Origin of the sequence: Streptomyces atratus (assembly GCF_014648655.1) — a bacterium.
Classification (GTDB): Bacteria; Actinomycetota; Actinomycetes; order Streptomycetales; family Streptomycetaceae; genus Streptomyces; species Streptomyces atratus.
This window is the reverse complement of sequence record NZ_BMRN01000004.1, coordinates 1-115343: the sequence shown is the minus strand read 5'-3', so window position 1 is coordinate 115343 and position 115343 is coordinate 1. Positions and strand designations below refer to the sequence as shown.

Sequence of the window (115343 nt, the reverse complement as noted above, 5' to 3'; positions counted from 1 at the left end):
CCAGCCTGCGCCGAGGCCGAGCTCGACGCGTCCACCGGACATCTGGTCGACCTGCGCGACCTGGATGGCGAGCACGCCGGGGAGCCGGAAGGTCCCCGCGGTCATCAGCGTGCCGAGCCGGATCCGCTTGGTCTCGCGCGCCAGCCCGGCCAGGGTGATCCACGCGTCGGTCGGGCCGGGCAGTCCGTCCCCCGGGCCCATGCGGAGGTAGTGGTCGGAGCGGTAGAAGGCGTCGAAGCCGAGGTCTTCGGCCGCCTTGGCGACGGTGAGCAGGGTGTCGTAGTCGGCCCCTTGCTGGGGCTCGGTGAAGATTCGAAGATCCATGCATCCATCCTGCACCTCCGGATGCCGGTCATTCCCCTCCTTCTCCCTCCCACGCGCCGCCACTGCCGAAGCCCTCTACGGTCACGGTCGTCGCGTACACCGTCCCGTCCCTCGTCACTCCCTGAATCCTGCGCGGTCACGGCTGGCCCGCCGCCGAGCCCGCCGGTCCGCGGATCGCACCGTAGGGGCCGTCCCGCTCCCGGCCTCGCTCCAGATCCTGCTGTCGCTCCCGGTCCTGCTCGTCGAGGCGCCGGAGCATTCCGTGCACCCGGTCCATGGACTCGTCGGCCGCGTCGATCGCCTCCATGCACTGCCAGTAGAGCCCCTGCTCGTCGGTCTCGCAGGCCACCCCGACCAGGGCTATCCCCACCTCTCCGAGCAGTGTGCCCAGCCCTGTCAGCGTCGCCCTCGGTTCGGAGAGCTCGGAGAGCTGTGCGGCCCGCGCCACTCCGGCCCGCGCCGCCGGGTGGTCCAGCGCCCCGCCGCTCCTTCCGCCGATCTCGCTGAGCCCGCGCGCCTCTCCCCGCAGCTCCTTGGGCCCGTCCGCCGCCAGCCGACTGCCGATTGCCTGAGCGAGCGCCTGGGCCTGCCATGCCTCGGCGATGATGTCCGGCGTACAGCGGCTCTGTGCCAGAGCACGCCGGCTGACTCCCACAAGCCGCTCCGCTTCCATGCGTTACCCCCGTCCGTACGAAAAGCCGCTCAACTCATCCATTACCCACAGTGAGGGCGTCGGTACCGAAAAGCCAGGGGAATTAGGAAATCTGTGGACACGAAGTCGACTGTGAATAAGTCGATCACTCCGAAGAGTGACAATCTGGCGAATCAAGGGTGTCCGGGCGCTCCGACACCGGGAATCGGGCCTCATTCCGGTCGATCTTCTCCGCCAGCGCCGTCAGTGCGTCGATCCCCAGCACCTCGCAGAACTGCAGCAGATAAGCAAGAACATCCGCGACCTCGTCCGCCACCCGGTGCGCCGTCTCGGGTGCCTCCATCACCCGCGCCGACTGCTCCGGCGTCAACCACTGGAAGATTTCGACCAGTTCGGACGCCTCGACGCTCAGCGCCGCCGCCAGGTTCTTCGGGGTGTGGTACTGCTCCCAGTCCCGTGCAGCCGCGAACGCGGCGAGCCGTTGCTGCAGGGCACGTACATCAAGTTCTGTCACGGCTTCAGGTCTACCACCATCACCCCGGCCGTCTCCCGGGCTCGCACCGCACCCGGCTCCGTGACCGTCCCCACCAGTCTGAGGTGCCCGGCCGCCCCGATCGACACCGCCAGATCCAGCAGTCCGCGCAACTGCCGTCCGTCCAGGTCCCGGTCGAGTCCGTCGGCCAGCACGGTGAGGGTCTGCATGGCCGACGGCACCTCGCCCGCGGCGTCCACGGCCAGCGCCCCGGGGCCGGCGAGCAGCACCAGAGCGAGCGCGAGATACCTCAGCTCACCGTCGCCGAGACGGCCGACCGGCGTCGCATGCCCCCCGTCGCGCCCGACGGTCGCGTGCAGCAACCCGTCCGCGAGCCGCTCGACACCGAGTGCGGTCACCGGTCCCGCACATCCGGTGTGAGCCGCCGCGACCAGCCGGGCGTGGCGTCGGGCGCACTGTGTGTGCGTGCGCTCCAGCGCCGCCGCGAGGTTGTCGCAGCCGCGGCGAAGCCGGCCGTCGCCCGCCGGTACGGGCCCACGCATCCGCGGCGGCTGCGGTTCGCAGGCGAAGACCGACCGCAGGGCCACGACCATCTGTTCGGCGGCGGCGAGGACCTGTAACTGCCCCTCGGTCCTGCCCGCCACCCGCAGCGGCAGCAGGGCCGTTCCGAGGCGGTCGTCCGGCAGCGGCGCACGCGTCACCGGGACAGCGCCCGCGGTGTGCCAGGCCGCCTGGACCGTCGAGCGCCCCGGGTCGCGCAATGCGGTGGTGAGCAGGATCTCGCCGCCGCCGGTGAGCCGTTCACCGACGATACGCAGGGTGGGCTCCGCCTGGACGGCCAGGTCGAGCCGTACCGGTCCTGCCGGACCGTCCGTCGTGCAGCCGATCCGGAATCCGCGGCGGCCCTGCGCATCGGCCGCGGCGCCTTCCGGTACGCACCCCGCCGGGTCCGGGAAGACCTCGTCGAGCGGGTCTCCGCCGCCCAACCGCGCCAGCGCCTCGTACGCCCGCAACGCACTCGACTTGCCGCTGCCGCCGGGTCCGGCGAAGAGCGTGACCGGGCCGATGGGAAAGCCGGCGCCCCGGTGCGAGGCGAAGGCGGACAACCGCAGTTCGGTGACGACAGGTCCGGCGGAGCGGACGGGACCGCCGGAACGCCACAGGGCTTCCGGGCGGGCCGACGTGTCCGTAGCGGCGGGGCCGTCACCGAACACGGACGTGCCGGTTGCGGCAGGGGCATCAGCAGGCACGGATGTACGGGCGGACGGTGGCCGGGTGGTCCCCGGGCGGAGTGCACTCATGGGCGGACCGTACGCAGGCCGCGGAGCGGCGAACCGTTCCGCCTGAACGACCTTCCTACGATCGGGCTACGCCTGCCGCGGCGAAGCCGGCCCGGACGGCATTCCCACGATCGAAGGACGTCCACCGCCGCGCCCGCCCCGCCAACACCCCCGGCGGCCTTCCTACGACCCGGGTACGCCTGCCGCCGTGACCCCCTCGACCTCCATGCCCAGCGGCGACAGCAGGAAGACATTCCGGTCGACCCGGTGCATTCCGCTGCCCAGACCGAAGACCACCCCACTGGTGAAGTCCAGGATGCGCTTGGCCACATCCGTCTCCGCACTGGTCAGATCGAGCAGCACCGGGATCTGTGCGACCAGGTACTCCGCCACCTCCCGCGCGTCCGCGAAGACCTGGACCCGCAGCACGACGAGGCGCCGCTGTTCGGCTGCCGCGCTCTCGTCGGGGACCGTACGGTGATCGGCCCTGGACGGCCACGCGTCGCGGCTGCGCAGAGGTACGACCTGGGCAAGCCCCTCCCACTGCTCGTCCGTGACGTCGTACCTGTCGTACCTGCTCACCGGACCACCCCGTCTGTGCTTCGGTCGGCGTTGCGCCCGCTGCGCTCGCTGTTCATCGGGCAATTCTCTCGCCCCTCACCCGTTCGGCGTACCACCGACACGGCTCACGGGCTGATCGACACCTCTGACGGCCCGTCCGAAGCATCCTCGACCGCGTCGTGCCGGTCCGTTTCCGTAGTCATGTCGACGGGCGTGAAACGTACCGGAAGCCGCACCAGAGCACGGTGGAACGGTCCCGGCCGCCACTTCAGTCCACTGACCGGAACGTCCAGTTCTGCGTCGCACAGCTGACTGGTGAGCTGCTCGATCGCGGTCATGGCGATAAGCAGCGCCGGCTGCTTCGCCGGGCACCGGTGCGGGCCGGCCGACCAGGCCAGATGGGCACTGGCGCCGGAGCGGACCCCGGGGGCCGAAAGGTCGGGCACGGACTGGGTGTTGGCGGCGGCGTAGGAGACGAGGAGCAGCTGTCCGGCGCGCAGCCGGACGCCGTGGAACTCCGTGTCGTGGCGCGGGTAGTGGGCTGCGAAATTGGCCAGCGGCGGGTCCTGCCAGAGGACCTCGTCGATCGCCTCGTGTGCCGTCATCGCGCCGCCGTGCAGCGAGCCGGCGTAGCGCGCGTCGGTGAGCATGTGCAGCAGCGCGTTGCCGATCAGATTGGTCGTCGGATCGTGGCCCGCGCTCATGATCAGAGTGATCTGACGCACAGTCTCGTCGTTGTCGAGATCGGCCGGATGGGCCAGGAGGTACGAAGTGAGGTCACGGCGCGGCCGGGCGCGCCGGTCGGCGACCAGATCGGTGACGACCTCGACGAGGTCGGCATACGCGGTGGCGGCGTCCTCGGCGGAGTTGAACATGCCGGCGATGCCGTTGACGATGCGTTCGCTGTCGCCCGGCGGTACGCCGAACCAGGTGACGAAGACGTGCACCGGGAGACGTCGGGCGTACTGGGCGATCAGGTCGCCGCTGCCGGTGGCGGCGAATTCGCCGATGAGCCGCTGGGCGACCCGGGCGACCTCGGCCCGCAGGACGTGCGGTTCGATCAGGGCGAGGCTGTCGTTGATGGCGTCGCGGTAACGGGCGTGTACGTCGCCGTCGCTGAAGAGCGCGGTGGGCCGGTAGCCGAGCATGGGCAGGACCGGCGAGTCGTCGGGGACGGTGGCCTGCCAGGCGCGCGGGTCCTTGGTGAAGGTGTGGGTGTCGCGCAGCAGGTCGACGGCGGCCTGGTAGTCCGTGACCAGCAGGGCGTCGATGCCGGGCGCGAGCCGGACGGGGGCCAGGGGGCCGTGTTCACGCAGGCGCCGGTAGTGGCTCTGCGGGTCGGCGGCGAAGTCCGGGCCGTACAGCGCGAGGGGCTGCGGCGGCTGTACGGGCGGTGTCATGACGGGTCCTCGGGCCGGGGCATTCGGGTCAGCACATGTTCGGCGAGCGCGATCAGTGCGTCGATGCTGCCGCGGCGTTCGCGGGCGTCGCACTGCACCAGCGGGGTCTCGGGGGCGAGGTCGAGGTGTTTGCGCAGGACCTCGTCGGTGTGGGCGGGGGCGTCGGGGAATCGGTTGACGGCGACGGCGTACGGCAGTCCCTGCTCCTCGACCATGTCCATGACCGCGAAGGAGTCGGCGAGCCTGCGGGTGTCGACCAGGACGAGAGCGCCGAGCGCGCCGCGTGCGATGTCCTCCCAGAGGGGAAGAAACCGCTGCTGGCCCGGCGTGCCGAACATATAGAGCACCAGGTCGTCGAGGACGGTGAGCCGGCCGAAGTCGATGGCGACGGTGGTCGTGGTCTTGTCCGGCAGGCCTGCGGTGTCGTCGAGGCGGGTGCTGGACTGGGTCATCGCCTCTTCGGTGTGGAGCGTGGCGATCTCCGACAGCGTACGGATCAGGGTGGTCTTGCCCACGCCGAAGGGACCCGTGACGACGAGCTTCATCAGGGTCCGGGCGGCAGGCGGCAGATAGCCGATGCCGGTCCGGTCAGTGGAGGGAGCGGAGTCCAACGAGCAGCCTCTCGACGAGCGACCGGTCGATCTCCCCGGCGCTGGGGATGGGCGGTCGGGTGTGCAGATGTCCGGCGGCCGCGAGGTCCGTGACCAGGAAGACGGTGGCGCTGACCGGCAGGTCCAGGTGGGCCGCGGATTCGACGACGGTGAGCGCGCCCGGTTCCAGCAGCTCGCACAGCCTGCGCTGTTCCGAGCCGGTGTCCGGGGGCAGGTCCGTGTCGGTGCGTATGAGCACGGCGAGCCGGTCGAGTGCGGGACCGGCGGGCCGGGTCCGGCCGCCGGTGACCAGATAGGCGGGGATCAGACGGCGTCCGGGGCCGGAGGTCATGGCCGGGCGGCGGTGTCCGGTTGGCGGGCGGGCGCGTTCATCGCCCGGGTCAGGGCGGTGACCTGCACCTGCATCTGGTAGGCGATGTCGCCGAGTTTTGCTCCGGGTTCCGCGAACAGGGCAAGTGTGGTGTTGTTCCCGGCCGGTACGACGATGGCGAAGCCCTGGTCGGACTCGACAACCGTCTGGGCCAGGCGCGGCGCCTCGACGTCGGTGAAGGCCGTGGTGAACGCGCGGGCCGCGGCGTGCAGCGTGGCGGTCATGGCGGCGACCCGCTCGCCGGACGCCCGGTCCAGGCCGGGTGAGGCACCCTCGACGAGGCCGTCACCGGTGGCGACCACGGCGTGCTGGACTCCGGGCAGCTCCAGCAGGGGGGTCAGCACCCATGCGAGGTCACCGGTGGTGGGAGTGGGGGCGCTCACTTCTCGTCGTCTCCTTGGTCGTCCTGGTCGTCGTGGTCGTCGTGGTCGTCCGGGGGATGATCGTCCGCTGCCGGTGCGGATGACCGCCCGGCGACGCTCCTGCCATTGAGAGTGCCCTGTTGGAGTGCCGCCCAGGAAGCCTCGGCCTGCTCGGGTGTACGGGACACCTGTTCCCGGTCCCGGGTGACGGCGGCGGATGCGGACCGGGCCGGGGTCGGGCGTGGTGAACGTCGGCGGCGGCTGGGCAGCTCGGCGGGGTGCCCGCCGACAGCTTGCGGTGCCGGTGCGGGTTCCGGCTCGGCGGGGGCGGAAACCGAAGGAGTGGCGTGCGCCTGCATCGGCTTCGGAGCGAGGGCGGAGAGGCTGCGGTCGTCCTCCATCACGGTGAGCAGATGGGCGGGGACGCGCAGGATCGTACGCATTCCGCCGAACGGCGATGCCTCGATGTGGCAGTTGAAGCCGTACTGCACCACGAGCCGGCCGACGACGGCGAAACCGGTCTGCGGTGGATCGCCCAGCTCGGTCAGGAGCACTTCGGACGGGCCCGCCAGCAGGGTGCGGGCCCGGTCGAGCGCATCGTCGTCCATGCCGATGCCCGCATCGTCCACGATCAGGAACGCGCCACGGCCACCGCTCTGCTGGACGGTCACCTGTACAACGGTGTCGGGGTGCGAGTAGGCCGTGGCATTGGCCAGCAGTTCGGCGAGCGCGATCGCGAGGGGTTCGGCGGCGCGGGCGACGAGCGCGAGCCGTTCGTCGCGCAGGTGGTTGGCCACCTTGATCCGCTCATAGCCGGCGACCCGGGACTGGGCGCCGAGCACGATCTCGACGAGCGGCGAGTTCTGACGGGCGAGCCCCGGCCAGGCGTCGCAGAGCACGGCGGTGGACTGGGTACGCCGCAAGGCCAGTTCGTTACGGAAGTCCAGCTGCAGGATCCGTGGGTCGTCGTACTCGTGCTGGAGCTCGTGCAGCAGTTGCTGGGACTGGTTGAGCAGTGACTGGATCTTGGCCGAGGTGCCGCGCATCGCCGCCCGGGCGGCCGCGTCGACGCGCCCGCGCTCCTCGACGACCGCCGTGCGAGCGGCCTGTACGGCCTCGGTGAGCAGCCGGGCGGAATCGCCGTCGACCTCGGCCGCCTCCCGCAGTCCGGGGACCTGGGCGGTGGGGTGGGAGAGGGCGAGCGCCGCGGCGGGTATCCGCTTGCGGGCCAGTTGCCGGATCTCATCGACGAGGGCGACGGTACGGGCCTCGGCGGCCTTCGACTGCCGTTCGGCCAGTTCGGCGCGGGCCAGGGCCAGGCGCTCCGAGCGCGCAGCGTTCTGTGCGCGGACAGCCGCTGCCACGGCAGCAGCGACGGCGATCACCGCCACGATCCATCCCATGCCGTCACCGCATTTCTGTTGTCGGATCGGTCTTCCGGCCGAAGCGGCGGAAGCTCCGCTCATTTCTCCGCCGGACCTGATCGCTTCTCCGCCGGGCCCTCGGACTCACGGGTCTGCTCCACCTCTTGAGCGACCACGGCGACATCGGTCATCACCTGGAGCACACCGGGCAGTTCGGAGCCGTCGAGCTGCCGGAACTCGCTTCCGATGGTCACCACCAGCCGCTCGGGCAGGCCGAGCTCCGGGTAGCGCCCCTCGGCGATGACCCGGCGGGCCGCCTCAAGGGCGGGAATCCCGGCTGCGTGCAAGGCGTGGGCACGCTCGCGCACGTACTCCAGATACACGATGTGATCGCGCACCCCGGCCCGGTCGAGGACCGGTCCGTGCCCCGGGACGATGATCTCGGCGCCGGTGGCCAGCACCCGCTCGCAGGCCGCGATCACATTGCTCAGCGGACCCGCCCAGTGCACCGGGTGGTCACCCGGCCGAGCGGGGGTGGAGGAGAAGATGATGTCCCCGCTGAACACGGCACGCTGCGCGGGCAGATGGACCATCAGGTCACCGGTGGTGTGCGCGGACGGCAGGGCGGAGAGCTGGACCGGGTACTCCCCCAGGGTCAGTTCGAGCTCCCCGGTGAAGTATGTCGTCGGCTGCACCGGCTCGGTCTGCGACCAGTCGAAGGGGCCGAAGTGACGTCCGAGGTAGGCCCCGAGCGCGGTGGCCGGATCGCCGGTGGCGACGAGCGCGTGCTGCTGCTTGGGCGTGGGCTCGTAGTGGATGTGTTCGCGGGCCTCTCGGGTCGCGATGATCTCCACGTCCGGGAGTACGCCCGCTCCCCAGAAGTGGTCGCCGTTCGCGTGGGTGACGATCACCCGGTCGATGGAGACACCGTCGGGCAGCCGCTTCGTGGACTCGGCCAGGAACTGGCCGGCCAGCACGGCGTCGTACGGGGTGTCGATCCAGAGCGCGCCACGGGTCGAGACGAGGAGACCGCAGTTCGCCAGCCCCCAGCCCCGTTTCGGCGGGAGCCATGCGTACAGGCCCCGCCCCAGGTCAACGACGTCTCCACCCGTGATCGACATGGACGCGATTATGCCGACCACGATCCGGCCATGCGTTCGAACTCGGCCACCATGAGCTCCCATTGGCGCAAAATCGCCGCTCACGCTCTCCAGTGCCGGAGGCTCGGTGACCCTACGAGACCGGCACCCCGCGCCCCCATACGACACCTTCCGGATGATCAATCACAATTCACCCGACGGTGCCACACCTCGCGGCGGACACCGATCGAGCCGTCGCCAAACCAGAAAGAGCCGACTACCCACCGAGCATGGCTGAAAACAGCTGTACCAAGACCTTCGGTGACGGCGCCGGAAGCGCTATCACCGAAGGTCGTCGGAATGTCTCGTGCCGGTTCCTAGCGGAGCTGACCACGTTCGAAGTACGCGATCAGCTCCGGGTCGAGGGCCGGCACGTCGTACGGTGCACCGCCCTCGCGCAGGGAACGGGTCGCGAGCACACCGGCGGCAACGCTCATCCGGGCAGCGACCGGCGAGGTGTCGGTGACGCCCCCGTCGCGCACGAACCGGCAGAACTCCTCCATGATCCGGGTGTCCCCGCCGCCGTGCGAACCGCCGGCGTCCGGCACCCGGTAGGTGATGTCGGCGTCGCGGCGGTATCCGCTGGGGCCGGTGTTCCAGACCTTGACCTCGTCACCGGGGCCGTCACCGAAGTTCTCCAGACGGCCCTCGGTGCCGATGACGGTGTAGTTCCGCCAGTAGTCCGGGGTGAAGTGGCACTGCTGGTAGGCGGCCACGACGCCGTTGTCGAGTTGCATGTTCATCACCGAGACGTCCTCGACGTCCACGATGTGGTGCAGGTCCTTGCGGGCCGTCGGCGGCCAGTCGAACTCGCGCAGCCAGTTCGCCGGGCGCGGGGTGTCCGGCTCGCGGCGCGGCAGGTCCCCGTAGACGAGGAGGTCGCCCAGCGCGTTGACCCGGCGGGTGTAGCCACCGGCCAGCCAGTGCAGGACGTCGATGTCGTGGGCGGCCTTCTGGAGCAGCAGTCCGGTGGTACGGGTCCGGTCGGCGTGCCAGTCCTTGAAGTAGTAGTCACCGCCGTAGCCGACGAAGTGCCGCACCCACACGGCCTTGGGCTCGCCGATGTCCCCGCGGGCGATGATGTCGCGCATCAGCCGCACGACACCCATGTGGCGCATGTTGTGTCCGACGTACAGCCGGGTTCCGGTCTCGTACGCGGCACGCAGGACGTTGTCGCAGCTCTCGACGGTGATACCGAGCGGCTTCTCGACGAAGACGGCCTTGCCGGCCCGGAGCGCATCAATGGCGATGGTCTCGTGCGTGTCGTCCGGAGTGGCGATGATGATCGCGTCGAGGTCGTCCCGGTCGAGGAGCAGCTTGTAGTCCTCGACCGCGACATCGGTGCCGAAGCGCTCGGCCTCACGCTGCCGCACCTCGGGGTCGAGGTCGCAGACGGCGGTGATCGCCGAACCCTGTCCGGGGTGGTGGGCGGACATCGCGATGGAACGGCGCAGGCCGAGCCCGATGACGCCGAGTCGCAGGTCTGACACGGTGGTCCCTTCTGTCTGTACTGGTGGTGCGGGCGTGTCCGTGCTGGTGGTGCGGACGGAGGCTACTTACCGGCGAGCGATGCCTCGTACTCGGCGCGCATCTTGTCGCCGCCACCGGGGCGCCGCTTGCGCAGCTCCTCCTTGTGGGCGGAGATCGGCTTGCGGCCCGCGGCGATGTCCTTCCGGACGTCGCTCATGGCCGTGGTGAGCGAGGCTCCCTTGCGGGTGCACGTGTCGGAGAAGTGACCGCTGACCGGGCCCGACCGGTTGATCTCGAGGAGCTCCTGCTGCCGGCCGTGGATCTTGCCGGCCGGTTCCGCCTCGCCCGGCAGGTGGATGCACTCGGGCCCGGCAGCGAGGAAGGCGTGCGGCATGGCGGTGCAGCCGACGGAGCCCGTGGTGTACCGCGGCTTCGCGCCCCGCACGGCCGAGACCGGCGCATCTGCCATCGTCACAGGCACCTCCAGGGCTGATGGAGCAAGAGAGTGTCCCGCGTATACGGAGGCGGCCCACAGCACCGTGGATGCGGCCGGCGGTCCTTCGCGGCGACAGGCACATAGTTCACGACTGTGCACCCCGATGGCAAGACTTGTTCATTTCACAGAGGTAACGAACATTTATTGGCACAGAAAAGTTTCTACGTGGACCCCCTGAGCACCTCGTCGGTGTTGCCCAGGACCCGAAAAAGGGCACAGAAGCGGCATGGAAGGGGCACGAAGAGGCCATCGAGGAGTCCTGCCGGTAGGCCTGGAGCTGGTCATGAATGCTCGATCGCGCACGATCACGCGCTCAAGGCCACTTCCAACAACATTCTGAAGCAGGGTCCGGGACGCCACCCCTACGCCCTTCTGTGTGGCCGCACCCGGTTCCGGCCACGCAGAAAAACGACGGGTGCCCCCGCCCCATGGTGGCGACCCGCCGTTCGGACGACTGGTTCAGACGGCGATGACGGTGACGCCGGCCTCCGTGAAGCGGGCGGTCGCCTCGGGCGTGATCCCCTTGTCCGTGACCAGGAAATCGACCTGTCCGAGATCGCAGACCCGCGCGAAGGCCCGCTTGCCGATCTTCGAGGAATCGGCCGCCACGACCACCCGTTGCGCCTGCTCGGCAAGCAGCCGGTTGATGCTGGCCTCGCCCTCGTGGTGTACATATGCACCGCGCTCGGTGTCGATCGCGTTGACGCCGAGCACGGCGACATCCAGCGTGATCTCGCCCAGTACCCCGCTGGCCAGCGGGCCCGTCAGCTCGTACGACTGCGGCCTGGCCACTCCGCCGGTCACCACGATCTTGATCTGCGGCCGGATGACCAGCTCGTTGGCGATGTTGAGGGCGTTGGTGACGACGGTCAGGGTCGGCTGACCGCCCATCCCGGCCGCGGTGTCACCGACGACATCGGAGCGCACCGCCAGCGAACGGGCCACCTCGGTCAGCGTCGTACCACCGGTCAGCCCCACCACTTCGCCGACCGCAACCAGTTCCGAGACGGCGCGCCCGATGGCCTGCTTCTCCGGGGCGTGACGGCCGGTCTTGTAGCGCAGGGCCAGTTCGTAACTGACACCGTGCGCGACCGCGCCACCGCGGGTACGCGTGAGCAGCTGCTGCTCGGCGAGCTGGTCCAGGTCACGACGGATGGTCGCGGCCGAGACATCCAGCGTCGCGGCGGCGCCCTCGACCTCCACCCTGCCGTTCTTACCGACAAGTTCCAGCAGCGCGTTCCACCGGGCATCCCTGGACAAGAGAAATCTCCTTACGAGCCCGGGCTTCGGGCACCCATCCCCTTGGGTACGTGTCACCGGACACGCGCAAGCGTCGCACAAGGCTTCGTCCAGTCAAGCCTCCTGCAAGCAGAATGCTTGATAATGCTCGTACATCACGTATAACGTGCGCAAACGAGCATCCCACTACGAGTACGGAGTGCAAGAGTGTCATTTGTCGAGATCGAGACAGCCAGTCAGCCGGAGTGCTGGCGCCGCGCCGCCGAGCTGGCCCAGACGCAGGCGGCCGCTCTGCCCGCCACCGGTGAGCGCATCGCGGTCGTCGGCTGCGGCACCTCCTTCTACATGGCTCAGGCATACGCCGCGCTCCGTGAGGAGTCCGGGCAGGGCGAGTCCGATGCCTTCGCCGCCTCGGAGTTCCCCATCGGCCGCGGCTACGACCGGGTCGTCGCCCTCACCCGCTCGGGGACCACGACCGAGGTGCTGGAACTGCTCGACCGGCTCCGTGGCGTCACCCGCACTGTGGCCATCACCGCCGACCCGGACACCCCGGTCATGACGTCCGCCGACGAGGTTGTCGTGCTGGACTTCGCCGACGAGCAGTCCGTCGTACAGACCCGGTTCGCCACCACCCTGCTCACACTGCTCCGCGCCCACCTCGGTCTGCACTCCGACGCCGTGGTCCGCGATGCGGAGACCGCACTGGCAGAGCCGCTGCCCGAAGGCCTGCTGGACTGCACCCAGTTCACCTTCCTCGGCCGTGGCTGGACGGCGGGTCTCGCCAACGAGGCCGCGCTCAAGATGAAGGAAGCGTCCCTGTCCTGGACGGAGGCGTACCCCGCGATGGAGTACCGCCACGGCCCCATCAGCATCGCCACCACCGGCACCGCGACCTGGATGTTCGGCACCGCCCCCGAGGGCCTTGCCGAGCAGGTGCTCTCGACCGGCGCCCGCTGGGTGCAGAGCGGCCTGGACCCGCTGGCCGAGCTGGTACGCGTCCAGCGTCTGGCGATCGCCCGCGCCGCCGCCCGCGGCCTGGACCCGGACAGCCCGCGCCACCTGACCCGCTCGGTGGTGCTCGCGGGCGCCTGACCGGCCGATGGGCATCGCCGGAGCCGGCCGCCCGTCGCAGGGCGGCCGGCCTGCCCGTACGGGGTGATCAGCAGCCCCGACGCGGGCCACCGCCCACGACTGCCGGGCGAGGGCCCTGCTCCCTCGTCCGCGCGCTTCCTGTACGGAGGCTCATCCGCGGCGGACGCGGCACTTCGCGCGGCAGCCCGGCCCCCACATACGCGATGTGCTTCGCGGCGCGCGTCAGGGCGGCATCTGACGGCACTCGGGCGCGTCGGGCGTCTGCTGCGACGCACGTGACGGCGTGCCGGGGCAGCGGGCCGAAGTCCGCGAGCGCGGCCAAGTACGGCAGCCGCAGGCCGCGCTCGGCAATGCCCGAGACCAACGCATCGTGCCCGATCCACGTGACATGGCTCACCAAGTACGCGACCGGGCACCCGGTCCCACCGTGCACAGCGCTGCCGCACGCCCTGTGCCGGCCTCTCAGCCACTCCACCGCCCGGCGTACGCCCGGTCGGCGGGCCAGGGGTCGGGCCCATGTCTGCGGTCGCGACGGGGCCGGCGGTCGTTTCCGCCGCCGGCCCAGCCTCTCGGGCGACACCGCCGTGGTCAGGACTCCTCGAAGTAGACGTCCAGGACCGCGTCGAGTTCTCCCGCCCACTGCTTCAGGTCGCTCCTGGCCGGCGCCTCGACCTCGGCGTTGAACCATCGACGGGTCGACACATGGACCGTGACGGTGAACCGGCGGCCGAACCGAGGAGTCTTCACCTCAACCGCACCGATCTCGTCCCAGCGGAACTCGGCCTCCTGGTCGTCCAGCCGGAACCGGACCCCGTCACGGTTCGCGGTGATCGACCCACGGCGGTCGCTCACCTCGAATGCGGGGCCGTCCTCTGCCTCCTTGTCGTCAGCCGCCGCTTCGGCACCGGCCTCCCCGTCGGCTGCCGCATCCTCGGATACGGCCTCCGCAAGGGCATCGTCTGGGGCGGCGGCCCCGGGCGCCCGCTCCTTCGTCCTTTCCTGGTCCGTCTGCTCCTGGCTCGTATCCGGCTTTCCGGCAGTAGCGGGGGCCGTGAGACCAGGGATGTACGCCGGATCTGTTCCCGCGGCGTAGCCGGGCTGAGTGTTCGGATCTATGCGCTGCTCCACGGCGGGCAGTATGGCCGACGAACCTGTACGAGACCAGTGACCACCACGCCCTGCGCCTGTCTCCACCGGCTGCGACCTCCGAATGCGCCGTCAGCAGCACCTTCCGCACGGCGTCACTGTCCTCGCGCCGCCAGGAGTTCGGTCACCTGGTCCAGCGGGAGCGCCGGGACGTGGTGGCCCGCCCGGCCGGTCATCGAGTGTGCGCCGGTGAGCACATTGAGCACCGCCTCCTCCACCGACTCGACCACCGCACCGTAGAAGGGATCCATCCGGCCCCATGGCACGAAGTGCATCGACTCGTACGGCGTGCTTCCGTCGTCCGTGGGAAACGTACTGGTCAGTGCGGACGGGTTGGCCGTGGAGAAGGCCAGGAAGAGGTCCCCGGAGAAATGACTGCCGGTGGTGCCGGTCCGGGCGAGGCCCAGCGTCACCCGGCGGGCCAACGCCTTGCACTGCCCCGGCAGCAGGGGCGCGTCGGTCGCCACGACCACGATCACCGAGCCCGCGCCGGGCGGCACCTGGGGCTCCCCACCGAGCGTCGGCTCGGGGGCCGGCGTCTCTGCCGGATCGGACAGCTCACGCCCCATCGTCACACCGGCGACCACCAGCTCGCGCCGCGCGCCGAAGTTGGCCTGCACGAAGGCGCCGACGGTGTAGCGGTCCTCGCCATACCGCACCACCCGCGATGCGGTGCCCGAGCCGCCCTTGAAGCCGTAGCAGCGCATGCCTGTTCCGCCGCCGACGCATCCCTCCTCGACCGGGCCGGAGGCCGCCGCCTCGATCGCGTCCGCCGCATGACGGGATTCCACGGCCGAGCCATGGATGTCGTTGAGGTGGCCGTCCCAGGTCTCGGTGACCACCGGCAGCAGCCACTCCGGCGCCATACCACGACGGTTGGCACGCACCCACTCGACCACGCCGCGATGCACCGGGCCGACCGCGTACGTGTTGGTGATGACCACCGGCACGGCGAGCGAGCCGCTCTCCTCGATCCAGGCGGTTCCGGTCATCTCACCATTGCCGTTGAACGAGTGCCAGCCGGCCGCGCAGGGCGTACCCACACCGTCCCGCCCACGCGGCAGGAGCGCCGTCACTCCGGTGCGTACGTCCTCGCCCTCGACCAGGGTGACGTACCCGACCTCGACACCGGGCACGTCCGTGATCGCGTTCCACGGCCCCGGCTCACCTGTCAGAGGGATGCCCAACTCACGTGCACGTTTGCGGTCTTCGCCCATGCGCTCTGCACTCATGTGGTCAGAGATTACGGGTACACCCGCACGTCGGACGAGGTGCGGGCCGACGATTCGTCGTATCCGGCTTCCCCGCCACTGATGTCCGGGACGACGCGCCCGGTCACCGGCATGGCTCTCGCCGGTCTCCTCACGCGTCACCCCTGACGGTGTGCCGTGCCAAGTACCGCAGCGGTGACCGCTTGCGGCGCCCCGCTACCCGGTGGGCGCGGGCTCGCTCCCGGCAACGATGGCGGTCACCATGAGACCGTCCGCGACCAGCCAGCGGCCACTGAAAGCCGTGGGGGTCGCCGTTGCCCCCGCGGCCAGGTCCGGCTCCATGGTGGAGATCAGCAGCCCGGCGGTGAAGCTGCCGTTCGAGTGGAGCACGATATCGGCCTGTTCGAAGCCGAGCCAGCGGTGGGTGAGCGGGAACCACGCCTTGTAGACGCTCTCCTTCGCGCTGAACAGCAGCCGGTCCCAGTGGATCTCGGGCCACGTCCGACGCAGCTCGAGCTCGCGCTGCAGTTCCGTCGCGAGCGCGATGGACTCGTGCACCCCGTCGGGCAGCGCCTCATGCGGTTCGGCGTCGATGCCGACGGTGAGCACATCCGCCCGGCGGGCGACTGCGGCTGCTCGATAGCCGGCGCAGTGGGTCATGCTTCCGACCACTCCTCCCGGCCATATCGGCGCACCGCGTTCGCCTTTCAGGATGGGGGCGGGTGCGACACCGAGTTCGCCGAGCGCGCGCCGGGCACACCAGCGTGCGGTGGTGAACTCCTTGCGGCGGCCCTCCACGGAATTACGGATCAGCTCGGCCTCGCCAGGGAAGAGAGCCGCGTCGGGCGGGTCGGAGAGCGCCTCGGCAACGGCCACCTGGGACGGCAGAATCTTCTCGATCATGTTCCCCCTCGTACCGGCTGGTTGATCCATCCTCTGCATCGTCCCTGAAGCCTGCCCGAAGACTGAAGGATTTTCAGTTCGTGGCGAACCGGACCGGTGTTGCCACTGTCACGTCAGGACCGAGGGATCGGGTTTCGTCTCGGCGGGGCTCGGCCAACGGATCTGTGTGGCACACGGGGATACAAGGACGGCCGAGGCGGCAACGGCGCCCATGCCCCGCACCAGGCTGCTGGCGCTCGCTATGAAGAGCCGGTCACCGCGGGTCCGGCCGGCCTCGCGAAAGCAGCACATACACGGCGGAAGCATGTAATGGGTTGAACATGAACCCCGCCCATTCATCATGGTCCGGATCACGGCATCCGATCCGGACCGGTTCGACTGACCGCGTAGGGCGAAAGCAAAGCAGTGCCACGTGACACCAGTCACGGGCCGCCCACCTGGATGACCTCGGGATTTGTTCGCCCGCAGGGCGTGACGCGGTGCTCTCGACGCGGGCCGCTGCCCGTCCAGGAGGCGTTGGAGCAGCTGGGCTTCGGGTTCAAGTCCGCCGTTCCGGAGCTGGTCCACATCCGCGGATCGGGTCAGCAGCTGCCCCTCCACCAGGAGATCGAGCTGTCCCCGCCTGCACACTGCGCGCACGCCGTCAATGAGATCAAAAGTCCTGTGGCCGTGGGTCCAGGACTTGGGATGCATGTCTGGGGTGCAGCACACGGGCGTGCTGCACCCCAGGGCTTCCGGTCAGTGGCTGCTGCTGTACTGCGGGAGCTTGTCCTCGTCCTCGTCCTTGTGCTGCTTGTCCGGTGCGCGTTGGGTGAGCTTTTCGCCTTCGATGTCGACGTTGGGCAGGATGCGGTCGATCCAGCCGGGCAGGGACCAGGCGCGCTTGCCGAGCAGGGCAAGCGCTGCGGGCACGACGGTCATGCGGACGATGAAGGCGTCGAAGAAGACCGCGATCGCGAGGCCGAAGCCCATCGACTTGAGCATGGCGTCCTGCGAACCGACAAAGCCGGCGAATACGGCGATCATGATGAGAGCTGCGGCCGTGACGACCTTCGCGCTGTGCCGGAAACCGGACTCGATCGCCGTGCGGGCATCCGCGCCGTTGACGTACGCCTCGCGCATACGGGTCACCAGGAACACCTGGTAGTCCATGGCCAGTCCGAACACTATGCCCACCATGAGGATCGGCATCAGGCTCATGATCGGGCCGGTCTGGTCGAGGCCGACCAGGTCCTTGAGCCAGCCCCACTGGAAGACCGCGACGAGGGCGCCGAGGGCGGCCAGCACCGACAGCAGGAAGCCGAGTGCGGCCTTGAGCGGCACGAGGACCGAGCGGAAGACCAGGATCAGCACGAGGACGGCCAAGCCGACGACGAGGGCGAGATAGGGCGTGATCGCAGCGCTGAACTTGTCGGATATGTCGATGTTGAGCGCGGTGGTGCCAGTGACCATGGCGCGGGCCCCGGAGGCCGACTCCGTGTCGGCGGCCAGCGAGCGGATGTCGGCGACCAGATCCTTGGTGGAATCGCTGCTCGGTCCGCTCTCGGGGATGACGTTGATGATGGCGGTGTCACCGGCCTGGTTGAAGACGGCGGGTGCCACGGTCGCCACGTCCGGCAGGTCTGCGATGGCCTTGCCCATGTCAGCTGCGGTGCTGCGGGCGGTACCGGGGGCTTCGTCGTCGACGGTCACGGTCAGCGGACCGTTGAAGCCTGGGCCGAACGACTCGGCCAGCATGTCGTAGGCCTTGCGCTGTGTGGAGGAGGTGGCTTTGGAACCGTCGTCCGGCAGTCCGAGCTGCAGCTGCGTGGCAGGCAGGGCGAGGGCACCGAGGGCGACCACCGCGAGCATCAGGATCTTCACCGGCTTGCGCAGGACGTATGCGATCCATCGCTGCCCCGGCGTCGCTTTGGCCGACTTGGCCACGGGCGTCTCCCGGGCGGTCTGCTTGCGTGCCTTGCCCCGTACCCGCTCGGGGGCGAATGCCAGCAGTGCGGGCACGAGGGTGACGGCCACGAGTACAGCAATGACGACGGCGCCGCCGGCGGCGAGCCCCATCGCGGTGAGGATGGGCAGGTTGACCACGGCCAGGCCCGCGAGGGCGATGACCACGGTCAGGCCCGCGAAGACGACGGCGGAGCCGGCCGTGCCGTTCGCACGCGCGGCGGCCTCCCCCGCGTCGTATCCGGCGGCACGTTCGGAACGGTATCGGGAGACGATGAACAGGGCGTAGTCGATGCCGACGGCAATGCCCAGCATCGTCGCCAGTGCGGAGGTGTTGCTGTTGAGGTCGAACGTCGCGCTGAGAGCCTTGATGGCCGCGATGCTCACGCCGACCCCCACGACGGCGATGAGCAGGGGGAGGCCCGCGGCGATCAGAGAACCGAAGGTCATGACCAGGATGACGGCGGCAAGGGCGAAGCCGATGGCTTCGGCGGAGGCGCTCCCCTCGGGCGCGGCCAGCGCGTCCCCCGACGCCTCGATCGTCAGTCCTCGGTCACGGCCGTCGGCAAGGGCGTCGTCGATGCCGGTGTGATCGGCGTCGGTCAGGTCGGTGCCCTTGACGGTGTACGTGACCTGGGCGTAGGCGGTGGTGCCGTCCGCGCTGACCGTCTTGGCCGCGAAGGGATCGCTGACCTGGCCGACGCGCGGCGAGGAATCCTTGAGGTCCTTCAGGGTCGCTTCCACAGCAGCCCGGGGGTCGGCGCCGCTGATCTTCTGACCGTCGGGGGCGCGCAGGACGACGTTGGCACCTGCGCCGTCGGCGTTGGCTGCCGGGAACTTTTCGCCGAGGAGGTCGAACGCGCGCTGGGCCTCCGTACCGGGCAGGGTGATGCTTGAACCGGCAGAGCCCGTACTGCCGGCGGCGGCGCCGCCCACGGCGCCGAGGACGACAGCCCACAGGAGAACGACCAGCCAGCGCCGCCGGAAGGCGAGCCGGCCGATCCTGTGCAGGAAAGTAGCCATGAGTGTGAGACTCCGTAAGGAAGGTGCTTGATCGAGGGACAGGCGCCGTCCGCACAGCGCGGTACGAGTACAGAAGTGCTGACTGCACGGGCGATGGCACGGGCCCCGGATGGCTCCGGCCGTGCGCGGCCGGACCGCGGATTACCGCCCGGGCCCGGCAAGTCCGGTGGGTGACGGCGGTGGCGCCGCCGTCAATGAGGAGATGGGTGCCGGTGATGACCCCGGCGGCAAGCGCTGAGCAGGAACTCCGCCGCAGCGGGAATGTCCTCCGGCGTGCTCAGGCGCGTCACGGGGGAGATTTCGCTCACGATCCGCATCGCCGCGCCTGTCGCGCCGTTGAGTTCGCCCTGACCCATCGGCGTGGAGATGATGCCGGGGCCGGCGGTGTTGATGCCGGCCCCACGCTGCCCCCAGGTCCGGCCGACGCCCTGGATGCGCAGATGGCCGGCGAGCTCGGCGCAGACATGGGCCGCGCCACTGCACGTCGTCACTCATCGCTCAGCACTTCCGATCCTGGATTTCCAAAGGTGCGGGGGATACCGCGGCCCCGCCGGGGTGCATGCAACGGGGCCGCGGCGCATACCGGCCCCCGTCCCCACGGGCATCGGTACGCCGTCCGGCTCTGTCGCCGCACGTGACATGGGCCGGACGCTCAGCGGCGCCGCCCGCCCCATGAAACTCAGGGCCGGCCGCACGCACGACCCCGCGCCGCTGGGAGTGTGCGCCGTCACCGTCGACGGCGCCGACATGTACCGGCGACCGGTCTCGGGGGAGGGGCCGGTCGCCGGTGATCACCATGCTGGCCCGCTCAGCCGTCCATCCCTGTCAGCCGTACGTACCGTCCTGGCGCCGGTCTGTCGGTCATTCGGCCGACACCGCAATCCGGACCGGTCCCTACGCTGGTGGGCGTGGACTGGCACCTTCCGTTTACTCCGGCTGTTAAGCGCCTCATCACCGTCTGCGGTCTGCTCGCGTTCGCCCTGACATGGCTGGCGGACATCGTTCTGCTGGCTCGCAGCCCCGATCCGTTCCACACCGCCACCAACTGGCTGCCGATCCTGGTCACCGGCCCTGTCGCAACGCTCGCCGCCTTGGAGACACGCTTCTCGCCCCCGTTGCTGCGGCGCATCTGGGTGGTCGTGGTGATGTCGCTGGCACTGAGCTGCGTCAGCATCGCCGCGCCCCAGCACGGTTCATCCTGGGGCGCACTGGAAAGCGCCGGGTTGGTCGTTCTGGTCCTCCGCACCACAGCCCAGACCCCGCGCACAGCCACAGCAGCCGCCTCAGCGGCCGCCCTGAGTTTCGCCGTCCTGACGCTGCCCGTGCGCAGGGGCTCATGGTCGGCAATCGTGGGGGGCGGCTACGTCCTGACCGTCGCGCTCGCCGTAGCCATCACCCTCGGCTGTGCCATGCGCGCCCAGGAAGCCCGCCGCCGCCGGGCCATCACCGATGTCCGGCAGGCCGAGCGTCTGGCGCTCGCCCGCGACCTGCACGACCTGATCGCCCACCACATGACCGGCATCATCGTCCAGGCCCACGCCGCGACGGCCGTCTACCCCACCGCGCCCGACAAGGTCGAGCCGATCCTGCGGAACATCGCCCAGGCCGGGACCGAGACACTGGAGTCCATGCGCCGCCTCGTGCGCGTACTGAGAGAGGACAACCACACCGCGCTGCGCCCAGGCGATCTGCTGAGCGAACTCTCCGAGCTGACTGCGAGCCACTCCGCGCCCGCGGCCGCCGGCGCCTCACCCTGCGCCGCACGGCTGGAGGCAACCGCTGCGGCACGCACCGCCCATCTCAGCCCCGAAGTGGAGATCTCCGTCTACCGTGTCGTGCAGGAGGCGCTCACCAACATCCGCCGCCATGCCCCCGGAGCCCAGGCCGGTGTACGCCTCGACGCCGACGACACCTGGCTGTGGGTGAGGGTCACCAATACCGCCGCCCCCAAGCGCACGCCGTCCCCCGCCGGCGGACACGGCGGCTTCGGACTGATCGGCCTGCGCGAACGTATCGAAGCACTCGACGGAACCTTCCGCTCCGGCCCCCTGCCCGACGGCGGGTGGGAGGTCGAAGCAGCCTTGCCGTTGCCCACATCAGCCCCCGGCCAGGGCGCCTTTCATCCGCCCGGCACCCACCGACCGTCCGACCGGGGCTGATGCTCATCTGCCCGGCCGGACCGCCCCGTGCTCCCACGCCCACGCCGCGACCTCCACTCGGTTGCGGGCCTGCAGCTTGGCCTGGATACGGCTCAGGTAGGTCTTGACCGTCGACAGCGACAGAAACAGCTCACCGCAGATCTCCTGGTTGGTACGGCCCACCGCGACCAGGCGGACGATATCCAGCTCCCGTCCGCTCAGCCCGAAGGCCTCAGCACCGCCGGATGCTGTGCCGAGCTCGGCCTGCTCCAGTCGCTTCAGCAACCTCACCGTCACCGCCGGCGACACCAGCGCATCCCCCCGGGCAGCCGCGTGCACCGCTTCCACCAGCAATGCCGGCGTGGCGTCCTTCAGCAAGAACCCGCACGCGCCATTCCGCAGCGCGGTGCGCACATAGTCGTCCTGATCGAACGTCGTGATCACCACTACGTTCATCGGATCAGCCACCCCGGGTCCGGCCAGCTGCCGGGTCACCTCCAGTCCGTCGAGCCGAGGCATCCGGATGTCCGCCAGCACCACCTGGGGGCGCAACCGACGTGCCAGATCAACGCACTCCACACCGTCCGCGGCTTCGCCGACCACGTCGATGCCCGGCTGCGCCTCCAGAATCAGGCGGAAACCAGCCCGCACCAGCTGCTGGTCATCAGCAATCACCACGTCAATCCGCATATCGGCCACACGCCGTTCCTAGCACGGCAACTAACTATCGCTGTCATTGCGGCAGGGCGCGCTCGGGGAATGGCGACCCGGCATCGGTGACACCTCGCAGCACGAACGGGACGAGGGACATGGCGACGGAGTCCGTCCGTGCGGTCACGGCCGGCGGGGCCACGGTGCCGCTACGGACGGGGGATCCACCCGGAGGCCAGTCAGGCAGCGGCCCCGTCACCCGACTCGGCAGCGGCAGGTGGGAGCTCCTGCCGCATCCGGGTCGCGGCGTCCATCTCGGTCGGAACACCGGGCGGCAGGCTGGTGGTCACCGCGGCGTCCTGCAACCGGATCCCGAGCGCCGGCAGCGCGAGGTCGGCCACCAGGACGGCGACCTCACCGAGATGGTCAACGCGGAGGTTTGCATTCGGAGTGGAGGCCATCCTCGATGGCCTCGAAGCTCGACCGTCCCGCATCAGCATTTCTTGACCGCTGTCACCGAAAGTCGATCACCACTGGCGCGGCCTCGGCCGGGACGAGCCATACCCCATTCGCCTCACAGTGGTTGCTGTAGCGCGGACGTGGGGGTGGGCTGTCAGAGGACGCCGAGCGATAGTCGCAGGCGCCGAGGAGGCGCGCCCCTCGCCGAACGAGCGGGGTCGGCCCTCCGTCAACCCACACGAGACTTGGAGATTTCCATGACATACCGCCAGGGACAGCGCGTCGAGTACCGGGACCAGCAGAACCAGAAGCAGCAGGGCGAGATCCGGCAGACCGAGGGCAGCGGCGCGCAGACCCGCTACGCCGTCCAGAACGAGAAGACCATGCGAGAAGAGAAGATCAACGAAAGCCAGATCGAGCGAGAGCTGTCGTAACGGCTTGTCTGGACGCGGCCGCCGTTGCAAAGTGCAACGGCGGCTGTTCGCTCTCGCTCAGCAGCAAAGTCCCTCGGTTCCCGCTGATCGCGGCCGAACCACGGTGACAACGGGATGTCTGCTGTCGCCGGGGTGGGTGCGGGCACGTCCCAGCCCGTCACCCCGATGCGTGGACGCGGTCTCCCGGCGCAGGCGCCCTGCGGGCAGGCCGCAGCCGAGCTCGCCACCCACATCACCGGCAGCGGTGGCACCGCTGTCCCCCTGGCGTCCGACCTCCGCGCCCCCGAGGCCGTACGCGCCCTCTGCCTCCAGGCCCGTGTCCGGCTCGGGCCGCCGCCGGGTTCTGTTCCTCCGCAGCCGGCCGGGGCAGGGAAAGACTCAGCGGCCTGTTCCTGTGACACCTGGCAGCACCCGTGGCCGGAGACTTCCCGCCAGACCGCCGAGGAGGCCGACGCCTACCGGGTCGTACTCCACGGCAAGCTCGGTGCGGAGCGCTCGGCATTTCGCGATGCGCCTCGACGGGCCTGCTTTTCCAGGTCCGAGAGCAGATCGTCGAGCACCGCCTCCTCTTCGACACGAACTCCGTACTCGGTGAGGGCAACGGTCAAGGCCGGATCCCACGGAGTCGCGGCGGACGCGCCGGCCAACTGCTGCGGCTCCGTCACCCTGGGCACGGCCGCCCGGTAGTCGGCCGCTCCATACCGCCAAGGCCGCCACGGGGCACCGCGCCCCAGCGCCGTGGCGATGCGCACCCCACCCCAGTCGAAGTCACCGTGGTAGAGAAGTCCGGCTCCCTGCGCGGACAGGCCGCGCAGCAGAGTGAGCGCAGCCGCCGAGGGCTGTCCCTGAAGGCACACCATGGGCGGGCACGCCGGGCCGAAGGCGTCGGCAGCGGCGGACAGGACGGCCGGGTTCTCACACACGTGCACGGCTCCTGTCCCTGAGAGGACGCTGCTCGGAGCGTGGCGGGTGAGCGAACGCAGCGTCAGGACCGTGGGCTCCCCCGCCTCGGCCATCCAGTCGAGGGCCGGTGTACCTCGCAGGTTGAGGGTCAGGACGGTCGATGACACATCGTCCTTGAGCAATCCGGCCGATGCCCAGGCTTCCCGTCGCCACTCGGCACCGGAGCCGTCGGGAAAACCCGTGAGGGACCGGAGCCCCGACAGGACGAGAGCCGCAAGCGGAGTTCCCTCGTCCAGGGCATGGGCACCGGAGAGATGGCGTGCCGCGAACGTCGCACGTGACGTCGGGGGAACCGCGGGCAGCGCACGCAGCACCCGCACAGCGGCGCTCACCAGAGGGGCGGCGGCTTCCGGCGTGCGCGCGAGCCGCCGTAGGACACCGTCCCTGCGGATCCGTTCCGCCCAGTCGGCGAGCCCGGAATCCAGGGCGCCGAACGGGGCGTACGCCTCCTCCCAGGCCCGTTCCTCTCGGCCGCGTACATCCGCGTGCACGGCGACGGGTCCGGTCAGGGCCACCACCGCGGCCCCCAGGCCGTCGGGGCCGGCACCTGAGCGGCGCAGGATCGCGTCCACCGCGTCGAGGCGTACCGTCAGGGAGCGGCCCGCGCTCGGGGCACGTCCCAGAAGGCGCTCAGCGGCTCGGCGCTGAGGTTCGTCGGGGTGCGCCAGGGTGACCGCTCCGGTGAGGGGCCGGCCGCCGGCCATCCGCTGACGGACGCGTTCCAGAAGCCAGGCGAGGCCGGGGCCTCCGAGCAGCCGTCCGAGGCGTTCGGCGTCGGCCCGGCCGGTCTGTCCTTCGGTCTGCGGTGTCCCGGGCTGCTCCGCCGCAACAACGTCCGCCGGCCCCTCCCGATGCCCCGGTGCCCGAGGTCCGGGCGCTCGTACAGCAGCGGCCGGCCGAGCGGGAGGGTTCACGTCCACAGGGACTCCTGTTCTCCGACGCCCTCCGCACCAGCGGTCCGCACCGTCCCGGCGATCGGTCCCGCCGCGTCTTCGCCCTCCCGTTCGCAGCCATCGGCCTGGAGGGGAACCGCCGTCGCACGCGGGGTGACGCCTGGCTCGGTGCCGCGCCGTCGGTCGCTGCCGTCCCATTCCCAGCGGGTCACCAGGACGGCGTCGATGTCGTCGACGCGGGAGAGCTGTGCGATGGCGATGCCGGGCACTTGCGGGTAGCAGGCCCATTCCCGTTCGCTGGTCATGACGACGTCGAGGTCGAAGGCACGCAGCAGGCCGAGACACTTGGCGCGGGAATCGTCGTCCACTCCGGCAAACGCCTCGTCCAGGGTGACCAGCCGGGGGGCGTGCGCGCCGCCCGCGCTCGCGTAGTGGGAGGACGCGGCGGCGAAGAGGGGCACGGACGCCGCCAGGACGCGTTCGCCGCCGGAGGCGGGCCCGGTGGCGGGCACCCACTTGCCGTGCTGGTGCCGTTCGACGCCGAACTCGTGCCAGGCCCGGTAGTCGAGGGCGGCGGTGAGGTCCTCCTGCCAACTGCCCGTGCTGTCGTCGGCCTGGCGGCGAGCGATCTGCTCCTGGAGAAACACGCCGACTGCGGCCCTGTCCTGCGGCGACCAGGCGTCGGCCGACTGGCGCAGCCGTTCCCGGGCCTGAGCCAGCCCCTGCGGGGCCCGGCGGGAGGCCCGCCACACCAGGCGCAGCTTCATTCCGGTCGAGGTCGGGCGCTCCTCCAGTTCCTGGTTCATGGCGCGCACCTGGCGTTCGGCGGCTCCGATCAGCTCCTGGAGTGTCCCGGCGACCTCGGTGATCAGATGGGTCTCCAGGATCTCGCGTTCGTGCGCCGACAGGATGCGGGTCAGTTCGGCGACCTCCGTGGCCAGGGCCTCGGCGAGTTCGGGCACGGCGCGTTGCCGGCCCTGGTAGACGATGTCGACCCGCATGCCGTCCTCGCTCGGACGGGCCGTGGCGGTGTGACCGTGCCGGGAGAGCGCGTCCTGCAGCCTGCCGAACTCCTCGCTCAGTCGCTTCTGAACGCGTTCCCAAGCCGCGTCCGAATCGTCGGTGGACGAGAGCCGGGACTCGATGGCACGGGCGAGGCTCACGGCAGGGGTCGCCGCCCACGTGCCGCCGCCGTGATCCGGTACGACGATGTCGGGGAGGGCGACGGCGAGCAGCCCGGTCGAGACGAACCGCTGGAGCGCCGCGACGGCGCGCTCACGCGCGGCCGTGGCGTCCGTGACGTCCTCGTTGAGCCGCTCGATGCGTCCCTCGGCATGGCTCGCCCGCCGGTCCGCGTCGCGAATGTCCGCCTGTGCTCGCTGCTGCTCACTCTCACAGACTCGGGCGGCACCAGCGGTCTCCTCCAGCCGCCGCTGGAGCTCGGCGACGGCCGCTCCGACGGTGGAACGGAGAGTCCGCAGGTGTTCGTCCGCCGAGGCGGCGCGACGTGCCGCTTCCGTGGTGCGCTCGGTGAGTTCGGAGACAAGGAGTTCGGCCCGGCCGGTCTCGGCCTGATCCCCGGTGACCGCGTGCTCGGCGTCCGCGCGCTCACGCAGGGCCGGCCACAGCGCCGCGAGGTGGGCGGTGTGATCGGCGAGCGCCTGGTGCACGGAGGCCAGCCCCTCCCGGTCGGTGGGGAGGTTCATGGCGGCCGCCGTCTCGCTGAGTTCGGTCGCCGTATGGTCGGCCTCGTCGGCCGCCCTGTCCAGTTCGGCAGCCCGCTCCCGCTGCCGGGCACGGGCCCGTTGGAGCGCGTCGGCCGCGGCGGTGACCCGTGCGTGCGCGTGGCGCAGGTCGTCGTCGCCGGGTACGGCCGCGAGCTCGGCGTCGAGCTCCTCACGGCGCCCAGTCACCGCGCGCAGCGCCTCGGCCAGCTGCTCCCTCTCCGCTTCCAACGCCTCCCGCTCGACGTGCAGTTCGCCGATCCGGGTGCGGCGCGCCTGTTCCCGCGCTCCTTCCCCCACATACTGGGCGCTGTCCTTGGCCCAGCTTCCGGTCAACGCACCGACGCGGAAGCGCCCGTCCGTGGCGACCCATGTGCGGTTGCCGCCCGTCTCCCGGACGTCCTGCGCCGGCCCATCACTGTTCTTGCCGGCCAGCCCGATCGAGGCCAGCAGGCGCCGGACCGGCTGTTCCCCCACGGCGGCGGCCCCCACGTCCGCGTGGTTGACCGCCGGACACAGCACATGGTCGAGACCTCCGTCGCCGGGCAGGTCCAAGGGGTCGAGGAGCACGTCGTGCCCGTCCGCCGCCACCGCGGAACCGTCCGGCCGCACCCAGGCGTCGAGGAGCCCCGACGCCTCCAGCGCAGCCTCCAGTCCCGCGCGTTCGGCCTCGGTGACGTGCGGGCGGAAGTCGACGAGCCGCCACAGCGGGGCCCCGAGGCCTCGTGCCCGGGCATCGGGGGTGCGGGTGTACGGAGCAGACGGACCTCGCTGCCCGCCCGTTTCGAGCGCGGTCAGTTCCTGTGCCACGAGCCGCTGCCGCTCTGCCGTCGCCGCCTCGCGATGGGCCAGGGCGGCAGCCTGGTCGGCCAGGTGGGAGGCGACGGCACGGTGGGTTCCGGTCGCGGCGACACGTGCCGGGTGAGGACCGTCCAGGCCACTCACCCACCCCTGCACCGCGTCGAGGACCCCCGGCAGTCCGGCCACCCGCAACTCCACACACCCGGACAGGTGTTCCCGCACGGCCTCGACGAGCACGCGCCCGGCTTCCTCGACGCCTTCCTCCGCCTCGGTCAGCAGCTCCCCGCTGTGCACGGCTTCCTCATCGGCCTCGTCGGCGCGCAGTCGGACGGCCCTGCGTGTCTCCTCGGCACGCTCGGCCCGCGCGGCGAGGTCCTCCACATGCCCGACGGCACGCCGTCTGCTCGCCGTCGCCTCGTCCGCCGCGCGGCGCAGCGCCGCTGCGGGGGCTCCCTCGGTCCGCGGGCCGTCGAGCCGGGCCGCCGCGGCACTGTCGGCCACACGGCCCAGGATGTCGTCCAGTGTCTCCCGCGCGGCGGTGAGCCGGTTCGTCGCGGTGGCGAGCCTGCCCAGGGCCCGGGTGTGTGCCTGGGACGCCGTCTGCCGGTCCGCCTCGGAGCGCGTCAGGTCCGCCGCCGTACGGGAGGCGTCGGCCGCCGCCTGGTCGAGTGCGCGTGCGTCGCGCATCTCGGGCCCGGTCCGCAGGGCCGCGTCCTGCGCGCTCAACCGCGCCGCGCGCTCGTCGAGCGACGCCGCCCGCTCCTGGGCTTCCGCCCGGTCTGTCACGGCCTGTTCGCGATCGCCCTGTGCCTTGAGGAGCTCCCGCTGGATGTGCTCGTAGCGGGCGTGTTCGGTGCGGGGCAGGCGGGCCCGGCGCCGGGAGGCGATGCGGGCGTAGCGCCGGTAGTGGTCGAGGAACCCCGACGAGGCCGCTTCGGCCTCGCGCGCCGCCCGCAGTTCCTCCTTCTCCTCGTCCAGCGACCGGAAGGCCTCCGCCGCGTCGGCGACGACCGCCTGGTCCATCGGCGCCAGCGCCTCCGTCAGCGCCCGGGACAGGGCGGCTTCGTTGGGGCGCTTGGACAACTGGGGCTGGCGCAGCTGGATGAGGAGGTCGACGAGCGCGCCGTAGCGCCGCTCCCCCAGCCCGAAGAGAGCTTCGTCGACCGCTCGGCGATACGTCTTCGCGGTGTCGTACACCATGCCGCGGCTACCGACGGCCTCCGCGAGCCGGTCCCGGGACAGAGCCGTACCGGTCGCGTCGAGCAGGTCGAGTCCGGCGCCGATCCGCTGGTCGGTCACGGCGAACCAGTGGCGGGCGATGCCGCGTCCGGCGACGGCCTTCAGTCCGCAGAGCAGCGTACGGAAATGAGGCTCGCCCGTGGTCTCGTCGAGTCGTCCGAACTCGATCCAGGTGTAACCGAGCCGTTCCGGATGCGGGTGCTCACCGCCGAGCAGCAGGTTCCACTCCATCCGCTTGCCGGGGTCACCGTCCGGTTCGACCCGGCGGGCGGAGAGATCCCCGTCCAGCAGGAACGGCAGGGTGAGGGCGAGCACCTTCGACTTGCCGGTGCCGTTGTTGCCTCGCAGCAGCAGCCGGCCGTCGCGGAACCAGAACTCCTCGACGTCGTAGTGGAACAGGTCGACGAGCCCGATACGCAGGGGCCGCCACCGGCCGGGAGCGGGGCTGGGGAGAACGGGGGCCGGGAGCGCGGTCAAGGCGCGATTCACCTTTCTTTCTTCACGATCGTGTCCGATGACGTGGCAGGGTGCCGACGGGCCGGCCCGGGTTCTCTGACGACGGCCTCGCCGACCGCGTACCGCGCGAGGGCCGGTCGCGGCACGACACCCCGTTCGGTGCGCTCAGCGAGCCCCAGCGCTTCCAGCTTCGCCAGGGCCTGCTCCACGAGTACGGGCTCGGCGCCCGGCTCTCTGGCCGACTTGGCCCAGAAGCTGCCGTGCTCCGCGGCGAGTTCACGCACCCGCAGCGCCAGCTCCGCCGGTGTGACGGGCCGGTCTGCCCCCGCCAGGTGCTGGGCGAGCAGCAGGGTGACGTGCCCGTGCGTGCCCTGTTCCGGCATGCGTACGTCGGTGAGGTCGTCCAGCGGATCGACCATGGCGATGCCTTCGGCGCGCACCTCGGCCACCAGTCCGGTCAGCTCGCCGATCCGCGCGGTGATGAAGCCGCGCTGCCGGGTGAGGTAGGCCAGTTCGTCGTCCGTGAGGTCGTCGTAGTAGAGCACCGGGTCGTCGAGGAGGCGGCGCGTCAGCTTCCAGCGGATCGCACGGAACCTCAGTTCGTCGCTGTCGAGGGCGGTCTGCGCCGTCATCTCCACCAGCCGCTCCTCGAAGTCCTCGGTTTCGACGAGGGAGGGGCCGCGCAGGGACGCCGGCATCCCGGCCAGCACACGCCGCCGTACGTCGTACAGCACGTCCCCGGATCCGCTGACGTACGCCTCCTCGTCGCCCGCCACCCTCCGCAGCACCCCTGCCCGCAGCAGCAGTCGTACGACGGCCGCGAGGTCGAGGCGCTCGTCGCGCCGTTCCAGGGTGAACGTGATCCCGGCGGCGACGAGTTCGGGATCAGCGGCGGCCAGCACGACCTGTTCGGCGAGCCGGCCGAGCGCCACCTGGGCCTCGCCCCGCTCCAGCGCGGCCAGCGTCAGGCAGAGCAGGACGTAGCGGCGGCGGGTGAAGGGCAGGGCGGTCCGGGCGGCCTCGCGGGCGGGATGCGTGGCGTCGGTGAGGGTGCCCGGCGTCTTGCGCAGTCGCGCGGCGTCGGCGTCCGTGCGCAGCGTCCAGCCGGCGTTGCGCTCGAACCACTCGCGCAGTTCGGCGGTGTGCCGTCGCACCAGCCGGAACTCGTCGGCTTGCGGCCCGTCGGCGGTGAGCAGCGGCTCCTTCAGCAGGGCGCGCGCGGCGCGCTGGAGATCGGCCTCGCGCTGGCCGTCGAGGATCTCGGCGAGCGGGCCGGTCACAGACCCTCCTCCGAGCCCGCGACCGGCCCGGCCCCGACCGGGGCGGGCACGGCCCCGACGGGCGGACCGAACCAAACCTCCTCCGTGAGGTCGATGATGTCGATCAGATGGTCGGGCCCGCTGAACACCCCGTCGGGTGTGCGCACTTCGGCCGTCGAACCGTCGTCGAGTGCGGTCAGCCGGATCTCCATGGAGCCGTCCCCGCTGGTGGCCACGGTGGTCGTCGTCTCCGGCCGCCAGGTGGCGAGGGCGTCGCCGAGCAGCCGCAGGAACAACCGAAAGGCGACCGGATCGAGTTCCCCCAGCCGGGACAGCCGCACCGGCCCGCCCGTCGCGAGCCGCTCCCGGGCCTCTTTGATCTCCCCCGCCTGCCGGGCGGCGATCTCGGCGAGCCTGCGCTTCGCCTCCCCCCGGTCGGCCACCCGGCGCGGCTTGCCACGCCGCTCGTAGCTGCCGGTACGGCGCAGCTGAGGGCTGATCCGCAGCGGTCGCGACTCGGCCCACGGCGTCGAGGCCGGCTCGGGCGCGGCCGTCCGCTCGGCGAGGGTGTCGCCGTCGACGGTGAGATGCCGGGACGGATACAGCCCGAACGCCACCCGCCACAGCCGGTGCCGCGCCTCGTCGTCCGGCGCCTGGGCGAACCACCGGGCCAGCGTGCGGAAGTCGGCCGAACGGTCGGAACGTCCGGCCCGCCGCTCGTTCAACTGCCTTACGACGGCGAGGAGCTGCGGAATCGACCCGAGCGCGCGCCCCCGCAGCAGCCGGGCCTGCGACTCCCGCCCCTCCCCCGACACGAACCACTGCGCGAGCCCCGACCACCGGCCCGCCCACCGCTCGTACGCCACCGCCTCCGCATGCTCGGCGTCCTCGGGAGAGGCGTCGGCAGCCTCCCGAGCGGCGGCAAGCCGCAACAGCGGCCCCACCCGCCCCTGATCCTCCAACTCCCCGATCAGCAGCGCGATCCGCCCGCCGAGGGTGATCAGGTCCTGGATGAACCGCTCCAGGTACTGGATCAGCCGGTCCTTGTACGCGAGGAACGCCTCGACCTCGATGTCGTGCAGATCAATGGTGCGCTGGAGCGACCCCATGAAGGCACGGGCGTTGTCGGCAAGGTCGGCGAAGCGCGCGGTCAGCACGGACAGGGCGACGTGAGCCTTCGCCGGATCCGGCTCATCCTCCGCCACGATCACCAGGAGCGCCCGCAACTGCGTGACGATGTCGTGCAGCGCGACCGCCTGAAGCTCCCCGCGCCGCCCCAGCACCTCGTCGTACGTCCCCAGCGCCGCCTCGGCCGCCTCACCGGCCCGCGTGAGCTGGTAGATGAACCGCCTGCGGTAGAAGTCCTCGACCGCCGTCACCCGCGCGTGGTCCGGATCGGCCCGCAGATTCCCCCAGGTGACGAGGCTGTCGAGCGCCTTCACCACCGGCTCGACGTCGGCGGGCCGGCTCCCCGCGTCCAGGGCGGCGTACACGTCTTCCGGCCGCAGGTGCACGGCGAACCGCTCCTTGGCGACGAGGAAGGCACGCATCACCTGGCGGTAGAGGGGAGCGTTGGGGACGGTGAGGTGGGCGAAGGGGGTGTAGTCGGCGGGGCCTGGGATCTGGGAAGTCATCGTCGGCCCATTGTCCCGGATGTGTGCCCGTACCCGGGCGTGACGTCCAATTTTCGAGCGGCCGGGCCGTCTCCTCGTCCAGTTGGGCGGCCAGCAGGGCGCGCAGGGAGAAGTCGTAGGCCCGGTTGGCGACGAAGCCCGCGCGGTGGGCGGCGTCCTGCACGGAGTCGTTGAACAAGAGGGTGCCCCGCTCCGGTCCGGGGGCCAGCTCGCCGCCGGTGAACAGCTGGGTGACGGAGGCGGCGGCCAGCGGCGCGAGGCCGCGGCCGAGGAAGCGTATGGAGTTGCCGGTGGCGCAGTCGACGGGGCAGACATCGCTGAGCGGGTGGCCCGGTCGCACCTTGCCGGTGGCCGCGCCGAGCCGTCGCATCAGCATGGCCACGTCCGTGCCCTGGGCGCCGTCGTAGGTGTGAAACTCATCGACCACGACGTAGGCGAGGGCTTCGTCCTGCCAGAGCGGTACGTCCTCGGCCCGCTGGAGCAGCAGGTCCAGCATCTTGTAGTTGGTGATGAGGATGTCGGGCCGCCCGCCGCGGATGCGCGCCCGGTCCGTCTCCACGTACGCGTAGCCGGTGGCCGGCTCATCGCCGATGTAGAGAGCTGCGGACACCTGGGCGAGGCGCGGGTCCTTCAGTTGGTCGTTGAGGCGCTGGGCCTGGTCGGTGGCGAGCGCGTTCATCGGGTACAGCAGGATCGCCTTGACGCCGTCCTGGCCGGCCGCCCGCGCGCGTCGGCAGTGGTCGAGCACGGGCACCAGGAAGGACTCCGTCTTGCCCGATCCGGTGCCGCGCCTTATCAGCCGGCCCACGGACTCCCTGGACCGCGAGATCGGCGACGGCACGCATCTGGGCGAACTGGTCGCGACACTCCACCTGGCGCCGACGCCGGAGGAGGTGCTCCACCCCAAGTACTCGCTGCAGCGGGTGGAGGAGTTGCTGGCGCGCGCCGACCTCGCCGAGCGCGAGGCCGATGTGATGCGGCGGCGCAGCGAGCTGGTGGACGGCGAGCGTCACACGCTGGACGAGATCGGCAAGGAGTACGGCGTCACGCGGGAGCGCATCCGGCAGCTGGAGACCCTGGCCCGGGACCGGTTGAAGACGGTGCTGGCGGGTGGGGTGCCGGAGCCGCGCGGGAAGCGGAGGCGCAGGCGGAAGCCCGAGCCGGGTGTGCCGGAGGCGGCTCCTGCCGTGCCCGCACCGGTCCCGGAAGTGGCAGCTCCGGTCCCGGAAGTGGCGTCCCCGGTCCCGGAAACGACTCCTCCGGTTCCCCCGGCGCCCAAGGTGAAGGGGCCATGCATGCCGGAGAGGCAGGAGGCGCTGTTCTGAGAAGGGTCAGAGGTCCGGCCGGATCTTGCCGCCGACGTGTGCGATGCGGATCTTGCCTTCCTCCCCGATGGGACGGAGGTGGATACGGCCGGCTCCCGGGGTGAAGCGGGCGTGGAGGTGGAATGTCTCCCACTCCCCGTCGTCCTCGAACCGGCACACCCGCTTGCGCGTCTCGCCCTCCGGAGTCACCTTGCTCTGCCATTCCGGCTCATGCATCGTGGCCGGGTCCCATGCGGCGGCTGCGGCGTCCAGCCGCTCCAGGCAGCGCCGTACGGGCACGACCCAGCGCGGGTCGAGGTCGCTCAGCTGGGCTTCGGTGCGGGGCAGGAACTGGAGGCTCGGGTACAGGTCGGCCTTGCGTTCCCAGATCTGGCGCCCCGTGGCTGCCCTGGCCAGGCTCGACTCCCGGATCCAGCCGAGGTGTTCGTCGACGTGCGGCGGGGCCGAGATGTGCCGGACGTCGACACAGTCGCGCTCGAACTCCAAGGAGCCGTCGTCGAGTTCGACGAGTTCGCTGCGTTCGACACTGACTGCCGGCGTCTGCCACTCGTGGGCCACCGGAAGGCTGACCGCGATGCCGTCCATGAAGTGCGCGGCGCCCAGGGCCAGGGCTTCCTCGCCCTCGTGGCGGTATTCGAGATTACCGTCGGCGTCCGGTGCCGGGTAGACGCTGCGGACCGGGGATCTGTTCCGCAGGCTCAGGAGACGCTGCCAGCGGACGTGGTTCTTCGGGCTGGCTCCGATCCACTTGCCGATCGGGTATCCCTCGGCGATTTCCAGCGACTTGAGTTCGACCTCGCTGACCAGCGAGGTATCGCCCGGATGCTCCTTGGCGACGGCGCGCACCGCGTCGACGAGGTCGGCCATGGCCGCATCGGCGCGGTCCGGGTCGCAGGTGGTGGCACAGGACTTCTCGTTCAGGAATAACAGAGGCACGCGTTCCCCCTCGGTTTGCGGTGACTCCTCGTCAGTCCAGCAACTGATCCAGCGAGTTCTCCCATTCATCAAAGAACCCTTCGGGCCACTGGGCGAGCATGCCGTCCTCGTCGACGCGGGGGCTGATGACCTCGGCGCCCGAGCCGTTGCCCCGGAAGAAGTGGATGACGGCGTCGTCCGGCCGCAGGTCCCCTCGTTTGACGGCAAGGCGGACGCCGTTGAGGACGTGGTCGCTGTGGGTCTCGACCACCAGTTGCGCCCCGGTGGCGGCGGCCGCGGAGATCAGGGCCGCCATCCTGGTCTGCCCCTTGGGGTGCAGGTGGGCTTCGGGGTTCTCCAGCAGGATCAGACTCTCGGGCGTCGTGGTGAGACAGGCGACCACGATCGGCAGGGCGTACGTGAGACCGAAGCCGACGTTGGTGGGCCGACGGCGGCGGGTGGCATTGATCCCGGCGGTTCCACCGAAGCCGTAGGAGAGACGGACAAAGTCGGTGCCCTCGATGGCGGTGGCCTGGAGGTTCACGCCGGGGCAGAGTTCCTGCATCCAGGCGACGGTCTGGTCGAGGAGCTGAGGAGAGGTCGCATTCGGGTGACGGAGCGGGCCGTCGGGAACCTCGCGCTCGGCGTTGTATCGCAGGTAGTTGACGGTGTGTTCGCCGCGTACACCGAGAAAGCCGCGGTCGATGGCGACCTGACGGGAGCGCGGGTATGTGACGGCGGGGGTGATGCGGTCGGCATGGAGGTACTGAAAGGGCAGGCTCAGGAACCCTCGCCACCCGGGGAAGTCGTAGGCCTCCATCACATCCTCGTCGGGCTGCTGAAGGTCGTAACGGGCGATGAACCGGCCGACGTTTCCATCGTCGAATTCATCATCCACTTCGTCATCGACCACGAAGCCCACCACAGGTGCGTCGGTTGCGAGCAAGTCGTCCGCAGAGCCGAAATCGTCATGCAGCACGTCTCGTGCTGTGCCCACTTCGACCAGCTCGCCGTTGAGCAGCAGGCCCTCTTCAGGAGAAGTCGACCGATCAGGTCCGAACGACTGGCGCAACAGGGCCAGCGCCTGTAAAACGCTGCTCTTGCCTGACGAGTTCAGGCCGGTGAGGAGAGTCAGCGGTCCCATCGGGAGTTCGAGGCGGCGGAACGCCTTGAAGTTGACCAGGGTGAGTTGGGTGATCACTGTCAGGCGTCTCCGTGTTCGAGGAGGTCTTCGAAGAGTTCCTGCACGGCTTCGAACCGCTTCCGTACCTTCTTGGGGTCGCCGGTGGCCACGGAGATGGACCGTTCGAACTCCGTGTCCTCCATGAGGTCCGCGAAGGCTTCCGGCGCGTCCAGCTGCCTCAGCATGTCGTGCTGGAACGGGGCAAGCCCGGCCAGGTTCACCGCGATGGTCTCGAACAGGGCCTTGTTGATGGGGGACTTGCGCTGCTGGCCCGAGCGGTACTTGCGGAAGGCATGGACGCCGAAGATCGCCTGGGCCACGGTCATGGCGCTGGTGAAATCGTTCCGCAGCCGCACCTCGTCCTCGTGACCGAAGCGGTTGATGAGGTGCATGGCATCCGCCAGGAAACCGTCGAAGTCACCGTTGCGGTATCCGTCCGGAGGAGTCAGCCGGAAAGCCAGGAAACGAAGGACCATCTCGCGGTCGGCCATCCGGTCCCCGACCACGCTGTACCCGGTGGCGCTGCGGAACTCCTCGGACTCGGCGAGCTCCGCGAGGAAGGTCCTGGAGCGGCCCGGGATCAGCGCGTGCCGGATCTCCTGTCGGGTGAGGGGTTCGCCGCCGGTGTTGATGCGGGCGAAGACGTTGAACATGACCGGCTCGGGGGTGCCGCGCCGGATGACATGGACAACGACCTCGGTCTCGCGCAACCGGATCTGGAGCTTGCCGGAGAGGTCGTGGAAGCCCGCCCCCGCGAAGTTGCGCAGGTACTCCAGGCCCTTCAACTTCAACGGAGCGGCATCCACCGTCTCGGCGTCGAAGAAGCGAGCGATAGAGGTCAGGCGCTGAATACCATCCACGATGGCCCAGCTGCCATCCTTCTGCTCGGCGGCGTAGAAGGACGGGATGGGAATGCGCAGAAGCAGCGACTCGATCAGACGGCTCTGCTTCTCATCCGTCCAGATGCCGGCCCGGCGCTGGAAGTCGGGCGCGAGGTCGATCATCTCGTTGCGGAGCCGGGAGATCAGCAGGTCGACCGTGGTCGTGCGGGTCTCGATGTCGATGTGCTCGGGGTCGAAGGGCGAGGTGATCTGGTCGACGCCCTCATCGGTGACTTCCCGCTCGACGTCGGTGGGCTGCCCGTCGGAAGCGGTCTCCCGGCCGAAGAGCTCGTCCAGGGTGACGAGGTACTCCCCCGGCGTCTCCTGGTACCGCTCATAGACCGACCGCCGGTCCCGTGTGCGCCCCTGGCTGCTGTCCTCCAGCGCGGCCATGTCGTCCGTCGCCCTCGCCCTCGTGTCGTGCCGGGTCGCTCTGTCCGTCCTGGCCTCCTCACCCTACCGGCCGTGATCCCGCGGTGACGGCTGAACGATCAGCGCAGTGGGGGCAAGGCGGGGAGGGGGACGGTGCCGATCGACTCGGCTCATCACCCGCCGCCTCGGGTTCCCCGGCGGTGGACGAACGGCCGGTGAGAAGCTCTCCGCCCCGGTTCAGGAATTCGCGAAGGGGTGTGCAGGTCGTGGCGACACCGGCCAGGCCCGCAGCCGCCAGCAGGCCCGATACTTCTCCCCCACCCGGGAGCAGGAACGCCCCGGCGAGAAGCCCCGCGGCCACCGCGATCCTGCCCGCACCGGCCAGCAACCGGCTCCTCAGCGGCTCGGTCGGGGAACCCGCCCCTTCGCGTTCCGGGGCGTTCGCGAGGAGCCGGGGGTCGACGATGACCAGGCTGTCCCGCCGGGCACGGGCGCGGCAGCTGTGCCGGAGTACGTCGGCGACGAGCCGGGACAGGTCACGCTCGGCGGCGGAACGGTCCGCTCCCTCACCGAGGAGGTAGCGCTGGTTGCCATCGGCGAGTGCCGCGATCAGGCGTTCCGTGGTTTCCCGCACGCTCTCGCGAACAGCGGGCGGCATCGTGCGGGTTCCGTGCCGGGCATGGGCGCGCAGAACGTTGCAGAGGCGCCGGAACTGCTTGCCGTGGGCATCGAGCGCGGGGTCCTGCGTACCGCGCCGGGCCGGGATGAGCAGCGCTTCCAGGAAGCGGATCGCCTCCACCGTGACGGCACCGGCCGGGTCGGAGACCGTGGTGGCCCGATCGTCGGCAGCCATGAGCACGATGGAGACACTGCCGAACCCGGTGACGGCGGCGAACATCCAGAACGGCATGCCTTCTTCGGCCCGGGCGAACGAAGTCGCCCACCAGAGGGGGAGCACGGCGAGCAGGAGGGGCTGTCGAGCTGATCAGGCCCGATGTCGGAGCCACGGAGGTCGACGGTGTACTGGGCGGCGTCCCCGGTACGGGCCGCCCGACCGATGCGCTGCCAGCGGGGCTGCTTACAGCGCCAGCAGCTACCAATCCCAGCCGGGGTTGACGAAACAAATAGGGGCACCCCCAGCAGCACTCGGCAAACCGGAGGTGCCGGCCGTGCGGTGGGGACGGTTCAAGCGGTGAGGTTGCGCAGCCGGTCCAGGACAGCTTGCCGCTCCTCGGTGTCGTCGCTCCAGCCCTGTGCCCAGTCGAGCGCCGAGCCGCCCCCCGACTCCCGAAGGTGCGGGTCGGCTCCATGACGTAGCAGCAGCTCGACAAGGGGCAGGTTCGCTTTGGTAGCGGCTGCGGCGAGTGGTAGTCCGCTGCGCCATCCCCGGGATTCGGCGTTGGGCAAGGCCCCGGCCGCCAGGAGCAGCTCGGCGCAGCGGTTTTCACCTTGGGCGGCGGCAAGGTAGAGCGGTGTGGCTCCGTCAGGGTCGCGGGTGTCGGGATCGGCCCCTTGGGCGAGGAGTCGCTGGAGAAGTCCGACGTGTCCGTCACCGGCAGCCGCGGCAAGCCGCTTCGGCAGCTTCTTACGCTTTCTGTTGTTCACGTGTCTCCACGGACGCGGGGCCTACCGCCTGGAGCTGCGGAAGGTGCAGTGGTGCGCCCGGTGCCCCTTTCCGTACTTCTTGCTGATCTGGGCTTGTACATCTCGCTGGGCGCTCTTTTCGGCCTCCGACTTGCTCTTTCCCTTTCCGGTGCCCTTGAGCTGCTTCTTGCCGTGGTCGCCGCTTCCGATCTTCTCGACACCACAGACGGCGGTGGAGTACCACGTCTTGGGCTTGGCCATGGTGGCATCGGAGGCTTCGGCGGTTCCGGTGAGGGCGAGCAGAGCGCATGCCGCTGCTGCGGTCCAGCACGCGATGGACTTCTTCACCATGCCTCGCTTCGGGTCGGTGGGGTGGGCGTGGTGGCGCCCAGCGGACACGGTGGCATGCGCTGAGGATGGGATTGGGTGGCCGTTCAAGGCTGGAGTTGAGGTGCGGAACGGTTCTTCGCCCGTTGTTACGGGGGTGGGCGGCTTTTACGGGGCGTGATGGTTTCACACGTTCGCGTGAGGTGAAGCCAGGGGGTCGTTCGCATTACCTCGGGCTGAAGGCCCGCCGCAGATGCCGCGGCCATCTTTCCTGGCCGGTGGGACTGCCGTGACAGCGGCGTGGGGCCGAACAGAGACGTGGTTGCAGGCGCACGCCCCCACGTCGCGCGCGAGGCTCCGACCGCCCACGACCTGCGAGCAGTTGGACCGTGTGCCGAGCAGGTCGTCGGCTGCCCCCTGCCGGACGAGCTGAAAGCGCTGTGGCTGCTGCACGACGGTGCCTATGAGATGCCAGGACACCTGACGACGTTTCAGGCTACGGTCGGGCGCCAGGAGATGCTGGCCTCGCCTCCCGCCGCTGGACCACTGCCGAGCTCGAGGAGTTCGGCCGCCGCCATGCCCGTGGGCGCTTCGAGCGCGAGGATCTGCAGTCGAACCTCACGGGCGCCGAGTGAACCGACGACGAAGCCTTCGCCGCCTATGGGCTCGATGACGCCACCATCACCGCTCTCCGCGCCTGGGCCGTGGAGTGGGCCGACGTCCTCGCGACCCGAACCCTCGAAGAGTCCGATGATCCGGACATCGACTGATCGAATCCGGACGAGACCGCATCTACAAGCTGCCGACGAGACCGATCAGCTCCAAGAGCTCTCGGTCACCTGGACGGGCTACGAAACCCGGCATCACGCTGCGTCTGTACACGCTGAGGGCTGCGACAGCCGTGGCCGGTAGGGCCATGTGCTCCCGAGCGCCTGCGCTGCCCGCGAATGGTCGCAAGGACGCAGGATATCCACTGCGCGCGACGGCGGGGCCGTGTGTGCCCAAGGACGGTAGCCGCCGCAACCGGGTTTGAGCCGGGCACACGGACAGCGCCATGATGGGGCCGTTCGAGTGGCCCCGGAGCGGTGGGAGCAGCAGATGTGGCGAGACGGGAAGACAGCCCCGTCCGATCTCCAGTTGAAGATCGTGCTGCACGGTACGAGACCGCCCCTGTGGCGGCGCCTTGTGCTGCCGTCCGACACGTCACTCGGGACGCTGCACGACGCCATCCAGGTCGCCTTCGGATGGCACGGTGGCCATCTGCACCTCTTCACCGACGAGTTCGGCCGGGGGTACGGCGACACGGCCCGACTCACCGACATCGATCTCGGCTTCGGCCGCGGGGTCGGCGACGAGGACGCCACCGCGCTCGGCGACGTGCTGGCCGAGGAGGGAGCACGGCTGCGCTACGTCTACGACTTCGGCGACGACTGGGAGCACGGGATCACGCTGGAGAAGACACTGCCCCGCCCGGACGGCGCGAAGCGGACGGTGCGCTGCGTCGGCGGGCGTCGTGCCGATGTACCGGCCGAGGACATCGGCGGCGTGTGGGGGCTGGCCGAGGTGCTGGAGTTCCTCGACACCCCGGACGGGGCCGGGGATGGCCCGTACGGTGAGCTCGTTGCCGAACTGCGGGCGGCCGGTTACGAGCCGTCGGCCTTCGACCGGGACGGGATCACCGCGCGGCTGGCCCGGTTGACGCCGGACACGGTGTCCGGCAGTGCGAAGCCGTCGGCCGGTGATCGGGCCGGGCGCGGCGGTGTCCGTCGGCTGACCGCCGAGGACGTGGCGTTGTGTACCTGCGGGCAGTGCGGGGTGGGCGATGCGGTCGATGCCGGAGTCGACGGACCGGCCGAGGATATGCCTGTGCTGCGCCCGGTGACCCTGGCACCGCAGGAGGACCTTGTCGCTGCCGTGCGGGGTGTTCCGCTCTTCGACGCGGCGCTGCGGCTCGCCGCCTGGTGCCGCGAGGGACGGCAGGTCACCGCCGGCCGGGTGCTGCGGCCCGCGCTCGCCCGTGAGGCTGTCGAGGAGCTCCGGCTGTGGAAGCTGGCCGGCGACGACTCGCCGTATGCCGATGCCGTCGCGCGGGCTCGTGCGTTGAAATCGCTGCGCAGCGCCAAGGACGTTTCCGTTCTCGATGATCCGTGGTGGCTCGCCGTGGATGGCGGGTTGATCACGATCAGCGGGGGCCGCGCATGGGGTGGCACGGCAACCGACTTCACCGGTGAGGACCTTCCGGAATTCTGGGCCGCCACTATGGGCGATCTACTGGAGGAGATCGGTGAGACGGGGGTGCTGGACGGGTGGCACGGTGAACTGGGCGAGCTGACGGCCGAGATCGCCGACTCACTGGTCGGCCTGCTGTACGACGCCCCGGACGACGCCTGGGTGGATGTCGACGACCTGCGTGCGAAGGCCCGCGAGGTGGGCGAGAACGGGCCGGAGTTCGATCTCTTCCAGGCGCTGTTCGCGGCGTCCTTCAGCGAGCTCGGGGAAAGGCTCGCCCTGCTGGGTGCGGTGGACTACGAGCCCGGTGACGGCGGCGATTCGGCCGAGGAGAATCTGCGCACACTCCTGAACTCCATGGTCGGACAGGAGCTGGGCGGCGGTTCAGGAACCTCGGCGGCGGCGTCGGATCGGTCGTGGGACGACAAGCGCGGGCACCGCATGCGGCTCACCCAGCTCGGCCGCTACGGGCTCCGCGCCTATCTGATGGAGTGCGGTGTGCCCGCGCCCCTGCTCGGTGAGTACGCCGAAGCCGACGCCGGCGCTCTGCTCCAGGGGCTCCTGGGCTACTCCCCCGAGGAGATGCGCCGGGAGGTCGAAGGGTGGCTGGCACACCGTACGGCGGCGGATGCCGCGGTAGGGCTGCTCGACGCATGCGCGGGAGACGGCTCCGAGGCAGCGGCGAAGCGTGCCGTGGCCCAACTGGTGCTGGCCGACCTCCACGACCCCCGGGCACGGCGCGTGCTGCGCAAGGCAGCGGACTCCGACATCGAGGGATGCCGCCAGGTGGCCACCGCGACCCTGGGCGCACACCCTGGGGCAGAAGCACACATGGACCCGGCGCGGGCGGAGGAGGCCGGATTGTGGCTGCTCGTCGACGGACTGTCGATCCTCGCCAGTGCTCAGGAGAGCGAGGAGCTGACCCAGGGCTTCCTGGAGAACTGGAACACGGCGCCGGAGGCGCTCGAACAGCGGGTGGACGAGCTGTGGCGAGTGCAGCACCCAGCCACCCCCCTGGTGCTCGCCGAACTGGGTGAGGGCCTGCGCGGCGTCGACAAGCGGCTGGCCAAACGCATGCGTACCGCAGCGAACAAGGCCCACTCCCGCAGGTGACAGCAGGGTCGGAACCTGCTGGTGGACGAAGGAGCGGTGAAGACCGCCTGGACGACGGTGAGGCGAAAGAGAGTGGCACGAGTCCTCGTACGGGAGCAGAGCACAGGCACGAGGAGCGTGCCGCGATGGGCCGCACCGGAGTCGGCTGCCTGGGCGCGGAGTCGGCTCAACGACGGCTGGGCGGCGGTGTTCCTGCCCGGCGAGCCCGCCCGCCTCGGCCGATTGCTGCTCTGGCAGCCCGCAGGGGCAGCCACTGCCGAGAGCATGGCACCCGCGGTCGTCGAGCCCGAGGCGGCGGAGCTCGTGCTGCCGCACGGCCGCTCGGTCAGACGGCGCAAGGTGGAGGGCTACGCACTGCCCGTCGCCCTCGCTGTCGCCGCGCTGTCCGGGGCACAGCCGCCGCACCCGTCCGCCGCCGCCTGGCAATCCGCCGCCCGCTTGGCGCTGCGACTGCTCGCCGACGGCCGCCTCCACCCGGCCCTCACCGACGCCGGCTACGACACCTGGAAGGCGGGCCCCTTCACCGCCGCCCAGCGGCAGACTCTGGACGCCCTCGCCGCCGCCTTCCCGCCCCACGCCCACTGCCTGCCCGAGCCTGGGCCCACACCACTGCGGATCACGGAACCGGCCGCACTGGTACGCCAGTTCTGCGACGCGGTCGCCGACGAACTGGTCCGTACCCCGGCCGCTGCGCTCGCCATGGGAGCCCTGCCGTACGCCTGGCGCGAGACGCGTGCCGTGCCCGCCCTGCGCGAGTGGGCCGAGGAGACCACTGCCGCGTTCACCGCCGACGTCAGGGTCTCGCTGCGGGTCGACGTACCCGAGGGGCGACGTCGGCAGTTCCGGGCCGTCCTCCAGCTGCACACCGCGGCGGATCCGGCGCTCGTCGTGGAGGCCGCACGGCTGTGGAGCGAACCGGCCGAAGTGGAGCGGCTGCTCGGCCCGCGCGCCGAGACCGAGACGCTGCTCGCACTACGCCGCGGCGCCCGCGCCTGGCCACCGCTCGACCGGCTGTTGAAGGACGCCGCTCCGGACCAGCTGCGGCTGACCGACGACGAGGCCCTCGACCTGCTGGGCGACGCCACCGACACCCTGCGCGCCGCCGGTATCGACGTGCACTGGCCACGCGAGCTGGTCAAGGCACTCACCGCGACCGCGGAAATCGGGCAACGCACCGCGCCTGGCTCCAGCGCGGCCGGCATGCTCGACGCCGACACGCTCCTCGACTTCCGCTGGCAGCTCTCGCTCAGCGGCGACCCGCTCACCGAGGCCGAGATGGACGCCCTCGCCGAGGCTCGCCGCCCCCTCGTCCGGCTGCGCGACCAGTGGGTGGTCGCCGACCCGAAGCTGGTGGCCCGCGCCAGGCGCCGCCGGATGCAGCCGCTCACCCCCATGGAGGCACTGGGCGCCGCGCTGACCGGCGAGGTGGAGCGGGACGGGGAGGCTCTTCGCTGCGCGGCGGTGGGAGCACTCGGCAACCTCGTCGCCCGTATCCGCGACCCCGAATCCCGCGCCCCCGCCCCGCAGCCCGCCGCTCTGAAGGCCACGCTGCGCGACTACCAGAAACGGGGCCTCGCCTGGCTGGCCGAGATGTGCGAGCTCGGTCTCGGCGGCTGTCTCGCCGACGACATGGGCCTGGGCAAGACCATCACCCTGCTCGCTCTGCACCTGCACCGCCAGACCGACGGCGTCACCGCGGGCCCCACGCTCGTCGTCTGCCCCGCCTCACTGCTCGGCAACTGGCAGCGCGAGGCAGCCAGGTTCGCACCGTCCACCCCCGTGCGCCGCTACCACGGCGGCGACCGCCACCTGAAGGACCTGGCCGGGGACGAGATCGTCCTGGTCACCTACGGAGTGCTGCGCCGCGACCGGGAGACCCTCGCCGAGAACGCCTGGTCGCTCATCGCCGCCGACGAGGCCCAGCACGTCAAGAATCCCTACGCCGTCACCGCCCGCGAGCTGCGCGCCCTGCCCGCCCGCGCCCGCGTCGCCCTCACCGGCACCCCCGTGGAGAACAACCTCTCCGAACTGTGGGCGCTCCTCGACTGGACCACCCCCGGACTCCTCGGCCCGCTCACCGTCTTCCGCGACCGCCACGCCCGAGCGATCGAGTCGGGCGAGGACCCGCAGGCCGCCGAACGGCTGTCCCGTCTCGTCCGCCCGTTCCTGCTGCGCCGCAGGAAGTCCGACCCGGGCATCGCGCCCGAACTGCCCGCCAAGACCGAAACCGACCGTGTCGTACCGCTGACCGCCGAACAGGCAAGCCTGTACGAGGCGGTGGTCCGCGAAACCATGGCAAAGATCGCCGAAGCCGAGGGCATCGCCCGCCGCGGCCTGATCCTGAAGCTCCTCACCGCGCTGAAGCAGATCTGCAACCACCCCGCCCAGTACCTGCGCCAGTCCACACCGCTGCAGGGCCGGTCCGGCAAACTGGCACTGCTCGACGAACTGGTCGACACCCTCACCGCCGAGGGCGAGTCGGTGCTGGTCTTCACCCAGTACAAGCAGATGGCGACGCTACTGGAGAAGCACTTCGCGGAACGAGGCGTCCCCACCCTCTTCCTGCACGGCGGCACCCCCGTCACCGCGCGCGAGGAGATGGTGGACCGCTTCCAACGCGGCGAGGTACCGGTGTTCCTGCTCTCCCTGAAGGCCGCGGGCACCGGCCTCAACCTCACCCGGGCCACCCATGTCGTGCACTACGACCGCTGGTGGAACCCGGCCGTCGAGGACCAGGCCACCGACCGTGCCTACCGCATCGGCCAGGACAAGCCCGTACAGGTCCACAAACTCCTTGCGGAGGGGACCGTGGAGGACAAGGTGGCGAAGCTGCTCGAATCCAAGCGCGCGATCGCCGACGCCGTGGTCGGCTCCGGTGAGGCCGCTCTGACCGAACTGTCCGACGCCGATCTCGCCGAACTGGTCGCCCTGGGGAGGCAGTCATGAGCCCCTCGGTCCCCGGCCCGCGCCGCGCGCCCACCCGCGGCAGGCGTGCCTTCGCCGCGACCTGGTGGGGCCAGGCATGGGTAACGGCCCTTGAGGACTCCACCCTGGACTCGGGGCGCCTGTCCCGCGGACGCACCTACGCCCGCCAGGGTATGGTCGGGCCCGTCACCATCGCCCCCGGCCAGGTCAAAGCCGCTGTCCAGGGCAGCAGGCCCCGTCCCTACCGCTCCGCCGTCCACCTGCCCGTCCTCACCGACGCCCAGTGGGACACCCTCCTCGACACCATCGCGGCCCGGGCCGGGCATCTCGCCGCACTCCTCGACGGCGAGATGCCCGCCGAACTCGTCGACGACGCCCGCCACGCCGGCGTCCCCCTGCTGCCGCAACCCACCGAACTCGACCCCGAATGTTCCTGCCCCGACTGGGGCTACCCCTGCAAACACGCCGCCGCGCTCTGCTACGTCATCGCCGCGACCATCGACGCCGACCCCTTCGTGGTGTTCGCCCTGCGCGGCCGCGGACGGGAGGAGGTCCTCGCCCGGCTGCGCGCCCGCCGTACGGCCGCCCAGGCGACCTCCACCCCACCGGCCCCGGCCGGCCTCCCGGCCGCGGGCACCTACGCAGCCTGGGCCGCACTGGCCGAACACACTCCGCCCCTTCCCGAACTCCCCGAACCGGCGCCCCACACCGCCGCGCTGCCCGCCGCCCCGCCACCCGGCACCGGTCTGTCCACCGCGGACCTCGAACGCCTCATGGCGGACACCGCCACACGCGCTGCACGAGTGCTCAAGGGTGACACCACCAGCCTGCATCTGTCCCAGCACGAGGACGCGACACGGATCGCCGCGAGCAACTGCGGCCCCGAGTGGTTCCACCACCTCATCCAGAACACCGGTGCCAAACCGACCGCGTTCGTCCGCCTCACCCGCGCCTGGCGGTATGGCGGCCCAACCGGCATCACCGTCGCCGAACAGCCCCACACCCCCGACCCGACGGCGATGACAGCCGCCCGCACCGCCCTGACCGAGGCCCTCGCCGAAATGACCACCACCCCGGTCGCCCTCAGGACCTGGCGCAACCGCCTCACGCTCACCGACCACCGCATCCAGCTGCGCCTGGGCCCCGACACCCGCTGGTACCCCTACCTCCAGCATGACGACGGCGACTGGTGGCCGGCAGCGCCGGCCGATCCGGACCCCGTCACGGCGCTCACCTCCGTCTGGCAGCAGACCGAGGCCGTGTCCGGGAACAGGGGTGTGCGCCCCGGTCTGCGGGGGGACGGGCGGTGACCGGCCTCCCGCCGACGCGGGCGTACCGCGCCCTTCTACCAGTACGGGCGGTGGCGCCGGCGCAAGATGGTGCTCCAGCGGCTGGAGGAAAGCCGGCGACCTCTCGTGACTCGCCGCCATCCTCGACATCCGGCCCGGCTCCATCACCGACTCGACCGATGATGCAAGCTCCCCGCGTTCGGTCTCAGGGTACGCAGTCACACCGGCGGCCGAGCCCGGTGACCGCCTGACCACTGGGCGGTCAGATCTCCGCCAGTACACTTCGACCACTACGCGTGGACGATGCGGCGACGCGTCCCGAGTCGGCGTCATTCGAGCGTCAAGACTTCTCGGCGCCACCAAGACACTCGCGCCGTCAGGACCGCACACTGTCACAAAACCGCAGGTCAAGGGGTCTACCACGGAGGAACCGTCCGCTCGACCCGGTGCAGGCAGGCAAACAGGTCGAGCGAACCACCCACGCCGCAAACCCGCAGGTCAGGAGCCCTTAGCAGCCGGCTCCAGGATCGCGACGCACTCCACATGGTGCGTCATCGGAAACAGATCGAACGCCCGCAGCGTCCGCACCTTGTACCCGCCCTCGCGGAAGTACGCCAGGTCGCGGGCGAGGGCCGCCGGGTCGCATGCCACATACGCGATGCGGCGGGCACCGAGGCCGGCCAGGTGCTTGACCGTCTGCTTGCCGGCGCCTGCGCGCGGGGGGTCGAGGACGATCAGGTCGGTCTCGGTGATGCCGGTGCGCGGCAGGACCTGGTCGACCTTGCCGTGCTCGATGCGGACCCGTTCCAGGTCCTTCAGGTTGTGCCGGGCGTCCTCGACGGCGCGCTTGCCGGACTCGATGCCGAGGACCGCACCCTTCTCGCCGATGCGCTGGCCGATGGCGCCCGCGAACAGGCCGACGCCGCAGTAGAGGTCGAGGGCGGTGTCGCCCTTGCGGGGCAGCAGGCCCTGCATCACGGCGCGGACGAGGGTGTTGGCGGCTTGCGGGTGGACCTGCCAGAAGCCGCCCGAACCGACCCGGTAGGTACGGTCGTCGGCGCGCTCGCGGACGAAGGCGCGGCCGTGCACGCGGTGGACGCCGCCGTCGCGCTCGTCGACGCGCAGCACCGAGACGGGCTTGTCGAGCTCGACGAGGGGCAGCCGGCCGCCGGGCCTCGGGGTGAGGATCACCTGGCGGTCGTGGGAGCCGGTGGCCGCGATTGCTTCCACCGAGGCCATGCCGGGCCATTCCCGCTTCTCGATGCCGAGTTCGGTGACGCCGGGGGCCGCGATCAGGCAGCGTTCGATCGGCTCCACGTCGTGCGAACGGTGCCTGCGCAGGCCGACACGGCCGTCCTCGTCGATGGCGTACTGGACCCGGGTGCGCCAGGCCGGTACCTCGCCTGCCGGAAGCTTGTCGCCCTCGGCCGGCATGACGGTGCCGTCCCAGCCCGCCTCCTCGGGGGTGAGACCCGCGAGGCGCTGGAGCTGTTCAGCAATCACTTCACCCTTGAGCCTGCGCTGGGCGCCGGGCTTGGCGTGCTGCCAGTCGCAGCCGCCGCACTTGCCGGGACCGGCGTACGGGCAGGGCGCCTCGACACGGTCCTTGGACGCCTCGATGATCCGTACCGCGTCGGCGCGCAGGAAGCGGGAGTCGCTCTCGCCCTCGGTGACCTTGGCGATGACCTTCTCGCCGGGAAGCGTGTGCCGTACGAAGAGGACCTGGCCCTGCGACGTGCGGGCGATGCAGTGGCCGCCGTGTGCGACGGGCCCGACCTCGACCTCGTACTCCTCCCCGACCAGCGACGACGTGGGTTCGTTCTGCATGAGGGGGTGGCTCCAGAGATCAAGGGAAAAACGGCCGGACAACAACCCACGAGTCTACGTGGGTGTCGTCCGGCCGTTTACCACGAGCGGGCGGGCGCGGTCAGCCCTTGTTGGCGGGTTCCTTGGGCCTGCGCTCCACGGGTCCGCGGCGCACCGAGCCCGGTGCGTTCCACTCGGCGCGCTTCCTGGCGCGCTTCTTCGCCGCCTCGGAGGACTCCAGCTGGTACGGCACGGAGGTCACCATCACGCCCGGGGTGAACAGCAGCCGCCCCTTGAGGCGCAGGGCGCTCTGGTTGTGGAGGAGGTGCTCGTACCAGTGGCCGACCACGTACTCCGGGATGTACACGCTCACCACGTCGCGCGGGCTCTCCCGGCGCAGGCTCTTCACGTAGTCGATGACCGGCCGGGTCACCTCGCGGTACGGGGAGTCGAGGATCTTCAGCGGGATGTCGATGCCGCGCCGCTCCCAGTCGTCCTTGAGCGCCTTGGTCTCCGCCGGGTCGACGCTGATGGAGAGCGCCTCCAGCCGGTCGGAGCGGATCAGCTTGGCGTAGGCGAGGGCGCGCAGGGTGGGCCGGTGGAGCTTGGAGACCAGGACGATCGAGTGGACCCTGGAGGGCCGGATCGTCTCGTCGGACGGGGTCTCGTCGGCGGCGATCTCCTCTGCAACCCGGTCGTAGTGCTTCCGGATCGCGGTCATCGTCGCGAAGAAGATGCACATGCCGAGCAGGGCGACCCAGGCACCGTGGGTGAACTTGGTGACCAGGACGACCACGAGGACGAGGCCGGTCAGGAAGGCGCCGAAGGCGTTGATCGCACGGGAGCGGATCATGTGGCGGCGCTTGTCGGCGTCCTTCTCGGTGCGCAGGTGGCGGTTCCAGTGGCGGACCATGCCGGTCTGGCTGAGCGTGAAGGACACGAACACGCCGACGATGTAGAGCTGGATCAGCCGGGTCGAGTCGGCTCCGTAGATGACGACGAGCAGGGCGGCCGCGCCGGCGAGCAGCACGATGCCGTTGGAGAACGCGAGGCGGTCGCCGCGGGTGTGAAGCTGGCGCGGCAGGTAGCGGTCCTGGGCGAGGATCGAGCCGAGCACCGGGAAGCCGTTGTACGCCGTGTTCGCCGCGAGGAACAGCACCAGGGCGGTGGCCGCGGCGAGCACGATGAACAGGAAGCTGCCGTTGCCGAAGACGGCCTCGGCGACCTGCGTGATCACCGGGTCCTGCACATAGCCGGGGCCGACCGGCACACCGCCCTTCAGCAGGTCCTGCGCCGGGTTCTCGGCCATCCGGACGTCGGTGACCAGGGCGAGGGCGATGATGCCGACGAGCATGGTGATGGCGAGCACGCCCATCATCGAGAGCGTCGTCGCCGCGTTCTTGGACTTGGGCTTGCGGAAGGCCGGGACGCCGTTGGATACCGCCTCGACGCCGGTGAGCGCGGCACAGCCGGAGGAGAAGGCGCGCAGCAGCAGGAAGACGAGAGCGAAGCCCGCGAGGCCCTCCTGCTCCGCCTTGATGTGGAAGTCGGCGGTGGGCGCGCGCATGGTGTCGCCGAGCACGAGAGTGCGGAAGGCACCCCACGCGATCATGATGAAGACGCCCACGACGAACACGTACGTCGGAATCGCGAAGAGCGACCCGGACTCCTTGACGCCGCGCAGGTTCATCAGCGTCAGCAGGAGGATCACCGCGACGGCGCACAGCACCTTGTGCTCGACCACGAACGGGATCGCCGAACCCAGGTTCTCGATGCCGGAGCTGATGGAGACGGCGACGGTGAGGACGTAGTCCACGAGCAGCGCGCTGGCGACCGTCAGGCCGGCCTTGGGGCCGAGGTTGGTGGTGGCGACCTCGTAGTCGCCACCACCGCTGGGGTACGCGTGCACGTTCTGCCGGTACGACGCCACCACGGTGAACATCACCACCACGACCGCCAGGGCGATCCACGGGCTGAAGTGGTACGCCGACACGCCCGCGACAGACAGGACGAGCAGAACCTCGCCAGGTGCGTAGGCAACGGAGGACAGGGCGTCGGAGGCGAAGACGGGGAGGGCGATGCGCTTCGGCAGGAGCGTTTCTCCGAGCCGGTCACTGCGCAGTGCGCGCCCGATCAGGATCCGTTTGGGCACGTCGGTCAGTTTGGACACGCAGAGGATCGTAAGCGTTCCGTATGGAAGCCGCGGACCCACCACCCCCGTGGCCCCGCAATCTCCTGCGCTCGGACGAAAAAGCCATGAAATTCTTAACGAAATCCTTGCACTAAGCGTCCGCGAAAAGCGCACTGTAACCATTCAATGCGGGCTGACCGCCGAGATGTGCGTAAAGGACGGTGGAATCCCTGGCGATCTCGCCGCGCCCCACGAGGTCGATCGTTCCCGCCATCGACTTCCCCTCGTACACGGGGTCGGTGACCATGCCCTCGGTACGGGCGGCGAGCCGCATCGCGTCGAGGGTGGTGTCGTCGGGGATGCCGTACGTGCCCGCGTGGTAGCGCTCGTCCAGCTCGATGTCGTCCACGGTGAGCTCGCGCCGCACCCCGATGAGCCGTGCGGTGCCGGCCGCGATCCGGGCGATCTGCTCGCGGGTGCGAGTGGGTTCCGCGGAGGCGTCGATGCCCAGCACGCGCCGCGGACGGCCGCCCTCCTCTTCGAGCGCGGCGAAGCCCGCGACCATGCCGGCCTGGGTGGAGCCGGTCACCGAGCAGACGACGACGGTGTCGAAGAACACGCCGAGTGCGCGCTCCTGCTCGGCGACCTCGTACGCCCAGTTGGCGAAGCCGAGCCCACCGAGAGGATGGTCGGACGCGCCGGCGGGGATGGCGTACGGCCGGCCGCCGCCCTCCTCGACCTCGCGCAGCGCCTGCTCCCAGCTCTCCTTGACGCCGATGCCGAACCCGGCACGCACCAGGCGGACATCGGCACCGGCCAGGCGGCTGATCAGGATGTTGCCGACCTTGTCGTAGACGGCGTCGGGCCACTCGACCCAGCTTTCCTGGATGAGTACGCACTTGAGGCCGGCACGGGCGGCGACCGCCGCGACCTGGCGGGTGTGGTTGGACTGGACGCCGCCGATGGAGACGAGCGTGTCGCAGCCCTGCGCCAGGGCGTCGGCCACGAGGTATTCGAGCTTGCGCGTCTTGTTGCCGCCATAGGCGATGCCGGAGTTGCAGTCCTCCCGTTTGGCCCAGACCGCGGCGCCGCCGAGGTGATCGGTGAGCCGGTCGAGGCGGTGCACGGGAGAGGGGCCGAAGAGGAGGGGGTAGCGGTCGTAGGAGGAGAGAGAGGGGGAGGACGGGGCTGCGGGCGATGCGGGCGTCACGGGGGCTCCCTTGGCCGGGGGTGGCTCGGTGATGGTGGGCGGGGGTCGGTGTGGTGATGGGTCGGTGTGGTGATGGTGGTCGGCTCGTCCGCGGCCTGGCGGCTCGTGCGGGCGGTGCTCGGGCCGTCGGCCTAGTCGGCCGGTTCGTCGGCGAGTTCTTCGAGCGCCCGCCAGATCTCCGCGGTGACCCTGGCCGCGGCTTCGGCATCGCGCCCCGCGCACGCCTCGATCAGCCGGTCGTGCAGCTCCGCCGAGCCGTGTGCTGCGCCGGGCGTGCCGAACTGCCGCCACTCCAGGCGCCGGATCAAGGGCGTGTAGCGCCGGACGGTGGCGGCCACCGCGCGGTTGCCGCAGGCGGTGACGAGGACGTCATGGAGCCGGTCGTCGGCGCGCAGTGCCTCCGCCACGTCGCCGCGGCGGGTCGCGTCCCGGAAGCGGTCGTTCGCCTCGCGCATCGCGGTGATGTCCGCATCCGTGAGGAGGGGTACGGCCGTCCTGGCGGCGAGTTCCTGCATGGCCCGTACGACCGCCGCCGCGTCCCGGACGTCGCGCGGCACCAGCCGGGTCACCCGGGTGTAGCTCTGCGGCTTGGATTCGACGAGTCCCTCGCCGGAGAGCCGGGACAGTGCGTCGCGGACCGGCGCCCGGGACAGTCCGAGGCGTTCGGCGAGGTCGGCGTCGCGGACGGGGGCACCGGGCGGGATGTCGCCGCGGACGATGGCGTCACGGATCGCCTCGTACGCGGTGTCCCGCAACAGGGTCCGTCGGACGGGGCGCAGGGTCTCCATGAACTGACATGTTAGATGTCTGTAGTCGTCGTATTCAAGGGTCCGTCCCGCAGTGGCTGCATCCGGCGGTCCTCCGCGCCCCCATCACAGGGCGCGGCGAAAGCGCACTCGGATGAGGCTTCGCACTCCCGGCCGCATAAGCTCATCCTGGGCAACGGGACATACCGTTGCCCCGTTGTTTGCCCGGCAAGCTGAGGAAGAAGTGTGAGCAGGGTGTTTTCGCAGGTCAGCCGGACGATCAGGACTGCGAGGTAGGCGCAAGGTGCACATCGTCATCATGGGCTGCGGGCGAGTGGGGGCCGCTCTCGCGCAGACCCTGGAGCAGCAGGGGCACACGGTCGCCGTCATCGACCAGGACCCCACGGCGTTCCGGCGCCTCGGGTCCGGATTCGGTGGGCGGCGCGTCACCGGTGTCGGCTTCGACCAGGACACCCTCCGTGAGGCGGGGATCGAGGAGGCCGGTGCGTTCGCCGCGGTGAGCAGCGGCGACAACTCGAACATCATCGCCGCCCGGGTGGCCCGCGAGATGTTCGGCATCGAGAATGTCGCGGCGCGGATCTACGACCCCCGGCGCGCCGAGGTCTACCAGCGCCTCGGCATCCCCACGGTCGCCACCGTGCGCTGGACCGCGGACCAGATGCTGCGGCGGCTGCTCCCCTCGGGCGCCGAGCCGCTGTGGCGGGATCCGAGCGGCGGTGTGCAGCTCGCGGAGGTGCACACCACACCGTCCTGGATCGGCCACAAGATCAGCACGCTGCAGGAGGAGACGGGCGTCCGCGTGGCGTTCCTCACCCGGTTGGGCGAAGCCATTCTGCCCAGCTCGCAGACGGTGCTGCAGGAGGGCGACCTGGTCCACGTGATGATGCGTACGGACGAGATCGCAAAGGTCGAGGCGGCCTTCGCCGAGGGTCCTGAGGAGGGCGGTCACTGATGCGTGTCGCGATTGCCGGGGCCGGTGCGGTGGGCCGTTCCATCGCGGGCGAGCTGCTGGAGAACGGGCACGAGGTGCTGCTCGTCGACAAGGCGCCGACGGCCATTTCGGTGGAGCGGGTGCCGATGGCCGAGTGGCTGCTGGCGGACGCCTGCGAGATCACCTCACTCGACGAGGCGGCACTTCAACGCTGCAACGTCGTGATCGCCGCGACCGGCGACGACAAGGTGAATCTGGTCGTCTCGCTGCTTGCCAAGACCGAGTACGGCGTGCCCAGGGTCGTCGCCCGGGTCAACAACCCGAAGAACGAGTGGTTGTTCAACGAGGCCTGGGGCGTCGATGTGGCGGTCTCCACGCCGCGTCTGATGTCGGCCCTGGTCGAGGAGGCGGTGAGCGTCGGCGATCTGGTCCGGCTGCTGCGCTTCAGCCATGGCGACGCCAACCTGGTCGAGCTGACCCTGCCCCCGGAGTCGGCGCTGGCCGGCACCCAGGTCGGCGATGTGGCCTGGCCCGAGGACACCTCGCTGGTCACCATCATCCGCGGGCAGCGCGTTCTGACGCCGAGCACCGAGGAGACACTGGAGGCCGGTGACGAGCTGCTGTTCGTGGCCGCACAGGCACGCGAGGAGCAGTTGGAGGACCTGCTGTCGGTATGCCGGGGCGACTCGGAGGACTGACCGACGCAGGGCAGGCGGACGGAAGGGGCCCGGAACCGTTCTCACACGGTGCCGGGCCCCTTCCGTCTGTCGTGGGCGGTTCAGAACTCCTGGTGGCGCGTCGCGCCGGCGGCCGCCTCCGCCTTGCGGTCCTTCTCGGCCTGCTCCTGCGCCTCCATCTCCGCGAAGACATCGATGGGCGGCGGCGCCTTGGCGAGGAAGACCCAGGTCAGATAGACCGCGAGCAGGAACGGTGGGATCTTCAGGGCGACCAGGACCCAGCCGAACTGGGTGGTGTCTGCCCACCAGTACAGCGGGAAGAGGATCGCGCACTTGGCGAGCAGGATCAGCCCCCAGGCGTAGCTGGCCTTGGCGTACGCCTTCTTGCGACCGGGGTTCCTGGTGCGCCAGGAGAGGTTCTCCTTGAACACCGGGCCCAGCATCAGACCGATCAGCGGCACCCCGGCGAGGGTGGTGATCAGGTAGGCGAGTGCCAGGCCGAGCGTGTAGAGCATGCCCGGCAGATAGAAGTCCTTGGCATTGCCGGTCATCATCGCGAAGACCACACCGAAGGCCACGCCGAAGACACCGCTGAAGGCGTGCTTGACGGTGTCCCTGCGGATCAGCCGTACGGCGACGAGGACCAGGGAGACCACCAGGGCGGCGATGGCGGAGAGGTGCAGATCCTTGTTGATCGTGAAGATCGTGACGAAGAGCAGCCCGGGAACGACTGTCTCCACCATCCCCCGGACACCGCCGAACGCCTCGAAGAGCGCGGCCTCGGTGACCGCTTTCGCGTCGGCCTCCTGCTGGTCGGTGCGGGTGGTGCTGTCCTTGTCGGACGTCGGCTTGTCGAGAGACGTCACCGGCTACTCCTTGCCGAGCGGTCGGAGTTCGTATTTGGGGTTGAACAGCACCCGGCGCCCATGACTCATGGCGATCCGGCCCGAGGCGATGAGCTTGCGGCCCGGCTCTATGCCCGCGATGGAGCGCCGGCCCAGCCAGACCACGTCCAACGGCGCGGTGCCGTCGAAGAGCTCCGCCTCCAGGGCGGGCACTCCGGCTCGCGGCCGCAGGGTGACGGTCCGCAACGTACCAGTCACCTTGACGATCTGGCGGTCGGTGCATTCGGAGATCCGCGTGCACCCCGAAGCCTGCGAGTCCTCCTGCAGCTCCTCGGACTCCAGATCCTCCTGGGAGCTGGACAGCCGGTCGAGCATCCGCCGGAAGCGGCCGGACGGCTTCACAGCCTTGCCGGGCTTCTCGAATCGAGGAACAGCACTCATAACCGAAGGGTACCGGTCTCCCGTACTCCGAGCGGGTGTCCCGGGTCTCACTCGGACGAGATACTCGCAAGGGTTACGGGACAGGAACCGGTGGCCCGTTCAGCCGCGCTCGAAGCGGTAGCCCATCCCCGGCTCGGTGACGAAGTGCCGGGGGTGCGAGGGATCGGTCTCCAGCTTGCGCCTGAGCTGCGCCATGTAGACCCGCAGATAGTTGGTCTCGGTGCCGTACGAGGGCCCCCAGACCTCCTGGAGCAGCTGTTTCTGGCTGACCAGCCGGCCACTGTTGCGGACCAGGACCTCCAGCAAGTGCCACTCGGTGGGGGTGAGCCGTACGTCGCGTCCCTCGCGGTGGACCTTCTTCGCCGCCAGGTCGACGGTGAACCCCTCGGTCTCGACGACCACGACGTCGTCGGAGCCGTGCTGGCCGAGGGGTTCGGCACGGCGGACGGAGGCGCGCAGCCGGGCCAGCAGCTCGTCCATGCCGAACGGCTTGGTGACGTAGTCATCGGCTCCGGCGTCCAGGGCCTCGACCTTCTCGTCGGAGGTGTGGCGGGCGGAGAGCACCAGGATCGGCACCCGGGTCCAGCCGCGCAGCCCCTTGATCACCTCGACGCCGTCCATGTCCGGCAGCCCGAGGTCGAGGACGACGACATCGGGGTGGCGGGCGGCGGCGAGCTGGAGGGCGGTCGCGCCGTCGGGAGCGGCGTCCACCTCGTACTTGCGCGCCTTCAGGTTGATCACGAGGGCACGTACGATCTGCGGCTCGTCGTCGACCACAAGCACCCGGGTCATGGGGGCCCTGCCTTTCTGCTGTACGGCGATCTCCTGGGACGTTGCGGAGATCATGAGGTGAACTGCGAGGTCATGAGGTGACCCGCGCGGGCAGGTCGGGGCTGACGGGAACGTATCCCGATGCCGCCTTGAGGGTCAGCACCATGGTGAGGCCGCCGCCGGGGGTGTCCTCGGCGCCCAGCGTGCCGCCCATGGACTCCACGAAGCCGCGGGCGACGGCGAGGCCCAGTCCGACGCCTGCGCCGCGCGGAGCGTCGCCGTAGCGCTGGAAGGGCTCGAAGATGCGCTCCTTGGCGTCGTCGGGGACGCCGGGGCCGCGGTCGGCCACCCGTAGTTCGACGCGTCCGCCGAGCGCGCTGGCGGCCACCGTGACGCGTTCTGCGCAGGGGCTGTACTTGACGGCGTTCTCGACGATGTTGGCGACGGCCCTTTCCAGCAGCCCGGGGTCGACGTCGACCATCGGCAGGGTCTCGGGGATGTCCAGGTCCACGCTGCCCTCGGGGACGCCGCCGAGCGCCATCGGGACCACCTCGTCGAGGTCGATCTCGCGGATCAGCGGGGTGACGGTGCCGGTCTGCAGCCTGGACATGTCGAGGAGGTTGCCCACGAGGTGGTCGAGGCGGTCGGCGCCGTTCTCGATGCCCTCCAGGAGTTCGGCCTGGTCCTCGTCCGACCAGGCGACGTCGTCGGAGCGCAGGGAGCTGACGGCGGCCTTGATGGCGGCGAGCGGGGTACGCAGATCGTGGCTGACGGCGGCGAGGAGGGCCGTCCTGATCCGGTTTCCCTCGGCGAGCCGCCGGGCCTCCTCCGCCTCGTCGACCAGGCGCTGGCGGTCCAGTACGACGGCGGCCTGGGCGGCGAACGCGCCGAGCACCCGGCGGTCCTCGGCCGGCAGCACCCGGCCGGAAAGCGCGAGCGCCATGTGGTCACCGACGGGCATGTCCACATCCGCGTCCTCCGGCCGGGCCACCGGGCTCGGCCCGACGCTCCCGGCGCATGTCCACGGATCGACGTCGCTCTGCCGCTCCAGCAGGGCGACGGACTCCATGGCGAAGGTCTCGCGGACCCGCTCCAGGAGTGCGTCCAGGGTCGTCTCGCCGCGCAGCACGCTGCCGGCCAGGAAGGAGAGGATCTCCGACTCGGCGCGCAGCCTGGCCGCCTGATGGGTGCGGCGGGCCGCCAGATCGACGACCGAGGCGACCGAGACCGCCACCGCGAAGAAGATCACGATCGCGACGAAGTTCTCCGGGTCCTGCACAGTCAGGGTGTGGGTGGGCGGGGTGAACCAGTAGTTCAGCAGCAGCGAGCCGACGGCGGCCGATGCCAGGGCGGGCAGCAGCCCGCCGAGCAGGGCCGCGGCGACGGTCAGGAAGAGGAAGAGCAGGACGTCGTTGGCGAGCCCGGGGCCGCTGTCCAGGCGGATCAGGAGCAGCGTGAGCAGGGCCGGACCGCCCACACCGACCAGCCAGCCCCAGATGATCCGGACCCGGCCCAGCCGGGCGCCGCGGGCAATGGGCAGACCGCGGCCCTTGGCGACCTCTTCGTGGGTGACGATATGGACGTCGAGGTCGGGGCCGGACTCGCGGGCGACGGTGGCTCCCACGCCCGGTCCGTAGATGTACTGCCAGGCCTTGCGGCGGCTGGAGCCGAGGACGATCTGCGTGGCGTTCACCCCACGGGCGAATTCGAGGAGCGCCGACGGTATGTCGTCGCCGATGACGTGGTGGAACGTGCCGCCGAGGTCCTCCACGAGGGTGCGCTGGACGGCGAGTTCCTTGGGCGAGGCGGAGGTCAGTCCGTCGCTGCGGGCGATGTAGACGGCGAGGATCTCGCTGCCGGAGCCCTTGGCCGCCATCCTGGACGCGCGGCGGATGAGCGTACGGCCCTCGGGACCGCCGGTGAGTCCGACGACGATGCGTTCGCGGGCCTGCCAGGTGGTGCGGATGTTGTGCTCGCCGCGGTACTGCTGAAGGTATTCGTCAACCCGGTCGGCGACCCAGAGGAGGGCCAGCTCGCGCAGGGCGGTCAGGTTGCCGGGGCGGAAGTAGTTGGACAGGGACGCGTCGATCCGGTCCGGCTTGTAGATGTTGCCGTGGGCCATCCGGCGACGCAGCGCCTGGGGCGACATGTCGACGAGTTCGAGCTGGTCGGCCCTGCGGACGACCTCGTCGGGGACGGTCTCGCGCTGCCGTACGCCGGTTATGGCCTCGACGACGTCGCCGAGTGATTCCAGGTGCTGGATGTTGACGGTGGAGATCACGTCTATGCCGGCCTGGAGGAGCTCCTCGACGTCCTGCCAGCGCTTGGCGTTGCGGGAGCCCGGCACATTGGTGTGCGCCAGTTCGTCCACCAGGGCGACGGCCGGGGCGCGCTCCAGGACCGCGTCGACGTCCATCTCGGTGAAGACCGCGGAGCGGTATTCGATCTCACGGCGCCCGATCTGCTCCAGGCCGTGCAGCATGACCTCGGTGCGTGGGCGGTCGTGGTGCTCCACGAAGGCGACGACGCAGTCGGTGCCCCGTTCCACACGGCGGTGGGCCTCGGAGAGCATCGCGTACGTCTTGCCGACGCCGGGTGCCGCACCCAGGTAGATCCGAAGCTTGCCGCGTGCCATGGCCCCATTGTCTTCTCTGATCCGGCTGCCGCCGATGCGGCAGCCGGATCGAAGCTACCCCGAGGATTCTCGACAAATGGGACGGGGGGTGGGGTGAGGGACCGAATTGACAGGATTCTGACGCCTCGGACGGACCCGGCCCCCACCCCGCCCCCACTACTCGTGTTCGACGATGTGCCCGTCGCTCAGCTCCAGCACCCGGTCCGCCAGCCCCAGCAACTGCGCGTCATGCGTCGCCACCAGTGCTGTGACGCCTTCACTCCGCACCACCGCCCGCAGCAGCTCCATCACCGCGAGCCCGGTCTCCGCGTCGAGCTGCCCCGTCGGCTCGTCCGCGATCAGCAGCGCGGGGCGGTTGGCCAGCGCGCGGGCGATCGCGACGCGCTGCTGCTGGCCGCCGGAGAGTTCGCCGGGGCGCTGAGCGGCATGGTCGGCGAGGCCGACCATGGAGAGCAGCAGCGCCACCCGGTCCTCGCGCTCGCGCGGGTCCGCCTTGCGCAGCCGCATGGGTACGCCGACGTTCTCCGCGGCGGTCAGGATCGGGATCAGACCGAACGACTGGAAGATGAAGCCGATCCGGTCCCGGCGCAGCTCCAGGAGCCCCTCCTCGCCGAGTTCGGCTAGGTCCGTGCCGCCGACGGTGATCCGGCCGCCGTCGGGGCTGTCGAGGCCACCGACGAGGTTGAGGAGCGTCGTCTTGCCTGAGCCCGAGCGTCCCTTGAGTGCCACGAGTTCACCGCGCGGCACCTCGAAGGACACCCCGCGCAGCGCGTGCACGGCAGCGGCGCCGGTGCCGTACGAGCGGTGCAGGTCCTGGACCCGGACCATGGGCCCGCGGGCCGGGTCCTCGGCGACCGCCGCGCCGCTCTGCCCGCCGGTGCTCGTCCGGCCGGTGTTGTCGTTCATGCCTCTCCCCGTACGTATTCGGTCCCGTCGGCCGCCAGTATGTGCATCGGACACAGGGCTGGGCAATGGCCGAAGGACCGTGGTCAGGCGTCCGGCCGGACGCCGATGTGGTCGTCATCGGCGGGGAGGCGCACCCGGTGGCGGCCATACCGTCGCAGATGGTCGTCGGGCAGCTGCAGCCGCCCCACCCGGTCGAGTACGGCGAATTCCTCCGCGTCGCCGTCGGGGCCGCCGCCGCGCAGGGTCTTCGTGGAGATCCGGCCGTCGCGGATGCGTACCGTACGCCGCACCTGCCCGGAGACCATCGGGTCGTGGGTGACGACCAGGACGGTCGTGCCGAGTTCGTCGTTGGCGCGGCGCAGGGCGGCGAAGACGTCCTCGCCACTGGCGGTGTCGAGTTCGCCGGTCGGCTGGTGGACCGGCCGAGCATTCGCGGTGAAGGCGTCGGCGGCGAGAAGGAACAGGTTCTCGGTGTTTCCGTAGTCCCCGGCGAGGGCGCCCCGGACGGCGGGCGACCGGCCGCCTTCCCCGATTTACAAGTTGGACACCATTACCGGGCGTGACTTGACGGGCAGTCACTTCACAGCGCCGAACCGCATGGACGAATTCCTTATCGGAACACAACCGCTTCCCGACAACTTCCTGACACCGACTGACCAGCCTTGCCAGGGTCCACCGGGGCGAGTGCCCCGTCCTTGAAAGGGTACGCATGACGTTACGCAGGAGCCTTCCCGGGCTTGTCGCCGGAGCCCTCGGGATATCCCTGACCCTGTCCGCGGTCCCCGCCGCAACCGCCTCCGCGAAGGCGCAGGCCCCTACCACCCCCACCGTCTCCGAGCAGCAGGTGATGCCCCACCTGCGCGCGCTGCAGCGCATCGCCGACCGCAACGGCGGCAACCGCGCGCACGGCACGCAGGGATACGCGGACTCGGTGGCGTATGTGAAGAGCGCCCTGGACCGGGCCGGCTTCCGCACGAAACTGGTCCCCTTCACCTACAACGGCGCCACCGGCAACAACCTGATCGCCGACTGGCCCGGCGGCGACCCGGATCACGTGCTGCTGACCGGCGCCCACCTCGACAGCGTCAAGGAGAGCCCGGGGATCAACGACAACGGCTCGGGCTCGGCCGCGGTCCTGGCCACCGCCCTTCAGGTGGCCAAGTCCCGTCTCACCCCCGAGCGGCACCTTCGGTTCGCATGGTGGGGCGCGGAGGAACCGGGGCTGATCGGCTCGGCGGACTACGTCGGGAAACTCTCCGGGGCCGAGCGCCGCAGGATCGACGTCTACCTCAACTTCGACCAGGCGGGCAGCAAGAACACCCAGCAGTGGCTCGTGGTCCACGACGACGAGCACGGCGAGACCGAAGCCCAGCAGGCGTTCGAGTCATGGTTCGCCGAACGGAACATCCCCACGTTCGACATCGGCGTCGGCGGTTCGGACCACGAGTCGTTCGGAAACGCCGGCATCCCGTCGTCCGGCTTCAGCACCGGTATCTCGGACTGCATCCACGAGGCGTGCGACAACCTCGCCAACGTGGACCCGAAGACGGAGACGACCAGCACCGATGCCCTCATCGGCGTGCTGTGGAAACTCGCCGCCACCATTGCCCGACGCTGACCCCCATCCCAGGAACGAGACATGCGCAGACTGCTGAACCGACGCCGCAGAGCCGCCGTTGCCTTCGTGGCCGCTGTGGTGAGCGGCGTCGTCCTGGCCACCGTCCCCGCCTCCGCCGCCATCGGCGGCCCGGGCGTCGGTGATCCGTACTTCCCCGACGACGGCAACTCCGGCTACGACGTGGCCCACTACGACGTCCGTATCGCCTACGACCCGGCGCGCACCGACCACTTGGGCGGCGACACCACCGTCACCGCCCGCGCCCTGACCGGCCTGGACCGCTTCACCCTGGACCTCAAGGGCTTCACCGTGGCATCGGTCACGGTGGACGGCACCCCGGTGAAGGCATTCTCCCGGTCCGGGGCCCATGAGCTGGTCATCACCCCGGCCCGCCCGGTCGTGCAGGGCACGACGTTCGCGGTCCGGGTGAAGTACGCGGGCAAGCCCGACGCCGAGGGCTGGCACACGCTGAAGAGCGGCGGCGCGTACGTGACGGGCGAACCACATGCCGCGACCTCCTGGTATCCCGCCAACGACCACCCGTCCGACAAGGCCACCTTCTCCCTCACCGCGACGGTGCCCGACGGCTGGACGGTCATCGGCAACGGCCTGCCCGGCCCGGCCACTGCCAAGGACGGCAGAAAGACCTTCCGCTGGTTCGAGGACAAGCCGCTGGCGACGTACGTCAGCACCGTCGCCATCGACAGGTTCACCGTCCACCGGGGAAAGACGGCCGCCGGAACACCGGTCATCACGGCATACAGCCCGGACACCGTCATCGACCCGGACGCGGAGGCCGAGCAGACGGAGATTCTGGACTTCCTGACCGCGAAGTTCGGCCCGTACCCCTTCTCCTCGGCGGGCGCCATCGTCGTCGGCGCCACGAAGGAGCCCACCGGCGGCCCCCTCGACCTGGAGACGCAGAGCCGCCCCACGTACGGCGCGATGCTCTTCGACGCCTCGGTGGTCCACGAGAACACCCACCAGTGGTTCGGCGACAGCGTGTCGTTCGAGGACTGGCGGGACGGCTGCGTCGCGGAGTGCTTCGCCCAGTACGCCGGGCAGTTGTGGGAGGAGCACAAGGGCGCCGACCTCGACAGTTACTACTACCGGCCCGAGGTCGAGAACAACAGGAACGACCCGTCCTTCTGGTCCACCAAGCTCTATGACCCGGGCCGGGGAAAGGAGCTGGATCGCGCGCTGTACTTCAAGGGCTCCCTGATGCTGCACGCCCTGCGGCGCACGGTCGGTGACGACGCGTTCTTCCGGACGCTCAGGGCCTGGACCCGCGACCACGCGTACGGCAACGCCTCGTTCCGGCAGTTCGAGGCGCTGGCGGCGAGGGTCTCGGGCAAGGACCTCAAGGGCTTCTTCGGGGCGTGGGTCGACGGCACTGTCATCCCGCCGGAGAAGTACCTCTATCCGGGCAGCCCGGGCACGCCGACCCGCTGGACCGGCGCGGGGGCCCCAACGGCCTGAGGCCGGCCACCACGGCCGGCCTCAGTGCCCTCAAGCCCCGTTCACCAGTTGCTTGAGTGCGATGTTGAGCTGGAGGACGTTGACCCTCGGCTCTCCCACGAAGCCGAGGATCCGCCCGTCGGTGTGCTGCTCGACGAGCTTGTCGACCTGAGCGGCGTCTAGGTGGTTGCGCTCGGCGACGCGGCGTACCTGGAGGTGTGCGTATGCCGGGGAGATGGCGGGGTCGAGTCCGGAGCCGGAGGAGGTGACGGCGTCGGCGGGCACGTCCGCGGGGTTGACGGGGTGGCCGGGGACGGAGTTGTCCTTGACGACGGCGGCCTTGGCGGCGGTGACCCAGTCGATGAGTTCCTTGTTGTCGCCGGAGCGGTTGGTCGCACCGGAGAGGATCAGTTTGTACTGGGTGTTGACGCTGTTGGTGCCGAGTCCGTTGGAGGGGCGCGGCTGGAACCACTTGAGGTCCGGGGCCGCGGTTTCCTGTCCCTTCTTCAGCGGCAGGTCGTAGCGCTGGCCGATGAGTTCGGAGCCGACGACCTTGCCGTTGGAGCTGATCTCGGAGCCGTTGGCCTTGTCGGGGAAGATGCCCTGGGCGATGCCGGTGACGGCGAGCGGGTAGATGACGCCGCACACGACGGTGAGGACGAGCAGGGCGCGCAGTCCGGCCCAGAGCAGCCGGGCGGTGTTTCCTACGGAGTTGTTCATGGCAGGTCAGCCGATTCCGGGGATGAGGGAGATGATCAGGTCGATGATCTTGATGCCGATGAACGGGGCGACCAGGCCGCCCAGTCCGTAGATCCCGAGGTTGCGGCGGAGCATCGAGTCGGCGCTGCTGGGCCGGTAGCGCACGCCCTTCAGGGCGAGCGGCACGAGCGCGATGATGATCAGCGCGTTGAAGACGACCGCGGACAGGATCGCGGACTGGGGCGAGGACAGCTGCATGATGTTGAGCTTGTCCAGGCTGGGGTAGGCCACCGCGAACATTGCCGGGATGATCGCGAAGTACTTCGCGACGTCGTTGGCGATCGAGAAGGTGGTCAGGGCTCCGCGGGTGATGAGGAGCTGCTTGCCGATCTCGACGATCTCGATCAGCTTGGTGGGGTTGGAGTCCAGGTCCACCATGTTGCCGGCCTCTTTTGCGGCCGAGGTACCGGTGTTCATGGCCACGCCGACATCCGCCTGAGCCAGCGCCGGTGCGTCGTTGGTGCCGTCACCGGTCATCGCGACGAGTTTGCCGCCGGCCTGCTCCCGCTTGATGAGGGCCATCTTGTCCTCGGGGGTGGCCTCGGCCAGGAAGTCGTCGACGCCTGCTTCCTCGGCGATCGCCTTCGCGGTCAGCGGGTTGTCCCCGGTGATCATGACGGTCTTGATGCCCATGCGGCGCAGCTCGTCGAAGCGCTCCCGCATGCCTTCCTTGACGACGTCCTTGAGGTGGATGACACCCAGGACCCGGGCGCCGTGCTCGTCCTCCAGGGCGACCAGCAGCGGTGTGCCGCCGGCCTGCGAGATCTGGTCGGTGAGTGCCTGCGCGTCCTGCGAGACGCTGCCGCCGCGCTCCTTCACCCAGGCGACGACCGAACCGGTCGCGCCCTTGCGGACCTTGCGTCCGTCGACATCCACACCCGACATGCGGGTCTGGGCGGTGAACGCGACCCACTCGGCGTGCCGCAGCTCGCCCTGGTGCCGTTCGCGCAGCCCGTACTTGTCCTTGGCGAGCACGACGATGGAGCGGCCCTCGGGAGTCTCGTCGGCGAGTGAGGACAGCTGGGCGGCGTCCGCCAGTTCGGCCTCGGTCGTGCCCTTGACCGGGAGGAATGCGGCGGCCTGGCGGTTGCCGAGCGTGATGGTGCCGGTCTTGTCGAGGAGCAGGGTCGAGACATCCCCCGCGGCCTCGACGGCCCGCCCCGACATGGCCAGGACGTTGCGTTGCACCAGCCGGTCCATGCCGGCGATACCGATCGCCGAGAGCAGCGCGCCGATGGTCGTCGGGATCAGGCAGACCAGCAGTGCGGTCAGCACGATCATCGACTGCTTCTGGCCCGCGTAGATCGCGAAGGGCTGCAGGGTGACGACGGCGAGGAGGAAGACGATGGTGAGGGACGCCAGGAGGATGTTCAGGGCGATCTCGTTGGGTGTCTTCTGCCGGGCGGCGCCTTCGACCAGGGCGATCATCCGGTCGATGAACGTCTCGCCGGGCTTCGTGGTGATCTTGATGACGACCCGGTCGGAGAGCACCTTCGTACCCCCGGTGACGGCCGAGCGGTCACCGCCCGACTCCCGGATGACCGGTGCCGACTCGCCCGTGATCGCGGACTCGTCCACACTCGCGACACCCTCGACGACATCCCCGTCACCGGGAATGATGTCACCGGCCTCGCAGACCACCAGATCACCGATGCGCAGTTCGGTCCCCGGCACCCGCTCCTCGTTCGTGCCGGTCAGCCGCCGGGCGACGGTGTCGGTCTTGGCCTTGCGCAGCGTGTCGGCCTGCGCCTTGCCGCGCCCCTCGGCGACCGCCTCCGCCAGGTTGGCGAAGATCGTCGTGAGCCACAGCCAGACCGCGATCGCCCAGCCGAACCAGTCGCCCGGATCCAGTACCGCGAGCACGGTGGTGAGCACCGAGCCGATCAGCACCACGAACATCACGGGTGACTTGACCATCACCCGGGGATCGAGCTTGCGGACGGCGTCCGGGAAGGACTTGAGCAGTTGCTTGGGGTCGAACAGGCCCCCGCCGACGCGTCCTTCGCTCTGGTGGCCCGTGGGCGCGTCCTGGTGCGGTGCCCGGGTGGGGGTGACAGTGGACATCGAGTCCTCTTGCTTCAGACGAGTGGTCATGACGCCAGCCCTTCGGCCAGCGGCCCCAGCGCGAGTGCCGGGAAGTAGGTCAGCCCGGTGATGATCAGGATCGTGCCGACCAGCAGCCCGCTGAACAGCGGCTTGTGCGTGCCCAGGGTTCCCACGGTCGCCGGTACGGGCTTCTGCTCGGCGAGCGAGCCGGCCAGCGCCAGCACGAACACCATCGGCAGGAACCGGCCCAGCAGCATCGCCAGGCCGATCGTCGTGTTGAACCACTGGGTGTCCGCGTTGAGTCCGGCGAACGCCGAGCCGTTGTTGTTGGCGCCGGAGGTGTAGGCGTACAGGATCTCCGAGAAGCCGTGAGCCCCTGTATTCGTCATCGAGTGGGGCGGGGTGGGCAGGGCCATCGCCGCGGCGGTGAAGCACAGCACCAGAGTCGGCGTGACCAGGATGTAGCAGGCCGCGAACTTGATCTCCCGCGTGCCGATCTTCTTCCCCAGGTATTCCGGCGTACGGCCGACCATCAGACCGGCGATGAACACCGCGATGATCGCCATGATCAGCATTCCGTAGAGCCCCGACCCCGTACCACCGGGAGCGATCTCACCGAGCTGCATGCCCAGCATCGTGATCCCGCCGCCGAAGCCCGTGAACGAGGAATGGAACGAGTTCACCGCACCCGTCGATGTCAGCGTCGTGGCCACCGCGAAGATCGAGGAGCCACCGATCCCGAACCGGGTCTCCTTGCCCTCCATCGCCCCGCCCGCAATATCGAAAGCGGGCCCGTGGTGGGCGAATTCCGTCCACATCATCAGCGCGCTGAACCCGAGCCAGATGATGCCCATCGCCGCCAGGATCGCGTAGCCCTGCTTCAGCGAACCGACCATCCGCCCGAACGTGCGGGTCAGCGCGAACGGAATCACCAGGATCAGAAAGATCTCGAAGAGGTTCGACAGCCCGTTGGGGTTCTCGAACGGGTGGGACGCATTGGCATTGAAGTAGCCGCCGCCATTCGTACCCAGCTCCTTGATGACCTCCTGCGAGGCCACCGCGCCACCGTTCCACTGCTGCGAGCCGCCCATGAACTGCCCGACCTCATGGATGCCGGAGAAGTTCTGGATCGCACCACAGGCCACGAGCACCAGCGCCCCGATCACGGAGATCGGAATCAGGATCCGTACCGTGCCGCGCACCAGGTCGGACCAGAAATTGCCCAGCTCACCCGTGCGGGAGCGGGCGAAGCCACGTACCAGCGCCACCGCGACGGCGATACCGACGGCGGCCGAGACGAAGTTCTGCACCGCCAGGCCGCCGGTCTGGACGACATGGCCCATGGCCTGCTCGCCGTAGTACGACTGCCAGTTGGTGTTCGCGACGAACGACGCCGCCGTGTTGAACGCCTGATCGGGGTCGATCGAGGAAAAGCCCAGCGAGCCGGGCAGACTGCCCTGCACCCGCTGCAGCAAATAAAGGAAGAGGACGCTCACCGCAGAGAAGGCGAGCACCCCACGCAGATACGCGGGCCAGCGCATCTCCGTGTTCGGATTGGCACCGATGGCCTTGTATATCCACTTCTCCACCCGGAGGTGCTTCTTCGAGGAGTAGACGCCGGCCATGTAGTCGCCGAGCGGACGGTACGCCAGACCCAGCGCCACAACGAGCGCGAGCAGCTGGAGCACACCAGCGAGGACGGGGCTCATATCGGGCTCAGAACCTCTCCGGGTACAGAAGGGCGAGGACGAGATAGCCCAACAGGGCAACGGCCACGATCAGACCGACAATGTTCTCGGCAGTCACAGCTTCGCCACCCCCTTGGCGACGAGAGCCACCAACGCGAACACCGCGATCGTGGTGACGACGAAGGCCACATCGGCCATCGTGTGCTCCTAGATGAGGTACGGATTCTCGGACCTCATGAGCAAACCTCGCGTCACAGCCGTCCCGGCCTGCGTTGATGGCTTCCTTACGGGGAAGGGCGGGCCCTTGACGGTGCACATACGTGCCCCATACGCGCCCCATACGCGCCCTGTCGTGCGCCCCGGGCGCAGAAAAGGCCGGTGGGCCGTACTCCCTGGAAAGGGGGTACGGCCCAACGGCCTTCAGCTGTGCCGGGCGGCTGCCCGTATCAGCTCAGCGCACCTCGGTGATCTCGGGTCCGCGCTGGAGCTGGCCCATGCCACCGGAGAACTTCGAGCCCTCCTGGTTCTCCTGCTGGACGCCCTCGGGCACCATCTGGGCGTCGTCGGGGAGCTTGAGGACGATCGGGTCGCGCGGCGCCATCGGGCCCTCGCCACGGACGACCACGGTGTCCCGGAAGATCGTCTCCAGCAGCCCCGCGGCCTCCGGCTGTACGGCACCCTGGCCGGAGATCACTCCGCGCAGGAACCAGCGCGGACCGTCGACGCCGACGAAGCGCACCAGCTGCACGCCGTTCGTCCCGTCCGGGAGCTGTACGGGGACCTGGGCACGCAGCTCCCAGCCCAGCGGACCCTCGACCTCGTCGATGATCCCGCCCTGCTGGGTGATGCCGGAGGCGATCTCCTCGCGGACCTCGCCCCAGATGCCCTCCTTCTTGGGGGCGGCGAAGGCCTGCAGCTGGATGGCGCTGTCGCGCAGCACCACGGTCGCGGCGACGATCGCGTCACCGGCCACCTCGACGCGCAGCTCCATGCCCTCGACGCCGGGCACGAAGACGCCACCCAGGTCGACCCGGCCCTCGCCGGGCTGGGAGACCTCGGTGATGTCCCACGGTCCGTCCGGCCGCGGCGCCGGCGGGAGATTCACCCGACGCGAGCCGCTGTCGGCTCCATCGGCGTCATCGAGCTCGTCGACGACCTGCTCGGCCTCGCGCGCTTCGTCCGCCACGTCCTCGGCGGAACCACTCTTCTTGCGACGTCCGAACACGTCACTGTCCTTCCCGGTCGGGTACGACCGAAGCGTAGCTGTTCCCGCCCTGGGTAATCCCGCCCCTGACGCCATCAACATCACCGGAAGCATGCCCTCCGGTGGATCCGAAGCCTCCCTCACCGCGGGCCGAGCCGGGTAGCTCCGCCACTTCGTGGAAGCGCACCTTCTCGACCTGCTGGACGACCAGTTGGGCAATCCGGTCGAACCGCTCGAACCGCACGGGCTCGCGCGGGTCGAGATTGATGACGATCACCTTGATCTCTCCACGGTACCCGGCATCAACCGTCCCCGGGGCATTCACAAGAGCGACTCCGCAGCGCGCGGCAAGGCCGGACCGCGGGTGCACGAACGCGGCGTATCCGTCGGGCAGTGCGATCGACACCCCGGTGGGCAGCACAGCCCGCTCGCCCGGGGCAAGTTCGGTGGCCTCGGTGGTCACCAGATCGACCCCGGCGTCGCCCGGGTGTCCGTAGGCCGGAATCGGCACGTCCGGGTCGACACGGCGGATAAGTACGTCTACGGGGTGACGCATCAGGGATTCACCTCGAACGCACGGACGCGCTTGGTCTGGTCCGGATCGGCCATCGCTGCCTGGATCTCGGCCGGGCGGCCGTTCTCGATGAAGTGGTCGACCTTGACCTCGACGAAGAGGGCCTCGGCACGGACCGCCACCGGTCCGTCCGGGCCGCCGATCCGGCCGGTCGCCCGGGAGTAGATCTTCCGGCCGTGCACCGCGGTGACCTCGGCATCCAGGTGCAGCACGGTGTCCACGGGCACCGGGCGCACGAAGTCGGTCTCCAGCCGCCCGGTCACCGCGATCACCCGCAGCAGCCAGTTCAGCGAGCCGAGCGTCTCGTCCAGCGCGGTGGCCAGGACGCCACCGTGGGCCAGGCCCGGGGCGCCCTGGTGGGCCGCCTTCACGGTGAACTCGGCGGTGATTCTGACACCCTCGCCGGCCCGCGCCTGGAGGTGCAGCCCGTGCGGCTGTCCTTCGCCGCACCCGAAACAGTGATCGTAGTGCGCGCCGAGGAGTTCGCCGGGGGCCGGGGCTTCGGGGTGCCGGACCGGTTTCACCGCGTCGGCCGGGGGCTTCAGAGCCACAGATGTTCCACTCACAGGCGCAGACCTTACCCGCGCGGCCACACGCAGGTCGCGCCGTGCCAAGCTTGGGTTCATGCAGCCTTCCACCCCGCCTTTCGACGAACGACTGACCGCGCCCCGTTCGTGGTGGCTCATCGCCTTCCTGGTCGGCATCGCCTGTGCCCTGATGCTGCTGCCGCTCGGCACCCTGCCCCTGCTGGCCGGTCTGGTGGGCGGAACAGCCCTGTCGGCGGTCGCGGTGAGCTCGTACGGTTCGGCCAGGATCCGGGTGGTGGCGGGCGCCCTGGTGGCCGGCGACGCGCGGATTCCGGTGACGGCGCTCGGCGGGGCCGAGGTACTGGAGGCGGAGGAGGCGCGCGCGTGGCGCTCGTACAAGGCGGACACCCGCGCGTTCATGCTGCTGCGCAGCTACATCCCGACGGCGGTCCGGGTGGAGGTCACCGACCCGCAGGACCCGACTCCGTACCTCTATCTGTCGACCCGCGAGCCGCAGGCCCTGGTCGCAGCGCTCAGCGCGGTGCGGGCCTAGCTTCGGGGCTTGTCTCCTTCGGAGGGCATCCAGGCGGCCCCTCTCGGCCCCACAGGCCCTGTCGGGCGCCTGGATGCCCTAGCTCTCCAGCTCGCCCGGGAGATCCTTGCGCAGGCCCCCCGGCCGCTCCAGCGGAGGCAGCTCCGGAAGCCGGTCCCAGGGGATCCGGCGCTTGCGCAGGTCCTTCCTGACCCGTTCGGCAAGCTTTCTGGTGTCGCGCCGGTTCATCATCGCGCCGACTGCGGCGCCGACCATGAACGGGAAGAGGTTCGGCAGATCGCGCACCATGCGCTTCGTGACCTGCTGGCGCAGCTCACGCCTCATCTGGCCGCCCAGCGCCGCATTGATCGTCGCGGGCTGGGTGACATCGATACCGCGCTCCTCCGTCCAGGACGTGAGGTAGGCGGTGGAACGGTGGGTGAGCCCGCCCGGCGGGCGCAGCCCGTAGACCTCGTGCAGTTCGGCGACGAGCTTCATCTCGATCGCGGCCACACCGGTGATCTCCGCCGCCAGTTCGGCGAGCATGGCGGGTGGTACGGGCATCATGGCCGCCGCGCCGATACCGGCGCCGACGGTTGCTGTGGCCTTGCTCGCGCCCGCTATGAGCTTGTCGGCGAGCTCCTCGGGCCCGAGGCCCGGGAACTGCTTGCGCAGGGTCGCGAGATCACGCACAGGGATGCGGGGAGCGGTCTCGATGATCAGGTCGGCGATATGACCGATCGCTGCCTTGGCGCTCTCCCCACCCTTGCGTACTCCCCGTTTCACTGAACTCAGACGGCCTGCCCCGGTCACGGACTCCGTCCTGTCGACCTGTCCGGCCCCATCGGCCGTGTCGACTCCCTCAACTCCTTCGACTGCCGTGACTGCCGTGACTGCTTCGAGCGAGGCCGACCGGCCCCGCTCGTCGTCCCACGCACCCGGGGAGGGTGGCAGGGCGGACCGCTCAGCAGGCGCTGCTACGCCTTCTGCCGGGCCTGTGCCGCCCTGATTCGCCTCCGACGACCTCTTGCGCCGCAAGCGTCGCTTCCGGAACGGTGTGTCGCCTGCCACGGTCGGTTCGACCTAGTCGCAGTCGCGGCAGATCGGCTGGCCGTTCTTCTCGCGCGCCAACTGGCTCCTGTGGTGCACGAGGAAGCAGCTCATGCACGTGAACTCGTCGGCTTGCTTGGGCAGGACCCTTACGGCCAGCTCTTCGTTGGACAGGTCTGCTCCGGGCAGCTCCAGTCCCTCGGCCGCGTCGAACTCGTCGACGTCGACGGCGGACGCCGTCTTGTCGCTCCGGCGAGCCTTGAGCTCTTCAAGGCTGTCCTGGTCGACGTCGTCATCGGTCTTGCGTGGGGTGTCGTAATCCGTTGCCATGTCGCTCTCCCCCTCTGGGTGTCTGCGGTGTCTCAGCGCACGTAACGCGTGAGAGGCCGGACTTGTGCCCGACCTGAGGCGGAGATTTTGCCTCACATCAAGGTCTGTTACTCAATCGACACCCAAAAGGACCGCTCGGGAGTGGTCGCCTTGGGTGGCGATGGGGACCGTACACGGTCCCGGTCTCGCGCTTCACGGGCGCCACCCCGTGTACTTCCCGTGATATCGGACCCCGAAAACCCCGACTTTTGCGGGTTTTCCGGTGACGGGCCCGATCACGGAGCGTTGACATTCAGAAATTCGCTCCTGTGATCGATCACACACGGCAACTTCGGGCGCAGGTCCCGAAAATTCCGCTCAAAGCGAACAAAATAATTGGTGCACGTATCGCCCCGCCCAGCCTCTCAGACCGGCAGTGAGACGCGCATCACGAGACCACCGCCCTCGCGGGGCTCCGCGACGATACGGCCGCCGTGAGCGCGCGCCACAGAGCGCGCGATCGACAGGCCGAGCCCCACCCCCTTGTCGCTGCCTGTTCGCTCCGTACGCAGCCGCCTGAAGGGCTCGAAGAGGTTGTCGATCTCATACGCAGGCACCACTGGGCCCGTGTTCGAGACCACCAGCACGGCCTGGCCGGAACGGAGCTCGGTGGTGACCTCCACCCAGCCCCCCTCCGCGACGTTGTAGCGCACAGCGTTCTGTACGAGGTTCAGCGCGATCCGCTCCAGCAGGACGCCGTTGCCCTGGACGACGGCCGGGGCCCGCTCGCCACGGATCTCCACGCCCCGCTCCTCGGCCTCGCCGCGCGTCTGGTCGATCGCGCGCGAGGCCACCTCGGCGAGGTCGACCGGTTTGCGCTCGACGATCTGGTTGTCGCTGCGGGCGAGCAGCAGCAGGCCCTCGACCAGCTGCTCACTGCGCTCGTTGGTGGCCAGCAAGGTCTTGCCGAGCTGCTTCAGCTCCGGCGGGACCTGGGGATCGGAGAGATGGACCTCCAGCAGCGTGCGGTTGATCGCGAGCGGGGTCCGCAGTTCGTGCGACGCATTTCCGACGAACCGCTGCTGGGCGGTGAAGGCGCGCTCCAGGCGGTCGAGCATCTCGTCGAAGGTGTCGGCGAGCTCCTTCAGCTCGTCGTCCGGGCCGTCCAGCTCGATCCGGCGGGACAGATCCGTTCCGGCCACCTGGCGGGCGGTGCGGGTGATCCGGCCCAGCGGGGAGAGCACCCGGCCCGCCATGGCGTAGCCGAAGGCGAAGGCGATGACGCTGAGGCCGACCAGGGCCAGCAGCGACCGGTTGAGGAGGGTGTCCAGCGCCTGCTGGCGCTGGTGGTTGACGCAGGTGTTCATGGCCGCGTTGGCGGCGTCGGGTGTGGTGATGCCGTGGAAGTTGCACACGTCACTGGTGACCTGGCCGCTCACGATCTTGAACGGCAGCTCGCTGCCGACCTGGAGGGCCTGGGCGGCCAGCATGTAGATGATCGCCAGCAGCAGGATGCCGGCGATCAGGAACATGCCGCCGTACAGCAGCGTGAGCCGTATCCGGATGGTCGGGCGCAGCCAGTACGGCGGCTCCTGCTGTTTGGGCTCCCAGGTGGGCTTCGGAGGCGCCGTCGGCGGCGCCGGGACGGTGGGCATCGGCCGTCAGATCCGGTAGCCGGAGCCGGGCACGGTGACGATCACCGGCGGTTCGCCGAGTTTGCGGCGCAGCGTCATGACGGTCACCCGGACGACATTGGTGAACGGGTCGGTGTTCTCGTCCCAGGCCTTCTCCAGCAGTTGCTCGGCCGAGACGACCGCGCCCTCGCTGCGCATCAGGACCTCCAGCACGGCAAATTCCTTCGGCGCGAGCTGGATCTCCGCCTCGCCCCGGAAGACCTCTCGGCGGTTGGGGTCGAGCTTGATTCCGGCGCGCTCCAGGACGGGCGGCAGGGCCACCGTCGTACGCCGGCCCAGCGCCCGTACCCGCGCGGTGAGCTCGGTGAAGGCGAACGGCTTGGGCAGATAGTCGTCTGCGCCCAGCTCCAGCCCCTCCACCCGGTCGCTGACGTCCCCGGACGCGGTGAGCATGAGCACCCGGGTGGGCATGCCCAGTTCGACGATCCGGCGGCAGACGTCGTCGCCGTGCACCAGGGGGAGGTCCCGGTCCAGCACCACGACGTCGTAGTCGTTGACCTCGACCCGCTCCAGAGCCGCGGCTCCGTCGTACACGACGTCGACGGCCATGGCCTCACGGCGCAATCCGGTGGCCACCGCATCGGCGAGCAGCTGCTCGTCCTCCACGACGAGTACGCGCACGGCGCTTTCCTTCCTTAGAAACTTCAGTAGGTGACTTCAGAAAGTCCCGATATGCTCACGGTCCGTGATCCAAACCGCTCATCGGCACTGGTCTGTGCGGCTCCATCCTGCCCGCAACGCGCATAAACCGGCGGTAAGACGACGCTGGCCGACCTGGGGCCCCGGGGAATTCACCGGATTTCCGGGCCAGTTGAGGTTTCTCTGAGCTTTGGTCTGGGGAGGACGAATTCACACCCGCGATCGCGCCTTGAATGTGGCGTGCCACAGGCCGCTCCGTCCCCGGAGAGCGCGTGATCACCCGCCCTACCGCCTCCGTGCGGAGGGAAACCCGGGCACACCCCCGTGCCACCGACCCACGATGAGGGGGCGCATTATGGACGCTTTCACCGCAGGTCTGCTGCAACGAATCAAGACCACCGAGTCCGACCTCACGAAAGCTCGGGAGACGGGCGACGACTTCCTCGCGGATGTCGAGCAGAGCGAGCTGGACGACCTGCACCGCCTCGCCGCCGAGCACGGCGTTGAAATCGGCGCCACCAGCGTCTGAGTCACGTGAGAAGGGCCCCTGATGCCGCAACCGGCGTCAGGGGTCCTTCTCGCGTTCCGGCAGAACCCGGTCGACCGGGTTCTAGTCGTGCCAGGCTCCGAGCTCCTCCAGGAGGCCCTGCAGCGGCTCGAAGACACCCGGCGTCGCGGCGACGGTCAGATCACCGTCGGCGGGCAGCCCGGGGCGGCCGCCGGTGCGGGCACCCGCCTCGCGGGCGATGAGGTCACCGGCCGCCAGGTCCCACGGGTGGAGCCCACGCTCGTAGTAGCCGTCGAGGCGGCCGGCCGCCACATCGCAGAGGTCCACGGCGGCGGAGCCGCTGCGCCGGATGTCACGCAGCCGCGGGATCAGCTTCTGGGCCACGTCCGCCTGGTGCGCACGGACGTGGCCGACGTAGTTGAAGCCGGTCGAGACGAGCGCCTGATCGAGCGGCGGCGCGGGCCGGCAGCGCAGCGTGGCGCCTTCGCCGTACGCACCGCCCTTCGCGTATGCACCGCCGCCGAGCACCGCCTGGTACGTCTCACGGCGCATCGGTGCCTCCACCACGCCCACGACCCGCTCGCCGTCCCGTTCAGCGGCGATGGAGACGGCCCAGGTCGGCAGTCCGTACAGGTAGTTCACGGTGCCGTCGAGCGGGTCGATGACCCAGCGGATACCGCTGCTGCCCTCGGCGCTCGCTCCTTCCTCACCGAGGAAGCCGTCCTGGGGGCGGCGCTCGGTGAGGAAGCCGGTGATGAGCTTCTCGGCGGCGATGTCCATCTCGGTGACGACATCGATCGGGCTGGACTTGGTCGCGGCCACACCCAGATCGGCCGGGCGGCCGTCGCGCAGCAGCGCACCGGCACGGCGGGCTGCCTCCAGGGCGAGGTCGAGCAGTTCGGAAAGGTTCGGGTCGGTCACGGCGCTCCAGGGGGCTCCAGGCGTACGGCAGGGGCTTCTTACACGTACGGGCTGTCGGCGCCCGCGGCGGCGGGCTTGAGGGCCCGGGCCGGGCAGCAGCCGACCGGGCAGAGGTCATGGCCAGGGCCGAGCGCGCCCAGCGCACACCGCTGCGCGACGCGCCCCTGTTCGGTGGCGGCGCGCTCCAGCACCAGTTCACGCACGGCCGCGGCGAACCGCGGGTCGGCGCCCACGGTCGCGGACCTGCGCACCGGAAGCCCGAGTTCGGCGGCCTTCGCGTTGGCCTCCGTGTCGAGGTCGTACAGCACTTCCATGTGGTCCGAGACGAAACCGATGGGGACCATCACCACGGCGGGGACGCCTTCGCCGTGCAACGTCTCCAGGTGGTCGCAGATGTCGGGCTCCAGCCACGGGATGTGCGGGGCGCCGCTGCGCGACTGGTAGACGAGCTGCCAGGGGTACTCGACGCCGGTCTCCTCGCGCACCGCGTCGACGATCAGGCGGGCGACGTCCAGGTGTTCGGCGACATAGGCGCCGCCGTCGCCGTGCTCCTCCACGGGGCCGGAGGTGTCGGCGGCGGAGATGGGGATGGAGTGCGTGGTGAAGGCGAGGTGCGCCCCCGCTCTCACGTCCGCGGAGAAGTCGGCCAGGGCGGCGAGGACGCCGTCCACCATGGGCCGTACGAACCCGGGATGGTTGAAGTAGTGCCGGAGCTTGTCGACCCGGGGCACCGGCAGCCCCTCGGCCTCCAGGGCGGCCAGCGACTCGGCGAGGTTCTCGCGGTACTGCCGACAGCCGGAGTAGGAGGCGTATGCGCTGGTGGCGAGGACTGCGATGCGGCGGTGTCCGTCCACGGTCATCTCGCGCAGGGTGTCGGTGAGGTACGGCGCCCAGTTGCGGTTGCCCCAGTACAACGGCAGATCGAGTCCGTGCTCCGCGAAGTCCTTGCGCAGGGCGTCCAGCAGGGCCCTGTTCTGGGCGTTGATCGGACTGACGCCGCCGAACAGGAAGTAGTGCTTGCCGACTTCCTTCAGCCGCTCCTCGGGGATGCCACGGCCACGGGTCACGTTCGCCAGGAACGGGACCACGTCGTCCGGGCCTTCGGGGCCGCCGAAGGAGAGCAGCAGCAGGGCGTCATAGGGAGCGGGATCGCGCAGATCGGACATGGCATCGATCCTGCCACTCGCCTCGGACAGCGCTCCCACCGACATCGGCTCCGGGGCCCACCCCGGTGTCGGACGGACCACTCGAACCGTAAGCTGTATCGGCCACGTTCACGCATTACAAGCGCGTGTGATCACGCTGTTCCGGAGCCCTCCTTGCCCAGTCCCTACCGCGCGATTTTTGCCGCCCCCGGCACCAAGGGGTTCTCGGCGGCCGGATTCCTCGGCCGGATGCCGCTGTCCATGATGGGCATAGGTGTGGTCACCATGGTGTCCCAGCTCACCGGCCGTTACGGGCTCGCGGGCGCGCTCTCCGCGACGCTGGCGATGTCGGCGGCGGTGATCGGGCCGCTGATCTCCCGACTCGTCGACCGGCACGGGCAGCGCCGCATCCTGCGTCCCGCCACCCTGGTCGCGCTGGCGGCGGTGGCCGGTCTCCTGATCTGCGCGCAGCAGCGGCTGGCGGACTGGACGCTCTTCGTCTTCGCGGCGGGCGCCGGCTGCGTCCCCAGCGTGGGTTCGATGATCCGGGCCCGCTGGGCGGAGATCTACCGCGGTTCGCCGCGGCAGCTGCACACCGCGTACTCGTGGGAGTCGATCGTCGACGAGGTGTGCTTCATCTTCGGGCCGATCATCTCGATCGGTCTGTCCACCGCCTGGTTCCCCGAGGCGGGGCCGCTTCTCGCCGCAGGGTTCCTGCTGGTCGGTGTCTTCTGGCTGACCGCTCAGCGCGCCACCGAGCCGGTGCCGCATCCGCGCGAGCAGCACACCCGCGGTTCCGCGCTGCGCTCGCGGGGCCTCCAGGTGCTCGTGGTCACGTTCGTGGCGACCGGTGCGATCTTCGGGGCAATCGACGTGGTGACGGTGGCCTTCGCCGAGGAGCAGGGTCACAAGGCCGCGGCGAGCCTCGTGCTGGCCGTGTACGCGCTGGGGTCCTGCCTGGCCGGGGCGGTCTTCGGTCTGCTGCACCTCAAGGGGAAGCCGTCCACCCGGTGGCTGGTGGGCGTGTGTGCGATGGCCGTGAGTATGATCCCCCTCCAACTGGCCGGGAACCTCCCGTTTCTGGCCGTGGCGCTCTTTGTCGCGGGTCTGGCCATCGCACCGACGATGGTCACCACCATGGCCCTCGTCGAGCAACACGTACCGCGCACCGAACTGACCGAGGGCATGACCTGGACCAGCACCGGGCTCGCCGTCGGTGTGGCGCTCGGCTCCTCGGCCGCAGGCTGGGTGGTCGACGCGTCCGGAGCCGAGGCGGGGTACGTGGTGCCCGCCGTGGCGGGAGCGCTCGCGGCCGCGGTGGCGTTCCTGGGGTATCGCCGGCTCAGCGGGCCGGTTCCTACGGAAGGGCGCGGGGAAGATGACCGACACCGACGCACGGACGACGACGAGCGCGTGGCGTAACTGGGCGGGGAACGTCAGCGCCCGTCCCGTACGAGCCGTGTCCCCCGCCTCCGTGGCGGAGCTCGCCGAGGTGCTGCGCCGCGCGTCCCAGGACGGTCTGAGGGTGAAGCCGGTCGGTACCGGGCACTCCTTCACCGCGACGGCGGCCACCGACGGTGTGCTGATCCGTCCGGATCTTCTCACCGGCATCCGGGAGATCGACCGCAAGGCGATGACGGTGACCGTCGAGGCAGGCACCCCGCTGAAGCGGCTGAACAGCGCCCTGGCGCGGGAGGGCCTGTCGCTGACCAACATGGGCGACATCATGGAGCAGACGGTCGCCGGCGCCACCTCGACCGGCACCCATGGCACCGGCCGCGACTCGGCGTCCATATCCGCCCAGATCCGTGCCCTCGAACTGGTCACGGCCGACGGTACGGTGCTGACCTGTTCGGAGAAGGAAAACGCCGACATCTTCGCCGTCGCCCGGATCGGGCTCGGCGCCCTGGGGGTCGTCACGGCGATCACCTTCGCCGTGGAGCCGGTCTTCCTGCTGACGGCCCGTGAGGAGCCGATGAGCTTCGACCGGGTCACGAACGACTTCGACGAGCTGGTCGCCGAGAACGAGCACTTCGAGTTCTACTGGTTCCCGCACACCGGCAACTGCAACACCAAGCGCAACAACCGCAGCGCGGGCCCCGCCGCCCCGCCCGGAAAGGTCAGCGGCTGGATCGAGGACGAGCTCCTCTCCAACGGGATATTCCAGGTGGCCTGTTCGCTCGGCCGGGCGGTTCCCGCCGCCATTCCGTCGATCGCCAAGCTCTCCAGCCGCGCCCTGTCGGCCCGTACGTACACGGACATCCCGTACAAGGTCTTCACCAGCCCGCGCCGGGTCCGCTTCGTGGAGATGGAGTACGCACTGCCGCGCGAGGCCGCCGTGGAGGCGCTGCGCGAGGTCAAGGCGATGGTCGAGCGGTCGCCGCTGCGGATCAGCTTCCCGGTGGAGGTCCGTACCGCCCCCGCGGACGACATCGCGCTCTCCACGGCCTCGGGCCGCCAGAGCGCGTACATCGCCGTACATCTGTACAAGGGCACGCCCTACCAGGCGTACTTCACCGCCGTCGAGCGGATCATGACCGCCCACGGCGGCCGCCCGCACTGGGGCAAGGTCAACACCCGCGACGCCGAGTACCTCGCCGGGGTGTACCCGCGGTTCGGCGAGTTCACCGCCGTACGCGACCGGCTGGACCCGGACCGCCTCTTCGGCAACGACTATCTGCGCCGGGTGCTGGGCGACTGAGCGCCGCGGCCGTTCACTGCGCGGTCCCCGTGCCGGTGGTGGCGTGGTCGCCCTGCACCGTGGCGCCGCCCGCACCCGCCGGGTCCGGGCCGACTGTGCTGCCGTCGCCGGGCGCTGCCGGGGAGGGCGTGGTCGCCGGGGGCGGATTCGTCTGGCCACCCGTGTTGTCGGACGGCGTGGGGCTTGGCACCGGATCGGCCGAGGAGCCGTCGCCCTGACCCGAGTCCGGGTTCCGGCTCTGTCCGCCCTGCGAATCCGTACCGGGCGTCGCGCCGCTCTCCTGGCCCGGAGTCCGCTCCTGGCCGGGGTCGGTGCTGGTCGCCGGTGCCGGGTCGTTCGACCCGGAGCTCCGCTCCCCGCCGCGTACGACGGAGCCGACGGTCGTTCCTTTGCCGCCGCTCAGGCCGTTGCCGGAAACCAGTTCGAAAGTGGTGATGCCGACCATCGTCACGGCGAAGACCACGACCGCGCCGAGCGCCGACCGCTTCCAGCCGCGGATGCGGGTGCCGTGGGTGGTGGCCTCGGAGAACTCCTCGTCCGGGACCGGGCGCCCCGTGGTGAGCGGCTGGGTCCCGTCGAGCGGCCTCAGCAGTTGCGTACGGTCCGGATCGTCGGCCACGTTGCGCAGTACGGTCGTGGCGTCCGTCTCGCGACGGCCGGCCGTGGCGGCGCGCGCACCACCCGTCTCACGCGTATGTACGGTCACCTCGCGGCCCGGGTGCTTCACCTGGACCGTGACCTCGCGGATCTGCTCCCCCGTGCGGCGGAAGAAGTGCTGGAAGACCGAACCGCCGCACGTGGCGACGACGCTCATCACCCCGGCACCGAGGATCGTTCCGTACACGCCCAGCTGGGAGGCTGCCACCGCTGCCGCGACTGCTGCCACGGCGCTGCCCGCCACCTGCGGCAGGCTCAGGTCTATACGCCTTTCTTTGGGTTCTATGTCACTTTCTGGCTTCTGCACCATTTCCAGCCCTTGATTGACATCTCTCCCACCATGCAACAGGAAGGGACATTTGAGCGAAGCGAATAGTTCCACTTCGGGAGATTCTGTGAAGCAGGACACGCATGGAGGTCGCCCGCACCCGGCCGGGCAGCTCAACTCCCGCACCTCACGAGAACTTCGGCGGCGCGGCGGTCCACCCACATGGCCCGAATGGAGTACTGTGGCGAGCCCTGGGGCCGGACTCCCACGTGGGTGTCCGGGATCTTCGGGAGGGGGCCGAAGGAGGCACTCGATCCGGCGGCGCCACGGCATCGCACGGGGACTGGCCGCACGGAGTGACCAACGGTCACTTTGTGCTGCACAATAGGTCACCGTGTCATACCGGCGATCAAGGGCTCACGCCCGACACGCCGGGCAACACGGCAATGTTGTGGCAGGCTGCACCCGGGCAGGCCACACTCGACTAGCGGAAGCAGCGACGCACGTGACGTCGGCAGGCACCACCCGGGAGGTCCCCATGCCCGAACTGCGTGTCGTGGCCGTCTCCAACGACGGCACACGACTGGTGCTCAAGGCTGCGGACAGCACGGAGTACACGCTTCCGATCGACGAGCGGCTGCGAGCCGCCGTGCGCAACGACCGCGCGCGGCTCGGCCAGATCGAGATCGAGGTGGAGAGCCACCTCCGCCCCCGCGACATCCAGGCCCGGATACGAGCCGGTGCCTCCGCGGAGGAGGTTGCTCAGTTCGCCGGGATTCCGGTCGACCGTGTCCGCCGCTTCGAGGGCCCCGTGCTCGCGGAGCGTGCCTTCATGGCCGAGCGGGCCCGGAAGACTCCTGTGCGCCGTCCCGGCGAGAACACCGGCCCCCAGCTCGGCGAGGCGGTGCAGGAGCGACTGCTGCTGCGTGGCGCCGACAAGGAGACCGTCCAGTGGGACTCCTGGCGCCGTGACGACGGCACCTGGGAAGTCCTGCTGGTCTACCGGGTCGCGGGCGAGCCGCACTCGGCGAGCTGGGCGTACGACCCGCCGCGCCGGCTGGTCCAGGCCGTGGACGACGAGGCGCGGTCGCTGATCGGCGAGACCGACGACGTCGCCGCGCCCGAGCCGAGCTTCCCGTTCGTGCCGCGGATCGCCCGGCTGCCCCGCGACCGGCCGCTGGACCGCGCCCTGGACCGCCAGATGGAGCGCCCCACGGCACCGGCACCCGAGCCGGAGGAGCACATCGGCGGCATCTCGGCCAGCGAGCGCGATTCGCTGACCAGCCTGTTGGAGGCGGTGCCCAGCTTCCGCGGCGACATGGTGGTGCCGGAGCGGCCCGCACCGCCCGACCCTCCGGCCATCGAGCCCGCCGTGCAGGAGCCGGAGGCCGATGAGCCGCCGGCCGCGGCAGCCTCCGCAGGCGCCGGTTCCGCCTACGCGGATGTGCTCATGCCGCGAGCGGTGGCCGGCCACCGTGACCGGCTGACCGGGACGACGGACCGCCAGGCCGAGGCGGACGGCGTCCGACCGGGCCGCCGTGCCGCCGTGCCGAGCTGGGACGAGATCGTCTTCGGCACGCGCCGGAAGAAGCAGGACTGAGGCGGGGTGACCGCAGCATGACGAGGGCCCGTACGCCGCTGCGTACGGGCCCTCGTGCGGCATGCGAGCCTCGTGTCGTATGCGTCCCTCGTACCGCGTGCGCCACTCGTGTCGTACGCGTACGGAACCTGCTGAAGCGGTTCCTTGCCCTCGGGCCGGTGCGCGCTCCGTTACTGGGGGTCGGGGCCCTTTGCGACCGGGCGGGACCCGTCACCGGACCACTCGGACCAGGAGCCCGCGTACAGCGCCGCCGGGATTCCGGCAATGGCCAGGGCCAGCACCTCATGGGCGGCGGAGACACCGGAGCCGCAGTAGACGCCCACCTCCGGCGCCCGGTCGGCACCGAGCTTCTCGAAGCGGGCGGCCAGCGATTCGGCGGGCAGGAATCGGCCGTCGTCCCCCGCGTTCTCGGAGGTCGGGGCCGAGACGGCACCCGGGATGTGGCCGCCCACCCGGTCGATCGGCTCCACATCGCCCCGGTAGCGCTCGGCGGCTCGCGCGTCGAGCAGCAGACCCGAGCGGGCCAGCACCGCCGCCCCGTCCGCGTCCAGCAGCGGCAGAGCGCCGGGGACCGGCCGGAAGTCACCCTCGGCCGGGGTCGGGGTCTCCGTCTGGAACTCCCCCATCCAGGCCGCGAGTCCACCGTCCAGGACCCGGACGTCCTCGTGCCCCGTCCAGCGCAGCAACCACCAGGCGCGCGCCGCCGCCCAGCCCTGACCGCCGTCGTACACGACCACGGGAGTGTCCCGGGAGACTCCGGCTCGGCGCATCACCGCGCCGAATTCCTCCGGATCGGGCAGCGGGTGACGGCCGCCGCTGCCTGCCGGGCCGGCAAGTTCCGCGTCGAGATCGACGAATACCGCACCGGGGATGTGCCCGGCCTCGTAGCCGGGACGGCCGTGCGGGCCGCCCAGCTGCCAACGTACGTCCAGGAGCACCGGCGGACGTGGCCCCGCCGACTCGCTCGCGCATTCGGATGCGGTGATGATGGGCTTCATGGGTGCCATCCTCGCGCAGGAGCCGCCCCACCCGTAACACCTTCGAAACGGACGTATCGCATGAAACCGGTCTCTCTCTGTCGAGATCCCGGAAAGTGCGGCGCGGCCGGGGCACATCGTGCGCCGGGTGGTGCAAGCATCTGCACGGGGCGTACACATCCTGTACCGCACGGCGGCACACCGGCCCCGTTCCCCCCGTACGGCCACCACGATGGTCCGAGGAGAGAGTGACGATGACCGAGGCTGCCGCCCGGCGCACGCCCGGAACACCATGCTGGGTGAGTCTGATCGTGCACGACCTGAGCGCGACACAGGCCTTCTACGCCGATCTGTTCAGCTGGGAGTTCGTTCCCGGCCCGGACCAGCTGGGTCCGTACGTCCGCGCGCTGATCGACGGGAAAGTGGTCGCGGGCATCGGACAGCTGCCGCCCGACCGCCATCTGCCGGTCGCCTGGACGACCTATCTGGCCACCGACGACGCCGATGTCACGGCGGAGATGATCCGCTCCTGCGGCGGCACGGTCGCCGTCGGACCGCTGGACGCGGGCGAGGCGGGCCGGCTCGCCATCGCCTCCGATCCCAGCGGTGCGGTCTTCGGAATCTGGCAGGCCGCCGCGCACATCGGTACGGCGCTCGCGGGAGCCCACGGCACACCGGTCTGGAACGAACTGGTGACCAGCGAGACCTCGACGGTCTGCAAGTTCTACCAGACGGTTTTCGGCTACGAGGCGGAGGCGGTCGTCTCGGCCGATTTCGACTACCAGACCCTGCATCTGAACGGCCGTCCGGTGGCCTCGCTGCACGGCGTGGGCCACGCCCTGCCGCGCGACCGGGGCCCGCACTGGATGACGTACTTCGAGGTCACCGACACCGACGCGGCCGCGCACCGCGTGGTGGAGCTCGGCGGATACATCCTGCAGCCGGCCCGGGAGGGGTCGAGCGGCCGGGTGGCGACCGTGGCGGACCCCGAGGGCGCGGTGTTCACGATCCTGTGCACGGCCGCGCGCTGAGCCGCCGGGCTGCGAGGGCTGGTCAGCCGGTCCGGATCCGTTCGACATGCCGATGGGCGGGGCCGGCCAGCCGGGCGTGCAATTCGTCGAAGAGCTCGGACGCCTCGGTTCCGCTCCACTCGGCCGGCAGCAGTTCACGCGCAACACCGGGGTCGAGGTAGACGAGCCGGCGCCAGTCGGTGAGGACCCTGATGTACGTCGTGAACGCCTCGCGGTCCGTCACCGGACTTCCGCTCGCGATCCGCTCGGCCACCGGACGATGCACCGCGAGGAATTCGATGTACAGCTGCTGCAGCCGAACGGTGTCCCACCAGGAGCGCACCTTCGCCGCAAGGTCCCCGCTCCCGTCCGTGCCGCCGCCCACCGACAGATAGTCGGCCCGGAAGAGGTCGGCGTACGAGCGCAGCCCGTGCCGGGCCAGCATGTCCTCCGCCTCGTCGTGCACATGTCCCGGTGCGATCCACACCCCGGCGGACACGGAACCGAAGCCGAGCCGGGTGAGCTGGGTGCGCAGGGTGTGCCGCTTGGCGCGTTCCGACTCGGGCACCGAGAAGACGACCAGCACCCAGCCCTCGTCCACGGTGGCCCGGCGCGTCGCGAAGATCCGTGGATCGCCGTCGCGCAGAATCCGCTCGGTCTCGGGCGAGATCCGGTATCCGGCAGCTCCGGAGACCGATTCGGCTTCGAGCAGTCCGGCGCGCTTCAGCCGGGAGACCGAGGACCGGACGGTCGGCCCCTCGACGCCGAGGTCGGCAAGCAGCTGGATGAGCGAGGCCACGGACATCCAGCCTTCGGTGTCGCGCGCGTACAACCCGTAGACCGTCACGATCAGCTGCCTCGGCTGCACCCTGCCCGACGGGCCCGGTTCGGACTCGGCCTCTTTTCCGCTCACCGTGTTCACAGCGTCATCCTAAGCATCTCCGCCGGACGCCCGAGGGGACGGTTCAGGCAGAGGTGACGGGCAGCACGTCCGGCGAGACCACGAACCGGCGGACGCTGATTCGGCCCTGCTTCTTGTCCAGGATCAGTGGGGCTTCATCCCGGTAGACGTAGCGGAGGTATCGGCCACGGACCGGTGCTCCGGCTATCAGCAGCACTGGCGATGCGGGACCAGGGCCCTCGCTGTGGTGAGCTTCGCTTTCTCCTCGTATCGCATGCGCTCAGTGTGGCTTCGTTCACTTCGAGCAGCAGCGTTCATCTGCCGGTTTGGACAGCAGTTGTTGATCTTGCCGCCCCTGGATGTTCACGAGAAGTGACGTCAGGGTGCCCACATTGCCGGATACCGGAAAGCAGTCGTGCAACCCGTCTGCCGTGCCCGGCAGGTGATGGGCCGCGTGCGGGCGGTCATCATGATGAGCCGGAGGTCTGGCGTTCTGGGGCCCGCCGGAGGTGAGAGAGGAGGGCGAGGGTGCTCGGGACCGTGACAGAGGTGTTCGACAGGGCCGTGGACGTGCTCACCGTGGCTTTGGGGCTGGGCTGCGTGTGGTTGGGATGGCGGGCCGTGCTCCGGCCGCGTCGGCCACCGGAGCCGATACAGGGACCTGTGTGGATCGTCCGCACCTGGGGGCTTGGCTATGTGCTGCTGGGGATCTTCCTCACCGCCGAGTCGCTGACCCTGATGGCCGACGGAGAGCCGGGCCGGCCGGCGGACGCGATCCGCTGGGTTGCCGGACCGCTCGTGGTCGGTTCGGTCCTGGCGGCGTTCCTGTCCCGGCGGTGGGAGCGCCGTCGGGCCCGGGCCATGAAGTTGGGCGGCAGGCGTGAACCGAGCCGTCCGCTGGAATGAGGCGGCGCTCGTCGCCGTTGCCTGCTGGGCGGTCAGCATTCCGGGATACGGCGTGCTCGCCGCTCTCGACGAGCCGCACGTGCCCGTTGCGCCCCTCATCGGCGTGGGGCTCGTCCAGTAGTTCCGGGCGCGCCACCGCTTTTGGTCGGCCGCGGTTGCGGCCGACCTCTCGGGGCTGTCGTACTGTTCGGGCTCGTCGGCGCCCTGCGTCCGGGCGTGGACCCATACGTCGTGGACGCGCCGGCCACAGGGGCCGCGGCGACGGTTGCCCCGGCCGTCCTCACCCTGGTCGGCCGCGGAGCGGGACGCCGCCGAAACTCGTGAGCCAGACCGTGGATCCGGGCGCCTCCCAGACCCACTCCCTGCTGATCGACGGCGTAGGCGTCGCGATAGACCCCCCGGCCGGGGACCCGCAGTTCACCTGGGCCGAGATCGGCTCGTCGTGTACGCGGCCCAGGGCCCCAGACACCTCGGGGTCACCGTCCGTCTCCGTGACGGCGCCGTGCACCACTGCCTGCTCGCCGCACGCAGACGGGCCCGCCTCCAGGTGTGGCTGGAGGATCTGCCGGTGATCCCGGAGTGCTTCGCACAACCGCCGCGGCCCCGGGCCTCGTTTGATCTCAGCGTGGGGAGAGGTCCTCGGGGAGGAGCAGCCGCAGGTCGTCCAGGCTCGGTACCGCGATGGTGCTCAGCCGTCCCGCCTGATGGGTCATCATCTGCTCAAGCGTCTGCCGGGCCAGCCGAGCGTTGCCGAACGTCGCCTCCCTGGGAATGCCGTCGAAGTGGTTCCGCAGCGCGTTGGCCGTGCCGGGCGCGCACTCGTAGCCGTTGTCGGCCGCGTGCATGCGGACGATCGTGACCAGTTCGTCCGAGGAGTAGTCGGGGAACTCGATACGCCGCGGGAAGCGTGAGTCGAGACCCGGATTGGAGCCCAGGAACCGGTTCATCTCCGCGGTGTACCCCGCCGCGATCACCACCACCTCGTCGCGGTGGTCCTCCATCAGCTTCAGCAGTGTCTCCACCGCCTCCTGGCCGAAGTCTGAGGAACCGGCGCCCGAGCGAGGCGTCAGGGTGTACGCCTCGTCGATGAACAGGACGCCTCCCAAAGCCCGTTCGAACACCTCTCGGGTCAGCTGCGCGGTGTGCCCGACATAGCGGCCCACCAGGTCCGCACGTGAGACCTCGACGAGCTGGCCGCGCGGCAGTACGCCCAGGGAGGCCAGTAGTTCGCCGTAGAGCCGCGCCACCGTCGTCTTGCCGGTGCCGGGCGGGCCCGCGAAGACCAGATGGTTGCTGATCCGGGGCGCGGGCAGCCCGGCCTCCTTCCTCCGGCGCGCGGTGGCGAGCAGGTTGACCAGGTCGCTCACCTCGCGCTTGACGGCCGCGAGGCCCACCAGGGCGTCCAGCCGCAGCAGCGGATCCTCGTCCTGCCCGTCCTCCTGCGCCTGCGCGGGGACGCCCACGTCCTCCGCGGTCAGCACGGCCAGCTCCCGCTCGCCGGCCTCCGGCAGGGCTGCCAGCCGGGACGCCTGTCGGTCCACCATCTCCTCGAAGACCTTGCGGGCGGTACGGCCGTTGCCGAAGCCCGCGTCGCGGGGAATCCGCTCGAAGCGGGTGAGCAGTGCCGCCCGCGCCGCCGGATCCAGCTCGTAGTGGTGGCCGGTGCACATCCGCTCCACGATCGTGACCAGCTCGTCCGAGGTGTAGTCGCTGAACTCGACGCTGCGGGTGAAACGCGAGGCGAGACCCGGGTTGGACGCCAGGAAGTCCGTCATCTCCTTCGGATAACCGGCCGCCACCACCACCACGTCCTCGCGGTGGTCCTCCATCAGCTTCACCAGGGTGTCGATCGCCTCGCGCCCGAAGTCGGCGCCACTGCCGCCGCCGTCGGAGAGCAGGGTGTACGCCTCGTCGACGAACAGCACCCCGCCCAGCGCCTTGTTGAAAGTCTCGGTGGTCTTGATGGCCGTCCCGCCGATGATCTGCGCCACCAGGTCGGCACGCGACACCTCCACCAGGTGCCCGGAGCGCAGCACGCCGAGCGAGGCGAGGATGGAGCCGTACAGCCGGGCGACGGTGGTCTTGCCGGTGCCGGGCGGGCCCGCGAAGACCAGGTGGCGGCTCATCGGCGGAGCGGGCATGCCGATGCTCGCCCTGCGCTGCGCCATCCGGTTGAGGTTGATCAGCGTCAGTACCTGCTGTTTGACCTCGTCGAGGCCGATCAGCGACTCGAGCTCGGCCACCGGGCCCGTACCGGACCGGGTTTCGGCCACCGCCGGGGCCGCTCCGCCGGGCAGCCGCCCGTCGCCCGCCGCCCCCGCGTCCTGCGCGGTGCCCCAGGCGTCCGGGGCACCGTTCTCCGCACTGGCCAGCCCCTCGACGGCGAGCCGGTCGCCGGGCACCGTCTGGCGCACTCCGCTGCCCCGGTTGGCGCGGACGGTGCAGCCGGTCAGCGACACGGCATCGGTGCCCTCCACCCGTATGCCGTCGGCGCCCGAACCGGTCACCTCGCAGCCGTTGAGGGAGGCGCGGGCGCCCGCGGACACCAGTACGCCGCACTCGGCGGCCCCCGTCAGCACGGCACGCACGGCCGCCAGTTCGCCCTCGGCCGCGATGTGGATGCCCGCGCCACCGGACTCGTCCACCTCGGTGTCCCGCAGCGTGAGCGTGCCGAGCGCCCCGATGTGGATTCCGGCCCCGGCGGAGGAGCGCAGCCGGCCCTTGCCCACGAACAGGTTGCCGTGGCCCGAGACATGGACCGCCGAGTCGCCCGACCGCTCGACGACGCTCTCCTCCAGCCGCCCCCTGCCGTCCTTGACGACCTCCACGCCGTGTGCGCCTGCCCCGGTGACCGTGGCCCGCAGCAGCAGCGGGTTGGCGCCGCTGCGGATCACGATTCCGGACCCGGCGCTGTCGCGCACCTCAAGGCGGTTGAACTCGGCGGCCGAATCCTCGTCGAGCAGCACACCGGTGCCCTTGGAGTCATGGACGACGGTGTCCGTCAGCACCGGTGAGGAGAAGCCGGTGACCCGTACAGCGGGTTCCTCGGCGGTGGCGAACACGCACCCCTCGAACGTGCCGCGGCTGCGCTCGGTCACCAACAGGCCGTGCCCGCTGGTCCGTTCGGTACTGCACCGGGTCAGCGTCGGTGAACTGCCGCCGCCCAGGACGAACCCGTGCCCGGTGATGTCGCTGACGGCGACGTCCTCCAGGACGACCAGTCCGGCGCTGTTCACGAACACGCCGACGGCGGCCTTGCGGACCGTGCCGCGCACCATCCTGACCGAACTCTCCTCCTCGACGGCGACGCCCGGCTTGCCGGTCGCCGATATCTCGCATTCCTCCAGGAGGACGTGCGCCTGCCCGTTGGTGAGGACACCGTTGCCCCTGGTGTCCCTGAGCCGGCTGAAGCGCGCGGTGATCCTGCCCCGCTCGCCGGCCACCACGGCGGATGTCCCGAGGTGTTCGACGACGCAGTTCTCGAGGAAGCTCTCGGCCGAGGAGGTGGACACCACACCGGCGCCCACCGGGTTGCTGATCCGGCACTGACGCAGCGCCAGCGACCCGCCGTCCCGCGCGAAGAGCGCCGACCAGGCCGAACCGTGGATGTCGCACCGGTCCATCGCGAGCTGCCCGCGCGGCGCGTCGACCACGGGCAGTTCGTCGTCGTGCCCGCGCAGCACGAGGTCCCTGACCATCACCGCGTCCCTGGTGAGCGTCAGCGCCGTCCCGCGCCGCGGCGCCAGCTCCACCGTCCCCTCGCCCTCGGCGGCGGTCAGGGTGATCGCGGCCGAGATCGTCAGGCTCTCCTCGTACCGTCCCGGAGCGATCCTGACGACCGCTCCGGCACGGGCCCTTGCGACAGCCTCCCCGACGGTGCGGTGGTCGCCCGTCCCGTCGGCGGCGACGGTGAGCATCTGGCGTGACACTTATCTGACCTCCCGGACCCCTGCGCCGTAGGTACGGGGCAAAGACGCGCGGCATGTAGGGCGTGGGGAACTGCTGTGGCCATCATGCCTGTTGCCGCAGGTCGCCCGCCATGGTGGTCGGCGTTCCGGCGCCGCCGGAGCACCGGTTCGGGGGCGTTTCGGGGCAGGTACCGGTGGTGCGGGGAGCGTCGTTACCATCGGCGCATGCGATCTTCGAGGTCCTCGGTGTCCCGCACACTCGGACCGGCAGCACTGGCCGCCCTGCTCCTGATACCCGGCACCGCGGCTCCCGCCGGTGCGGCGGGGGACGCGGACAGCCCCTCGTTGCCGGGAATACCCGCCACTGTCGCCGACGGCCGCCCGTGCACTCCGGGGTCCGCCAAGAAATCGGCCCAAGTCCCTTGGGCGCAGAGCTTCCTGGGGATCGACAGGGCCTGGGAACTCAGCCGGGGCGCGGGGGTGAAGGTCGCCGTCATCGGTACCGGAGCGGATCTGCGCCGGGTACCGGCGCTGGACGGCCGGGTCACCGGAGGCCCGGATGTGGTGGCGGGCGGCACCGTGCGGGACGACTGCGTCGGATACGGCACGTTCCTCGCCGGCATCGTCGCGGGCGGGCAGCAGCAGGGTCTCGAAGCGGCCGGGGTCGCCCCGGAGGCCGAGGTGATCGCGGTACGGGCCACCAGTAAACATGGCGCGACCACACCCGAGGCGCTGGCCAAGGGGATCAGGGCGGCCACCGAATCCGGGGCGCAGATCATCCACGTGGCGCTGAGCGTCCCTTCCGCGCCGAAGCAGCTGAAGGACGCCGTCCTCGCCGCACAGAAGGCCGGTGCGCTGGTGGTGGCGCCCGCCTCGGCGCGGGAGTGGGAGAGCGGGGCGGGGGCATCGCAGGCGGAGAACGGGCCCGCCTACCCGGCGGCGCTGCCCGGGGTGCTCGCCGTCTCCTCGGTGGGGCCGGGCGGTGAGCCGGAAGCGCCGGGCACGGGGAAGGGGCGGCGTTCGCAGCCAAGGCTGAGTGCTCCCGGCGTCTCGGTGACGGGGCCGGGGCCGGGCGGCCGCGGCCAGTTCACCGGCCGCGGCGACGCGGTGGCCGGCGCCTTCGTGGCCGGTACGGCAGCCCTGGTCCTCTCCTACCACCCCCGGCTGACCGCCGAGCAGGTCGCGCACCGGCTGGAGTCCACCGCCTACGGGGCCGTGGGTGACACGCCGGACCCCGGCATCGGGCTGGGGATCGTCGATCCGGTGCGGGCGCTCTCCGCCGTACTTCCAGAGGAACGCCCACAGTCCCCGTCCGGAACGCGGAAGGCCGCGGCCCCGGCCGTCCCGCCGCTCGACCCGCCGGAGGCACGCAACCGTGCGCTGGCCGTGGCCGGCGGGGCGGCCGGGGTCACGGTGCTCGTCGCCTTCCTCGCGTTCGTGCTGCCCAGAGGGCGCCGCCGGGGATGGCGGGCGGGCCGGGCCGGGGGGCCGGTCACGGAAACAGGCTGAGCCCCCGGCCACGACTGCCGGGCCATGGCGCCTCAACGTGCGGTGACCCGCTCCCCTGGCTCAACCCATGACGATCCGCTCCTCGGCCGGCCGCAACGTCCGACGATCCGCCGTAGCCACCGGGAACGGGCGTCGCGGGCATCCTGGCTGAGGACCGCGTGCGGTGCGAGGGTGTCGAAGCCGTGGAAGGCGCCGGGCCACACATGCAGTTCGGCCTCACCGCCGGCCCGCCGTGCCGCGCCGGCGGGTCCGGGCGGTGCTCCGTCGGCCTTCCACCGGTACTCACGACAGGGCCTCCCCGGACCCGGGGAGGCCCGGCGGCATCCCGACCGGGACAGCCTGCCGGCACGACCGCGCCGGCAGAGCCAGGGGACAGTGCGCCCCAGGTGTATTGCCCTGTGAGGTCGGGGACGCGGCCGGCGGGTGGTCTGCCTGCGAGCACGGTGTGTCCGCGGTGGTGATTGCAGGTGTGCAGCCATTGCGGGAAGTCGTCGTGTTGTGAGGGCCTTTCTGGTCGCCGGTGCAGATGTCGCAATCCACACCAGGCCAGAAGGCCCTCACCCATTTCGAGATCACTCAGTCGTGAACCCCGTCACCAACGGACAGAACACCTAGGGACTTTCGGGATCCTGGTCCGGCAGCAGCGGGGTCTGCACCTGAACCACACCCCTGCGCGTGATCAGCTGTGCCCGGCCCGGCGGCAGCTGCCTCGGCTTGGTGTCGTTGAACAGATATCCCTCCGAGGGCGGGCAGGAGAGCAGCGCAGCAGGCGTGTTGACTTCCAGCAGACGGCGCAGCAGAGGATCGTTCATCGCCCGCGCCGCGCCGTTGGCGCTGCGTGCCACGATCAGGTGCAGACCGAGCTCCGCGCCCTGGGCGAGGTAATCGAGCAGCGGCCCGAAGTGGTTGCTCATGTTGCCGCCGGAAACCATGTCGTAGTCGTCCACGACCAGGAAGACCTGCGGGCCGCTCCACCAGTCCCGCCGCTTCAGCTGCGCGGGCGAGATGTCCGCGCCGGGCAGGCGCTCCTTCATGGCCCGTGCGATGCCGTCCACCGCCTGCTTGAGTACGTCGACGGAGACGGCGTAGCCCAGCCGGTGCGACTCGGGGACGCTCTCCAGCAGCCCGCGCCGGTAGTCGATCAGCAGTACCCGCGCCTCGGCGGGGGTGTAGCGGTCGGTGACCGCCTGGCAGACCGAGCGCAGCAGGTTGGTCTTGCCGGTCTCCGCGTCGCCCACCACCACCAGGTGCGCCGTCTGTGCGAAGTCGTGCCACATGACGTCGAGCTGGTTGCCCTCCAGGCCCAGCGGCAGGCGCAGATCGCCGTCCGCGCCGACCTCGGCGTCGGGCAGCTCGGAGGGTTCCAGGACCGCCGGCAGGGTGCGGACCGCGGGTGCGGGCGGGCCCTGCCAGTGCTCGGCCACCTGGGCCACCGCGTCGGCGACGCCCGCCCCGAGGTCCGAGGAACTGTCGCCGCCGTCCAGCCGGGGCAGAGCCGTGAGGAAGTGGTGCTTGGAATCGGTCATGCCGCGGCCGGGCGACTTGGGGATGGTCGCGGCGGCCCGCATGTTGATCATGGAGTCCATGCTGTCGCCGAGCCGCAGCTCGAAGCGGGTGCCGAGCTGGTCCCGCAGTGCAGTGGGGATCTCCGACCAGCGGCCCGCCGCCACGATGAGGTGCACACCGTAGTTGAGCCCCCGCGCCGCCAGCGCCGTGAAGGTGTCCATGATGTCCATGAAGTCCTGGCGGATCGTGCCCCAGCCGTCGACGACGAGGAACACATCGCCGTACGGCTCGTCGGGCATCTCACCGGCGGCCCGGCGGGCGCGCAGCGTCGCCATGGAGTCGATGCCCAGCTCGGCGAACTGCTTCTCGCGCCGGGCCACCAGCCCGTGCACCTCGGCCAGAGTGCGCTGCACCCGCTCCAGGTCCAGTCGGCCCGTCACACCGCCCACATGCGGCAGGTCGCGGAGCGAACCGAGCGAACCCCCGCCGAAGTCCAGGCAGTAGAACTGGACTTCGCGCGGAGTGTGCGTGAGCGCGAGCGACATGATCAGGTCGCGTACGAGGGTGGACTTGCCGCTCTGCGGACCGCCCGCGATACCGACGTGCCCGCCCGCGCCGGACAACTCGGCGACCAGGGGTTCGCGGGTCTGGTCGAAGGGCCGGTCGATGATGCCCACCGGCACCGTCAGCGTGCCGTGCAGTTCGGGATCGATGGTGGTGAGACCCCGCTCGGCGTGCGGCTCCACGCCCATCAGCAGGACGTCCAGCGACAGCGGGCTGTCCAGCGGCGGCAGCCAGACCCGGTGCGCGGGCCTGCCGCCCTCCCGCATCCGGGACACGGCCAGCGCGAGCAGGGACTCCTCGCTCTCCTCCTCCACCGGCTGCGGGGCCGGGTCGGGCGCGGGGAGCCGGGGCGCGGTCCACTCCGTGCGGTACGGGACCACCTGACCCGCGACAGCCGACGCGCCGACCCTGCGGACCCCTTGATAGGGCCCGGAGACGTACGCGGCCTTGAACCGGACCAGGGTCCCGGTGTCCTTCTTGAGAATGGCGCTGCCGGGTACGGAGGGCAGCTGGTAGGCGTCCGGCACACCCAGGACGCCACGGCTCTCCATCGAGGAGAAAGTCCGCAGCGCGATCCGGTACGACAGATGTGACTCCAACTGGGTCATCCGGCCCTCGTCCAGCCGCTGCGAGGCGAGCAGCAGATGCACGCCCAGGCTGCGGCCGAGCCGTCCCACCATCACGAACAGGTCCATGAAGTCGCGGTGTGCGGAGAGAAGTTCGCTGAACTCGTCGACCACCACGAAGAGCGTCGGCAGCGGCTCCAGGTCGGTCCCCGCCGCCCGCGCCGTCTCGTACTCGAACGCCGACGTGTAGTTCCCGGCGCTGCGCAGCAGTTCCTGGCGGCGCATCAGCTCACCGTGCAGGGCATCCTGCATGCGGTCCACCAGGGAGGACTCGTCGGCGAGGTTGGTGATCACGGCCGAGGTGTGCGGCAGACCGTCCAGACCCAGGAACGTGGCGCCGCCCTTGAAGTCGACCAGGACGAAGTTCAGCTTCTCCGAGGAGTGGGTGAGCGCCAGCGCCAGCACCAGGGTCCGCAGCAGCTCCGACTTGCCGGAACCCGTCGCGCCGATCAGCACGCCGTGTGGGCCCATCCCGCCCTGCGCCGCCTCCTTGATGTCCAGTTCCACCGGGGTGCCGTCACCGGCGAGCCCCAGCGGCACCCGCAGCCTGGCACGCTCGCTGCGGTCGTCGCGCACGGCGTCCAGATCGACGGTGTGCAGGTCGGGGAGGCCGAGCAGGGTCGTCAGCTGCACGTCCGAGGTGAGCGCCTCACCGTTGTCCGTGGTGATGCCCATCCGATAGGGGGACAGCAGCGTGGCCAGTGCCCTGGCCCGGCGGGGACCCAGCGCATCGGGCCTGCCGAGCGCGGACGTGGTCTCCTTCCCCGACCGGTCGGTGCTGACCAGTTCGAGCCGCTGCCCGGCGATCCGCAGCCGCAGCGTGTGGCGGGACGGACGCCAGGGCAGGGAACCGGACACATCCAGCGTCACCGTGTTGCGGTAGCCGTCGGTGGCCAGCCGGGAGTCGGCGGGCGTCCGGGTGCTGTCCAGGACCACGACGCAGTAGGGCTCCTCGGTGCTCGGGACGGCGTCCGTCTCGAAGGCGGGCCGACCGGTCAGTTCCTCGCCGAGCAGTGACTCGAGACCCAGGACGGAATCGGTGACCAGCCGCACGGGACCCCCGCCGTCGACGTCCGTCGGATGCTGGGCGTGCGGCAGCCACTTCACCCACTCCCAGGCGTCCTGGCGGTCGTGGTCCGCCAGCACCACGACCCGCAGGTCCTGCGGCGCGTGGAACACACTCAGCTGGGCCAGCAGGGCCCGCACCGTCGCGTGCGCGGCATCCTCCTCCGCCTCCTCGGACTGGAGCAGGATGCGCGCGTAGGTACGCAGATAGACCGCGACCGGCTGGTCGGGCACGGTGCCGTACGCCTTGATGAAGCGCCGCAGGGCGTGTGCGGACAGCGGCTCCAGATCCTCCACCGGCTTGGTGCTCAGTGGTGTCAGCTTCGTCGCCAGCTGCTGCTCGCCCACCGCGATCCGCACCTCGGCAAAGTCCGCGTGCGCCGCCCGCCGCTCCCACAGCCTGGCCGTCGGCACCAGACTCCACAGGGACGCCGGGTCCGGATGCGACCACGCCTGCGCCTCCCGCTGCTGGGTGATCACCTTGCGTATGCGCCTGCGGCTGATCGACAGGTACCGCATGTAGTCGCGCCGCTCACCGAGCAGCGCCCGCTTGCGGTCCCCGGAAGCCCGGACGATCTGCGAGACCAGCATGCCGACGGCCGACAGCGCCATCAGGCCGATGGCGACGTACATCATGGGGCCGCCGCCACTGCCGGGACGCAGGAAGATGAGCACCATGCCGAGCGAGCTGAGCGCCATCGGCATGTACGTGATCATGTTACCCATCGCGCTCTGCGTCTCCGGCACCGTGGGCGGCTCCTGGAGGCTCAGTTCGCCATGGGGCATCTCGGGGCCAAGACGCCGGGGAGGCCTCTTGAAGAGGACCACGCTCAAAGGGAATCGCCTTCCTGAGGGGTGCCGGCGGTTGCCGTGACGCGTCTTCGGGATGACAGAACGTCAAACGCCTGCGGTGCAGCCGACGGTGCGGGAACGCAGGCCGGGGGGCGGGTGGGGGCGCGGCCGCCGATCTTGGCGGCACCCCACAACTTACAGACTGCACGCACAAGTTAATGTGATCAATCTGACCGCGTCGACCACTGTCCTGGAAGGCGATGAAACGCGCTTGACCGACATATCCGCGGCACCTCTGTGCCGCCTCACGGTGCTGACGCCCGACCGCTCCGTCGAACTCGCGGTACCGTCCGACATCGTGCTCGCCGATCTGCTGCCGACCATCGTCGACCACGGAGGCACCGACCTCTACGAACGTGGTGCGCAGGCAGGCGGCTGGGTGCTCCAGCGCCTCGGCCAGGAACCCCTCGACGACGAGAACACCCTGGGCGACCTGGGCCTGCACGACGGCGAAACGGTACATCTGCGCCTGCGCGGGGACGCCCTCCCCGAAATCCACTACGACGACCTCGTCGACGGGCTCTCCAGCCGGCTGCGTGAACGCCCCGACTCCTGGCGGCCGGTGTGGTCGCACCACCTCATGACCGCGCTGGCCCTGAGCACCCTCGCCACCGGCCTGCTGCTCCTGCTGCTGCCCGGTTCCACGGGGCTCAGGACAATCTGCGCGGCGGCGACCGCGATCCTCCTGCTGGCCGGTGCGGCGGCAGCCTCACGGGCGGTCGGCGACATCGGCGCGGGCGCCGCGCTCGGCGCGGCGGCCGTCCCCTACCTCGCCCTGGCCGGAGCCCTGGTGCCCCAGGGAGCCGCGTCCGACGCGGAACTGGGCGCCCGGCTGCTCGCGGGCTGCTCCGCGGCGGCCGGCGCCGCCGTGCTCGCGCTGGCCGCCGTGGGCGCGTGCGCCCCGCTGTTCCTGGCCGCCGCCCTGGCCGCGGTCCTCGGGGCGGTCGGCGGAGCCGTGATGCTCTTCGGCGTCCCGGCCACCGGCACGGCCGCCCCGCTGATCCTCGTGGTCGTCCTGCTGGGGCACTTCCTGCCGTCCCTGGCGTTCCGCCTGTCCGGGCTGAAGGTGCCGCTGCTGCCCACCAACGCGGGCCAGCTGCAGGAGGGCATCGAGCCCACCCCGGACGAGCGGATCGCCGCCCGCGGCGCCGTCGCCGACAGCTACCTCACGGGCCTCTACGGTGCCACCGGGCTGGTGGCCGCGGGCTGCCTCACGGTGCTGGCGTTCGAGACGTCCTGGGCTCCGCTCACCCTGGCCGCGGTCCTGTGCGCGCTGATGTTCACGCACGCACGGGCGATCGGCGGCGCCTGGCAGCGGCTCGCCGTCGTCCTGCCTGCTGCCTACGGTTCCATACTGCTGACGGTGCAACTGGTCCTGCGGACCGACGACGGGTCCCGGCCGCTTCTGCTCGCCGGTCTGCTGGCTGTCGCGGCCGTGCTCGCCATCACGGGCTGGACGCTCCCCGGCCGGCGCCTGGTGCCCTACTGGGGGCGCGCGGTCGACCTGCTCCATCTGCTCTTCGCCATCGTCCTCGTCCCGCTGGCCCTGCTCGTCGCCGGTCTCTACCAGTACCTGCGGGGCCTCAACAGCTGAGCCCGCTCTCCGGCGTCCGCCGCCGGACAGCGGGCGGATCCCGGGGTCCGGCGGCCGAAAGCCCCGGCATCCCGGGCCCTCGCGCGCCGGGCCGATGCCCGGTCGGAAAGGCAAGGAATGCAGTCCAGGCGGGACCAGGTCCACGCGCACATGTTCGTCATGAGCCGGCTGTCACTGGGAATGCTCCGGGACGACCCGGACGCCCCCGAGTCCGCGCACCGGCGGACCACGAAGGGTTTCGTCATCGGCCTCGTGGTCGCGGCCCTGGCCGCGCTCATCGTCGCGGTGTACGGGCTGGTGGTGCCCGGCGGCTCGAACGCGTGGAAGGCCACTGGAACGCTGGTGCTCGACGAACGTTCGGGCGCCCGCTACCTCACGCTCGACGGAGTCCTCCACCCGGTCCTCAACGAGACCTCGGCCAGACTGCTGGCGGGTGACCGGATGAAGGTGGTGAGCGTCAAGCCCGCCTCCATCGAGGACGCCCCGCGCGGCGCGACTCTGGGCATCGTCGGCGCGCCGGATCCGCTGCCGCAGGCGGGCGCGCTCAGCCGCGAGGCCTGGTCGGTGTGCGCCACCCGGCCCGACGCGGCCTCGGAGCCGCTCCTCACCCTGGCCGTCGGCCTGACCGCCAAGGGCAGGCCCGTCACCTCGGACGGGGCCACCCTGGTCCGTACCGTCCCGGGCGGCACCACGTACCTCCTCTGGCACGGCACCCGGCTGCGACTGAACACCGCGAACTACGCGGTCCAGGCGATGGGTTACGACCCGGACGGGGCGCATCCCGTCCCCGACGCGTTCCTCAACGCCCTGCCGGCGGGCCCGGATCTGGCAGTGCCGGAAGTGGCCGGACGCGGCAAGGCGGGCCCGTCGCTGGCCGGCCGCCCGACACGGATCGGGCAGCTCTTCGACGGCTCCGGCGGCCACTACCTGCTGACGGAGCGCGGGTTGACCAAGGTCACCGCGCTGGAGGAGGCACTACTGAAGGGCGATCCGCGTACCCAGCGGACCGCCTACGCCGGAGGAGCCGTCGTCCTGCAGAAGATCGGCCCGGACGACCTGGCGCGCCACCAGGACCCGAAGGCGACCCGGCTCGTGGGAGCCGCGGGCGGTACGGTCCCGACCGGTCTGCCCAGGCCCAGCCCGGTCGGCGCGGGCGAGGGCGTATGTGCCGTCGTCGGCACCGCGGACGGCAGGCCGACGGTCTCGGTCGTCCTGCCCCGTGCGGACGCGGTGGGGGGTCGGGCGGTGTCCAACCAGCCCGGAATCACCGCGGGTTCCGGGACCGCCGACATGTTCGCGGTACGTCCGGAGGGCGGTGCCCTCGTCACGGCACTCTCCTCGGCGGGCACCGGCACGGCCTACTACCTGGTCACCGAGTCGGGCGCCAAGTACCCGGTCCCCGGGGGCGAGAAGGGACTCCAGCGGCTGGGGTACGGAGTCGATCAGTCCGTGCCCATCCCGTCAGGTGTCCTCGGGATGCTCGCGTCGGGGCCCGCGCTGGACGACTCGGCCCTGCTGACGCAGGGACTCGTGGAAGCACCGAAGAACACGACGCCCTGATAGCCGATTTCCCTCCGGCTTAAGGGAATTGAGGTTCCTTTGAGGATAGGAGGGCCGGGAGGTACGCGCTTTCTCCGGCATTTCCGCAGCTCACACACATATCGAAGATGAACACTCAGATTGTCGGGGCACATTCGTACCAAGATCCCGTACGGCGTATTAACCTGATGATCCGTCGACTACCGGAGGGCGTGATTCCCGGTGTGGTCGGCCTGCCGTGCACCCGTGGTGCCGCCGTGTTCCCGCAGTGTCCAGGAGGACCCCCATGTCTGATGTCTCCGGCTTCAACGTCAACTCGGCCGACGGCCTGTCCAACGATGAAACAGCGATGCTCGAGACGCTGAAGACGCTGGACCAGCATCTTCGCGACATGGATGAGGCGGGCCGCAAGGTCAGGACCATCCAGGGCCAGGTGCGGAGTGCCTACCAGGCCGTTTCCTCGGAGACCCACGCGGCGGGCATCGACGAGTGGCTCAGGTCGCACAGCCGGGTCATGGAGCGCACCCAGTTCTTCCGGGAGGGCACCGCGATGGCCAACCGGCTCCTCACGGACGCCGAGCACGAGGCGAACAGCTACGCCGCCGGTATCGCCGGCACGATCAACCCCGGGTGACCTTCCCCGGCCCTCTCCCCGCCTTTTCTTCCCCGCTCTCTTAACTGCCTCACGAGGAGTTCCTTCATGTCCGTCAAGATCAGCCACCAAGGGGTCCTGGACGCCATCAAGAACATGGACGCGGCCCAGCAGGAGATGAAGGAGGCCCTCGCCTGGATGGAGAAGAACTTCGGCGCGCTGCGCGACACCCTGAGCGGTCAGACCCGTACCTCCTGGGAGGAATTCCAGGCGGAGCTGGGCCGGATCAAGCTGCAGCTCGACGAGCAGTACGGGGTCGCCCGGACGACTCTCCAGCGGATGCACGCCCGGCAGATCGATGGAGACCTCGACGGCGGTCGCGGCCTGAACAACCTCCAGGGCAGCTGACCCGACCGACCGAATCGACTTGTGAGGTGTGAGCATGGCTGGCGACGCGAATCCGGGCGACATCTTCCAGTCGACCGACGGCGTCTATCTCAGATACGCCAACCAGGAGATCCCCAGGTTCCGCCGTGACCTCACGGTCAAGCCGGACTATGTGAGCCTCGGATCGAAGATCCCGCTCGCCATCGGAAACCCCGAGAAGTGCACACAGGCGAAGGCGCTGGAAGGTCAGCTGGAGGCGTACCGCGCGAGCATGCGAACCCGGTACGAGACGGCCATCACGCTCCTGAATAACTTCTCGGCCAGCCTGCGGGACGTCGAGGCCAAGCACCAGGAAGCCGAGGACGACTCGACGAGCATCGGTGGTGCCCTCGCCGACGAGTTCTCCGAGATCCTGACCCCGAAGGGAAAGTGAAACCGTGGTCGCGGTGCCCCCCGGGATGCCGGCCAAGTGGGAGGACATCCTCGCCATGTTTCACGACGGCACCACCAAGCTTCCGGACCGGAACCTTGTGGCGGGGCCGGGGTCCAAGCGGTGGATTGCCTCGGCGGTGAACGGGGCCTGGTCCGATACCGCTACGAGGAGCGGCGGCGAGGACTGGGGGTTCGACGGGTACAAGGCATACTATTTTGCCTCCAGGTCGGAGAAGCCGTACCTCGTTTTCGGATTCAGGTATGACTGGAAGGAATTCGGCAACGACCCGGGGCCGTTGAGTGATTTCACGGGGGCCGCCGGGGCCATCTTCGGCTCCGTCTGGGCGGGTACCAACAAGGACACCAATCCGCTGATGTCCAAAAAAGCGGCCGACGTGTTCAACAACATGGATCTGTGGACCGGCGGGTGGGTCGTCGAGTTCAACAAGTGGGCCGAGAGTGTGGGGAACGGCTCGGAGGAACTCGAAGGGAAGTCCGCGGCTCTCTTCGAAGCCGTGCTCCTGGCGGTCAAGCGTTCTCTCCTGGAGACACAGTCCTACTACATGAGCGGCGTCATCAAGAGCGACCTAGAAGCCGTGAGTTCCAAGCTGAAGACGACCATAGATGTTTTGGCGAAGAATGCCTGGGATTGGTTCGAAAAGCGGGAGACAGTGCCGGTGGTCGCAGGGCAGACGCCCCGCGAAGCAGGTCCCATCTCCATGCCCTTCACCCACCTCTACGCCGAATTCCTGCGGGCGTTGGCAGCCAAGACCTTCACCACGGAGTACCGGGACAGGTTCGACGGTCTGGATTACGAGAGTGTGGAAGGCGAAGCCAAGCTGAGCTGGCTCGCCGGAGTCAAGACCGAACTGGACGACGCGTCCGCACAGACGATGCTCGACCTGGCGACGGCCTATGACAAGGCGAGCGGGAAGCTCTCCGACGCGAACTCCGTCGTGAAGCCGACGTTCACCATCTCGCTGACGCCCGAGGAGCAGAAGGACTTCTACGGTGACGCGGGTGCCGGAGGTGACGGTGGCACAGGCGGTGCCGACGACTTCCTCAACAAGTTCAAGGAGATGTTCGGCAACGGCGCCGGCGGTGACGGCGCGGGCGGTGACGGCGCGGGCGGTGACGGCGCGGGCGGTGACGGCGCGGGCGGTGAGGGGGGCGGCACCGGCGGTAGAGGCGGCGGCGATCTCGACCTCGGCTCCCCACCTCCGGTCACCGGGCCAAGCGGCAGCACTTCCGGCACCAATCTCCCGAAGAACAACAACCTCGGCCTCGGCCCGAATCCGGTCACCGGCCCCAGTGGCGGCACCTCCGGAACGAACAACCCCCTGGGCGGCGGCGGGTCCTTGACGGTTCCGGCCGGATCGCGCATCGACCCCAAGACCGGCGCCGTCACCGACTCCAAGGGCAAACCGGTCCTCGGCGCGAACGGCAAGCCCCTGATCGTGCCGCCCGGCTCCACGATCGGCCCCGGGGGTAAGATCATTTCGCCCACGACCGGTGGCCCGAAGCCGCCGACGCTTCCGGGCGGCTCCACCTCCGGGGACCTGACGCGGGGCTTCGGGGTCGACGCCGAAGGCAACGTCATCGTCCCCAAGGGCACCAAGGTGGACGCTCAGGGAAACCTGATCGGTGCGGACGGCAAGCCCCTGACCAACATGTACGGCGGGAAGCTCACCGTTTCCCGGATCAACGCCGACGGAACCATCAGCGACCCGCAGGGCAAACACATCACCGAGAGCAGCAACAACCTGAAGATCCGCAACCCCAAGACGCTCGACGAACTGCTGAACGGTCAGCGCCGTCCGTACACGTCGAGCGGTTCGAGCGGTGATCTCTTCGGCGGCTCGAAGGGAGCCTCCGAGAATCTCCGCAGGATGGTCGACAGCAACGGCAACGCGATCCGCGAGCCGTCCTCCGTGGTGTCCGGGCTCAGCAACCGCGCCCGTGCCGCCATGGGGCTGCCCGCGAACCCGGCTGTCCCGCCGACGCAGGGCAATGTGTCCACCCAGTCGCTCGGCACCCTCGGGCGGGGCGGAGCGGGGGGCGGGACGGGGACCGGCACGCCCTTCATGCCGCCGATGGGCATGGGCGGCGGCGGTGGTGCCCCGGGTGGCGGAGGCAACGGCGGTGACCGGCAGCGCAACGTATGGCTCTCGGAGGACGAAGAGGTGTGGGGCACCGAGCCCGACGCCGGAACGGGCGTGATCGGACGATGAGTTCCGCAGGTGCAGAAGCGGGCGGGATACCCACCGGGAGCGAGGATCCCGCCATGCCGCCGGTGCCCGACGACATCCGCGCGGCTGCGCGCACCGCACCCGAGCACTGGTTCGGCACGGTGGACCCCGCGTGGAGCGGAGAAGGCGAACCCCCGCTGTGGGCGGTGATCGGGCAGTGGCGCTCCGACGCCGACGGCGAGATCGTCGAATGGCAGCGGAACGACGAGTACCGGCCTTCTCCCGGCATGCTCGGCTGGCCCGAACCGACCGACGACGTGGATGCCGCCATGCAGCTCGCGGCGACCGGCTACGGCCCGGTCGAGGGCGTCGCCATGGCCGTGGTCACGGCCGAACTGGCCGTGCTGACCGCTCCCGGCGGTGGCGCGGTCAGCGCCTGCACTCCGGACGGGGACCCGGTGGTGCCGGTGTTCACCGCACCCGCCCATCTGGAGCGGGCGGGCGCGCTCGCCCATCGGGTGCTGCCCGTCTCCGAGGCGTTCGCACTCGTACCCGAAGGCCAGGACCTGTACCTCAATCCGACGGGCCCCGTCGCTCTGCGGCTGTCCGCGGACGACCTGTCCCGCGCGGTCGACGTGCTGGAAGCGGCGGCGGAAGGCAAGGAGGAGCAGTACTGATGGTGTCGTTCCAGGAACAGCTCGCGGAGGCCATGGCCGGCCTCGCGGAACAGACGAAGAAGATCCAGCAGGTCCAGGAGGAACTGGCCAGGGCATCCGCCTCGGCGACCTCCAAGGACCGGATGGTGACCGCCTCGGTCAACGCCCACGGCGAGATTCTCTCCTTCAAATTCCACACCGAGGGCTACCGCACGATGCCGGGGGCCCAGCTCGCCGAGGTGCTGAAGACCACCGTCAACGCGGCACGTACGGAGATGAACTCCAAGGTCAGCGGCTCGGTCCGGCCGTTGATGGGCAGTCAGGAGGAGCTGGCGAGCGGACTCTTCGGCGGTGGTGAGCTGGACGATCTGCTCGCTCCGCTGCGTGCGATGCAGCCCGAGGGGCTGACGGAGACGGTGCTGGGCGGCGGGCGCAAGCCGTCCGCGAACCGTGGCGAGGACGAGTTCTATGGCTGACGGAACCCTGAGCGTTCCGGGGGATCTCCCGCGACGGTTCACTCAGTTCGGCGCCATCTCAAGGATCGTCGGTGAACTGGGCGTCCTCAACGACCACATCAACCTGGAGAACAGGACGGCGGGCGGCCGGGACGATGTGTACGCGAAGGAGTACCACAAGTTCGTCGACTCGACGGGCAAGGGGCTCACCTACGGCCTCGAAGGCCTCTCCGATCTGCTCGAAATGGTCGGCATCAGCGGCAACAACGCCTCGGTCATCCTGAACGACGCCGAGGACGACGCCAACCACATTGCCGCCGGCTGAGCCGGCCGTACTCCGAAGACGCGGCACCACACAATGGCGATTGAGGTTTCCGAGGGGTGGGCGACCCTCCTCAAGACTCTGACCGGCATGCCCTTCCCGCAGGCGAACGAGGACACCCTGCGGGTGGTCAGTGACGAGTATCGCCAGATGGCCGAGAAGTTCCGTGAGGTGGAGGAACTTCTGCGGCAGGTCGTCGGCCGCGTCGACGAGGACTTCGAGGGCGAGACCGCGACGCGGTTCGTGACGTACGCCCGGCAGTTCGTCGAGAGGACGAACGGCAACGAGAGCATCCTCGAACGGGCCTACGAGGACGCCATCAAGCTGTCGAAGAACGCCCACAAGACCGCTGCCGACATCGAGTACACCAAGTGGATGATCTTCGGCCAACTGGCCCTGCTCGTCGTACAGATAGCCCTGGCCCAGGCCCTGATGCCAGTGACCGCCGGGCTGTCCGAGATCTGGGCGGCCGCCGCGATCGCCGCGTTCCGTTCCATGGCGGTGCTGATCCTCAAGTTCCTGCTGGCCCAGATCATCATGCAGACCATCACCGGCCTCGTCGGCGGCCTGCTGCTCGACTCCATCCTCCAGCTCACCCAGATGGGCCGCGGCGACCGTACGGAGTGGAACAAGAACTTCACCGCGGACGCCGCGAAGTTCGCCGCCATCGGCGGAGCGCTCGGCGGGCCGTTCGCACTGCTGGGCGGCGGGCTCGGCAAGCTGCTCGGCAACCTGACCGGCAAGGGGCTGGGCAAGATCCTCGGCAATGACGCGGGGAACGTGCTGGGCAAGGGGCTGGCCGGGGGTGGCAAGGGAGCGGGCGGTGCCGCAGGCGGTGCGGGCAAGGCCGCGGGCGGTCTCGGCAAGGGTGCGGGCGGTGCGGGTGCGGGCGGTCTCGGCAAGGGCGCGGGCGGTCTCGGCAAGGGCGCCGGCGGAGCGGGAGCCGGTGCCGCGGGCAAGGGCGCGGGTGCTGCGGGTGCGGGCGCCGGAAAAGGCGCCGGCAGCGCGGGTGCGGGTGCGGGCAAGGGCGCGGGTGCCGCAGGAGCGGGCCTGGGCAAGGGGGCGGGCGCCGCGGGTGACGGCGCGGCCGGAGCGAGCGGAAGGGCCGGAGCGGGCGCCGCAGGCCAGGCGATCTCGGAGGAGTCCGCCCGCAAGCTCGGCGAGCGCCTGGGCAACATCATGGGCCGGACCAACGAATCCCTGAACCATGTGGGGGCGGACGGCGCGAGGGGGGCGGCCGCCGGAGCGGTCGGCCGGGAGGTCGTCAAGGACTTCGCGAACGCCTTCGAGAAGAACCTCGGGGCCTCCCTCGGCAACGAGACCGCCCGGAACCTGGGCCGCGACTACGGCGAGGCGCTGGTCAAGAACTGGGGCGGCAAGGCCGACTGGCAGGGTCTGACCCATTCGCTGGACGACGCGCTCAAGCCGTACGTGAAGGACCTGGGGGAGAACGGAGTCCGTGCGCTCTCGCACGACCTGCCCGGCTCCTTCGTACAGACCATCAGCAAGAACATCGAAGGGAACATCGGCTTCCGGATCGGTAACTTCGTCGGCGAGATCGCCGGTGAATCGGGCCACGCCGTGGTCACCGAGGGCATGTACAACCTGATCTTCGGTCCCGAGCACAAGTTCACGGTCAGCGGCTGGACCGCGGCCGCGGGCGCGGCCGGCGGCGTCATGGGCCGGGGAGTGGCCCACGGCTTCCAGGCCCTGCACCACGCGGTCTCGGGCCCCCCGGCCGCGCCGCCGCCGCGCCCCCCGGTCTTCTCGTCCGACTCGCCCACGCCGCCGTCCGGCGCGTCGAGGCCGAGCACGGAGTCGAGCACGACGGTCCGCGACGGCTCCGACCCGAGGAACGACGCCGACAATCGCACGCTCACGGATTCGGCCTCGGACTCCGGTTCGGACAATGTGTCGCTGCGGAGCGGCGACGACAACGCCTCGGACGGCGACAGCCTGTACTACCTGGACGCGGACGACTTCTCGGACAGCCGGACGCTGTACTCGAGCGACGACGACGGGAACACCGCACCGTACGACGTGTCCGGGGCGTCCGCCCCTTCCTTCGCCACCAGTTCGAACGACACGAACTTCACGAACGACGGCAACTTCACGAACGAGACGAACAACTCGAACAACTCGAACAATAGCGACACGACGAACAACTCCGGCGACTCAACCACCAACTCCGTCACGCCCGAGCCCCCCGTACCACCGGACTCGGTGCCTGAGCTGGACCTCCTGCTGAACAGCCTCCCGGACGTACCCGAGACGCTGCCCTCCCCGGACCAGGCACACGAGAACGTGACGCGGGAGCTCACGGACGTGAACACGCTTCTGGACGGCCTCCCGGACGTACCCGATACCCCGCTGGGCACGGTGCTGTCGCCGGAGGCGGAGCGGCTCCTGGCGGACCTGCCCGACGTGCCGCGGAACGACCTTCCGCAGACGTCCGACGACGGCGCGGGCGTGGGGTCGTCCAGTCGGTCCGACCACTCCGGGCCGGCAAACCGGACCGCGAACGACCTCGATCGCCTCCAGGAGCGCCTGGACCGGCTGAAGGACCGGCAGAATTCCGACGACTCGGACTCCGACGCCGACCTGGCGGCACGCATGGCAAAGCTGCGGGAGGGCGACCCCGACGGCCTCGGCCGCCCCGCACGGGTCGACGAGCTCCGTGAGCAGTACCGCGCGGCCCTGGAGGAGGAGGGCCCCGACGGGCTGGAGCCCGACGGCTCAACGACGGGTATCGAAGGCGACGGAGTCCTCCCGTACAACGGCGCGGGCGGCATCGCACCGCCGCCGCGCCCCGTACCGACCGTGTCCACAGCCCCGGGTGCCGGCGTCTCCCCCGGCGGATCGCGTCAGCAGACACCCACAGGTCCGTCCCCGGACGGGGGCGATGTGGTGTTCCCGGACGTCCCGCAGAACGAACCCGGTGCCCAGCCCTTCGCGGGGGACGAGCCGGACCTCGTGTTCCCCGACGTTCCCGAGGCCCCGCCCGGCACCGAGCCCCCCGCCGGGAGCCGACCGGATACTGAGCGGACCGAGAGCGACGGGAAGGGACCGGCCACCGAGGACTCGCCGAATCCTCTCCGTACGGAGTCGCAGGACGAACTGCCCTTCCGCGACGGCTTCGACGTGCACAACGACGGCGATGTCGATGCGCTGATCACGCGCCTCGACGAACTGGGCAGCCTCACCGACGACCCGGTGAACCGGCTGGAGCAGCTGCCCGACGTGCCCGAGGGCCTGACCCCCACCGAGCAGCGCAGGCTGACCAAGGACGTGGAGCGGGAGACCGACGCCCTGCTGGCGGATGCCCGGCGGGTGGGCGTCGACAGGGAGACACGGCAGCGGCTGAGCGAGCGCATCCGGGACGACGTCGGGGCGGGCAGGCACGCCGACGCCGCCGACGGCCTGCGGGAACTCGGCGACCTCGTCGCCGTGCACGGCCTCGGTGAACGCCTCCAGCAGTTCCGCCGTCACATGGACGGCGGATACGAGGCGCGGGCCGCGCAGCTGGGAATGCGCCGCACGGAGTGGCTGCGCCATGCCCTCGACGTCGAGCAGTCGGCTCTCGCCAACGATCCCCGTCGGACGACCCAGTTGCTGGACGACTTCGAGAACCGTCTCGGCACCCTCGGGTCCGAGCTGAGCGCCCGCGCCGACAGCACCCCCGAGGCGCTCCGGAAGCAGTTGGCCGACAACCGGCGGGCCGATGCGGAAGATGCGGGCATGGACCGCGAGCGGTTCCTCGAATGGGAGGACCGCAGGGAGCAGGCGGCGACCCCCGAGGATCTCCGCAGAGTGCAGGCTGACTACGACGCCGAGCTGGAGACGTCGCGACGGCTCGCGACCTTGCGGGATCTCGGTGCATCCGAGACGGAGCTGGCCACCTGGAAGAACCGGTTCGAAGCACCGGGGCGGGGAAGCGACCTCGACGCGCAGTACGAACGTCGTACGGTCACCCTCGGCAGGGAGGCCGAACTGGCGTCCTTCCGGGCGAGGCTGGACGCCATGCGCGAGGGCGGCCACCGACAGGAGTCCTCGGAGCCGCTGCCCCCGCCGCAGGACGGTGACGGCGGTGCCGGCGGCGACGGCACCCCCGGCCGGGACCGGACCGAGGACTCCCGGGCGGAGAATGACCGGATCCTGGAGGAGCGGCTCGACCGGCTGCGCGAGGGTACGGACGACACCGGGATGTCGCGCGAGGAGCGGCAGCAGTGGGAAGACCGGCGCGCGAACGCCGAGGACGACACGGCGAGGCGGGCCATCGAGCGGGAACAGCTCGACCGGATGGCACAGCTGGAGCGCGACCGGCGGCTGAAGGCCATCTCGGACGGCGACCCCGAGGGGGCGCAGCGCAGCACCGAACGCCGCGCCGCATGGCAGAACAGGCTGGACGAGGCGGCGGGCGACCCTCAGGCCGTCGACCGGGTCCTCGACAGCTACGACGCCGAGACGGCGGAGCTGAGGCGTGAGGGGCAGGAGCGCCTGGAACAGGAACTGCGTGCTCCGGACCGCTTGCGGGACCTCGACCGCCGTATCGACCGCTCGCTCGACAAGCTGCCCGAGGAGGTACGCGAACAGGCTGCCCACGACGCCCGCACGCTGGTGGAACGCCTGCGGAACCTGGTCACGACCGGCAATGAGCCCGGTGTCCCCAAGGTGGACGACGCCGTGTCGGAGAAGCGCACGGACGTCCAGGACACGGACCTGACGGACACGTCGGGCCCGTCGAATGCCGGACCGTCGGCAACCGTGCGCAATCCGGTCTCCCCGACGAACGTCGACGAGGGTGCCGGCAACTCGGCGAAGACCCCGCGGCCGGCCGACTCCGAACGGGACCGGCGTGCTCCGGTGCTGCCGGGCGAGCAGCTGATGGAGGCTCCGCGGCAGCTGGACGATGCGTCGGAGTCCGGGGGGAAGGACGGGGACAGCCTTCACTCGCGGGAGCGGGACGACCTGCCGTCGCCGAACGCCCGTCGTGTACGTACACAGACCGAGGACGACACGCAGTCCCTCACCGACACGCGGACCACGTCGGAATCCGAACCGAACAACGACGTCGATCTCAAGTCCGCCGACGCGTCCGACCTCAAGTCCGACGACGCGTCCGACCTCAGGTCCGACGACGACGCCGACTCCGTGGCTTCCGCGCCCAAGGACTCCGACATCCCCGTGAAGGAGAACGAGGAGCCGCCGGGCGGCCCCGGCGGTGACGGCTCCTCACCGGCAGGCTCGTCGGGCGCGCAGCAGCCCACGGCCCGCGACAAGGCCCTGAACGCGCTCTCGGCGGACGAGTACGAGCAGCGGATGTACCGGGTACGCCGCGACCGTCCGGACCTGACGACAGAGGAGGCACGCCGCGACGAGGTGTTCCGCCGGATCGAGAACCCGGGCGTGAAGGTGGAGAAGGCGGCCTTCGCCCCTCCGCTGCTGAGCGACGACGTGGATCCGCTCCCGCAGGAGCAGTCCGGTGAATTCGTCACGTTCGACGACAACGCGATGCTGCCGAAGTCGATGAAGGGCCACGGGCACGGACGGATCACCATCAGAGGTGCCGACGTGCTGGCCGAATCCGTCGCGAGGCGATGGAGTCTGCGCCCCGACGGGCTCGACGAGTTGAAGCGCGTGCTCGTCCAGAGTCCGCATACGCTGCTCAGCCCCCGGGCCTTCATCCTGCCGACCATGGACGGCGGCCACCGGGAGATCTCCCTCTCGATGGAGAGCTACGGAAACTGGCGCCGCCATGCCGAGCCGTCGGCGTTGGCCGCCGTGGACGAGTTCGTACTGCACAAGGACGGAAACGGGAACGAGGGCAGTTCGACCACCTCGAAGACGGAAGGGCCGAAGGCTGAAGGGTCCAAGACCGGCGAGTCGAAGACGGAGGGGTCCAAGACCGCCGCTTCCAAAACCGACGAGTCGAAAACGGACGCCTCCAGGACGGACAAGTCCGAGACCGACGAGTCGAAGAAGGACGCGTCGAAGACCGCCGAGGCCAAGGCCACCGACGCCCCCGTCAAGATCGAGACCGAACTCCGCACCCGCCCCGGTGCGACGGAGACCAAGACCCTCGGCACCTCCCGCGCCTTCGGAGTGGCGGTCCCGCTGGGGCCCTCCGCGGGGACCGTCGGTGCGTTCGGGTCGGTGTCCCTCAGCGCACGGCGTATGGAGGCCTCCTACACGTACACCCAGGAGAGCCGCGCCCAGAGCAGTGTGACCGCGGTCGGCAAGGACGGCAGTCATCTGCATGTGAGCGACCTGCACATCGTCGTCGAGTCCTCGCACGTCTGGGACAAGAAGGGCCGTGAGCTGTCCCCGGACCAGCAGCAGCCCGGCACCGCCGCGCTGCGGCGCTACCGCATCCAGGACGGGGTCACCTGGCGGGTCCCGGACAGCGTCACCGACCCGGCGATCCCGGACCGGTTGCCCACCGCCTTCGCGTTCGCGCCGGGCGCCCGGCCGCACCTGCTCGCACCGCTGAGCGTCACCACGGAGACCCGGCTGCTGGACTGGGCACTCGCGAACTTTCCCGAGGCGACCCCCGGCAGCTTCCTGCGCCACCAACTGGCCGATCTGTTCGGCGAGGAGAGCCTGCGCACGATGATCGCGCAGAGCTCCGGCGAGACGGTGGTCAGCGCCCCGCTCTTCGCCGGTCTCGGCAACCGGTCACTGGGCTCCGTCGAGCTCCGGCTGATCCCGGTCGACGCCACACTGCTCCAGGCGTCCGACAAGACCGAGGTCAAGAAGGCCGACGCACAGCGCTCCACCGCCACTACGGAGAAGAAGAACACCCAGGGCGCCGCGATCGGGATCTCCGTCGGCCCTCAGTTCGCGCTGCTCCAGCCCGCGGGCACCCTGAGCCTCCAGATCGGGGGATCGGCCGCCCTGACGACCCAGCGTGCAGAGAGCAGCTACAGCGGCAACACGGCCGAGTCCGTGCGGACGCTCAACAGCCGCGGCCACTCGGGGCTCTACGACGTCCGCTTCCGGATCGAGCTGCGCAGGCAGGGCGGCGCATGGGAGTCGCCCGAGCCGGCCGAGCGGACCGCCCAGGCCAACCGGAACGGCCCGAACGAGGAAGGCGCCTTCCTCACCGCCACCGTGCAGTTGCCACGGGCCGACGCACGCAGACTGGCCGGCTGGGACGACGGCACCGCACCCGTCCCGGACGCCGAGGTGCCCCCCGCCCCCGCGTATCTGTCGCCGTCGAATCCGGCGACGTTCGGCCTGCACGCGGTCCTGGACCTCGCCGCGACCCGTGACTCGGAAACGGTTCCGCGCCAGGTCTCCCTGACGGACGAACTGGTCGACCGCATCCAGGCGGGGCTGCATCGCGCCTACCCCGACCTGGTGCTTCCGCCCCGGCCGGACACCGTGGTCGACGGCGACCGGAACGGCGGCAGCGACCGGAAGTACAACACCGCGGTGCGCAACACCCATCTGCTGCGCCAGGCACTCTCCCGTACGGTGCTCGAAGGCTCCCTCGACCGCCTGACGAGCACCGGACTGCGGATCCAGCTGGAGCAGCTCGACTCCGTCAGCAAGCGGTACGTCGTTCTCACCGTGCGCGCGGAGGCGACGAACCGTCAGTTCGTGGGTGCCCACCACGATCTGGGTCTGGCGAACAACGTCCTGTCGACCCGCCGCGCGGACAGTGCGACCACCCGTACCCACGGCTGGTCGGTCGGCGTCGACGTGGGACTGACCGGGATCGAGCGCTTCGGCGGCACCGGGAGCATCGGCTACCGGTACGGCAGGCAGACCGCCTACGGCATGACGTACGGCCCGACGCTGACCCCGGACGGCGGCATCACCAGCTCCGGGTCGCAGCACCTGTGGTCGTACGACCTGGCCTTCACCGCCGAAGCCACCAGTTTCACCCGGCCGCGCCAGATCGCGCGGACCATGACCGGCGAGCTGCTCAGCACCCGGTGGTTCGTGAAGCAGGCCACCGGGAGCGTCGATGTCCTGGCCACCGGGCAGGGCGACGGACAGACCGCCCCGGTCCCCGTCACCGGCCGCGTCACCCTTGCCGTGCCCGCGTCGCTGTCCGTCCCCTCCATCCTGCCGGTCAACCGGCCGGAGACCGTCCCGGCACCCGTGCCCGTGCCGATGGACCGGGCCATGGCCGAACTGCTCTCCTCCGGGAAACCCGTCTCCACGGATGACTGGGCGCCCCACGCACTCTTCGACGGCCTGCACTCCGTGCAGAGCGTCACCTCGCCCGAGGTCGTGGTGCACCACCTCAAGGAACTGCTCGCCTCCGTCTCCGGCAACTCCTGGATCTACGGGACCGACGGGACCCCCGCCTCCGGCGCGCTGGCCGAGGCGTTCACCACCGGTCGCAACGAGGCGGACTTCAGCGACGCGGCGCAGACGGGCAAGCATGTCAGCGACCTGTTCGGGAGGACGGCCGTCACCGACATCACCGCGTCGGTCAGTGCCTGGCCCCAGGTGCGCGGGACGCGCGTGCTCGCCGTCGTCGACTCCAGCGACCTCGCCCTCTCCAACATCGGCTCGGGCACCAGCGGGGCGGGACACTCGGTCGCCCATGTCCGCAGTCACGCCATCTCGTCCCTGCTGGCCTTCCGGGCCAAGCACACCGACGCGTTCCAGACCTCCGGCACCTACGGTCTCACCGCGTCGCCGTACCAGCGCACCAGCACCGCGACCTCGGCCGAGACCTTCTCGGCGAACCCGGCCCACACGGTCCAGTACACCGGACCGATGGTCCTGGTCGGCGCCGATGTGGCCTGGCACCTCGCGGCCCGCTCCCAGCCGTCCGGTCTCCTCCAGGTGCCCATGGAACTGATGCGCGGACGGCCGCCCCAGGGCCGGATCGTGGAGATCCCCGACGGCCTGCTCGTGTGGATGCCGCTCGCCGAGGCGAGGAAGGCCGGTCTCTTCGACGACGGTCTCACCGCTCCGCCGCCCCAGCAGCTCTTCACCGCAGTCGATGCGGCCACGCACGCCACGCTCACGGTCGGCCGCATCGACATGTCCGCGGCGGTCAGCCGGTTCATGGGCACCCTGATGGAAGACCTGCCGCAGCACAAGAGCTGGCTCGGGCCCAAGAGCCTGCTGGCCGATCAGCTCGGCGGCCTGGCACGGCAGATGACCACCCTGTCGCCGTCCGGTATCCGCGCTCTCCAGACGGGCATGGAGAACGGCGGCACCTCCCTGCGTCTGGCCCGGAACAAGATCGGGCCGGCCAGGGACGCCAGTCTCACGGTGACCCTGGAACGGTCCGGATTCACCCCCGGTGCGCTGCGCCACGACGTGAAGCCCACGATCACCCGGCCCACGTCCACGGCGGAGACCGTCACGGAGAAGCTGGCGCGCGGGTACGAGGCCGGCTACCGGCTCGGCGAGGTGCCCACCATCTGGGACCGTCCGGGTCTCCGGAGCGGCGGCTTCACCCTCGACGACCGGGTCGGGTCCACCCGCTCGTCGTCCCTGGCGCACGCGGTCACCGACGCCGTCAGCGCCCAAGTGGCCTTCGAGGGACCGGTGGTGACCGGTCGGACGACGTTCAGCGTCACCTTCACCCTGGAGCTGCCCGACGGGACAGTGGTCCCTCGCACGTATCCCGTCGGCGAAACCGAGGTGGTGCTGCCGCTGAGCCTCGCCCGGCCGCAGAAGACCGAACAGCAGACAACCGAAGCCCGGACGACCGAACCGCAGAAGACGGAAACGCAGAAGACGGAAAAGCAGAAGACCGAACCGCCGGCGGCCCGCACACCCCGGGATGCCGCACGCCCGATGCTGCTTCCCCCGGACCAGCAGCAGGCCGTTGCGCTCCGGGAGCGCAACGCGGCAGGCAGGAAGCTGTTCGCCACCGGCCCGGAGAGTGTCGTCGTCACCACCGTCGGCGGCATCACCGCACTCCGGGACGCCGCAGCATACGCCGTCGACCTCGCCGTCAAGGGACGCGGCGCCACGACCGACGCCGCGACGGAGATGCCCACCAACAGCAATGGCCGTTATGTGCGCAAGACGGTACTGACGCGGCCCGGCACCGCCGCCGGTGAAGTCCTCAAGGGGGGCATCAGCACCGACGTGCTGAGTGCCTACCTTCCGCAGATGATCCGCGACAGCCTGACCGTCACGCTGCACGACACCACGTCGGCGATCGGCGGGACGGACGCGACCCTGAACATCTCCGCCGACGTCGATCTGTCGCGGGCCCGGCTGCTGGCCGTGGACCCGGGCGCGGGACTCGGCGGCAGCCGGCGGACCATGGACAACGACACCTACACGGGTGACACCACCGAAGCGCACATGCCGTCGATGACCGCGGGACCGGCCTTCCAGACGCAGCCCCTGGTGCAGGCCACGGCCACCGTGCCGGGCTGGACGGACTCCGACGCGGCGGGCGGTGCCGCCGACCGCCGTACCTCCGCGCTGACCACGCTCAAGCCCTTCGCCGGCGGCGCTGTGCTCATCCAGGCACCCCTGCACGTACTCCAGACGGCGAAGGCATCGCACCGCATCGCGGACCTTCCGGTCGTCCCGTCGGTGCTCAGGCCCGGGTCCCGGCCGCCGGTCACCGTGGAGCACACGGTGCAGGACGGGGTGACGATGTGGGTGTCGTTCGACATCGCCCGGGAGCACGGACTGCTGCCCCCCGAGGTCGAGGCCGCTGCGGGCACCGTCAAGGAGCAGACCAAGAAGTTCACCGAGGCCGCCACGAAGGCGGAGGCGGCCGAGCGGCGCCTGCGCGCACTCGACAGCGAGGTCACCTCCCTCCACACGGAGCTCCGGCGCCTCCTGGAGACGCCGGCTCCCACCGGCACGGACGTGGCCGCGGCGCGGGAGGGGCTCGCCACGGCCCGCTCCCGGTACGCCGAAGCCCAGCAAGACCTGGCCAACCATCGCCGCGACCTCGCGACCGCCGAGCAGCACCTCGCCGCTGCATCCGAGGCTGCCTGGAACGCGGTCGACCACTACACGATCACCGGTACCCGCCCCTCCGGCACGCCGCCGGTCGCCTGGAGCGAGCCGGCCGCTGCCGCGGCCACCGAACAGGCTCCGGCCACCGTCGCCGGATACCCGCCGCTCACCGAAGCCCTCGAAGGGCCGGTGTCCCTCGAAAGCACGGTGCCCCACGAGGGCCCGGCCGCCGACCTCACCGGACCGCCGCGCCTCGTCACGCGGGAGGACGTCCTCGCCCGTACGGAGGTCTGGCTCGACAACGCGGGGCCGCTGTCGGACACGGACGCCGTACGCCGGGAACAGATCAAGGCGGCGGGCTGGGCGCAGCGCCTGCGGACGGCGGACGCCGCCTACCGGTCGTCGCTGGAGGCCGTACTGGCCGCGCGGTCACCCCTGAGGGCTGCCGAGCTCCAAGAGGCCCGAGCCCGAAAGGCAGCGGAACGGGCGGAGACCGAGGGACGGCTCGACGCGGTCGATGCCGAGCTGAAGAACGCACGGTCGGTGTATGACCGGGCAGTCGCACAGCTGACGGCCGACTACCGCGAACTCGCCCTGGTGCAGCCGAACTTCGAAGCGGTGGACGTATCCACCCGAGGGGTCCTGGAGCCGCAGGCCGAAGGCAGCGCCCGCCGCGTCGTCACCCCCTGGCACCCCGCGCCCGAACCCGAGGGCTACGTCCGCCCGGCCGACGCGAAGTCCGCCCCCGAGCCCTACACCGCCGAGGGCGAGGACTCACAGGGGCGCCCGGTCAGTCTGAAGTCGCCGGACGGCCGCGTCCTCCACCTCGTGGAACCGCCCTCCACCGGACCCGCGCACCTCGACATCGGTACGAGCTTCCACCGATCCCTCCTCGACGCGGTCGAGAGCGCCCATCCGGGGCTCCTCGCCGAGCTGGGGCTCCACGCGCAGGGCAGAAGTCTTTCCGCCGCCGATGTCGAGCACTTGAGGCAACGCCTCGCCGACCGGCTGATGGCGGACCGCGACGAACTCGCGGAGTTCCTCGCGATCGATCCCCAGGAGCGGTTCACCGCACAGGAGCTGGCCGACGCGGGAATCGCGCTCAGCGAGGCACAAGCCGCCGAACACGCCGCCTCGCGCAGCCGCCTCCCGGATACCGTGGCCGCCCGGCTGACCCCCGACCAGCGCCTGGACCTGGCCCGTACGACACTGCTGCGGTCCGGCGACGGGCAGATCGGCGACCGCAAGGACGCGGGCTGGAACCACTCCGCGGGAGACCTGGCGGCACTGCTCGCGGCCCGTGTGCTCGGGATCCCGGTCACCGTGGTCCAGTCGGACCTGAGCCATCTGACGTTCGCCGCTCCTGGAACGGACACGGGAGGAAACACGCGGTCGGGCGTGGTGCTGCACCTCGCGGACGACCGGTACCGGCCCGCCGTGCCTCTCGTGACGGACGGCCTGCTGCTCAACGCCGACTCGGAGATCACGCAGCAGCCGGCCGACACGGTTCTGTCCGAGAGCACCGCGACCGCGTCGGCCGGCGATGCATCTCCTGCCGG

General features: G+C 70.3%; 90 protein-coding genes and 5 pseudogenes (1 of these 95 running past the window's edge). 33 read left to right on the top strand and 62 right to left on the bottom strand.

Annotated elements, in window-relative coordinates; translation table 11 throughout:
- From IEZ15_RS08575 to IEZ15_RS08510, 14 genes are all read right to left on the bottom strand, one after another.
- Positions 1-324, bottom strand: partial view of an LLM class F420-dependent oxidoreductase gene (locus IEZ15_RS08575; protein ID WP_189275509.1) — the start only. Its footprint begins 600 nt before the window's first position; only the first 324 of its 924 coding nucleotides appear in the window; it begins with the start codon at positions 322-324; its stop codon lies beyond the left edge, outside the window.
- Positions 325-460: 136 nt separating this feature from the next.
- Positions 461-997: a DUF6099 family protein gene (locus IEZ15_RS08570; RefSeq protein WP_114247184.1), complete on the bottom strand. Its 537-nt coding sequence runs from the start codon at positions 995-997 to the stop codon at positions 461-463.
- A 124-nt stretch (positions 998-1121) separates the two neighbouring features.
- Positions 1122-1490, bottom strand: coding sequence for a nucleotide pyrophosphohydrolase (locus IEZ15_RS08565; protein WP_189275507.1), 369 nt, complete (start codon positions 1488-1490; stop codon positions 1122-1124).
- Positions 1487-2770: an AAA family ATPase gene (locus tag IEZ15_RS08560; RefSeq protein ID WP_189275505.1), complete on the bottom strand. Its 1284-nt coding sequence runs from the start codon at positions 2768-2770 to the stop codon at positions 1487-1489. Before IEZ15_RS08560 ends, IEZ15_RS08565 begins: the two co-directional genes overlap by 4 nt.
- 162 nt (positions 2771-2932) lie before the next feature.
- Complete coding sequence (locus IEZ15_RS08555; RefSeq protein ID WP_114247181.1) at positions 2933-3331, bottom strand: cell division protein SepF; 399 nt, start codon at positions 3329-3331, stop codon at positions 2933-2935.
- A gap of 104 nt (positions 3332-3435) precedes the next feature.
- On the bottom strand, positions 3436-4710 hold the full coding sequence (locus IEZ15_RS08550) for a cytochrome P450 family protein (RefSeq protein WP_229845799.1): 1275 nt from the start codon (positions 4708-4710) through the stop codon (positions 3436-3438).
- The gene (locus tag IEZ15_RS08545; RefSeq protein ID WP_114247180.1) at positions 4707-5321 is read right to left on the bottom strand and encodes a GTP-binding protein; all 615 of its coding nucleotides are present in this window, start codon (positions 5319-5321) and stop codon (positions 4707-4709) included. Before IEZ15_RS08545 ends, IEZ15_RS08550 begins: the two co-directional genes overlap by 4 nt.
- Complete coding sequence (locus IEZ15_RS08540; protein ID WP_114247179.1) at positions 5299-5652, bottom strand: DUF742 domain-containing protein; 354 nt, start codon at positions 5650-5652, stop codon at positions 5299-5301. Before IEZ15_RS08540 ends, IEZ15_RS08545 begins: the two co-directional genes overlap by 23 nt.
- Entirely contained in the window at positions 5649-6074 is a 426-nt protein-coding gene (locus tag IEZ15_RS08535; RefSeq protein WP_114247178.1) for a roadblock/LC7 domain-containing protein, read from the bottom strand. Before IEZ15_RS08535 ends, IEZ15_RS08540 begins: the two co-directional genes overlap by 4 nt.
- On the bottom strand, positions 6071-7456 hold the full coding sequence (locus IEZ15_RS08530) for an ATP-binding protein (protein WP_229845798.1): 1386 nt from the start codon (positions 7454-7456) through the stop codon (positions 6071-6073). The genes IEZ15_RS08535 and IEZ15_RS08530 overlap by 4 nt, the downstream gene beginning before the upstream one ends.
- Positions 7457-7515: 59 nt before the next feature.
- Positions 7516-8538 carry an MBL fold metallo-hydrolase gene (locus IEZ15_RS08525; RefSeq protein ID WP_189275503.1) on the bottom strand — a complete coding sequence of 341 codons (1023 nt, stop codon included), beginning with the start codon at positions 8536-8538 and terminating at the stop codon, positions 7516-7518.
- Positions 8539-8873: 335 nt separating this feature from the next.
- On the bottom strand, positions 8874-10046 hold the full coding sequence (locus IEZ15_RS08520; RefSeq protein ID WP_189275502.1) for a Gfo/Idh/MocA family protein: 1173 nt from the start codon (positions 10044-10046) through the stop codon (positions 8874-8876).
- A 62-nt stretch (positions 10047-10108) separates the two neighbouring features.
- Positions 10109-10495, bottom strand: coding sequence for a hypothetical protein (locus IEZ15_RS08515; RefSeq protein WP_229845797.1), 387 nt, complete (start codon positions 10493-10495; stop codon positions 10109-10111).
- Between the two features lie 486 nt (positions 10496-10981).
- Positions 10982-11782 carry a DeoR/GlpR family DNA-binding transcription regulator gene (locus tag IEZ15_RS08510; RefSeq protein ID WP_114247175.1) on the bottom strand — a complete coding sequence of 267 codons (801 nt, stop codon included), beginning with the start codon at positions 11780-11782 and terminating at the stop codon, positions 10982-10984.
- Positions 11783-11968: 186 nt separating this feature from the next.
- Between IEZ15_RS08510 and IEZ15_RS08505 the strand changes: the two genes are divergently transcribed.
- Positions 11969-12853 (top strand): SIS domain-containing protein, encoded by an 885-nt coding sequence (locus tag IEZ15_RS08505; RefSeq protein ID WP_114247174.1) that lies wholly within the window; start codon positions 11969-11971, stop codon positions 12851-12853.
- A gap of 588 nt (positions 12854-13441) precedes the next feature.
- Here IEZ15_RS08505 and IEZ15_RS08500 read toward each other — a convergent pair.
- The 3 genes from IEZ15_RS08500 to IEZ15_RS08490 form a co-directional block, all read right to left on the bottom strand.
- Positions 13442-13981: a hypothetical protein gene (locus tag IEZ15_RS08500; RefSeq protein ID WP_189275500.1), complete on the bottom strand. Its 540-nt coding sequence runs from the start codon at positions 13979-13981 to the stop codon at positions 13442-13444.
- Positions 13982-14094: 113 nt separating this feature from the next.
- Positions 14095-15216: a DmpA family aminopeptidase gene (locus tag IEZ15_RS08495; RefSeq protein ID WP_189275937.1), complete on the bottom strand. Its 1122-nt coding sequence runs from the start codon at positions 15214-15216 to the stop codon at positions 14095-14097.
- Between the two features lie 210 nt (positions 15217-15426).
- Positions 15427-16113 (bottom strand): 4'-phosphopantetheinyl transferase family protein, encoded by a 687-nt coding sequence (locus tag IEZ15_RS08490; RefSeq protein WP_114247171.1) that lies wholly within the window; start codon positions 16111-16113, stop codon positions 15427-15429.
- A gap of 441 nt (positions 16114-16554) precedes the next feature.
- Between IEZ15_RS08490 and IEZ15_RS08485 the strand changes: the two are divergent.
- A pseudogene (locus IEZ15_RS08485) lies at positions 16555-16758 on the top strand (sporulation protein); the annotation flags it as partial.
- Between the two features lie 93 nt (positions 16759-16851).
- Here IEZ15_RS08485 and IEZ15_RS08480 read toward each other — a convergent pair.
- Positions 16852-19080, bottom strand: coding sequence for an MMPL family transporter (locus tag IEZ15_RS08480; protein ID WP_189275498.1), 2229 nt, complete (start codon positions 19078-19080; stop codon positions 16852-16854).
- A 191-nt stretch (positions 19081-19271) separates the two neighbouring features.
- The gene (locus IEZ15_RS08475) at positions 19272-19571 is read right to left on the bottom strand and encodes a Rossmann-fold NAD(P)-binding domain-containing protein (protein ID WP_189275496.1); all 300 of its coding nucleotides are present in this window, start codon (positions 19569-19571) and stop codon (positions 19272-19274) included.
- A gap of 417 nt (positions 19572-19988) precedes the next feature.
- Here IEZ15_RS08475 and IEZ15_RS08470 point away from each other — a divergent pair, with 417 nt between their 5' ends.
- Positions 19989-21239 carry a sensor histidine kinase gene (locus IEZ15_RS08470; RefSeq protein WP_189275495.1) on the top strand — a complete coding sequence of 417 codons (1251 nt, stop codon included), beginning with the start codon at positions 19989-19991 and terminating at the stop codon, positions 21237-21239.
- Positions 21240-21242: 3 nt separating this feature from the next.
- Here the strand turns inward: IEZ15_RS08470 and IEZ15_RS08465 are convergent, their stop codons facing one another.
- Both IEZ15_RS08465 and IEZ15_RS08460 read right to left on the bottom strand, forming a co-directional pair.
- Positions 21243-21908 carry a response regulator gene (locus IEZ15_RS08465; RefSeq protein WP_189275934.1) on the bottom strand — a complete coding sequence of 222 codons (666 nt, stop codon included), beginning with the start codon at positions 21906-21908 and terminating at the stop codon, positions 21243-21245.
- Positions 21909-22108: 200 nt separating this feature from the next.
- Positions 22109-22330 carry a hypothetical protein gene (locus tag IEZ15_RS08460; RefSeq protein WP_189275493.1) on the bottom strand — a complete coding sequence of 74 codons (222 nt, stop codon included), beginning with the start codon at positions 22328-22330 and terminating at the stop codon, positions 22109-22111.
- A gap of 255 nt (positions 22331-22585) precedes the next feature.
- Between IEZ15_RS08460 and IEZ15_RS08455 the strand changes: the two genes are divergently transcribed.
- Complete coding sequence (locus IEZ15_RS08455) at positions 22586-22762, top strand: hypothetical protein (RefSeq protein ID WP_157987183.1); 177 nt, start codon at positions 22586-22588, stop codon at positions 22760-22762.
- A 455-nt stretch (positions 22763-23217) separates the two neighbouring features.
- Here the strand turns inward: IEZ15_RS08455 and IEZ15_RS08450 are convergent, their stop codons facing one another.
- The 5 genes and pseudogenes from IEZ15_RS08450 to IEZ15_RS08430 all read right to left on the bottom strand — a co-directional run.
- A complete protein-coding gene (locus IEZ15_RS08450) occupies positions 23218-24639 on the bottom strand; it encodes a TIGR02679 family protein (protein WP_189275976.1) in 1422 nt (473 codons plus the stop codon).
- On the bottom strand, positions 24636-28859 hold the full coding sequence (locus tag IEZ15_RS08445) for a TIGR02680 family protein (RefSeq protein ID WP_189275491.1): 4224 nt from the start codon (positions 28857-28859) through the stop codon (positions 24636-24638). Before IEZ15_RS08445 ends, IEZ15_RS08450 begins: the two co-directional genes overlap by 4 nt.
- Before the next feature lie 8 nt (positions 28860-28867).
- Positions 28868-30118 carry a TIGR02678 family protein gene (locus IEZ15_RS08440; protein WP_189275489.1) on the bottom strand — a complete coding sequence of 417 codons (1251 nt, stop codon included), beginning with the start codon at positions 30116-30118 and terminating at the stop codon, positions 28868-28870.
- Entirely contained in the window at positions 30115-31647 is a 1533-nt protein-coding gene (locus IEZ15_RS08435) for a TIGR02677 family protein (protein WP_373302524.1), read from the bottom strand. Before IEZ15_RS08435 ends, IEZ15_RS08440 begins: the two co-directional genes overlap by 4 nt.
- Before the next feature lie 502 nt (positions 31648-32149).
- Positions 32150-32479, bottom strand: a pseudogene (locus IEZ15_RS08430) (DEAD/DEAH box helicase); the annotation flags it as partial.
- A gap of 22 nt (positions 32480-32501) precedes the next feature.
- Between IEZ15_RS08430 and IEZ15_RS44535 the strand changes: the two are divergent.
- Positions 32502-33056: a sigma factor-like helix-turn-helix DNA-binding protein gene (locus tag IEZ15_RS44535; protein ID WP_373302523.1), complete on the top strand. Its 555-nt coding sequence runs from the start codon at positions 32502-32504 to the stop codon at positions 33054-33056.
- 6 nt (positions 33057-33062) lie between these two features.
- Here the strand turns inward: IEZ15_RS44535 and IEZ15_RS08425 are convergent, their stop codons facing one another.
- From IEZ15_RS08425 to IEZ15_RS08400, 6 genes are all read right to left on the bottom strand, one after another.
- Positions 33063-33992 carry a hypothetical protein gene (locus IEZ15_RS08425; RefSeq protein WP_189275484.1) on the bottom strand — a complete coding sequence of 310 codons (930 nt, stop codon included), beginning with the start codon at positions 33990-33992 and terminating at the stop codon, positions 33063-33065.
- A 31-nt stretch (positions 33993-34023) separates the two neighbouring features.
- Positions 34024-35172, bottom strand: coding sequence for an AAA family ATPase (locus IEZ15_RS08420; RefSeq protein ID WP_189275482.1), 1149 nt, complete (start codon positions 35170-35172; stop codon positions 34024-34026).
- Positions 35173-35174: 2 nt separating this feature from the next.
- Positions 35175-36428, bottom strand: a complete 1254-nt coding sequence (locus IEZ15_RS08415; protein WP_189275480.1) for a DUF262 domain-containing protein — start codon at positions 36426-36428, stop codon at positions 35175-35177.
- A gap of 58 nt (positions 36429-36486) precedes the next feature.
- Entirely contained in the window at positions 36487-37365 is an 879-nt protein-coding gene (locus IEZ15_RS08410; RefSeq protein WP_189275478.1) for a hypothetical protein, read from the bottom strand.
- A 227-nt stretch (positions 37366-37592) separates the two neighbouring features.
- A complete protein-coding gene (locus tag IEZ15_RS08405; RefSeq protein WP_189275476.1) occupies positions 37593-38012 on the bottom strand; it encodes an ankyrin repeat domain-containing protein in 420 nt (139 codons plus the stop codon).
- Positions 38013-38033: 21 nt separating this feature from the next.
- Positions 38034-38390 carry a hypothetical protein gene (locus tag IEZ15_RS08400; protein ID WP_189275474.1) on the bottom strand — a complete coding sequence of 119 codons (357 nt, stop codon included), beginning with the start codon at positions 38388-38390 and terminating at the stop codon, positions 38034-38036.
- Positions 38391-38833: 443 nt separating this feature from the next.
- Here IEZ15_RS08400 and IEZ15_RS46700 point away from each other — a divergent pair.
- The 4 genes and pseudogenes from IEZ15_RS46700 to IEZ15_RS08385 form a co-directional block, all read left to right on the top strand.
- A pseudogene (locus IEZ15_RS46700) lies at positions 38834-39088 on the top strand (hypothetical protein); the annotation flags it as partial.
- Between the two features lie 328 nt (positions 39089-39416).
- On the top strand, positions 39417-41660 hold the full coding sequence (locus IEZ15_RS08395; protein ID WP_189275472.1) for a plasmid pRiA4b ORF-3 family protein: 2244 nt from the start codon (positions 39417-39419) through the stop codon (positions 41658-41660).
- Between the two features lie 72 nt (positions 41661-41732).
- Entirely contained in the window at positions 41733-44606 is a 2874-nt protein-coding gene (locus IEZ15_RS08390; RefSeq protein WP_229845795.1) for an SCO1167/SCO6262 family helicase, read from the top strand.
- Positions 44603-45895, top strand: a complete 1293-nt coding sequence (locus IEZ15_RS08385) for an SWIM zinc finger family protein (RefSeq protein WP_189275470.1) — start codon at positions 44603-44605, stop codon at positions 45893-45895. The genes IEZ15_RS08390 and IEZ15_RS08385 overlap by 4 nt, the downstream gene beginning before the upstream one ends.
- 477 nt (positions 45896-46372) lie before the next feature.
- Here IEZ15_RS08385 and IEZ15_RS08380 read toward each other — a convergent pair whose 3' ends face one another.
- The 4 genes from IEZ15_RS08380 to IEZ15_RS08365 form a co-directional block, all read right to left on the bottom strand.
- Positions 46373-47701, bottom strand: a complete 1329-nt coding sequence (locus IEZ15_RS08380) for a class I SAM-dependent RNA methyltransferase (RefSeq protein WP_189275469.1) — start codon at positions 47699-47701, stop codon at positions 46373-46375.
- Between the two features lie 100 nt (positions 47702-47801).
- Positions 47802-49850: an APC family permease gene (locus IEZ15_RS08375; RefSeq protein WP_189275467.1), complete on the bottom strand. Its 2049-nt coding sequence runs from the start codon at positions 49848-49850 to the stop codon at positions 47802-47804.
- Between the two features lie 112 nt (positions 49851-49962).
- Entirely contained in the window at positions 49963-51021 is a 1059-nt protein-coding gene (locus IEZ15_RS08370) for a 1-aminocyclopropane-1-carboxylate deaminase (protein WP_189275465.1), read from the bottom strand.
- Between the two features lie 131 nt (positions 51022-51152).
- On the bottom strand, positions 51153-51809 hold the full coding sequence (locus IEZ15_RS08365; RefSeq protein ID WP_114247123.1) for a GntR family transcriptional regulator: 657 nt from the start codon (positions 51807-51809) through the stop codon (positions 51153-51155).
- A 262-nt stretch (positions 51810-52071) separates the two neighbouring features.
- Between IEZ15_RS08365 and IEZ15_RS08360 the strand changes: the two genes are divergently transcribed.
- Together IEZ15_RS08360 and IEZ15_RS08355 are read left to right on the top strand one after the other, a co-directional pair.
- On the top strand, positions 52072-52740 hold the full coding sequence (locus IEZ15_RS08360) for a potassium channel family protein (protein WP_026242838.1): 669 nt from the start codon (positions 52072-52074) through the stop codon (positions 52738-52740).
- A complete protein-coding gene (locus tag IEZ15_RS08355) occupies positions 52740-53417 on the top strand; it encodes a potassium channel family protein (RefSeq protein WP_189275463.1) in 678 nt (225 codons plus the stop codon). Before IEZ15_RS08360 ends, IEZ15_RS08355 begins: the two co-directional genes overlap by 1 nt.
- A gap of 80 nt (positions 53418-53497) precedes the next feature.
- On the opposite strand, the gene IEZ15_RS08350 is transcribed toward IEZ15_RS08355, so the two are convergent.
- From IEZ15_RS08350 to IEZ15_RS08325, 6 genes are all read right to left on the bottom strand, one after another.
- Positions 53498-54262 (bottom strand): DUF3159 domain-containing protein, encoded by a 765-nt coding sequence (locus tag IEZ15_RS08350; RefSeq protein ID WP_189275460.1) that lies wholly within the window; start codon positions 54260-54262, stop codon positions 53498-53500.
- Between the two features lie 3 nt (positions 54263-54265).
- Positions 54266-54682 (bottom strand): OB-fold nucleic acid binding domain-containing protein, encoded by a 417-nt coding sequence (locus IEZ15_RS08345; RefSeq protein ID WP_093898969.1) that lies wholly within the window; start codon positions 54680-54682, stop codon positions 54266-54268.
- A 99-nt stretch (positions 54683-54781) separates the two neighbouring features.
- A complete protein-coding gene (locus IEZ15_RS08340) occupies positions 54782-55474 on the bottom strand; it encodes a response regulator (protein WP_189275930.1) in 693 nt (230 codons plus the stop codon).
- 70 nt (positions 55475-55544) lie between these two features.
- Positions 55545-58088, bottom strand: coding sequence for a DUF4118 domain-containing protein (locus tag IEZ15_RS08335; protein ID WP_189275458.1), 2544 nt, complete (start codon positions 58086-58088; stop codon positions 55545-55547).
- Positions 58089-58244: 156 nt separating this feature from the next.
- Entirely contained in the window at positions 58245-58994 is a 750-nt protein-coding gene (locus tag IEZ15_RS08330) for an ABC transporter ATP-binding protein (protein ID WP_189275456.1), read from the bottom strand.
- An 83-nt stretch (positions 58995-59077) separates the two neighbouring features.
- Positions 59078-59299 carry a hypothetical protein gene (locus tag IEZ15_RS08325; protein WP_373302522.1) on the bottom strand — a complete coding sequence of 74 codons (222 nt, stop codon included), beginning with the start codon at positions 59297-59299 and terminating at the stop codon, positions 59078-59080.
- A 6-nt stretch (positions 59300-59305) separates the two neighbouring features.
- Here IEZ15_RS08325 and IEZ15_RS08320 point away from each other — a divergent pair, with 6 nt between their 5' ends.
- The 3 genes from IEZ15_RS08320 to IEZ15_RS08310 all read left to right on the top strand — a co-directional run bounded on the left by IEZ15_RS08320 (position 59306) and on the right by IEZ15_RS08310 (position 62091).
- Positions 59306-59557, top strand: a complete 252-nt coding sequence (locus IEZ15_RS08320) for a hypothetical protein (RefSeq protein WP_189275454.1) — start codon at positions 59306-59308, stop codon at positions 59555-59557.
- A 146-nt stretch (positions 59558-59703) separates the two neighbouring features.
- Positions 59704-60612 (top strand): M28 family peptidase, encoded by a 909-nt coding sequence (locus IEZ15_RS08315; protein WP_189275452.1) that lies wholly within the window; start codon positions 59704-59706, stop codon positions 60610-60612.
- Between the two features lie 21 nt (positions 60613-60633).
- Positions 60634-62091, top strand: a complete 1458-nt coding sequence (locus IEZ15_RS08310; protein WP_189275450.1) for a M1 family metallopeptidase — start codon at positions 60634-60636, stop codon at positions 62089-62091.
- A 30-nt stretch (positions 62092-62121) separates the two neighbouring features.
- On the opposite strand, the gene IEZ15_RS08305 is transcribed toward IEZ15_RS08310, so the two are convergent.
- The 7 genes from IEZ15_RS08305 to IEZ15_RS08275 all read right to left on the bottom strand — a co-directional run bounded on the left by IEZ15_RS08305 (position 62122) and on the right by IEZ15_RS08275 (position 68907).
- Positions 62122-62790: a potassium-transporting ATPase subunit C gene (locus IEZ15_RS08305; protein ID WP_189275447.1), complete on the bottom strand. Its 669-nt coding sequence runs from the start codon at positions 62788-62790 to the stop codon at positions 62122-62124.
- A gap of 6 nt (positions 62791-62796) precedes the next feature.
- Positions 62797-64923, bottom strand: a complete 2127-nt coding sequence (gene kdpB / locus IEZ15_RS08300) for a potassium-transporting ATPase subunit KdpB (protein WP_189275446.1) — start codon at positions 64921-64923, stop codon at positions 62797-62799.
- Entirely contained in the window at positions 64920-66584 is a 1665-nt protein-coding gene (kdpA, locus tag IEZ15_RS08295; protein WP_114247112.1) for a potassium-transporting ATPase subunit KdpA, read from the bottom strand. Before kdpA ends, kdpB begins: the two co-directional genes overlap by 4 nt.
- A 7-nt stretch (positions 66585-66591) precedes the next feature.
- Positions 66592-66681 (bottom strand): K(+)-transporting ATPase subunit F, encoded by a 90-nt coding sequence (gene kdpF, locus IEZ15_RS08290; protein ID WP_037701211.1) that lies wholly within the window; start codon positions 66679-66681, stop codon positions 66592-66594.
- Between the two features lie 333 nt (positions 66682-67014).
- Positions 67015-67788 carry a DUF3710 domain-containing protein gene (locus IEZ15_RS08285; protein WP_114247111.1) on the bottom strand — a complete coding sequence of 258 codons (774 nt, stop codon included), beginning with the start codon at positions 67786-67788 and terminating at the stop codon, positions 67015-67017.
- Position 67789: 1 nt separating this feature from the next.
- Positions 67790-68323, bottom strand: a complete 534-nt coding sequence (gene dut / locus IEZ15_RS08280; RefSeq protein WP_189275443.1) for a dUTP diphosphatase — start codon at positions 68321-68323, stop codon at positions 67790-67792.
- Entirely contained in the window at positions 68323-68907 is a 585-nt protein-coding gene (locus IEZ15_RS08275) for a PaaI family thioesterase (RefSeq protein WP_114247110.1), read from the bottom strand. The genes dut and IEZ15_RS08275 overlap by 1 nt, the downstream gene beginning before the upstream one ends.
- 58 nt (positions 68908-68965) lie before the next feature.
- Here IEZ15_RS08275 and IEZ15_RS08270 point away from each other — a divergent pair, with 58 nt between their 5' ends.
- The gene (locus tag IEZ15_RS08270; RefSeq protein WP_189275441.1) at positions 68966-69421 is read left to right on the top strand and encodes a DUF3093 domain-containing protein; all 456 of its coding nucleotides are present in this window, start codon (positions 68966-68968) and stop codon (positions 69419-69421) included.
- A 78-nt stretch (positions 69422-69499) separates the two neighbouring features.
- Here IEZ15_RS08270 and IEZ15_RS08265 read toward each other — a convergent pair whose 3' ends face one another.
- The 4 genes from IEZ15_RS08265 to IEZ15_RS08250 all read right to left on the bottom strand — a co-directional run bounded on the left by IEZ15_RS08265 (position 69500) and on the right by IEZ15_RS08250 (position 73074).
- The gene (locus IEZ15_RS08265; RefSeq protein WP_189275439.1) at positions 69500-70471 is read right to left on the bottom strand and encodes a hypothetical protein; all 972 of its coding nucleotides are present in this window, start codon (positions 70469-70471) and stop codon (positions 69500-69502) included.
- 12 nt (positions 70472-70483) lie between these two features.
- The gene (locus IEZ15_RS08260; protein ID WP_003965732.1) at positions 70484-70780 is read right to left on the bottom strand and encodes a DUF4193 domain-containing protein; all 297 of its coding nucleotides are present in this window, start codon (positions 70778-70780) and stop codon (positions 70484-70486) included.
- 404 nt (positions 70781-71184) lie between these two features.
- On the bottom strand, positions 71185-72414 hold the full coding sequence (locus IEZ15_RS08255; RefSeq protein ID WP_189275437.1) for a sensor histidine kinase: 1230 nt from the start codon (positions 72412-72414) through the stop codon (positions 71185-71187).
- 6 nt (positions 72415-72420) lie between these two features.
- The gene (locus IEZ15_RS08250) at positions 72421-73074 is read right to left on the bottom strand and encodes a response regulator transcription factor (protein ID WP_114247106.1); all 654 of its coding nucleotides are present in this window, start codon (positions 73072-73074) and stop codon (positions 72421-72423) included.
- 373 nt (positions 73075-73447) lie between these two features.
- Between IEZ15_RS08250 and IEZ15_RS08245 the strand changes: the two genes are divergently transcribed.
- On the top strand, positions 73448-73621 hold the full coding sequence (locus IEZ15_RS08245) for a hypothetical protein (RefSeq protein ID WP_189275435.1): 174 nt from the start codon (positions 73448-73450) through the stop codon (positions 73619-73621).
- A gap of 81 nt (positions 73622-73702) precedes the next feature.
- On the opposite strand, the gene IEZ15_RS08240 is transcribed toward IEZ15_RS08245, so the two are convergent.
- Positions 73703-74521: an inositol monophosphatase family protein gene (locus tag IEZ15_RS08240; RefSeq protein WP_189275433.1), complete on the bottom strand. Its 819-nt coding sequence runs from the start codon at positions 74519-74521 to the stop codon at positions 73703-73705.
- A gap of 38 nt (positions 74522-74559) precedes the next feature.
- Positions 74560-75687 (bottom strand): ferrochelatase, encoded by a 1128-nt coding sequence (locus IEZ15_RS08235; protein WP_189275430.1) that lies wholly within the window; start codon positions 75685-75687, stop codon positions 74560-74562.
- A 153-nt stretch (positions 75688-75840) separates the two neighbouring features.
- Here IEZ15_RS08235 and IEZ15_RS08230 point away from each other — a divergent pair, with 153 nt between their 5' ends.
- Both IEZ15_RS08230 and IEZ15_RS08225 read left to right on the top strand, forming a co-directional pair.
- A complete protein-coding gene (locus IEZ15_RS08230; RefSeq protein WP_189275428.1) occupies positions 75841-77088 on the top strand; it encodes an MFS transporter in 1248 nt (415 codons plus the stop codon).
- Complete coding sequence (locus IEZ15_RS08225) at positions 77045-78367, top strand: D-arabinono-1,4-lactone oxidase (protein WP_189275427.1); 1323 nt, start codon at positions 77045-77047, stop codon at positions 78365-78367. Before IEZ15_RS08230 ends, IEZ15_RS08225 begins: the two co-directional genes overlap by 44 nt.
- Positions 78368-78380: 13 nt before the next feature.
- On the opposite strand, the gene IEZ15_RS08220 is transcribed toward IEZ15_RS08225, so the two are convergent.
- A complete protein-coding gene (locus IEZ15_RS08220; protein WP_114247102.1) occupies positions 78381-79334 on the bottom strand; it encodes a hypothetical protein in 954 nt (317 codons plus the stop codon).
- A gap of 496 nt (positions 79335-79830) precedes the next feature.
- On the opposite strand from IEZ15_RS08220, the gene sepH reads away from it, so the two are divergent.
- Positions 79831-80892 (top strand): septation protein SepH, encoded by a 1062-nt coding sequence (gene sepH / locus IEZ15_RS08215; RefSeq protein ID WP_189275425.1) that lies wholly within the window; start codon positions 79831-79833, stop codon positions 80890-80892.
- Between the two features lie 170 nt (positions 80893-81062).
- Here the strand turns inward: sepH and IEZ15_RS08210 are convergent, their stop codons facing one another.
- Positions 81063-81890 (bottom strand): sulfurtransferase, encoded by an 828-nt coding sequence (locus tag IEZ15_RS08210; RefSeq protein ID WP_189275423.1) that lies wholly within the window; start codon positions 81888-81890, stop codon positions 81063-81065.
- 233 nt (positions 81891-82123) lie between these two features.
- On the opposite strand from IEZ15_RS08210, the gene IEZ15_RS08205 reads away from it, so the two are divergent.
- On the top strand, positions 82124-82900 hold the full coding sequence (locus IEZ15_RS08205; RefSeq protein ID WP_189275421.1) for a VOC family protein: 777 nt from the start codon (positions 82124-82126) through the stop codon (positions 82898-82900).
- Positions 82901-82922: 22 nt separating this feature from the next.
- Here the strand turns inward: IEZ15_RS08205 and IEZ15_RS08200 are convergent, their stop codons facing one another.
- Positions 82923-83801, bottom strand: coding sequence for a PaaX family transcriptional regulator (locus tag IEZ15_RS08200; RefSeq protein WP_229845794.1), 879 nt, complete (start codon positions 83799-83801; stop codon positions 82923-82925).
- 519 nt (positions 83802-84320) lie between these two features.
- On the opposite strand from IEZ15_RS08200, the gene IEZ15_RS08195 reads away from it, so the two are divergent.
- Positions 84321-84686, top strand: a complete 366-nt coding sequence (locus tag IEZ15_RS08195; RefSeq protein ID WP_229845793.1) for a hypothetical protein — start codon at positions 84321-84323, stop codon at positions 84684-84686.
- Positions 84661-84807, top strand: a complete 147-nt coding sequence (locus tag IEZ15_RS44530) for a hypothetical protein (RefSeq protein ID WP_229845792.1) — start codon at positions 84661-84663, stop codon at positions 84805-84807. The genes IEZ15_RS08195 and IEZ15_RS44530 overlap by 26 nt, the downstream gene beginning before the upstream one ends.
- Before the next feature lie 499 nt (positions 84808-85306).
- Here the strand turns inward: IEZ15_RS44530 and IEZ15_RS08185 are convergent, their stop codons facing one another.
- A complete protein-coding gene (locus IEZ15_RS08185) occupies positions 85307-88603 on the bottom strand; it encodes a right-handed parallel beta-helix repeat-containing protein (protein WP_189275928.1) in 3297 nt (1098 codons plus the stop codon).
- 216 nt (positions 88604-88819) lie between these two features.
- Between IEZ15_RS08185 and IEZ15_RS08180 the strand changes: the two genes are divergently transcribed.
- Positions 88820-90103, top strand: coding sequence for a S8 family serine peptidase (locus IEZ15_RS08180; protein WP_189275417.1), 1284 nt, complete (start codon positions 88820-88822; stop codon positions 90101-90103).
- A gap of 32 nt (positions 90104-90135) precedes the next feature.
- Here IEZ15_RS08180 and IEZ15_RS44525 read toward each other — a convergent pair.
- The 3 genes and pseudogenes from IEZ15_RS44525 to eccCa all read right to left on the bottom strand — a co-directional run.
- Positions 90136-90348 (bottom strand): annotated as a pseudogene (locus IEZ15_RS44525) (hypothetical protein); the annotation flags it as partial.
- Between the two features lie 140 nt (positions 90349-90488).
- Positions 90489-90596 (bottom strand): annotated as a pseudogene (locus tag IEZ15_RS08175) (IS481 family transposase); the annotation flags it as partial.
- A 118-nt stretch (positions 90597-90714) separates the two neighbouring features.
- Positions 90715-94650 carry a type VII secretion protein EccCa gene (gene eccCa, locus IEZ15_RS08170; RefSeq protein ID WP_189275926.1) on the bottom strand — a complete coding sequence of 1312 codons (3936 nt, stop codon included), beginning with the start codon at positions 94648-94650 and terminating at the stop codon, positions 90715-90717.
- A gap of 277 nt (positions 94651-94927) precedes the next feature.
- Between eccCa and eccD the strand changes: the two genes are divergently transcribed.
- The 10 genes from eccD to IEZ15_RS08120 all read left to right on the top strand — a co-directional run.
- Entirely contained in the window at positions 94928-96310 is a 1383-nt protein-coding gene (gene eccD / locus IEZ15_RS08165; RefSeq protein WP_189275415.1) for a type VII secretion integral membrane protein EccD, read from the top strand.
- Between the two features lie 117 nt (positions 96311-96427).
- Positions 96428-97870, top strand: coding sequence for a type VII secretion protein EccB (eccB, locus tag IEZ15_RS08160; RefSeq protein WP_189275413.1), 1443 nt, complete (start codon positions 96428-96430; stop codon positions 97868-97870).
- Positions 97871-98135: 265 nt separating this feature from the next.
- Positions 98136-98483 carry a hypothetical protein gene (locus tag IEZ15_RS08155; RefSeq protein WP_114247095.1) on the top strand — a complete coding sequence of 116 codons (348 nt, stop codon included), beginning with the start codon at positions 98136-98138 and terminating at the stop codon, positions 98481-98483.
- A gap of 66 nt (positions 98484-98549) precedes the next feature.
- Entirely contained in the window at positions 98550-98849 is a 300-nt protein-coding gene (locus IEZ15_RS08150; RefSeq protein WP_189275411.1) for a hypothetical protein, read from the top strand.
- Positions 98850-98883: 34 nt separating this feature from the next.
- A complete protein-coding gene (locus IEZ15_RS08145) occupies positions 98884-99261 on the top strand; it encodes a hypothetical protein (protein ID WP_189275409.1) in 378 nt (125 codons plus the stop codon).
- Between the two features lie 4 nt (positions 99262-99265).
- Positions 99266-101491 carry a hypothetical protein gene (locus IEZ15_RS08140; protein ID WP_189275408.1) on the top strand — a complete coding sequence of 742 codons (2226 nt, stop codon included), beginning with the start codon at positions 99266-99268 and terminating at the stop codon, positions 101489-101491.
- Positions 101488-102126 (top strand): type VII secretion system-associated protein, encoded by a 639-nt coding sequence (locus tag IEZ15_RS08135; protein ID WP_114247091.1) that lies wholly within the window; start codon positions 101488-101490, stop codon positions 102124-102126. The genes IEZ15_RS08140 and IEZ15_RS08135 overlap by 4 nt, the downstream gene beginning before the upstream one ends.
- Positions 102126-102581 (top strand): YbaB/EbfC family nucleoid-associated protein, encoded by a 456-nt coding sequence (locus IEZ15_RS08130; RefSeq protein WP_189275406.1) that lies wholly within the window; start codon positions 102126-102128, stop codon positions 102579-102581. The genes IEZ15_RS08135 and IEZ15_RS08130 overlap by 1 nt, the downstream gene beginning before the upstream one ends.
- Positions 102574-102885 (top strand): hypothetical protein, encoded by a 312-nt coding sequence (locus IEZ15_RS08125; RefSeq protein ID WP_114247089.1) that lies wholly within the window; start codon positions 102574-102576, stop codon positions 102883-102885. The genes IEZ15_RS08130 and IEZ15_RS08125 overlap by 8 nt, the downstream gene beginning before the upstream one ends.
- 87 nt (positions 102886-102972) lie before the next feature.
- Positions 102973-115343, top strand: a 12371-nt coding sequence (locus IEZ15_RS08120) for a WXG100-like domain-containing protein (protein WP_189275405.1), incomplete at its 3' end; no start/stop codon positions are given.

Bases quoted from the DNA above. Each gene is read 5' to 3' on its own strand.
- IEZ15_RS08185 (WP_189275928.1), bottom strand. From the start codon at position 88,603: ATGCTCACCGTCGCCGCCGACGGGACGGGCGACCACCGCACCGTCGGG.
- IEZ15_RS08355 (WP_189275463.1), top strand. From the start codon at position 52,740: ATGCGTGTCGCGATTGCCGGGGCCGGTGCGGTGGGCCGTTCCATCGCG.
- IEZ15_RS08340 (WP_189275930.1), bottom strand. From the start codon at position 55,474: ATGACCCGGGTGCTTGTGGTCGACGACGAGCCGCAGATCGTACGTGCC.
- IEZ15_RS08125 (WP_114247089.1), top strand. From the start codon at position 102,574: ATGGCTGACGGAACCCTGAGCGTTCCGGGGGATCTCCCGCGACGGTTC.
- IEZ15_RS08260 (WP_003965732.1), bottom strand. From the start codon at position 70,780: ATGGCAACGGATTACGACACCCCACGCAAGACCGATGACGACGTCGAC.
- eccCa (WP_189275926.1), bottom strand. From the start codon at position 94,650: ATGCCCCATGGCGAACTGAGCCTCCAGGAGCCGCCCACGGTGCCGGAG.
- dut (WP_189275443.1), bottom strand. From the start codon at position 68,323: ATGCGTCACCCCGTAGACGTACTTATCCGCCGTGTCGACCCGGACGTG.
- IEZ15_RS08570 (WP_114247184.1), bottom strand. From the start codon at position 997: ATGGAAGCGGAGCGGCTTGTGGGAGTCAGCCGGCGTGCTCTGGCACAG.
- IEZ15_RS08540 (WP_114247179.1), bottom strand. From the start codon at position 5,652: ATGACCTCCGGCCCCGGACGCCGTCTGATCCCCGCCTATCTGGTCACC.
- IEZ15_RS08150 (WP_189275411.1), top strand. From the start codon at position 98,550: ATGTCCGTCAAGATCAGCCACCAAGGGGTCCTGGACGCCATCAAGAAC.
- IEZ15_RS08460 (WP_189275493.1), bottom strand. From the start codon at position 22,330: ATGGCCTCCACTCCGAATGCAAACCTCCGCGTTGACCATCTCGGTGAG.
- IEZ15_RS08310 (WP_189275450.1), top strand. From the start codon at position 60,634: ATGCGCAGACTGCTGAACCGACGCCGCAGAGCCGCCGTTGCCTTCGTG.
- IEZ15_RS08145 (WP_189275409.1), top strand. From the start codon at position 98,884: ATGGCTGGCGACGCGAATCCGGGCGACATCTTCCAGTCGACCGACGGC.
- IEZ15_RS08480 (WP_189275498.1), bottom strand. From the start codon at position 19,080: ATGGCTACTTTCCTGCACAGGATCGGCCGGCTCGCCTTCCGGCGGCGC.
- IEZ15_RS08155 (WP_114247095.1), top strand. From the start codon at position 98,136: ATGTCTGATGTCTCCGGCTTCAACGTCAACTCGGCCGACGGCCTGTCC.
- IEZ15_RS08220 (WP_114247102.1), bottom strand. From the start codon at position 79,334: ATGGTGCAGAAGCCAGAAAGTGACATAGAACCCAAAGAAAGGCGTATA.
- IEZ15_RS08455 (WP_157987183.1), top strand. From the start codon at position 22,586: ATGACATACCGCCAGGGACAGCGCGTCGAGTACCGGGACCAGCAGAAC.
- eccB (WP_189275413.1), top strand. From the start codon at position 96,428: ATGCAGTCCAGGCGGGACCAGGTCCACGCGCACATGTTCGTCATGAGC.
- IEZ15_RS08235 (WP_189275430.1), bottom strand. From the start codon at position 75,687: ATGTCCGATCTGCGCGATCCCGCTCCCTATGACGCCCTGCTGCTGCTC.
- sepH (WP_189275425.1), top strand. From the start codon at position 79,831: ATGCCCGAACTGCGTGTCGTGGCCGTCTCCAACGACGGCACACGACTG.
- IEZ15_RS08380 (WP_189275469.1), bottom strand. From the start codon at position 47,701: ATGCAGAACGAACCCACGTCGTCGCTGGTCGGGGAGGAGTACGAGGTC.
- IEZ15_RS08130 (WP_189275406.1), top strand. From the start codon at position 102,126: ATGGTGTCGTTCCAGGAACAGCTCGCGGAGGCCATGGCCGGCCTCGCG.
- IEZ15_RS08325 (WP_373302522.1), bottom strand. From the start codon at position 59,299: ATGGTCTCCGGGCAGGTGCGGCGTACGGTACGCATCCGCGACGGCCGG.
- IEZ15_RS08255 (WP_189275437.1), bottom strand. From the start codon at position 72,414: ATGCCCACCGTCCCGGCGCCGCCGACGGCGCCTCCGAAGCCCACCTGG.
- IEZ15_RS08515 (WP_229845797.1), bottom strand. From the start codon at position 10,495: ATGGCAGATGCGCCGGTCTCGGCCGTGCGGGGCGCGAAGCCGCGGTAC.
- IEZ15_RS08365 (WP_114247123.1), bottom strand. From the start codon at position 51,809: ATGGAGACCCTGCGCCCCGTCCGACGGACCCTGTTGCGGGACACCGCG.
- IEZ15_RS08305 (WP_189275447.1), bottom strand. From the start codon at position 62,790: ATGAACAACTCCGTAGGAAACACCGCCCGGCTGCTCTGGGCCGGACTG.
- IEZ15_RS08385 (WP_189275470.1), top strand. From the start codon at position 44,603: ATGAGCCCCTCGGTCCCCGGCCCGCGCCGCGCGCCCACCCGCGGCAGG.
- IEZ15_RS08560 (WP_189275505.1), bottom strand. From the start codon at position 2,770: ATGAGTGCACTCCGCCCGGGGACCACCCGGCCACCGTCCGCCCGTACA.
- IEZ15_RS08335 (WP_189275458.1), bottom strand. From the start codon at position 58,088: ATGGCACGCGGCAAGCTTCGGATCTACCTGGGTGCGGCACCCGGCGTC.
- IEZ15_RS08135 (WP_114247091.1), top strand. From the start codon at position 101,488: ATGAGTTCCGCAGGTGCAGAAGCGGGCGGGATACCCACCGGGAGCGAG.
- IEZ15_RS08180 (WP_189275417.1), top strand. From the start codon at position 88,820: ATGCGATCTTCGAGGTCCTCGGTGTCCCGCACACTCGGACCGGCAGCA.
- IEZ15_RS08245 (WP_189275435.1), top strand. From the start codon at position 73,448: ATGGACGCTTTCACCGCAGGTCTGCTGCAACGAATCAAGACCACCGAG.
- IEZ15_RS08330 (WP_189275456.1), bottom strand. From the start codon at position 58,994: ATGAACGACAACACCGGCCGGACGAGCACCGGCGGGCAGAGCGGCGCG.
- IEZ15_RS08550 (WP_229845799.1), bottom strand. From the start codon at position 4,710: ATGACACCGCCCGTACAGCCGCCGCAGCCCCTCGCGCTGTACGGCCCG.
- IEZ15_RS08495 (WP_189275937.1), bottom strand. From the start codon at position 15,216: ATGGGCGAAGACCGCAAACGTGCACGTGAGTTGGGCATCCCTCTGACA.
- IEZ15_RS08225 (WP_189275427.1), top strand. From the start codon at position 77,045: ATGACCGACACCGACGCACGGACGACGACGAGCGCGTGGCGTAACTGG.
- IEZ15_RS08315 (WP_189275452.1), top strand. From the start codon at position 59,704: ATGACGTTACGCAGGAGCCTTCCCGGGCTTGTCGCCGGAGCCCTCGGG.
- IEZ15_RS08395 (WP_189275472.1), top strand. From the start codon at position 39,417: ATGTGGCGAGACGGGAAGACAGCCCCGTCCGATCTCCAGTTGAAGATC.
- IEZ15_RS08525 (WP_189275503.1), bottom strand. From the start codon at position 8,538: ATGTCGATCACGGGTGGAGACGTCGTTGACCTGGGGCGGGGCCTGTAC.
- IEZ15_RS08435 (WP_373302524.1), bottom strand. From the start codon at position 31,647: ATGCGTGCCTTCCTCGTCGCCAAGGAGCGGTTCGCCGTGCACCTGCGG.
- IEZ15_RS08530 (WP_229845798.1), bottom strand. From the start codon at position 7,456: ATGGGATGGATCGTGGCGGTGATCGCCGTCGCTGCTGCCGTGGCAGCG.
- IEZ15_RS08345 (WP_093898969.1), bottom strand. From the start codon at position 54,682: ATGAGTGCTGTTCCTCGATTCGAGAAGCCCGGCAAGGCTGTGAAGCCG.
- kdpA (WP_114247112.1), bottom strand. From the start codon at position 66,584: ATGAGCCCCGTCCTCGCTGGTGTGCTCCAGCTGCTCGCGCTCGTTGTG.
- IEZ15_RS08270 (WP_189275441.1), top strand. From the start codon at position 68,966: ATGCAGCCTTCCACCCCGCCTTTCGACGAACGACTGACCGCGCCCCGT.
- IEZ15_RS08490 (WP_114247171.1), bottom strand. From the start codon at position 16,113: ATGATCGAGAAGATTCTGCCGTCCCAGGTGGCCGTTGCCGAGGCGCTC.
- IEZ15_RS08415 (WP_189275480.1), bottom strand. From the start codon at position 36,428: ATGGCCGCGCTGGAGGACAGCAGCCAGGGGCGCACACGGGACCGGCGG.
- IEZ15_RS08210 (WP_189275423.1), bottom strand. From the start codon at position 81,890: ATGAAGCCCATCATCACCGCATCCGAATGCGCGAGCGAGTCGGCGGGG.
- IEZ15_RS08205 (WP_189275421.1), top strand. From the start codon at position 82,124: ATGACCGAGGCTGCCGCCCGGCGCACGCCCGGAACACCATGCTGGGTG.
- kdpB (WP_189275446.1), bottom strand. From the start codon at position 64,923: ATGACCACTCGTCTGAAGCAAGAGGACTCGATGTCCACTGTCACCCCC.
- IEZ15_RS08465 (WP_189275934.1), bottom strand. From the start codon at position 21,908: ATGCGGATTGACGTGGTGATTGCTGATGACCAGCAGCTGGTGCGGGCT.